The organism is Dactylosporangium cerinum, from assembly GCF_042653625.1.
Taxonomy (GTDB): domain Bacteria; phylum Actinomycetota; class Actinomycetes; order Mycobacteriales; family Micromonosporaceae; genus Dactylosporangium; species Dactylosporangium cerinum.
Genome location: NZ_JBHSIU010000011.1, coordinates 110,708 through 222,578, shown reverse-complemented (window position 1 = coordinate 222,578; position 111,871 = coordinate 110,708). Strand labels below are relative to the sequence as shown.

Here is a 111,871-nt window from a genome sequence, read left to right as displayed (position 1 = left end):
GCCCGCGCGACCGCCTTCGTCTGCGTCGCGGTCGACAGCCCGGCCGGGTTGCGCTGCACCACGGCGACCCGGCTCAGCACGGGGAACCCGAACTTGTCGAGGGACTGCAGCTCGCTGCGGACCGCTGGGTTGTCCACCGCGATCAGCTGCTCCAGGTCGTTGCCGCCGGTGCCGTACGCCGGGAACCAGGCGACCGTCGCAGCGACCGCGGCCACCCAGAACGCGACGATCAGCCAGCGCAGCGCGACGACGGCTCGGGCGTACCACTGCAGCAGCCGGCTCGGGTACCACCGGCTGCGGGGCGTGCTGGGCGTGCCTGGTTCGGTCACCGGTCGTGCTCCGATCGTCCGTCGCGTGTGCACGCGGTTACCCTGCGCGGGACAGACGGAAACGGATGTCCTGATGGACGCGGGCCCGGGCGGTACCGTCTCAGGGATGGGACTGCGTGAAGACCTCATCGAGCTGCGCCGCGACCTGCACCGCCACCCCGAGATCGGCTTGGACCTGCCGCACACCCAGCGGCGGGTCCTCGCGGCGCTGGAGGGCCTACCGCTGGAGGTGAGCACCGGGACCGCGCTGTCGTCGGTCACGGCGGTGCTGCGCGGCGGGCGGCCCGGGCCGGTGGTGCTCCTGCGCGGTGACATGGATGCCCTGCCGGTCGCCGAGCTGGCCGACGTGCCGTTCGCGTCCGCGGTCCCCGGCGTCATGCACGCCTGCGGTCATGACCTGCACACCGCCGGTCTGGTCGGGGCGGCGCACCTGCTCGCCGCGCGGCGCGAGGAGCTCGCCGGCGACGTCGTGTTCATGTTCCAGCCGGGCGAGGAGGGGCACAACGGCGCCGGGTTGATGATCGACGAGGGGGTGCTGGAGGCCGCCGGGCGGCCGGCCGACGCCGCCTACGGGCTGCATGTGGTGACCGACTTCCCGCGGGGCGTCTTCGCGGGCCGGCCCGGGCCGCTGATGTCCGCCGCTGCGGGGCTGTTCGTGCGGGTCGTCGGCGCGGGCGGGCACGGTTCGGCGCCGCACGACGCCCGCGACCCGATCCCGGCCGCCTGCGAGATGGTGCTGGCGCTGCAGACGATGGTCGGGCGCCGGTTCAGCCCGTTCGAGCCGGTGGTCGTGACGGTCGGCGCCTTCCACGCGGGCACCTTGCGCAACGTCATCCCCGACGAGGCGGTCTTCGAGGCCACCGTGCGCACCTTCAGCGCCGACGCCGCGAAGCAGATCGCCGAGGACTCGGTCCGGCTGTGCGAGGGCATCGCGGCCGCACACGGGCTGCACGCCGACGTACGTTTCGAGACCGAATACCCGGTGACCGTGAACGACGACGCCGAGTTCGCGTTCGTCGCCGACACCGTCACCGGCCTCTTCGGCACCGATCGGTTCCACCACATGGAGCACCCCGACCCTGGCTCGGAGGACTTCTCCCTCGTGTTGCAGCGGGTGCCGGGCGCCTATCTCTTCCTCGGCGCCGCGGGCGGCGACGACCAGCCGGTGGTGCACCACAACCACTCGCCGCGCGTGGTCTTCGACGACGACGTCCTGTACGACGGTGCCGTGCTGCTCGCCGCACTGGCCGAACGGCGCCTGGCGCGGAGGGTCACCGAAGCGTCGTGACGGAGACCCGCAGCACGTCCTCGAGCAGCGCCTTTCCCGACGTCGGTGCCGGATACCAGGCCAGTCGCAGCGCCTGGTCGGAGTGCCAGGCGACGGCGACGGGATTGGCGGCGGCACCGACGTCCGCCCGGTGGCGCAACCGCCCGGACGCGACGTCGATGACGTCGATGACGAGGTGGCCCGCCCGCGGGTAGGCGACGGCGAGGAGGCGGCCGTCCGGCGACAACCGCACGACGGTGTGGCTGTCGCACGGCGTCGGCGGCGCGACGGTCGTCGTCCGGCCGGTGGGCACGTCGTAGACGGCGACCCTCGGCGTGCCCTCGCAGGTCGCGGCGTCACTGAACAGCACGCGACCGTGGTCCAGCTGGGCGACCAGCCCGGCGCCGCTGGGCCTGGCGGTGAAGCCCAGGTCGATGGCGACGTCGGTCACCTTCGTCTCCGACCCGTCGGCGAGCGTGTGCGCCATGACGGCGTTGCCCCGGCGGAGGAAGGCGCGGAAGTAGTCGACGCCGATCAGCTCGACGGGGTGGCACTCGCCGCCGACCTCCCGGGACAGCCCCGGGGCGCCGTCGGCGGCGAAGGTCTCCAGCCGCAGCTCGGTCTCGCCCGCACAGGCCGCACCGCCCGGCCGCGGGCGGCGGACCAGGGCCGCGACACCGCCGTTCGGCGCCGGCACGACCCGCAGCACCCGGCCGTCGCCGGCGAACCCGAACGGCACCAGGGCGTCGTCGCCGCGCAGCTCCGCGTCTTCGGCGAACACGACGACCGCGCCGGGCCGCGTCGCCGAACGCGCGCAGGGGCCGGACACCGCGGGACCGAACGTGTGACACGTTCGCGTCCATATCCGGTTACACGTGGATGTCAGCCGATCGGTTCCATCGGATCCGGCGCGATTGCTCAGGCGTCCGTGGCCCGGTCGAAGATCAGGTCGAAGTCCTTGCGCCAGGTGACGCCGCCGTCCTCCGACGCGTCCCAGTCCGGTCCGCCGTCCACCCTACGAGTCACGGCGGCGGCGCGGGCCGAATGGCCCGCGCCGCCGCTGCATCGTGACGTCGGTGAATGGCCGTTACACCCTGCGACGGCCGTAGAAGCCCGCGACCCCCCAGACGCCGATCGCGGCAAGGACGACCTGGATGGCGATCTCGATCCAGTCCACGCCGTCGGTGTCGGCCCAGCCGGCCCCGCGGGCGATGGCGGTGCCGATCAGCGCGGCGACGATGCCGATGACGATGGTCAGCCAGATCGGAATGTTCTGCTTGCCGGGCACGACCAGGCGCCCCAGCGCGCCGATGATCAAGCCCACGACGATCGCGGAGATGATGCCGCCGACGGTCATCTGATGCCTCCAAGTACCGGGGGTTGCGGTTCGCGGAGATACGTCCCGACCCGCGCGAATCGCAAACCCCACCTACACGAATCGCCAGAGGTGGTCGTTGGTGCCGTTGTCGTCCCAGATGAGGACCTGGGCGCCCTGGGCGGTGGAGGCACCGTTGACGCCGAGGACCCGCCCGCCGTTCGCGGACTGGATGCGGAAGTAGCCGTTCGCCCCGGCCCGCAGCCGCCAGCGCCGATCGGCGGCGGAGGTGTCGGGCAGTTGCACGGCGCGGGCGCCGTTGGCGGTGCCGGCGTTCTCGACGCCGAGGACCAGGCCGCTGTTGGCGTTGCGCAGCCGGAGGTAGCCGCCGGTGTCCACGACGGCGGTCCACAGGTGGTCGGCGGTGCCGGTGTCGCCCCACTGCAGGACCAGGGCGCCGCTGGCGGTGGACATGTTCGTCACGCCGAGGACGAGGCCGCTGCCGAGGTTCTGGATGCGTCGCGTGCCGTTGGGCACGAAGCGCCACAGGTTGTCGGTGGTGCCGTCGTCGGGTGCCTGGACCGCCTGCGCGCCGTTGGCGGTGGAGCCGCCCTGGATGGCGAGGAGCTTGCCACTGTTGACGTTGCGGATCTTGTGGCCGCCGTCGCCGTTGTCGACGAGGGTCCAGCGGTGGTCGGCGGTGCCGTTGTCGGTCCACTGCAGGACCACGGCGTTGTCGGCGGTCGACATGTTCTGCACGCCGAGGACCTTGCCGGAGTTGAGGTTGCGCAGCCGGACCGCGGTGCCGTCGACGACGAGCTCCCAGTTGTGGTCGGCGGTGCCGCTGTCGGTCCACTGCAACGCCAGGCCGCCGTCGGCGGTCGACATGTCCTGCACGCCGAGGACGAGGCCGCTGGCCGCGTTGACGAGCCGGTAGTTGGCGACGCCGGTGCCGCCGCCCTGGCCGTTGGCGCTCCAGTAGACGGTGTAGTTGTAGCCGTGCGCGTCCTGGAACGGGTTGAGGGCGACCGTGGTGCCGCCGGCGGTGGCGGTGAAGGCCAGCGAGCCCGAGCCGGTCCTGGTGACCGATGACGTGGTCAGCGCCGGCAGCGCGGACAGGGTCGTGTTGCCGTAGTTGCCGGCCAGGACGACCGGGCCGTAGGTGACGGCGACGACGTTGGCGTTGTCGTTGGCGGGCCGCACGGCGACCTGCATGGGCAGCCGGACGGTGACGGTGTCGCCGGAGGTCCAGGAGCGGGTCAGGGTCGCGTACGTCCCGGGGGTGGTCGTGATGCTCTGCACGGTGCCGTTGACGCTGACGGTCGCGCCGGTGGTCCACCCGGGGATGCGGATGCGCATGGTCCAGGAGCCGCCGACGCTGCCGGTCACCTGCAGCGTGGTGGTGTCGCTGACCGGGAACGTGGTGCTCTGCGTGACCGTGATCCCGCGCTGCGACCAGGTCAGCACCGACGGCGCGAACAGGTTCACGGTCAGCGTGGTGCCGTTGTAGAAGTAGATGGAGTCCATCAGCTTCGTGTTGGTCTCCACGCCGGTGCCCTGGCAGCACCAGAAACTGTCGTAGTCGGTGCTCCAGGTGCCGCCGCCCCACGCCGGGCCGACGCCGCGCCGGCCGCCCGGCTTCAGCGGCGTGAAGTAGGTGACGTGGCCGTGGCTGTCGGCCGGGTTCTGCGCGCCGATGAGGTGGTTGAGCAGGGCCCACTCGTAGAAGTCGAAGTAGGCGGCGTTGTTCGGGTCCAGCAGCCACAGCTCGCGCGTCAGTTTCAGCATGTTGTACGTGTTGCACTGCTCGCACGTGTCGTTGGTCAGGTACGCGGCGATCGCGTTGGCCGCCCGGAAGTGCTCTGCCTGGCTGTTGCCGCCGATGACGTACGTGTGCGCGGCGGTGGTGATGCTCCAGGCGTTCGCGGCGATGTCGCGGTAGCGGGTGGTGCCGGTCGCCTTGTATTCGCGGGCCGCACCGATCCACTTCGGCACCTGGGTGTTGGCGTGCAACCCGTTGAGCTGGTCGGAGTTGGACGCGAGGGGGTTGAACACGGCCGCGTGGTCGAAGCGCTGCGCGGCGGTGAGCCAGCGGCTGTCGCCGGTCTGCTGGTACAGGTCGGTCAGCACGGCGTTCATGCCGCCGAACTCGACGTTGAGCGTGGTCTGCTGCTGGCTGGCGCTGAGCCGGCCGGTGCGCCAGTCGACCCAGCCGGCGAGGGCGAGCAGCACGTCGCGGGCCTGGGTGCTGCCGATGAGCCGCCACACGTCCAGCAGGCCGGCCAGGGTCTTGTGGATGCAGTACCAGGGGACGTTGCCGTTGCTGAGGGTGCCGCCCTCCAGGGCGGTGAAGTCGGACTCCGGGAAGCCGGACAGGTAGCCCGTGCTGAAGCCGGCGGCGGCGTTGTTGGCCTGGCAGGCGGCCAGCCCGGCGACCATGGCGGCGGCCTTGTCCCGGCAGGTGGTGTCGCCGAGCACGGCGTAGGCCTGGGCCCACGCGGTCAGCAGGTGGCCCTGCATGTGGGTGCGGAACGGGAAGTTGGGTGCGTCCCAGCCGCCGGTCGCGGCGGCGCCGTTCGTGGACAGCCGGTGGTTGGCCCGGAAGTTGTAGAGCAGCCGGTTGACGTCGACGAAGCGCAGGTAGGCCAGGGTCCGGTTCTGGTTGTCCAGCCAGCGGCCGGTGCTCAGCTGCACCTGCCCGAGGTCGAACGCGTATGCGGACACGCCAATGTCGGCGCGCGCCGGGGCCACGACGGCGGAGGCGGCGGTCGCGCCGCCGAGCAGGGGCGCGGTGGCGGAGGCGACGGCGACGGCGCCGGTGGTCTGCAGCAGCCGGCGGCGGCTGACGCTGGGTTGAGCCATGGGGTGTGGGTCCTCTCAGGCTTGTGTTAACGCTCACACGAAGCGGCGGCAGGTGTGACGTTGCGGAGCGGCGGACTCCTGGCTTGATGCGTTAGCGCTCACATCGATGCCGAGCGTGCCAGAAGCGCCCGGACAGTTCAAGGGTCACTACGATTGCAGTGAATGGCACTACTATCGTAGTATCGGGGTATGGCGAACCGACGCGAGACACTGCTGGACGCCGCGATCACCGTGCTCGGCGAGCGCGGCATCCACGCGCTCACGCACCGCGCCGTGGACACCGCCGCGGAACTGCCGGCCGGCTCCACGTCCAACCATTTCCGCACCCGCGACGCACTCCTCGACGCGGTGGTCGAACGCTTCGCCGCCCGCGAACGCGCCATCTGGGAGGACCTCGCGACGCGACTGGCACCAACCACCCCGCAGGAGTTCGCACAGGCCCTCACGGCGCTCGCGCACGAGGCGACCAGCACGCACCGCACCCTGACCCTGTCCCGCTACGCCATCCTCGTCCAGGCCGGCATCCAACCCGCGCTGCGCGCGCAGCTGCTGGCCACCGGCGGCCGGGTCAACGCGTACTTCCTGAATTGGATGCGCACCGCCGGCTCCACCGACCCCGGCCGCGACGCGCCGATCATCATGAACCACTGGACCGGCCTCGTCCTGCACCAGCTCGCCGTGCCCGACCCGGCGTTCGACCCGACCGCCCAGATCACCGCGCTCGTCACCACCGTCATCCGTCCCCGCACCGCGGAGGTTCCGGCACCATGAACGACGACCAGATCTGGTCCGCGATCCACACCCAGCGGGCCGCAGTGACCGACCTGCTGGAGACCCTGTCCGACGACGAGTGGCGACAGCCGTCGCTGTGCGAGGGCTGGACGGTGCGCGACGTCGCCGCGCACCTGACGATGCAGCAGCTCGGCTTCCGCGACGCGCTCGGCGTCATGCGGCACTGGCGCGGCAACATGGACCGCGCCACGCAGCACGCCGCCCGCGCCCGCGCTGCCACGCTCGGCACCGGCGGGATCGTGGCGGAGCTTCGCCGTACCAACGGAAACAGACGACACAACATCGGCGTCACGCAGCTGGAGGCGCTGATCGACATCCTGGTGCACAGCCAGGACATCGCCGTCCCGCTCGGCCGGCCCTTCGACCTCGCGCCGGACGCCGCGGCGGTCGCGACCACGCGGGTGCTGTCGATGCGGTGGCCGCCGCCGCTGCCGTCGGCCCGCAAGCTGGCCGGGTTCCGGCTGGTCGCCACGGACGTCACCTGGTCGGCCGGGACCGGGCCCGAGATCCAGGCCCCGATCGGCGCGCTGCTGCTCCTGGCGTGCGGGCGGCTGACCGCGCTGCCCCGCGTGTCGGGTGACGGCGCCGCGGACCTGACCGCCCGCCTCACCGGGTAGCCACGCGCAACTGCCGGGATCCGGCTTCCTCGCCGGCGGAGCTTCGCACGGTTGTGTGGCTGTTCCCGCAGTCCGGGAAGCGCGGACCACCGAGCGTCGGGTTCGAGGCACCCACGCCGTTGCCCGGTGTAGGCTCGCCGCGCAGGAGGACAACGTGCGGGGGAACACAAACCGGCCTGAGCTGCGCGGCCGGCGGCGCGAGCGGGCGACGCTCGATCGGCTGCTGCGCGACGTGCGGGCCGGGCACAGCCGGGTCCTGGTCCTGCGCGGCGACGCCGGGATCGGCAAGAGCGCCCTGCTGGAGCACCTGACCAGCGCCTCCTCCACCGTCCGCGTCGCCCGGGCCGCCGGGGTCGAGCCGGAGACCGAGATCGCGTATTCGGCGCTGCAGCAGCTGTGCGCGCCGCTGCTCGGTCACCTCGGCGCACTGCCGGAGCCGCAGCGCGCCGCGCTCGCCACCGGGCTCGGGCTCAGCGCCGGGGATCCGCCGGAGGCGCTGCTGGTCGGGCTCGCCGTCCTCGGCCTGCTGGCCGAGGCCGCGGCGGAACGGCCGCTGGTGTGCGTCGTGGACGACGTGCAGTGGCTCGACCGGATGTCCGAGGTGATCCTCACGTTCGTCGCCCGGCGCGTCGACGCGGAGTCCGTGGCCCTGGTGTTCGCCGCCCGCAGCCCGGGCGGCGACCGGTTCCTGGCCGGCCTGCCGGAGCTCCGGGTCGACGGGCTGCCCGCCGCGGACGCGCGGGCGTTGCTGGACTCGGTGCTGCCGGGGCCGGTCGACGACCGCATCCGGGACCGGATCGTCGCGGAGACCCACGGCAACCCGCTGGCCCTGCTGGAGCTGCCCCGCAGTTCGACGCCGGCGGAGCTGGCATTCGGCTTCGGCTCCCCCGGCCTGCCACCACCGGCCGGCGAGACGCTCGGCGCGCTGTTTGCCCCGGCACCGCCGGCTGCCACGGCGTCCGGTGCGGCGCCGGGTGCGGGTCAGGGACGCGGCACGGCTGACCAGGGCGGTCCGTTGTCCGGCGCGACACCGGCGGCCGGCACGGCACCGCCGGCTGGTCAGGATCTCGGCGCGTCCGCCGCGGCAGTCGGCACAACACCACCGACCGGTCAGGAACCTGGCGCGGGCGGTGCGGTGTCCGGCGCGACACCGCCAGGCACAGCGTCGTCCGTAGCGACACCGCCGGCCGGTCAGGGACCCGGGGCGGCGTTCGGGACGGGGCCGCTGGCCGGTCAGGTCGAGGATGGGTTCCGGCGGCGCATCGCCGCGCTGCCGGCGGACACCCGCCTGTTGCTGCTCGCCGCCGCCGTCGAACCGGTCGGTGACGTGGCCCTGCTGTGGCGGGCCGCCGGACGGCTCGGCGTCGGCATGGACGCGGCCGCCCCGGCGCAGGCGGCCGGTCTGGTCGACATCGGCGCGCTGGTGCGGTTCCGCCACCCCCTCGTCCGCTCCGCCGCCTGGCGGGCCGCGGACCCGGCGACGCTGCGTGACGTGCACCGCGCCCTGGCCGACGTCACCGACCCGGACCTCGACCCCGACCGGCGCGCGTGGCACCGTGCGCACGCCGCCGCCGACGCCGACGAGGACGTGGCCGGCGAGCTCGAACGTTCCGCCGACCGCGCGCTCGCCCGCGGTGGCCGGGCGGCGGCCGCGGCGTTCCTCGAACGCGCCGCCGAGCTGACCCGCGACCCGAAGCACCGTTCCGCGGTGCTGCTGGCCGCGGCGAAGGCCCGGCTCGACGCGGGCGCGGCCGCGCTCGTGCCCGACCTGGTGTCCGCCGCGGAGCTCGGGCCGCTGGACCCGTTGCAGCAGGCCGGGGCGGAGCGGCTGCGCGCACAGGCCGCGCTCGCGCTCAACCCCGGCCGCGCGGCCGGGCCGCCGCTGCTGGCCGTCGCCCGCCGGCTCGAGGACCTGGACTCGGGGGCGGCGCGGGAGACGTACCTGGCGGCGGTCGGCGCGGCCGTGCACGCCGGCCGGCTCGGCGGCGATGACCTGCGCCGGGCGGCGGAGGCGGCGCGGGGCGTGCCGGCCGGGGACGACGCCACGGGGCGGCTGCTCACCGGGCTGGTGGCCTGGGCGCTGGACGGACCCGGCCCGGCCGTTCCGGAACTCCGGCTGGCCCTGGACGCGATCGACCCGACCCGTGACCTGGACCTGCTGTGGCTGGCCGCGCCCGCGGCGCACGAGGTGTTCCAGGCCGGCACCGCCCACCGGCTCAGCGCTCAGGCGGTCGGCTTCGCCCGGGCGGCCGGTGCGCTGTCGCTGCTGCCCGCGGCGCTCACCTTCCACGCCGGCACGCTGGTGCTGATGGGCCGGTTCGCCGACGCGGCCGACGTGCTCGCCGAGGGTGAGGCCCTCGCGTCGGCCATCGGGAGACCGCTGCCGCCGGAGGCGTCGCTCACGCTCGCCGCGTACCGCGATCCCGAACCCGAGGCGTTGCGGCGCATCGAGGACGCGGTCGCCGACGCCGAGGCGCGCGGCGAGGGCATCCTGCTCGGGCAGGCCTGGCTGGCCAAGGCCGTGCTGCACAACGGCACCGGCAACGCCCCGGCCGCCCTGCACGCCGCCCGGCAGGCGGCCGACGGCGCGGAGCTGGCCCTGGCCGGGAGGGTGCTTCCCGAGCTGGTGGAGGCCGCGGTGCGAGCGGGCGAACCCACCGTCGCCACCGGCGCCCGGGACCGGCTCGCCGAACTGGCCACGGCCGCCGGGACCGACTGGAGCCTCGGCGTCCTCGCGCTCGCCGACGCGCTGACCGCCGCGCCGGGACGGGCCGAGGCGCACTATCTGGAGGCCGTCGCGCGGTGCGACGCGGCTGGCCTCGGCCTGCTCACGGCCCGGGCCCGGCTGCTGCACGGCGAATGGCTGCGCCGTGAGGGACGCCGCGCCGACGCCCGTGCCGAGCTGCGCGCCGCGCACGACGCCCTGGCCGGCATGGGCGCCGGCGCGTTCGCCGGGCGGAGCGCGCGGGAGCTGGCCGCGACCGGCGAGACGGTCCGCAAGCGGTCCGACGGCCCGTCGGACGAGCTCACGGCGCAGGAGACGCAGATCGCCCGGCTGGCGGTCGCGGGGCAGACCAACCCGGAGATCGGCGCCGCGCTGTTCCTGAGCCCGCGCACGGTCGAATGGCACCTGCGCAAGGTCTTCGCCAAGCTCGGCATCACCTCACGCCGCGAGCTCGCCGCCGCTCTGCGCGACGGATGAACCGGGCCGCCGGCCAGCGCACCGGATGAGCCGGCCCAACCGACGGGTGAACCGGGGCCTGCCAAGACCGGCCGGGCCGTCAGGCGCCGAGCCCGGCCGCCTTCGCCATGTACGCGGCGTACCAGGTCGGCCAGTCCGGATCCTCGCGGCCGATCTCCTGCTCGTGCCGGCCGTGTGCCGCCGCCGCCTCCCGCAGGGCGTGTTCGAGCTCGGCCGTCGAACGGTAGATCGCGTGCTCGACCCGCCCCGGCAGCCGCCGGGTCACCTCCTGCAGCACGAACGTGTTGCCGTCCGGGTCGGTGAACGTCGCGAACGACGCGTACGACTGCCGCTCCGGGTCGGGCCCGGGCAGCCGCCCTTCGGTGCCGGCGTGGTGGAACACCCCTCCGGCGTCGTGGAACACCTCGCTCACGTCCACACCCCGGGTCGCGAGGTCCTTCTGGGCCCTGACGACGTCGTCGACGACCAGGTACACGCCGCGCACGGAGCCCGGGGCCGCGTCGGTGACCCGGCTGCCGAAGATGATGGACGCGGTCGAGCCGGGCGGGGTGACCTGAACGACCCGGAACCCACCCTCGCCGGAGAAGTCGGCGTTCTCCCGGAAGCCGATCCGGTTGAAGAACTCCTTGGTACGGTCGACGTCCGAGACCGGCAGGACGACGATCTCGAGCTTCAGATCTTCCATGTCAGCTCCTCCATGGTGCCGAACGGGCAGCGCCTGCACTGCCCACTCCGGCCCGCATCTACCGCACCACCGGCCGCCGGCGATCCGGGCCTGGTGGCGGCGGGTGCCGGTGGGTGGCGGTGTGCCACCTGGTCCGGTGTCCGTCGTATGGTGGTCCTCTGACGGGGAGGATGGTCCAATGTCGATGCTCAAGGGTGCGAACCTGCCGGTGCTGGCGACCTCGGTCCGGGCGGTGCTGGGCTGGCGCGGTGGCGCCGGGGTGCCGGACGCGGACGGGTCGGCGTTGCTGCTGGTGAACAACAAGGTCCGCAACGACGACGACTTCGTGTTCTACAACCAGCCGCAGCATCCGGGTGGTGCGGTGCGGCACGAGGGCAAGACCGGCGGTGCCGGCGGCCCGGTGACCGACACCCTGTTGGTGGATCTCGCCCGGGTCGAGCCGGCGGTGGAGCGGATCATCCTGGCCGCGTCCGCGGACGGCGGGACGTTCGGGGCGGTGCCGGAGCTGCACATCCGCCTGCTCGACGCGGTGTCGGGCGCGGAGGTGGCGAGGTTCGACAGTCCTGGCGCGACAACGGAGACGGCGTTCATCTTCGGCGAGTTGTACCGGCGGGCCGGCGCGTGGAAGTTCCGGGCCGTCGGGCAGGGGTACGACTCGGGCCTGGCCGGACTGGCCCGCGACTTCGGCATCTCCGTCGACGACGCACCGGCCCCCGCGCCCGCAGCGCCCACACCCGCACCCGCACCCGCGCCCGCCACTGGGGGCTGGCCGTCGGTGACCGTGACCGGGCCGAACGGGCAGCCGCAGCAGGTCGCGCTGCCGGGGACGTACCCACCGCCGACCGCCCCGCCGCCGGTCGCTCCTCCGGTCGCGCCGCCCGTCGCTCCCCCGGTCGCGCCGCCCGTCGCACCGCCCGTCGCTCCCCCGGTCGCCGCCGCTCCGGTGCGGCTGACCAAGGTCACGCTCACCAAGCAGGCGCCGACGGTCTCGCTCGCCAAGCAGGGCGGCGGTTCCGGGGCGCTGCGGGTGAACCTCAACTGGACCATGCGCTCCATGGCGAAGCGCGGCCTGTTCGGCAAGTCGAAGGCCGCCCAGTTGCCGGACCTCGACCTCGACCTGTGCTGCCTGTGGGAGCTCACCGACGGGCGCAAGGGCATCGTGCACCCGATCGAGAACAACTTCGGCGCGCTGCACCAGCCACCGTACATCCTGCTCGACGGCGATGACCGCACCGGAGCGTCGGAGTCGGGCGAGAACCTGACGATCAACCTCGACCACACCGCCGACTTCCGCCGGATCCTCATCTACGCCAGCATCTACGACGGTGCCGAGTCGTTCGCCGGCCTCGACGCAGTCGCCACGCTGTATCCGCAGCACGGCGCCCCGATCGAGATGCGCCTCGACGAGTGCACGGTCCAGTCGCGGGCCGCGGCCCTGTTCCTCATCGAGAACGTCAACGGCGAGCTCGTCGTGCGGCGCGAGTCGCGATTCATCGTCCAGGCGCCCAACCAGTTCCGGAACGAGGCCGTCGACCTGGCGTACAACTGGGGCATGAAATGGGTGGTCGCCAAGCCGAAGGAGTAACCGGTCACGCGACGACGACGAGCTTGCCGGTGGTGTGCCGGCGGTCGAAGTCGAGGCATGCCTGCGCGGCCTGGTCGAGGGCGTACCGTCGGCCGATCGTGGCCCGCAGGCTGCCACCGGCGGCGAGCTCGGCGACCTCACGCATCCCGCCCAGGGCGCCCTCCATGTCCAGGACGAACCGCAGGTCGACGTCGTCGCGGCCGATCCAGTCCTGCTGCGGCACGGGATAGGTGATGGTCAGCAGCCGCCCGCCGGGGCGCACCGCCTTGGCCACGCCGGTCAGCTGGTCGCTGGGCAGGGTGACGTTGAACGCGGCGTCGACGTCGACCGGATAGTCGCCGTAGCCGATGATCTCGGTTGCGCCGAGCTCGCGGATCAGGTCGGCGTCCTCGGCCGTCGCGGTGGCGATGACCGTCGCACCCGCGGCGGCGAGCACGGGGACGAGCGTGGTGCCGACGCCGCCGGTCGCGCCGACGACCAGGACCGTCTCGCCGGGCCGCACGTCGGCGGTGGCCAGCAACGCCCGGACCGACAGGCCGGCGGTGGCGAGGGCGGCCGCCTGCTCGGCCGTGACGCCGGCCGGGCGGTGCGTCACGAACGGGGTGTCGGCCTCGACGACCACGTATTCGGCGAGGGAGCCGGTGCTCATCGACGGGCGCGGGCCGAGCATCGCCCGCAGTGCCCGCGGCGCCGCGTAGCCGAACACCTCGTCGCCGGCGGCGTAACCGGTCACCCCGGGTCCGACCTCGCTGACCGTGCCGGCGAAGTCGTTGCCCGGCACGTGCGGGAACGACAGCGGCGCGACGTCGCGGAACCTGCCGCTCGGGATCACGATGTCGCCCGGGTTGATCGACGCCGCAGCGACCCGGACCAGCAGCTGCCCCGGGCCCGGCCGCGGCGCCGGAAGCTCGCCCACCAGGTACTCCTCCGGCGGGCCGTAGTTGTTGACGACGACTGCCTGCATACCATCCTCCATAAACGGACCGTGCGGTCATGTTGTCTCGCCGACCATAGCCATAAACGGACCGCGCGGTCAACTTGTACGATGGCGGCATGACCGACACCCGTCCGCCGCGCGCCGACGCCGTGCGCAACCGGGCGGCGCTGCTGGCCGCGGCCGCGGACGAGTTCGCCGAGCGGGGCATGGACGCGTCCGTGGCCGACATCGCCCGCCGGGCCGGCGTCGGCAAGGGCACCGTGTTCCGCCACTTCCCGACGAAGGACGACCTGATCGCCGCGATCGTGCTCGACCGGGTCGGTGAGCTCACTGCCGCCGGCGACCGGCTGCGCGACGCGGCCGACCCGGGCGGCGCGCTGCTGGAGTTCCTCACCATCGCCGCGCAGCAGCGGCAGCAGCGGGACCTGTCGTTCCTGCACGTGGCCGGCGACACCAACGCCGCCGTGGCCGAGGCGCGGGAGCAGATGTACCGGACCGTGCACGACCTGGTCGACCGGGCCCGCACCCACGGCGCATTGCGCACGGACGTCACCGGCACCGACGTCATCCTGCTGATGTGCGCGCCGAACTACGTCGCGAGCTACGCGCCCGGCGCGTCACCGGACCTGTGGCGGCGATACCTCGGCATCCTGTTCGACGGGCTGCGCCCGCAGGGGGCGCACCCGCTTCCCGAGCCACCGCCTCCGGCCCTCTGACCACCGGCGGCGTCCACCGCGTCTTGCGCGTCCACCGCGTCGGGCGCGCTCACCACGGACCGCGCACCGGCGGCGCCCACGGACGGCGCATCCACCGCGTCCAGCGCGTCGGCCGCACCCAAGGGCTGTGCGTCCACGGGGTTCGGTGCGTCCATCATGGACGGTGCGGGCGCGAACTGCTCACCGAGCCGCGCTGGACGCCGGCGGCGTCCATCATGGACGGTGCAGACGCGCCCGCCCGCCGTGAACGCCGGCGGCATCCGTCACGAACGGTGCAGGTGCGGCCACGCCTGACGGAACCGCTGCTCGACGGTGTCGACCACCTCGTCGTGCAACGGCTCGGGCAGCCCGTCGCGCTCCAGCACCCGCAACGCCAGGTCGAGCACCGCCGGAGCGGTCCGGGCGACGACGGCGTCGGTGAGGCCGTAGCGGGCCGCCTCCAGCCACCGGCCGGCGGCCGGTGCGCACAGCTCCCGGGCCGTGTCGACCGTGGCCCGGTCGGCGAGCAGCGCCGCCAGCACCGCGACCGGCGCGAACCACTCGCCGCCCGGCTGGGTGTCCAGATAGCGGACCTGCAGGTGACCCCGTGGGCGCACGAGCGGGAACAGCGTGCCGAGGTGGTAGTCGAGGTCGTCGAACGTGGGGCGTCCGGGCAGCGCACCGGTGATCCAGTCGGCGAACGTGACACCCGGCCGCACGGCCCAGCTGCCGGTGGGGCGGCGGACGCAGAGCAGGGGCGCCCGCAGCGCATACCGCGCCCACGCCTCCGCGGGGTTGGGGCCGGTCGGCACGGTGCCGGCCCGGCCCGGGTCGATCCCATACCAGGTGCGCATCCGGGTGGAGGCCCAGCCGGTGTCGCGGCCGGCGTGCACCGGGGAGTTGGCGAACACGGCGAGCAGCGTCGGGCCGAGCTCGTGCACGGCGGCCCACCGGTCCGCGAGGCCGCCGGGCGGTCCCGCGTCAAGGCTGGGTCGCAGGCCGGCGGTGCTGCACATCATCGTGCGACCGTCGCTGCTGCGTCGCGCGAAGGACGCGGCCATCGCCTGGTAGCGGGGAGATGAGAGCACCCGCCTCGGCGGGTGGTGCGGGTCGATGCCGACACCGGCGAGGCCGAAGCCGCCGCGGGTGATCAGGTCGGTGAGCTGGCCGAGCTCGGCGTTGACCGTGGCATGGAGCCGGGCGAGGGAGCCCTGCGGTCGGGCGGCGAGGCCGATCTGGCCGCCGGGGGCGATGCTCAGCACGCCGTCGTGCCGCATCGGGTCGTGCGGGCCGTCCGGGTCGAGCGCCGCTGGGGCGTGGCCGCCGAGCGCGGCGGCGAGCGCGGCGGTGTCCAGTGGCCGGGTGGGGTGGTCGGGGGTGTGGACGATGTGCTCGAGTTCGACGCCGATCGACGTGGGTGGGCCGGTCTTGAAGCAGATCGAGGCGATGTAACCCTCGGCGTCCTCGATCTGCCGGATCTCGGCACCCGTGTCGACCGCGTGGGGCGCGGTTCTCATACCCGGATGCTACCCGCGCCACCACCCCAGAATCACTACCTGCACATCGGGCACAACTGTAGGTAAGATGCGCCAGTCACCGGGTCCGCCGAGCCAGCCGCCACGCCGACACCCGGGGGATCGGCCACACCCGCGCCGGCCATCCGCCCCGGTGCCGCCGGCGCCGTCCCATGGCTCGGACGTCACATCCCGTCGGTCGCTGGAGTCGCTGGAACCGCGCGGTGCGGTCGACGCCGTCGCGGGTGACGACCACCAGGCCGCGCCGGTCGAACCCGTTGAGCAGCACGATGCCGCTGGTCTCCGGCAGCAGCTGCGAGGCAACACCGGTCAGCGTCTGGATCGTCACCCGTACCCCCGTCGATCATCGTCAGTGGTTCGACGGTAGCGACGGCAGTGTCATGGGCGCGACCCAGTTTTCATCGACGCCTCGCACCGTGACGCTACGGTGACTGCCATGGACGGCGGACTGCGCGAGGCGTGCGTCCTGGCGATGCGCAGCTACCGGCTGATCGAGGTCATCGCCGACCGCAGCCTGGGATATCCGCCGGCGGTGGCGGTGGGGTGGGCCCTGCGCGGCGACTGGGGCCGGGCGGAGTTCCTGGCCGCGCACATCGGCCTGGCGATCCAGGCGTACGCCGGGCTGGCCGAGGTCGCCGCGGCCGGCGGGGACCGGGAGCGGCTCCGGCGCATGGTGGACGCGACCCGCAACGTGGTGGGGCACGGCGGGCTCGACTGGCTCACCGCCCGCGACCTCTCGGTCGCCGCACGCGCCGCGGCACGGCTGGGAGACGCCGGCCTCGCCCGCGAGCTGTTGCGCGACGCCGAGAAGGTCCTGCGGCGGCCGGCCTCCTCGACAGAGACCGACCTGCGGGCGAAGGGCCTGGCAACGGTCGCCCAGGCCTACGCGGCCATCGGCGACCGGCGGCACGCCAAGAAGCTCATCGCCGAGGCGGAGCACCGGATGGACGGGCAGCGCGGCGACATGCGGGCGTACCACCTGTCGCTGATCGCGTCCGCGTCGGCCGAGGTCCGGGGCGTGGATGCGGCGATGCGGTCGTTCCCGGATCCACGCGAGCCGGTGTACCAGGCCCGCGTCCAGGCCGAGTTCGCCCGCGCCGCCGCGGAGGCCGGTGACCACGCCACGGCCGGCCGGCTGCTCGACTCGGCCGCGGCGCGGCTGCTGCCGGCGGTCCAGGGACAGCGCAGCGTCGTGCACGGCAGGGCCGAGCTGTCGTTGCGGGAGGCTCCGGCTGGGGCAGCCCGCGGTACGCGGGACAGCCGGTGCAGAACCCGTTGGCGTCGACGGCCGTGCCGCCGTACGGCTCACATGGCTGCATGGCCGCCTCCCTGAGCCGGGTGCCGGCGACGGTCGGTGCCGGTCACACCGACGGGTCGCGCAACGGCCGGACGTGGACCCGAGCGGTGGCCGGTGCTGCCTCGCGACGATAGTCGACGATGTCGAGGCCAAAGGACCTCCGAAACAGCCGATGACCAGCGCGGATGCCCGGCACCGTCGCGTTGCCGACACCGTCTCAGTGGCCGGACCCTTGCCCGTCGGGGGTGCGCACGGCGGTGGCGAGGAACCGGTGTGCCGGGTCGTCGTAGCTGACGAGGCGCCAGCCGGTGCCGACCGCCGAGATCCGCAGCGGTCCTTCGGCGAGTGGTTCGTCGGGGCGCAGCGCCCGGCCGTGGCGGGCGGCGAGGGCGGCCCGGCCGGACGGGTGGAACAGCACCAGCCGCCCGCCGGGCCGGGTGACGCGGGCGAGTTCGCGCAGGCCGGCGACGGTGTCCGGCAGGTGCATGATGAGTCCCGCGGCGAAGATCGCGTCGACGGCGGCGTCGGCGAACGGGAGCCGGCGGGCGTCGGCGAGGACCAGCCCGGCGGCCGCGGCGGCGCCGGGCGACGCGGCGACGGCGAGCATCTGCGGGGTGACGTCCAGGCCGACGACGGTGCCGGTCGGGCCGACGGCGGCGCGCAGCGCGGGCAGCGCCCGGCCGGTGCCGCAGCCGACGTCCACCACCGTCGCGCCGACGGGCAGGCCGCTCTCGGCGACCGCGGCGGCGTAGGCGGGCTGGTCGTCGCCGAACCTGGTGTCCCAGGTGGCGGCGCGGGCGGCGAAGAACGCCCGGGACTCGGCCAGGTACCACCGGTCGCGGCCGGTCAACGCCGCGTCGACGTGGCGGATCACCGGCCAACCCGGGTCGTGCAGGTCGATGACGACGTGGGCGCCGGCGCTGCGGTCCGCGACGGCGGCGGGCGGCGGGGTGCGCAGCCAGATGACCACGGTCCACCCGCCGTCGGGTGCCTGGGCGCGCCACTGCGGCCCGTCCGCGACGACCAGGGTCTGTTTCAGAAGGGGGGTCGGAGCGAGGCGAGGTCCAGGCGTCGGCTGGGGCCGCGCCGGGCGCGTCCGGATACCGGGGTTGTATCCGGACGTGACCGGGGTGGTTCCAGGCGGCGTCTGGGCCCGCCGCAGCCCGGCCATCCCTTCTGAAACAGGCCCTGGGGCGCCGGCGGACGGGAGCCGGGCACAGCTGCGCCCACCGGCCCGCAGGGCCGCGGCGAGCCGGTCGGCCACGACGCGGCTGTGGCCGTCGAAGCTGTCGACGATCACCCCGGCCGGGCCGGGCGGCACCACCTCGACCAGCAGGTCGAGCACCTCAGCCCACCGTCGCGCTGCCCCGTCCATCACTCCATCATGCAGATGCTGGGCTGCCGGGGCCAGGTCCTCGAAGACGCGAGCCTCTCGGCGGATTTTCTGCTGCAGATGCGGCCGACTAGGGTGACCGGGTGACAGTCTTCCGGATCAGTGAGGCGGCCGAACTGCTGGGCGTGAGCGTCGACACCGTCCGGCGCTGGGTCGACGCAGGCCGCCTGCCCGCCACCCGGGACGAGCACGACCACCGCATCGTCGACGGCGTCGACCTCGCGCAGTTCGTCCGGGCCCAGGGCACCGAGCCCGACGGACGGGCCGACGGGTCCTCGGCCCGCAACCGGCTGCGCGGGATCGTCACCGCGGTCGTCAAGGACACGGTGATGGCGCAGGTCGACATCCAGGCCGGCCCGTTCCGGATCGTGTCGCTGATGAGCCGGGAGGCCGTCGACGAGCTCGACCTGCAGGTCGGGTCGGTGGCCATCGCAGTGATCAAGTCGACCACGGTCGTGGTGGAGCGCTCCACCCCGGCCGTCGCGAATAAGGGGAGGAACAGCTCGTGACATCCCGTTGGATCCGAATCACGCTCGCGGCGCTGACCGTCGCAGGGCTCAGTGCGTGCGGCGACGATACGAAGACCGCCAGTCCGCAGCCGTCGGTCGGCAGCGCCAGCAGCGCCGCGACCGTCACCGGTGACGTCACCGTGTTCGCCGCGGCGTCGCTGACCGAGTCGTTCAAGACGATCGGCAAGGACTTCGAGGCCGCCAACCCCGGCGCGAAGGTCACGTTCAACTTCGCCGGCAGCTCCGCCCTCGCCACCCAGATCAACCAGGGCGCGCCCGCGGACGTGTTCGCCTCCGCGGCGCCGGCGAACATGAAGACCGTCACCGACGCGGGCGGCGGCGAGGGCACCGCCACCACGTTCGTGAAGAACCAGCTCGTCATCGCGGTGCCGAAGGGCAACCCGAAAGGCATCAAGGCCCTCGCCGACCTGACGAAGCCGGGCGTGAAGGTCGCGTTGTGCGCCGAGCAGGTGCCGTGCGGCGCCGCCGCGAAGAAGGCCCTCGACGCCGCCGCGGTGAAGCTCACCCCGGTGACCCTGGAGCAGGACGTGAAGGCCGCCCTGTCGAAGGTGAAGCTGGGCGAGGTCGACGCGGCGCTGGTGTACCGCACCGACGCCAAGGCCGCCACCGCCGACGTCGACGGCATCGAGTTCCCCGAGTCCGCGGGCGCGATCAACGACTACCCGATCATCGTGCTGAAGAAGGCCAAGAACCCGGCCGGCGCGCAGGCGTTCGTCGCCTACGTCCTGTCGGACAAGGGCAAGGCCGTCCTCACCACCGCCGGCTTCCAGGCCCCGTAAGATCCCCGCAATGCCGATCGTGGACAAAGCCGGGGAGGAAGCTCCTCCCCGGCGCCAGCGGGTCCCGCTCGGCCTGCTCGTGCCGGCCGGGCTCGGCCTGCTGTTCCTCACGTTCCCGCTGATCGGTCTGCTGGTCCGCGCGCCCTGGACCACGCTGCCGCAGCGGCTCACCGAGCCCGGCGTGCTCACCGCGCTGAGGCTGTCGCTGCAGTGCGCCACCCTCGCCACCGTCGTCTGCGTGCTGTTCGGCGTGCCGCTCGCCTGGCTCCTCGCCCGGATCGAGTTCCCCGGCCGGCGCCTCGTCCGCGCCCTGGTCACCGTCCCGCTCGTGCTGCCGCCCGTCGTCGGTGGTGTGGCGCTGCTGCTGGTCTTCGGCCGCCGCGGGCTGCTCGGCGAGTGGCTCGACACCACGTTCGGCATCACGTTCCCGTTCACCACCACCGGCGTCGTCATCGCCGAGGCGTTCGTGGCGATGCCGTTCCTCATCATCGCCGTCGAAGGGGCGCTGCGCGGCGCCGACAGCCGCTTCGAGGAGGCCGCCGCCACCCTCGGCGCCGGCCGGTGGACCACGTTCACCCACGTCACGCTGCCGCTCGTCGCGCCCGGCATCGCCGCCGGGGCGGTGCTGTGCTGGGCCCGCGCGCTCGGCGAGTTCGGCGCCACCATCACGTTCGCCGGCAACTACCCGGGGACCACGCAGACCATGCCCCTGGCCGTCTACCTGGCCCTGGAGACCGACCTCGACGCGGCGATCGTGCTCAGCCTGATCCTGCTCACCGTCTCCGTCGCCATCCTCGCCGGGCTCCGCGACCGCTGGATCACCAGCCCATGACGGCCGAAGTGGACGCGCACATCGTCGTCGACCGCGGCACGTTCCGGCTCGACGTCCGCCTCCGGATCGAGCCCGGGCAGGTCGTCGCCCTGCTCGGCCCGAACGGCGCCGGCAAGACCACCGCCCTGCGGGCCCTCGCCGGCCTGCAGCCGCTCACCGCGGGGCACGTCACCGTCGACGGCGTCGACCTCGACCGCCCCGACCTGCGCCGCTACGTCCCGCCGGAGCGCCGGCCGATCGGCGTCGTGTTCCAGGACTACCTGCTCTTCCCGCACCTGTCGGCGCTGGACAACGTCGCGTTCGGGCCCCGCCGCCACGGCGTCGACCGGCGCGCCGCCCGCGACCAGGCCGCCGACTGGCTGGCCCGGGTGGGCCTGGCCGAACACGCCCGCCGCAAACCCCGGCAACTGTCCGGAGGACAGGCCCAGCGGGTCGCGCTCGCCCGCGCCCTGGCCGTGCACCCGGCGCTGCTGCTGCTCGACGAACCGCTCGCCGCCCTGGACGCCCGGACCAGGCTCGACACCCGGGCCGAACTGCAACGGCATCTCGCCGAACACCAGGGCGCTGCCCTGCTGGTCACCCACGACCCGCTCGACGCGCTCGTCCTCGCCGACCGGCTCGTCATCGTCGAGGACGGACGGGTCGTGCAGGAGGGCGACGCCACCGCGATCACCGCGCAGCCGCGCACCGACTACGTCGCGAGGCTCGTCGGCCTCAACCTCTACCGGGGACGCGCCGAAGGCCACACGGTGGTCGTGGGTGACGGGTTCGCGCTCGCTGCCGCCGACCGGCTCGACGGCGACGCGTTCGTCGTGTTCCGGCCCTCCGCGGTCGCGCTGCACCCGCACCGGCCCGACGGCAGCCCCCGCAACACGTGGGCCGCGACCGTCACCGGCGTCCAGCGCCACGGCGACAACCTGCGCATCCAGCTCAGCGGACCGATCACCGCCGCCGCCGACGTCACCCCGGCCGCCGCCGCGCACCTGCACCTCTCCCCCGGCCAGCAGGTGTGGGCCGCGGTCAAGGCGACGGAGACCCGCGCCTACCCGGCCTGACCGGTGGACGGGCCGAGTGGCATGTCCCCCGCCGGCCGCGGGGTCGGCACGGGCTCCTTCAACTCGATGAAGATCGCGTGGCTGTCCGTCGTGCCGATGTTCTCGCCGACGTGCTCCTGAGCGCCGACCCAGCGCGCCTGCCCCGCCGTGAGCTCCACCTCGACCTCGCGGCCGCCGGCGTGGACGCGGCGGCGGAAGTCGGCCAGCGTGACCATGACGCTGTCCGGGTGGCGGTGCGGGTGGGTCGTGTCGCTGGGGTGGTCGCGGTATTGCAGGACCCGGACCCGCTCGTTCTCGAACAGCACCGAGTACAGCTCCGGGTCGGTGACCACCGGATCTACTTCATGGGACTCCAGTACCATGGGATTACGGTACCATGGTGGCGATGTCAGTACCATATGAGGCGACCGGCCGCACGCAGCAGAAGTCCCGGACCCGGGAGGCCCTGGTCGACGCGACCCGCGCGCTGCTCGCCGAGGGCTCCACCCCGCAGGTGGAGGACGCCGCGGAACGCGCCGGGGTGTCCCGCACGACCGCGTACCGCTACTTTCCGAATCAGCGCAGCCTGCTCCTCGCGGCCCACCCGCAGCTCTCCCCGGACACGCTGCTCCCGCCCGACGCGCCGGATGAGCCCATCGCCCGCCTCGACGCGTTCATGGCCGCGTTCACCCGGTACAACTTCGACTGGGAGCCGCAGCTGCGCACCTCGTTGCGGCTGTCCCTGGCGCCGTCGCCGGAGCAGTCCGGAGCCCGGCCGGCCCTGCGGCAGGGCCGGGCCATCGGCTGGATCGAGCACGCCCTCGAGCCGGTGGCCCGGGCCCATCCGGCCGTCGACGTGCGCCGGCTCGCCGTCGCCATCCGCTCCGCGACCGGCATCGAGTCGCTGATCTGGCTCGTCGACATCGCCGGCCAGACCCGCGTCGAGGCCGCCGAAACGGTGCGCCGCACCGCCCGCGCACTGCTGGACGCGGCGCTGCGCGACGCCTGAGTTCCGTGGCAGGATCTTGTCGATGGACACCGATGCACTGCTCGGCGCCGCCGCGATCCTCGCCGAGGCCCGCCGGGTCGTCGTCTTCACCGGCGCCGGCATCTCCGCCGAGAGCGGGGTGCCGACGTTCCGCGACGACCTCACCGGCCTGTGGGCCCTCTACGAGGCCGAGGAACTCGCCACGCCGGAGGCGTTCCACCGCGACCCGGATCTCGTGTGGGGCTGGTACGAGTGGCGCCGCAACCGCGTGCGCCGGGCCGAACCCAACGCCGGGCACTTCGCGACGGCCGCGATCGAGGCCATGGTCCCCGGCAGCGTGGTCATCACCCAGAACGTCGACGACCTGCACGAGCGGGCCGGCTCACCGGCGCCGCTGCACCTGCACGGCAGCCTCTTCGCGCCCCGCTGCATCGGCCCCGACGCCCACCCCTTCACCGGCACGCTTCCCGACCCGCCCGCCGACGCCGGTGCCGACGGCGACCCCGACGCAGCGGCCGACGCAGAGCCCGACCCCGAGGCCGACCCCGACGCTGATGGGCGCCGCGTTCCGCCGCCGCGGTGCCTGGCCTGCGGGATGCTGGTGCGCCCCGGCGTCGTCTGGTTCGGCGAGGTGCTACCCGCCGCGGCCTGGACCGGCGCGAACGAGGCGGCCGCCAACTGCGACGTGCTGCTGACCGTCGGCACGTCCGGCGTCGTGTACCCGGCGGCGGAGCTCCCCCGGATCGCCAGGCGCACCGGCGCCACCGTGATCCAGGTCAACCCCGCGCCGACGGCACTGGACGTGGTCAGCACCATCAACCTGCGCGGCGCCGCCGCCGAGGTGCTGCCCGCACTGGTCGCGGCCGCCCGCTGAGGCGCACCGGCGGTAGGATTCGCGCGATGAGCACAATTCGGGGTGTGCTGTTCGATGCCGGTGGCGTGCTGACGCAGCCGATCGGCGGGCGGTGGAATCCGCGGTTCGACTTCGAGGGCATCGTGTCGTCCCACCATCCCGACGTCGACGTGGACCTCTTCCCGGCGGCGATCGCCGCTGGCCAGCGCTTCCTCGACGCCTCCCTCATCACGGCGAACCGGACCGCCTACCACCGCGAAATGCTCGCGATGCTCGACATCCCGCACCCGTCGGATCGGCTGCTGCACGAGCTGGAGGCGCCGGCCGCGGGTCCGGTGATCGAGACGTACCCCGACGTCCGCCCCGTCCTCGACCGGCTGCGGGCGGCGGGCATCCGCATGTCGGTGGTCTCCGACAACTGGGCAGGCCTGGAGGCGACCTTCGCCGGCCTGGACATCGCGCACTACTTCGACGGCTTCGCCATCTCCGAAATCCTGGGCTGCCGCAAACCGGACCCGCGCATGTACGCCGAGGGCAGCCGCCTCGTGGGCCTCCCACCGCACGAGTGCCTGTTCGTCGACGACGATCCCGAGCTCGTGGCCGCCGCCGTGGCCCTCGGCTACCACGGCCTCACCCTCGACCGCACCGCCGAACCCCCCACCCCGCCCGGCGTCATCACCACCCTCGACGCCCTCCCGCTCCCCCGCTGACCACCGCCGGCTCAGGGGTTCGGCCGGCTCGCGTTGGTGTAGGCCGACATCACGTTCTCGCGGTGCGCCACCTCGATCGGGATCAGACTCAGCGCGGCGGCGAGCACGAGCCCGACCTGAACTCCGACCAGGCCTGCCGCCGAGGCGGTGACCCCGGGGAGGTAGGGAAGCGCGACCGCCGTCAGGGCGAGCACGGCGCACGGCACGACCTTCTTCAGGGCACGCATGACGCGCCCCGGCCCGACCTCGGTCTGGTCCTCCTGGGTCACCCAGGACCAGTCGCCGCGCGCCAGTGCCATCGCCAGGGCGGCGGCCTCAGTGCTGACACGGTCGTACTCCTCGAGTTGATGATCGTGTGCGAGGCGGACGTGGAGCTGCCGCAGCCGGCCGGCGAGGTGCGTGGCGCGGGTACGGGCATCAGTGGTGATGGCTGCGCCGAGGCGCAGGCCGGCCGCGGCTCGGGGGAGGTCCCACTGCACGAAGTCGATCCACTCGCCCATCCATCTGAGGAAGTTGCGCCTGCGCCGAGGGTGCCGGCAGGTGGAGCGGGCCCGGTGCAGGCCATCCAGCAGCTGCAGAAGGTGGACCGCGGCCAGTTGCGGCGGCAGCAGCCACCCGGCCCGGCGCATCGCCAGCGGCACGACCACGGCGGTGCGGACGGCGATCAACCCGAACAGGCGGATCTCGGCAAGGACGAGCAGCGCGCCGGCCGCCGCGATCCCGGACGCGATCCCGCTCCACAGCCCGGTGAACACGGCGAGGACGGCGGTGACCACCGCGGCGACCACCGCGGCGATCACCGTGGCCGTGACGTACGGCTTGACGGCGCCGTTCTGCTGGATGCCGTGGCCGAGCAGCGCGATCGCGCCGAACAGCAGATAGGACGTCAGCGCCGCCCAGAGGGTCTCCGAGCCGCCGACCCAGATCACCAGCGCGACAACCGGAACGGCAACGGCGCACACGGCCGTGGCGAGACGCAACGCGTGATAGCCCCACAACCACCGGGATCGCGCCAGCGCCGCCCGCTGGACCGCGTAGGCGCGGAGGACCGGCCGCAGCTCGCGCCGGTCCTCGTCGCTCAGCAGTGGATGTCCGGTCGTGGCGATGAGCTGCCCATGCTCGTCCCGGGCAAGGCCGAGGACCTCCAGGCTTCGACGGCGCACGACTCATTCTCCAACTGAGGTGCAACGGCTCGACCCGCCGTCATCGGACCTTGATGATCACCTTGCCGAGCGGGTTGGCCGACTCGTAGTAGCGGAACGCGGCCGGTGCCTCCTCGAACGGGAACGTCCGGTCGATCACGGGACGCAGCTCGTGCGCGGCGATCACGTCGTTCATCTCGATGAACTGGGCCCGGCTGCCGACCGCGATGGCCCGCAGCGTCGCGGCGGCGCCGAACACCAGGCGGGGGTCCAGCGGCGGCCACTCGCCGTCGACCGATCCGACGAACGCCACCTGCCCGCTGACGGCCAGGGACCGCAGCGACTGATCCAGCGGGCCGGCGGTGTGGACGACCCGGTCGACGCCGAGACCGCCGGTGAGGGCGCGGACCTTGGCCGGCCAGTCGGGGTCGGAGCGGTAGTTGACGACCGCGTCGGCGCCCAGGCCGAGCAGCCGGCGCTCCTTGTCCGTCCGGCCGGTGGAGGCGATCACCGTCGCGCCGAGCGCCTTGGCCAGCTGCACCGCGAACAGCGACACGCCACCGGACCCGGTCGTCAGCACCGTGTGCTCTTTCAGAACACCGTCAAGGGCGTTCCACGCCGTGACCGCCGCGCACGGCAGGGTCGCGGCCTCCGCGTAGGACAGGTGCGCCGGGATCGGCACCAGCGCCCGCTCCGGCAGGACCGCGAGCTCGGTCAGCAGGCCGTCGAGGGACCCGCCCAGCTGCGGCAGCACCGCCGGCCGGAACGGCCCGTCCTGCCACTCCGGGAACAGCGTGGCGGTGACCCGGTCCCCGGGGCGTACCCGCTCGACACCCGCACCCACGGCGACGACCTCTCCGGCGCCGTCCGAGACCGGGATGACATCGGGTTTGACCGGCAGGACGTACCGGCCGCGCAGGACCAGCAGCTCACGGAAGCTCAGTGACACCGCGTGCACCGCGACCGCCACCTCCCCGGGGCCGAGCGGGCGGGGCTCCTCGGCGCGCAGCGACAGTCCGTCGATGCCGGCTCCGCTGGTGACGCGATAGCTGCGCATGCTCACCCCTCGATGAACTGGTAGTCGCCGACGATGCGCCCGTCCGGGCCGAGCACCAGGAACTCCAGGCCGGCGCCCGCCGGGTCGCCGCCGGCGCGCGGCACCATCTCCCAGCGGAACTTCACCACCTCGCGGAGCCGCTCGGCGGCGCCGGCGGCCTGGAACACGAACGTGCCGGGGGCGACGAACTCCTGGTAGGCGCGGGTCACCCGGGACTCGAGCTCGTCGTGCCCGCGGGCCTCCAGCACGAGCCGGTCGAAGCCCAGCCCGGCGGCGGCCTCGCGCAACTCGAGCGGCGCTTGCAGGACGTGGACCGCGTCGTCGGCCCACAGCTCGCGGATCGCGGCACGGCGCCGGTCCGCGTCCGGTTCGCTCCACACGGCGACGTACCGGTCGGTCAAATCCTTCAGGTTCATGCCCCGACTCTGCGGCGGGTGTCGCGCCGCGACAATTCCCTGCAAGGAATCGCCGGGCGGCGCTACGACGCGGTACACAGGAGCCATGACCCAAGGACTCGCCGGCGCGTTGCGGACCTGGCGCACCCGCCGGCGCGTCAGCCAGCTCGAGCTCGCGGTGCGGGCCGGCACCACCCAGCGGCACGTCAGCTTCATCGAGAGCGGCCGCTCCGTCCCGGGCCGGTCGATGATCATCCGGCTGGCCGAGTCCCTGGAGGTGCCGATCCGGGAGCGCAACGAGCTGCTGCTGGCCGCGGGGTTCGCGCCCGCGTATCCGCAGCGCGACCTCGACGACCCGAAGCTCGCGCCGGTGCGCGCCGCCCTCGACCGCATCCTGCACGGCCACCTGCCGTTCCCGGCGGTCATCGTCGACCGGCACGGCGACCTCGTCTCGGCCAACGCCGGCTTCCACGTGCTGACCCGCGGCGTCGCCCCGGAGCTGCTCGCCGCGCCGGTGAGCGTGCCCCGGGTCCTGCTGCACCCGCACGGGCTCGCCCCGCGCATCGCCAACCTCGACGAGTGGGCCTGGCACATCATCGACCGCGTCAAGGCCGAGAGCGTGCGCAACCCGAGCGACCGCCTGGCCCGCCTCGCCGAGGAGCTCACCGGCCTGGCGCCGCCGCGCCCGCGGCAGCTGTCGCCGCAGTACCTGGGCTACGCGGTGCCGCTGCACCTGCGCACCGGTGACCGGGACCTGCGGCTGATCACCACGCTCACGCACTTCGGCACCGCCACCGACGTCACCCTCGCGGAGCTGCGCCTGGAGGCGTTCCTGCCGGCCGACGACGCGACCAGCGCCGCCCTCACCGAGCTCGTCACCTACTGATCCCGGGTGCCTGCCCGGCAATGCGTTTGCCGGGCGTCCGAGTTGCGTGGCAGGCTCGCGCCATGGCTGACCTGGCCCAGCAGCTCGAGGACCTGCGCCCCTCGGAGCTGGCGCTGCGCGACTGGGTCCGGACCCGGCTGAACGCCTCGATCGTGCGCGAGATGGCCACCTACGACTACGGCATGCGCGTCGAGGAGCACCGCCGCGGCATCGAGGAGCTCATGGTCGCCCGCCGCCTGCCGGAGCAGGTGCCGTGGCCCCCCGCCGAGGTCCTGGAACTGACCACGTACACCAGGATCCCCGACGGCGAGGTCACGCCGGGCTCGGCGAGCTGGCGCGGCCACGTCGCCCGGCTGTTCGCCGCCGTGCTGCTGGTCCGGTCCATGAACAACGTCGAACCCGCCCCGACCCTCGCCGGCCTGGTCGCGTCGGCGCTGGCGCTGGGTCCCGAGGCCACGGCGGCTGCCGTGCGCTATCTCGCCTGGTGCCGGCTGCACGAACCGGGGGCCTGGCACGGCGACGAGGAGGCCCGCCCGTTCCTCACGCTCGGGCTGTGGCTGGTGTACGGCGCGAGCCCCGACAAGGACGCCGCCGTCGAGTCGACCCTCCGCCGGGCCTTCACCAGTGAGCTGCCGCCCCCGCCCGCCACCCCCAAGTCGATCGCCGGCGCCGAAGGCCGGCGGGCCTGGCGTTCCCTCGTCAACGACCACCTGCCCACCGACGAGGACCACAACGTCCGGGCCTGGTTCGCGTGACCGCCGTGCAGTGGCCGACCGTCCGCGACGCGCTCTGGATCGGCGGCGGCCAGTGGTCCGGCAAGACCACGGTCGCCGCCCTGCTCACCGCCCGGCACGCTCTCACCCACTACCACTGCGACTATCACGACGCCCGCGCCCACGAGGACCGTCGCATCGCGGCCCGCCGGCGGCGCGGCGAGCCCCCGCCCGACTGGTCGGCGTACTGGACCTCGTCGACGCCGCAGGAGATGGCCGACGTGGCGCTGGCCAACTTCGCCGAGCAGTTCCCGTGGGTCCTGGACGACCTGCGCGCCCTCGTCAGTCCCCGCCCGGTCCTGGTCGACGGCTGGAACCTGCGCCCGGACCTGGTCGCCGCCGTCACCGACGCGGCCCGGCGCATGGCGATCCTGGTCCCGACCCCCGAGTGGCAGTCGCACCAGGCCGCGACCCTGCCCCGCGCGGCCCGCTTCGGTGCCGACCAGCCCGACCCCGCGCGGGCCCGCCGCAACCGCCTCGAACGCGACCGCATCCTCGCCGACGACGCCGCCGATCGGGCGAGCGCCCTCGGCATCCACGTAATCCCGATCGACGGCACCCGCGACCCGGCGAGTGTCGCCGACGAGCTCGAGGACCACTTCGGCCTCGCCCCGGACGGTGTGGCCGCGGCGATCGCCGGTGAGCTGGAACTGATGACGCCAGCCGTGCGCGCGTCGCCGGAACTCGCCGCGCGGTACCTGGACCCGGACTTCGTGGAGATCGGGACCTCGGGCCGGCGCTGGGACCGCGCGACGACGCTCGCCACGCTCCCGGCGAAGGCCGGCGCGCGCTACGAACCCACCGACATGCGCGGCACGGTGCTCGCGCCGGGCTTGGTGCAGGTGACGTACGCGACGACGATCGCAGGTGAGCGGGCCCTGCGCAGCTCGCTGTGGCGCAACCTGGACGGCTGCGGCTGGCGCCTGTACTACCACCAGTCCACTCGCGTTCCGTGACCGTAAATGTGGCGGACGTCGACGTGTTGGACGCCGTCGGCGCGCGACGCCATCGAACGGTGAAGGCGTCACCGATGTCGAGTTCGTCCCTCGTTCGGGCGACTGCTGCCGATGCGTGAGTTCCGACGGGCACGCCTTGTGGCCGCGTCGGCACGGCCCGTCGACGCACGTGTCAATGGCTGACCGCGGTGCTGACTTCCGAGGGCTTCTCGGGTACTGTCCGCGAAGCATTCTGCGCCGGCGGTGTCGCGGGGAGCTCCGGTCGCGGCGGCTGCGAGACGACCTCCGGCCGGTCAGCGGAACCGCAGCCGAGGGAGGGCAGGGACCATGACGCAACACGGGATGCGACCTTACGACGAACGCCTCGCCAACGGGCAGGCGGCGCTCAACAACACCGCGGAGCAGCAAGCCCCCCGGCACGACATGAACGCGCAGCACGTCAACGCGCAGCACCAGGCGCTGCAGGTGCTGACCATGGCGCAGCGCACCGCCGAGGAGCACCTCGACGGCGCCCGGCGCGAGGCGGAGCAGATCCGCGCCGGTGCGCACGCCGAGGCCGCGCAGATCGTCTCGAAGGCCCAGGCCCGGGCCGACGCGCTGCACAACGAGGCCGAGAAGATCATCGCCGAGGCGCGCGCCCAGGCCGAGAGCATCGCCCAGGCCGCCGAGGCGTTCGCCGGGGAGACGGAGCAGAACGCCAACGACATCCTCGCCGAGGCGCAGAGCCGGTCGGAGAAGATCGTCCAGCAGGCCCGCTCCAACGCGCACGACATCAAGCAGCGCGCCGAGCAGATCTACGAGGACGTCGTCGGTGGCCTCACCGCCAAGCGGCAGGCACTGCAGCAGCAGATCGAGGCCCTGGAGCGCTTCGACCACGAGTACCGCTCCCGCCTCACCGCGTTCATGCAGCAGCAGATGCGCGCCCTCTGGGTGAGCCAGCCGCAGGTGGAGGCCGACATCGAGGAGGCCGAGGCGGTGCCGGGCGAGCTCATGCCCGCGCCCCGGGCCGGCGACCACGACGAGGTCCAGGCCTGACGGTTTCGCGTCACGAGCTGCTGGCCCCGGCCAGCAGCCGCACGATCTCGGCGGTGGAGCCCGCCTGACCGAGGAGCGGGAAGATCCGCCGCACGCTGTTGCGGTGGGCGTCCAGCTCCAGGTCGGCCATGGCGTCCGTCACGAGCGTGACGTGGTAGCCGTGGTCGTACGCGGCCCGTGCGGTTGACTCCACGCCGATGCTGGTGGTGAGCCCGGCCAGCACCACCTGCGTGACGCCGCGGCGGCGCAGTCGCAGGTCGAGATCGGTGCCGTGGAAGGCGTTCCAGGTGCGTTTCGTCACGGTGATGTCGTCGGGGTGACCGGCCAGGTCGTCCACGACGGCATCCCAGCCGTCGGGCAGCGGGCCGGACCGCGCCGGCAGCTCATTGCGGCCCGGGGCCGCGTCCGATCCAGCCGTGACCCGGACCAGGACGACCGGGGCGCCGCGCTCGCGGAAGGCGCGGGCCAGCTCGACCGCCCGGGCCACCACCTCCTGGCCGGTGTACGGGACCGTGGGAGCGCCGACGACGGCGTGCTGCAGGTCGATGATGACCAGTGCGCTGGTCGGGTCGAGTGCGGTGACGGTCATACGGTTGCGCCTTCCTGTTGCGCTTGGACAACTCCGGGGAACTGCCGCCGGGACAGCAGCAGCGGGCTGGTGAGGATGAGCAGGCCCGCGACCGTGATGGCGGTGCGGGGGCTGGTAGCCTCGGCGAGCAGTCCGCCGAGCGCGCTGAGGACGGCGATCGCCGCGCTGCTGCCGATCGACCAGGCCGACAGGGTGCGGGCGGTGCGGTCCTGTGGGGTGTGTTCCAGCCGGTACGTGGCGAGCACCGGGTTGTACAGGCTCATGCTGGCGATGATCGCGAGCTCGACCGCGATCACCGTCACGAGTCCGGCGATGCCGGGCTGGACGAAGGCGAGGCCGATCAGCCAGACCGCGCGCAGCGTGCCGACGGCACGGAGGATCCGCGGCTGACCGAACCGGGCCACGACGCGAGGGGCCAGCCGCGAGCCGATGAGCCCGCCGACGCAGGGGGCGGCGAAGGCGAGGCCGTACTGCCAGGGCGGGAAGCCGAGCTCGCCGAGCAGCAGCACGGCCAGCAGCGGCTCGGTGGCCATGATCAGTCCCGCGACGAGCAGCTGGTTGAGGTACAGCGCCCGCAGGTCGCGGTGGGTCAGCAGGTGCCGCCAACCGTCGAGCAGTTCGCCGGCCTTTGTCCGGCGCGCGGCGGCGCGGCGGGGGTGCGCCTCCCGCCCGCCGATCGCGGCGATGCCCAGCGCGGAGAGCAGGTAGCTGAGCGCGTCGGCCACGACGGTGGCGACCGGCCCGAACAGGCCGACCGCCGCGCCACCCAGCGGCGGACCGACCGCGATGGAGCTCCACGTCGTCGACTCGAACCTCGCGTTGGCCACGAGCAGGTGTTCCGGCCGGACGAGGGTCTTGAGGTAGGCGCCGCTCGCCGCACCGAAGGCTATCTTCGCGGCGGCGACCACGGCCGAGACGGCCATCAGCTGCCCGAACCCGAGCCGGCCGAGGGCGTACGCGACGGGGATCGTCAGCATGGCCGCGAACCGGGCCAGATCCATCGCGATCATCACCGGCCGCTTGCGGTGGAACTCCACCCACGGCCCGAGCGGCAGGGCGATCAGCGCGCCCACCGCCGGCCCCACCGCGGACAGCGCGGACACCTGGGCCGGGCTGGCGTGCAGCACCAGCACGGCGATCAGCGGCAGGGCACCGAACCCCAGCCCCGAACCGTAGGCGCTGACCGCGTACGCCGCCCACAACCACCCGAACCGCCGACCCAGCAACCCGCACCTCCCGTGTGAACAACCGACCGTTGACCGCTGCGATCAAAGCAAGGCCCGGGACAACGAATCAAACAACCGGTCCGGGGCCGAGCCACAACCGATCGTTGTGTGCGTAGGGTGTGGCGCGTGGATCTCGATGCCGTGCGGACCTTCGTCGCCGCCGCCGACGCCGGTCAGTTCCAGGACGCGGCCGCCGCGCTGTCGATCACCCAGCAGGCGGTGTCCAAGCGCATCGCCGCGCTGGAGAAGGACCTGCAGGTGCGGCTGTTCACCCGCACCCCGCGCGGCGCCCAGCTCACGGTCGACGGCCAGGCGTTCCTCCCCCACGCCCGGGAGCTGCTGCGGGTGGAGGCGCGCGCCGACGCCTCCGTGCGCCCCGGCCGGCGGGCCCTGCGCGTCGACGTCCACAGTCGACGGACCGCGCCGGCGGTGCTGCTGCAGGACTTCCACCGCGCGTACCCGCGGATCGACCTGGACGTGGTGACGCTCGACGCCGACGTCCACGCCGCGACCGCCGCCGTCGAGGCCGGGACGGTCGACGCCACCTTCCACGCCGTCACCGTCCCCGCGCGCCGGCTGCCCGGCGCGATCAGGACCGCCCGCGTGATCGACGAACGCCACGAGCTGCTCGTCGGGCCGCGCCACGCGCTCGCCGCCGCCCGCGCCGTCACGCCCGCGCAACTCGCCGAGCACCGCATCTGGATGCCGGGCATGGCCGTGGGCACCGAATGGTCCGACTACTACGACGAGCTCGCCGCCGCGTTCGGCCTCACCATCGACCGGATCGGCCCGGTCTTCGGCAATGAGGCGCTGCTGGCCGAGATCGCCGACTCCCCGACGCTGGCAACCCTCGCGGGCGAACGCACCCGGTACCTGTGGCCGGACAGCTACGACCTGCGCCGCATCCCGGTGCGCGACCCGGCACCGATCTACCCGATGTCACTGATCTGGCGCGCCGACAACCCGCATCCGGCGCTGCCGAAGCTCCGCGACCACCTCGCCGCCAGGCGGGGGGACGCCCCCGACGGGCAGGTGTGGCTGCCGAAATGGGGCCACTGACGGTTTCCGGTGTGTTGTGTCAGCTAGCCGACCGTGCGTATCAGCCCGTCGCCGCGCGGCGTCTCGCTGGGCACGTTCGACACCACCACACCTGGAGGCAGCACATGCGAAGGTTCGTGTACGCGGTCATGCACGACGTCAACGGCAACGTCCTGATTGCGCGGAAGAACGTCCGGGGGTACTTCTTCGGCCCGACGCACACCAAGCCCGCGGGGGTCATCAAGCACGGCCAGCCCCTCAACGGGGGCGGGATGATGGCGCTGCCCGGTGGCGGCCTCCAGCCGGGCGAGTCGATCCTGACCGGCGCCGCCCGGGAGTTCTGGGAGGAGACGGGCACGCTCATCCCGAATCATGCGGTGACACACGTCATGGACTTCGTTCCGGACAACAACGACCCCGATGACGAGTACGCCGCCGGGTTCTTCCAGGTGTCGCTCGCGGAACTGATGACCGCGGAGAGCAGGATCGAGCACTTCCGGTTGTGGCCCGGGTTCGCGGCGGCGCAGCAGGTCCAGGTCGGCGCCATCACCCAGTACCACCAGATCCACCAGCGATACGCAGACGCGCCGATCGACAACGAGCTCGACCACGTGATCGTGTGGAACCTGGCCGACCCCCACATCCGCGCCCACGTGGCGACCTGGCGCAACCAGCCGCCGCTCGACTGGTTCTTCGAGATCCTCGACTTCCTTTCCTTCAACCTCGGGTTGGGCCCTCTCGTGGTGGTCGGCGACGACCGCCGGGTCACCGCCGACGACGAGGACCTCGTCTCCGTCAACTGACCGGACGCACGGGTGGCGTCCCGCCGTCCGGGCCGCCACCCGTCGAGGGAGGAACCGTGATCCGATCCGCGGTCACGCCCGACCGGGTGCCATGCTCGACCCCCGACCGGCACAGCGTCGTCGCGCTCACCATCGCCGTCACCAACGACGGCGATCGAACGGTCGAACTGCCGCTGCTGCGGGTGTGGATCCCCAACGACCGCATCGCCAAGCCCGCCACCCTCACCACCGACCCTGGCACGATCGCCGCCGCGCCCGGCCCGGCGACACCGTGGGCGACGTGCACCAGCGGGGACGGCGTCGTGTTCGCCCAGCCGCTGCCACCCGCCGACGGCATCGGAGCGCACCAGACCGTCGAGCTCCGGCTCGACGGGATCGTCGTGAACACCGTACCGGGTGCGGTGGCGATCCAGCTCCGGTTGCCCGACGGCAGCACCACCGACCTGACCGTTCACAAGGAGATCGGCGCCGCGCGCGCCGAACACCGTTGAAGGAGAACACCATGACGAGCCGCTCGACGACCGTGAGCCCGCCGAAGGAGCTCACGGACAACATCACCGAACGCGTCGGCCAGGTCGTGCGCCAGCAGCGCGCCACCTCGACGCCCAAGGAGTGGACCAGCCCCGACCAGGTCGGCAACGGCACGCCGGCCACCTGGGGCAGGAAGGCGACGCCGGGCACGGCAGCGACCACCGGCACGGTGGCGACCAGACCCACCTGGGAGACGGTGGAGCCCGCAACGACCTGGGGCACCGCCGGCACAGCCGCCGACCTCGCCGCGTCGAGCATCTCCGGCGCGTTCGACCTCGAGATCGAGGTGAACGGCAAGACCTACATCGTTACCGTGTCCTCGCCGGCCACGCCCGGTGACCCGTACGTCCTCGAGTTCACCTACGAAGAGGTGAAGTGGGCGCTGACGGTCCGCTGGCCGGCGGAGGAAGGCGAGCCCTACGACATCAAGCTCAAGCGCACCGCCGAGGGCGAGACCACCACCATCGCCGGTGTCGAGTACACCGACAGCGAGACCTGGGCCGCCGAGCTCGAGCTGCCGAAGATGGAGTTCGGCACGATCACGATCAGCCGGCTCGCCTTCCGGATCGCCAGCATCCCGTCCGACAAGCCCGAAGGTCCGCTCCCGCCGCTGCCCGCGCTGCGCGGACGGCCGGAGGCCTACGTGATCGGGCGGGACCTGGCGGTCGGCGGCCATGAGACGTCGTCGGATGTCGTCCGGGGCTGACCGGGCCGGAGCCCCCGCGGTGGTCGCTTCCCCCGGGCGACCCCGCGGGTCCGTTCAGGTGCGGATCGTCGTCAACCTCGACGATCCGCACCTGGAGGTGTGGGCCGCCGTCCCGGTCAACCTGCGCGCGATCGTCGAGGCGCTCCCACCCGCCGCCGCCCCGATCGTCGGCTGGATCCCCGACATCGTGCTCGACAGCGCCGGCCTGACCGCCGGGCACGGCACCGTCGGCTTCTCCGCCGCGGCCGGCCGCCCCGGCGACGACACCGGCTCCGCCGACGTGCTGATCGCGGTGCTGCCCGCGGCGGACGGAGACACCACGTTCCTGGCCGGCGTCCAGCTGACGTCCACAGTGGACCTGGGTGGGGTGCCGGTGGTCGGCGGCATGCTTGCCGACCTCGCGATCCAGGACCTGCAGATCCTGTACGCCTCCGCCGACATCCCGGCCGGCGCGGTCCACCTGCCGCCGCCGGTGAGCGGACCGTCGCCCGCGTACGCCGCCGGCCTGCACCTGTCGTTCACCCTGCTGGCCGGCGACGCCGCGGAACGCATCACGCTGACACCGGCGAACGACCCCGTCGCCCAGGACGCCGACGACCCGGCGGCGGTGCGCTGGTTCCCCGTGCAGAAGAGTTTCGGGCCGCTGCTGCTCGGCCGGGTCGGCGTCCTCACCGTGCCCGACCGGTTCGGGCTGGCGCTGGATGCGACCGTCCGGACCGACGCGCTGTATCTCGACCTCGAAGGCTTCACCGTCTCGTTCGACCGCGAGAACATCTCCCCGTCCGGCGTCCGCGTCGACCTCGCCGGCCTCGGCGTCGCGTTCGCGTCGAAGGCCGTCCAGCTCAGCGGCAGCCTGGTGCGCCGCGACGGCCCCTCCTACGACGGGTCGCTCCTCATGCGGATCGGCAGGTTCGGGGTCACCGCCGCCGGGTCCTACGCGAGCCTGGACGGGCAGCCGTCGCTGTTCGCGTTCGCGCTCGTCATCGGTGCGTTCGGCGGCCCGCCCGCGTACTTCGTCACCGGCCTGGCCGCCGGCTTCGGCCACCATCGCGGCCTGCGGCTGCCCGGCCCCGGCCAGGCGCAGGACTTCCCGCTGGTGCGCGCCGCCCGGCTCGGCACCAGGTATCTGCCCGACGGCGACCCGTCCGCGGCGCTGGCGAAGCTCGTCTCCGGCGGCTGGGTGCCGCCCGAACTCGGCGCGCACTGGGTCGCCGCCGGCGTGCGCGCCACGTCGTTCCAGATGATCGAGACGTTCCTGCTGCTGGCCGTGCGGTGGGGCACCGAACTGGTCATCGCGCTGCTCGGCGTCGGCTCGCTGCAGCTGCCCCGGGCCGGTGCCGGCAACCCCTACACCTACGTCGAGCTGGTCGTCGACGCCACCGTGCGCCCCGACGACGGCACCGTCGAGGTCAACGCCCTGCTCACCCCGAACTCGTTCGTCATCGACCCCGCGTGCCGGCTGTCCGGCGGCTTCGCTTTCCGGCTGTGGACCGGCGCCCAGCACACCGGCGACTTCGTGCTCACCGCCGGCGGCTACCACGAGCACTACGACAAACCTGCGCACTACCCGGACGTGCCGAGGCTCGCCGTCGACTGGGTCATCTCCCCCGAGCTGCGCCTCGCCGGCACCGCCTACTTCGCGCTCACCCCGGCGTGCGTGATGGGCGGCGGCACCCTCGACCTCGCGTTCCGCTCCGGCGCCCTGGGCGCCTGGCTCCGGGCGTACGCCGACTTCCTGATGTACTGGCGGCCGTTCTCGTTCGACATCAGGATCGGCGTCGCCGTCGGGGTCTCCTACACCCTGGCCATCGGCTCGATCCGGCGCACGTTCACCGCAGAGCTGTCCGCCGACATCGAGCTGTGGGGACCGTCGCTCGCCGGTGTCGCGCACGTCCGCTGGTGGATCATCTCCTTCACGATCCCGATCAACGGCGGCGTCCGCCCGCCCCGCCGGCCGGGGGTGCTCGACAGCTGGCAGCTGTTCGCGGACTCGTTCCTGCCCGCCGCCGCGGACGTGTGCCGGCCGCGCGTCGACGCCGGGCTGCTGGGCGCGGTCCGTTCCGGCGAGCACGAGGTGTCGCTGGTCGCGGCCGTGCAGCTGCGGCTCGGCGCCGAGTCCGCCGTGCCGGCGACCGAGGTCGAGGTCGAGGGCCCGCCGGGCCGCGAGGTCCACTTGCACGGCAACGCTTTCGGGGTGTACCCGCTGGGCTCGCTCACGGTCTCCAGCCGCCTCACCCTCGCGCTGCACCGGGACGACGGCGACCTCGTCGACCTGCACGACTGGGCCTGGACGACACACGAGCAGGGCCTGCCGTACGCGCTGTGGGGGACCGTCAACACCGGCGTGCCCGGCCGGGACAGCCCGCTCGTGGACGGCCTGGTCGGGATCAGCGGGTCACCGCCGCCGCCGGCGGAGCCGGGCGCGCTGGACGTCGCGTGGACCGCGCTCACCGCCGCCGGCCTGCGCCCCGGCGTGCTGCCGCTGCCGCGCCGGACCCCGATCAACGGCACCACCCCGCCACCGGACCGCGATCCGCGCGACGTCGTCGCCGCGACCGTGGCCGATCCGCACGTCGTCGCCCGCCGCGCCGCCGTGGTCGACGCCCTGCTCGCTTCCGGGGTCGGCCGGGGCCTGCGCACCGGTCCCATGACCGGCCTGGCCGCGCAGGTGGACCGCACGTTCCCGGCGCCGCCGATGCTCGGGCCGCTCGGGACCACCGGCCCGCCGCCGGTGCCCGCGTCACCGCCCCGGCCGCAACCGCGGCCCGGGCCGGCCCGGCGCCGTCCCGCCGTGCCCCCGGTCCGGCTCGTCGCGCTGCTGCACCGGCGCCGGGCCGGCTCGTACGCCCACGTCCGGAGCACCCGCGGCGGCCGGGCGGTGCTCGACCTGCTCGGCGCCGCGCCCCGCCTCGGGGCCGGCACCTCGGCACTGTGGCGGGTCACCCCGGACGCCGGACACACCTTGCACGCCGACGGGCCGGTGCCGGTCGACGTGCTGGCGCTGGACGCGCACGGCAACCTCGTGCACCGGGCCCGGCTCACCGGCGAACACTGCCGGCTGCCGGCCGGGACAACCGTCGTGTACGCCGCCGCGGACCCGCCCGCCACCGCCCTGCGGCCCGGCACGACGCTGTTCGCCGCACTGCCGCAGGCCTGGCTCGCGCCGGGGCTGCTGCTGCGGCCGCAGGCGCCCTGCCCGGCACCGTCCGGCCGGCACACCCTGGCGCAGCTGCGGGAGCGGAACCTGGTCGAGACCGCGACCGGTCCCGCACCCGGCTGGCTCGGCGTCACCCTGCTCACCCCGGCCACCGCCGTCCAACTGCCCGCCGGCTCCGGACCCACCGACGTGTACCTCGTCGACGGGGACCACCGGCGGCTCCTGCACCCGGACCGGGACACCGGCGGGCGGGTGTACCGGCTGCCGGGCACGCCGGGCCCACTGGGCACCGTGCTGCAACTCGCGCCCGCGCCGGCCGGGCTCACCGTGGTGCACGACGCCGAACCGGGGCCGGTGGCCACCGGGACAACGAAGGTGGTGGTGTCATGAACGCCGACGTCCGGCTCGCCGACGAGGCCCGGCCCCCGCTGCCCGCCGGGGACTACCGGCTCGGCACGGCGCAGACCGTCCAACTGCCGCCGCAGTTCCAGCCGCCGCCGGTGTACCGCAGCGATCAGCGGATCCGCGTCGCCGGCCCGCACCTCGGGCTCGCGCCGGGTGACGTCGTCGCGGTGTTCCCGCCGGCGCACGCCGACGGCGACTTCTCCACCGCGCTCTGCCACGCGCTGCTGGACCGGTCGAGCCTGCCGTGGGAGATCGACCCGGAGGCCCGGCCGGGCGGGCTGCCGTGGCTCGCCGTCCTGCTGCTCGCCGCCGACGAGGTCGACGCCGGCAACGACGACGTCACCGGCGTGCGCGGCGTACCGCTCGCGGACTACCTGCGGCCGCCGGACGGGGTCCTCGGCCCGTCGCTGCCCGACCGGCAGCGGGACCGCTGGCTGGCGGAGCAGCCGGACCGGGACTGCACCGTGGTCGACGTGCTCGCGCCGGCGTTCGCCGCGGTCGCGCCGTGCGCGGGCGAGCTGCCGTGGCTCGCGCACGTCCGTGACGGCCACGCCGTCGTGCTCGGCAACCGGCTGGCCGCGCGCGGGCGGTACACGGCGCACCTGGTGTCGCTGGAAGGCTTCGTCGAGCGGCTGGCGGACCGGGCCGGGGTGCCGGAGGACTGCCGGGCGGTGCGGCTGCTGTCCCTGGCCCGGTGGGCATTCACCTCGACACCGACCGGCGCGTACTTCGCCGACCTGGTCGAGGGCCTCGACATCGGGCCGCTGCGGCTGCCGGCCCCCGACCCGGCCGCACCGGCGCCGGTCGGCAAGGCGGTGCACGGCGGCTACGTCCCGGTCGACTACCGCACCCGGCTCGGCGAACGCACCGTCGCCTGGTACCGCGGGCCGCTGCTGCCCGTGCCGATGGCGGCAGTCGCGCCGCGCGCCTACCCCACGGCCGAGGCCGCGATGATCTACGACGAGGAGACCGGCATGTTCGACCTGTCCTTCGCGGTCGCCTGGCAGGCCGGGCGGCTGCTCGCCCTGGCCGACCGGGGGTTCACCGCGGCCCTGCTCGCCTGGGTCCGCGCCGCCGAGGCCGGGCGGCGCCGGCGACCGCCCCTGGACGTCGGGCGCCTCGCCGGCGTGCTCGCCGACGCACTGACCACCGCGCTGCCCCCGCCGGGTGATCCGACCGGGCTGCGCCGGCACCGGCTGCCCGGGGTGCTCACCGAGGCCGCGGTCGCCGCCGGGCTGCGCGCCGGGGCCGATCCCGCCGCGATCCTGAGGACCGTCCGGTGACCGGCCCCGACACCCCGCCACCGGCGGTCACCGACTGGCTCGCCCGCCTGGAGCACCTGCACGGCGTGCCGTTCGCCAACCTGGTCGCCGACGCGCGGCTGCTGCCCGCCGAGTCCGTCCGGTTCTTCCACCTCGACGTCAACTGGCTGGAGGCGCTGCTCGACGGCGCCCTGTCGGTCGCGGCCAGCACCGACGCCCACGCCCGCACCGTCGCCGAACTGGTCACCACGGCTCCCGTGCCACCGTCCACACCGGACGGTCCCAGCGGGCTGCTGCTGCGTTCCGCGCTCGTGACCGGCTGGCCCGGGCTCACGGTCACCGGCTACGACGGCGCGGGCACGGCGCTGCCGCCGCTGCGGACCGCCCGCCCGGCGCCGAGCGTGCTGTTCGTCCTGTTCCCCCGTCTGGTGCACCGCGTCGAGCTGGAGCAGCCCGCCGAAGGGCTCTCGTTCGGCACCGGACCGACCCCGGTGCACGTGGTGCCGCGCTACCTGGGCGGCGCCGGTCATCCGGCCGGGCTGCCCGTTCGCGGTTCGCCGCGGGTACCGGTGCCGCTGCGGGATCCGGATCGGCGGGTGCTGGACGTCACCGCGCTCGCGGACCGGCTCGCCGACGCGCTCGCCGACGCCTACCGGCCGGACGCCGCGCCGCCGCTCACCCCGGCCGGCCTCGGCCTGCAACTGATCACCCCGGCGGCGCGGCGCGTGTTCACCGCACCCGACGCGGGTCGTGGGGGCCCGCGATGACCCCCGCCGCGCCGGCCCTGCTGGTCCCGATGATCGTCGAGGGGCTCGTCGTCACCGTCGGGTCCCGGGCCGGCAGCTGGTCCTACACCCCGCCGCGGTACGGCTTCCTGCCCTGGCACGAGTCCACCGACCCGGCCCCGTTCACCCCGCAGGTGCCGCTGCCCGGCCGGCCGGACTTCACCGGCGTGATCCTGCACTGGTCGCTGCCCGACGGCCTCACCCGGGGCGGCCCGGCCGGCCAGGACGGCACCGTCGCGTACCCGTCGATCCCGAACCGCTGGCTGGTCGTGCGCCGGCACCGGGACCCGGCCGATCCGCGCCGGTGGGCGTACCGGTGCGTCGTCATCGCCGCGGACCAGCCCGGCGACGAGACGGGCGCGCCGTGGCCCGGACCCGGCGGGGACCGCGAGATCCGGGTCGGGCGGTGGTGGCCGCTGGACGCGTTCCCGGGTGAGGAACGGCTGCCGCCGGCCGCCGTCGACGGGCCCTGGACGGCGGTCGGCCCCGGCGACGCGACGTTCGCGGCGTTCGCACCGAACGTGCCCAACGTGCTGTCGTTCGCCGACCCGCTCGCCGACGTCACCGCCGGCCCGCTCACCTACAGCGTCTACGGCTGGTACGCCGACCCGCGCGACGACCCGATGGACGACTGGCAAACCGTCGCGCAGTGGACCGAGCTCACCGCCCGGCTCGGCTGGTCGGTCCCCGAGCCCGACCGGGCCGTGGCCGCCGCCCGCCGCTGGGCCCAGGACCACGGCCGGACCGTCTCGCCGTCGGCGCCCCGGACGCTGTACCCCGCCCGCACCCTGTGCCACGGCACCCTGGCCGGCGTCGCCTGGCTGGGCCCGGACGGACCGCCGTTTACCGGCGTGCCCACCACCAACCCGCACCGGGCCGGCTACCGGCGCCCGCACATCGCCGTCGGCAACACCGCCGCCGACGCGACCATGGCGCTGCTCGGCGGCGACCCGGTGCTGGCCGAGGTGCTCCGGCCGGGCGAGGACGCCTGGTTCAACACCGGCCCCGGCGGCACCGGCTGGACCGTCGTCACCGCCGAGGCGCCCGACGAGCCGAGCGGCCGGCAGGCACCGGCGGCACTGTCGACCGCCCAGGCCGCGACCCTGACCGCGCTCAACACCGCGCAGCGCGGCCTCGACGAGAGCACCGCCCGGCTCGGCGGGCTGCGCAGCGAGCTCGACGCGTTGCGCTGGAAGCTGGAGTACCTCACCCGCCACCCGGCGCTGCGCGACCGGTGGGAGGACCAGGTCCTCGACGCCACCCGGCGGACCGAGGCGCGGACCGTCGAGGCGACCGGCGCGTGCCGCTGGTGGTCCGACCGGCGCGACACCGCGCTCGCCGCGCTCCGCGACGCCCTCGGCGACCTCGTCCTCAAGCCGGTCGACGGTGCGCCGCAGCTGCGCCCCAACGATCCGGTCGTGGTGATCGCCGGCGCCGGGCGCGCGTTCAAGCACGGCGACGACGGCCTCACCGCCGACGACGGCACGCTGGTCTGCCGCTTCACCGGCCAGACGTACGCGGCGATCGACGTGGGCACCGGCGCCGGCGACGTCCGCGTCGGCGGTGGCGACCTGCCCGTCCCGCCGGTGTCCGCCGGGTGGCTCCCGCCGGAACTGCCGGACCTGGCCGTCGAGGCGGTGCTGCTCGACCTGGCGAGCGCGCCGGTGATCGCCGCGCACGCCGATCCCGCCGACCCGTGGCCGCTGCTGGAACAGATCCGCCGGTCGCAGACCGTCATCTGGAACGCCGTGCTGCATCCCGCCCTGCCAGCGGCCGTCGTCGAGGACGCCGAGGGCCTGGTCACCGCGTACGGGCTCGGGGCCGTCCCGGCCGCCGCCGCCTACCAGCCGTGGGCGCCGCCGTGGTCCCCGCTCTACCTCGACTGGAAGGTGCGCTACCACCCGGGTGCGGCCCTGGCCGACGGGGCGCTGCGGGACTGGACCCCGCCCGGGGACGGTGACGGGGCACGGTACACGTGGCGCGGCGGCGACCCACGGACGCCCGGCATCACGCTGTCCGGCCGGACCCTGCTCACCCCGCAGCCCGGTGCCGTCCTCGCCGGCGCGCTGGACCGGCTCGCCGGCGGCGTCGACCCGCAGGCCGCCGCCGACCCGGCCGGCGACACCGACCCGGCGCTGACCGCGCTGCGCGACCTCGCCCACGACCTGCGCCGGGCCGACCTGCTGTGCCAGTCCCTGAGTGGGCTCGGGCAGGCGCTGCTGCAGCGCAGCCCCGGCACCGTGCGCGCCACCACGGTCGTCGCGGGGCAGGCGTGGGCGCCGGACTCCCGCCCGCTGGCCGACGCCCTCGCCCGCCAGTTCGCGCCGCTGCGGGCCGGTCACCTGACCGTCGTCGACCTGCGCGTGGTCGACGACTTCGGCCAGGTGTTCCGGATCATGGACGCCTCCCCGGCCCCGATCGTGTTCGACGCCGACCTCACCTCGCCGGTGCCGGGCCTGGCCGTCCTGCGCCCCCGCGTCACCCAGGACGCCCGCCTCGAACTGTCCCTGCTCGACGCCGGCGACGACAGCGAGGAGGTCGGCGTCGACACCGCCGCCGACCCGGTCTGCGGCTACCTGCTCTGCCAGCCGCTGGACCGCGCCGTCGCCGTGTACGACCCGGACGGTGCTCCCCTCGGCCAGCTCACCGCGGCCCGCGGCGGTGCCTGGTGGTGGCCGGCGCCCGGCGGCGGCACCGACGTCGACGGCATTCCCAACCGGCACCTGCGCGCCCTCGTCGAGGGGGTGCTGGCCCACCCCGACCTGGACGGCGCGCTGCGCGCCCTGCTGGAGCTGATGGCCGACGCGTCCTACCGCGAGGCCGGCGAGACGTGGAGCGACGAGGAGATGCCGCTGCCGATCGGACAGCCGATCGCCGTCGCCAGGGCCGCGCTGCGCTGGCGGCTCCCCGGCGGCCCGGCCACCGCCCAGCGCTGGGCGGACACCGGACGCGACACGACCGGGGGTTTCGAGCACGCACGGCTGCCCGTCTGGCTGGGCGGTGCCGGCCTGCCCGCCGACGGTGTGGTCGGCTGGTACTCCGGCGACGACTACGGGCGGATCAGCTCGCCGTTCGCGCCGGACCGTCCCGCGCCGGGCAGTTACGTCGGGCGGGCACCGGCCCGCCCGGCGCTCGACGACCCGGCCGGTGTGCCCGTCACCGTCCTCGTGGCGCCGCACGCGGCGATCCACGCCGTCAGCGGTGTCGTGCCGCCGGTCGCCGTCACCCTGCCCGCCCCGCTGGTCGCGCCCGCGCTGCGCCGGATGGCCGTGACGGTGCGGACCGGTCCCGTCCTCGACGACGGCGCCGGCCCGACCCTCCCGCTCGCCGCGATCGCCGGCGGTGCCTGGTCGTGGCTGCAGCACCCGCGACCGGGACACGGCACGATCGAGCACCAGATCGAGCCGGCCGACGACACCGCTCACCTGCCCGACGCGCCCCCGGTCGCCCGGGAGGGCTGGCTGCGACGGCGGCCCGGCGGCCCGGCGACGCGGTTCACCTACACCGTCACGCCGCGGGCCCTGGCCTGCACCGTCGAGGAGTCCCGGCCGTCCACGGCCATGCTCCGCCTGGTGGTCGCCAACGACACCGGAACGGATGTGCGGTGCACCGGGCTGACCTTCGCGCTGCCCGTCGGCCACGGCGAGGACGACCTGACCGGCGACCCGGAGCCGCTCGCCGCCACCGTCGACGAGGACTGGCACGTCGAGACCGACGGCACCGGCCGGTTCCACGCCACGCCGCGCACCGCGGCACCGGTCCCCGCCGGTCGCACGATCACGGTGGCCGTCCGCGGCGTCCTGGTCAACGCCGTGCCCGGCACCTGCGTCATCGAGGTCACCGAGGACACCGACGCCACCCGCACCACCGACCTGGTCGTGTCCACATTGGACACTTTGCCGGTCTGAGGATTTCCGTCTGAGGATTCGAGGATGCCATGTTGCGGTTCGAGATCAGCCCGGACCGGGTGTCGCGCAGCCACCCTGGCGGCGTCCCCGACGTCGTCTCGCTGCGGCTGACCGTGACGAACACCGGCGCGCTCCCGGTGCCGTTCGACCGGCTGGTGTTCGGCCTCGTCCCCGGCGACGGGCCGGCCGAGCTCACCGACGAGGAGCACGTCGGCGCCATCGTCGCCGCCGCGCAGCCCGGCTGGTACGTGCGCGGCGACGACGCCGGCGGGTTCAGCGCCGTCCCGCGGGTGCCCGGCTTCCACCTCGCCGCCGGCGCGAGCGTCGGCTTCGACCTGCACGACGTCGCCGTCAACGGGGCCACCGGAACGGCCACGATCGCGATCGGCGCGCCGGGTGCCCACGCCGCGACCGTCACCGTCGTCAAGGAGAACGGCCGGCCACACATCGAGTTCTTCGAGGGCCTGCCGACGGAGATCGAGCTCGGCGACGAGTGTGTCCTGCGGTGGCGCACCACCGGCGCGAGCCACTGCACGCTCGTCACGCCCGACGGCACGCTCCCGGTCGAACGCACCGGCTCCGCGCGGGTGCAGCCGACCACCACCTACACCTACCGCCTCATCGCCGAGGGCGACGGCCCGCCGGACACCCGGCCCTTCGAGGTCGTCGTGGCCGGCATGCGCATCGACGACTTCCGGGCCGGGCCCGACCGGGTCGCCCTCGGCGACCGGACCACCCTGCGATGGCTGATCAGCGGCGCCGCGTCGGCCACCGTCGAACCCGGCGGACCGGTCAACCGGCAGCACGGCACGCTGACCGTGCCGGTGCACGAGGACACCGACTTCACGCTCACCGCCACGCGCCCCGGGCTCATCCCGGTCGTGGCCTCCGCACCCGTGACCGTCGTCCCGGTCGACCTGCGCGACCTCACCGCCGACCCGCCGGTCATCCCGCCCGGGGAGAGCACCACGCTGCACTGGGACGCCGCCTGGAGCACCGGCTACCGGCTGGCGTGGCCGGGCGGCGCCGTCGACCTCGACCGGGAGGCCACCTCCTACCCGCTGCGCCCCGCCGCGACCACCACCTACACCCTGACGGCGGCCGGTCTGCGCCCGCGGAGCCGGGAGCTCACCGTCGCCGTCGGCGCCGCCCTCACCCGCCTCGGCCTCAGCACCGACCCGGCCCGCCCCGGCGCGGTGCTCCTGCACTGGCAGGTGCGTTGCGGCGAGGCCCGGCTCGGCACCGGCACGACCGCCGAACCGCCACTGGCGCCGGTCCCGGCCGAGGACAGCCGGTGGCTCACCCTCGGCCCGCGACCCACCTACGTGCGGATGCTCGCCGGCGACCGGGAGACCCGCCTGATCCTGGCCGGTGCCACCGCGCCGGGCGGCCCGCGGTTCGGGTCCTTCGACCTGACCGCGCCGGCCGGGCTGACGACGCCCCGCACCAGTGCCACGGTGCGCTGGAGCGCCGAGGGCGGCACGGTCTCCGGCACCGTTCGCGACGGCGACCGGTCCGAACCCCTGAGCGGCGGCACCGGCGACCGTCCCGCCTTCATCGGCGCCCGGGTCGCCCACCGAACGCTCTGGGCGGGCAACCTGATGGTCGAGGGCGGTGGTGCGTACGCCGCCCTCGACTGGGAGGTGCTGTGAACCCTTACCGCACGCGGATGTAGGCGTTCAGGTACACGTTGGCCGGGCGGGTGTCGGCGTTGCCGCCCTCGAACACGCTCACCGACCGCGCGCCGCCGAAACCCGCGATGCCGCCGCGGGTCTCACCGTGCACCTGGCGACTGTCCGTCGGCAGGTACGGCACCGCCACCGTGAACGGCGTCCGCGGCGCGCCCGTGGCGAAGCCCTGCACACTGCCGACCTCGCTCGGCTTGCCGGTGCCGCACCGGGTGCGGTCATTCGCGTCCGGGTCGGTGCCGGTGCCGTGGTCGGCGCCGCGCAGGAACCGCCCGCGCAGGTCCGGCAGCTGCACCCCGGTGCCGGCGGAACCGCCCCACCGGTAGTCGAGCGCCGCAGCCAGCTCGGCGTGCTCCGCGACGGGCAGGAGCCGCCCGTCGCACGGCAGCCAGCCACCACCGGCCGGGACCGGACCGCCGGCCGTCACGATCGTGCCGACCGGCACCGCCTCGCCGTAGGGCCGTCCCACGACGTAGAAGTCGACCGCGGCGTTGCCGGGACGGCTCTCCGCATCGCCGCCGGAGGGATGGAGCGTGACGGTGGCGCTGCCGCTGTTGCGCAGCGCGACGTGCCGGATCGCACCGGCGATGCTCTTGCCCTTGTCGGTGTCAGGCAGGTTCTGGAACGCGACCGTCGCGGGGCGCTCCCGGTTCGTCGGCACGGCCGTCGCCCACGACTGCGCCGAGCCGACCTCGTCGCCCTGCCGGCCACCTTCGGCGGCGGCGGTGCGCCGCGTGCGGTCGGGGTCGCGTCCAGCCGGGCCGCTCACGCCGCGCAGGAACCAGCCGCGGTGGTCCGGCAGCAGGAACGTGTCGTCCTCGCCGCGGCCGTGCACGTAGCCGATCGCGTCCCACAGCGCCTTGTACGGCCCGAACCGGCTCAACTCGGCACCGTCGCAGAGCAGCCAGGTGCCCGGCCGCGGACCGGCCGGGCCGGCGTACGGCACGACCGCACCGAGCGGCGCGCCGGCGCCCGCACGGGACTTGATGACGAAGTGGACGTACTTGTTCACCGGGCGGCTCTCCAGGTCACCGCCGAGCACCGGCACCCTGGTCGTGCGGTCGTTGTGCTCGGCGACCAGCGGCCCGCAGCCCGCGTCGTCGCGGGTCGACGGCACGTCGGCCCGGTTCACCGCCGCCGTGAGGCCGTTCCGCGCCGGTGCGGTGCCGTAGTCCTGGTACGACCCGACGTCGGCGCGGTCGTGGCCGCCTGCCGCCAGCGGCGAACGCCACCGCCACTCCGGGTCGCGGTCGTCGCGGGTGGCGGCGTCGGCGGTACACCGGATGAAGAGACCGCGCAGGTCCGGCACGTTGAACATCGGTGGGTTGCTCGCGACCCGGCCGAACGCGAACCCGATGGCCTCGTAGAGCTCCCGGTGGACCGTGCCGTCGTAGCGTTCACCGTCGCAGCGCAGCCAGCCGTCGGCCGCCAGGTCGCCAGGTGTGATCCCGGCGTAGCCGAGCACCGTGCCGACGGGCAGCTCACCGGCGTTCACCGGGCGGTCCTGTCGCACGCGACGGCGCCGAGCCGCGCCCGGGCCCGCGCGACGACCCAGCGCAGCCCGGCCGCGTCGCCGTGCCCGTCGAGGTACAGGTAGAACGTCTCGCGGAACGCGGCCTCGGCGTTGTCCAGCATCGCGGCGCAGACGATGTCGGCCGCCGCGGACGCCGGCGGCTCGCCCAGGTCCGCCACGTCGGTGCGGGCCTGCCCGGCGGCCTCGGCGGCGATCAGGCGGGCGCCGAGGCTGATCCGGTCGTCGAGCCAGTCCTGCATCGCGACCAGCCCGCGCACGGTGCGGAAGTCGAGGTAGACGCCCCGGCGGCGGGCGTGGTCCACGAACTGCCCGGCGTAGTCCACGGCGATCTGGTACAGCACGTGCGCGGGCAGGACCCGCTCCCGCATCACCGCCCAGACGACCCGGCTCGGATGGGTCGGCACGGCCAGCAGGTCGCCGACGGTGCGCCTGGACCCGCCACCGAACCAGCGGCGGAGGTCCCGTTCGGGGTAGAGCTGCAACGCTCCGGCGTCGATCAGCTCTCGGTAGCTGACCTCGCGGTCGAGCAGGGTGGCCGTCATCGTCGTCCCTTCCGTTCACGGCGGTTGTCGTCCACTCCGGGACGCCCGCGGGAACGGGGGTGATACGTCGAGAGTCCGACAGGACGGCGGCGTGCGGTCAGGCGTCGAACCACTCCGTGACGAGGCGGACGCCGTCGTCGAACGTCACGGCGACCCGGTGCCGCCCGGCCGGGAGCCGGTCGACCTGGAACCGGCCGCGGTCGTCGGCGCGGGTGGTCCGGGTGCCGGCCGGTGCCTCCACGGTGACATCGGCCGGCACCGGCGGGTCGAGCTGGCCGAGCAGGCGCAGGACGCCGTCGTCGGTCGACAGCTCCAGCACCACCGTGACGTCGTCACGTTCGAACGTCAGCAGCCGCGCCGCGCCGCCGCGCACGTGGGCGAGCTCCCGGCCCGTCGCGGCCGTGTCGTCGACGAGCCGGGCCAGCGCCCCGGCGAAGTTCCGCCACGCCAGGGCCTCGAACCCGGCCCGCACGAACAGGTCCGGCACCGGATCGCCGGTGCGCCACAGTGACTGCAGGGCCTCGCCCAGTGCCTCGTCGTTCATCGGGTACCTCACGTGTCTCGTCGGCCTTGCTGTCGGCCTGCTGTGGTGGCCGTTGGTCGTGGCCGTTGGTTGCCGGTGGTCCGGTCAGTCGGTCAGGATGGACCGGAGACCGGCGAGGCAGCGCGCCCTGGTGGGGCCGATACTGCCGATCGGGATGTCCAGCGCGGCACCGACCGTCTCGTAGGTCGGTGCCGGATCCGCGAACAGGACCCTGAGCAGCCGCTGGCAACCGTGCGACAGCCGGGACACCGCCTGCCACAGGACACGCTGGGACTCGTCGCGCAGCAGCCGCTCGTCGACCGCCGCGTGCGCGGCACCCGCGGCGCCGAGCCCGTCGACGTCGTCGACGGGCACGTCCCGCCCGGCCCGGCGGATCAGGTTGAGCGACTCCCGGCGGGCCGTCGTGGCGAGCCAGCCGGGCAGCCGGTCGGCGTCGCGGATGTCGTGCAGGTGCTCCACCAGCCGCAACCAGGTGCCCTGCACCACGTCGCCGGCGTCGGCGGTGGACAGACGGAACCCGCGCGCGACGGACCACACCAGGCCGGAGTAGGTCGTGACGATGGCGTTCCAGGCCTTTTGGTCGCCCTCGGCCGCGGCGGCCAGGGCCGCCGCGTGATCGAAATCAGTCACGCCCGGAACCCTAACAGCCGTTGCCACAGCGCGGTTGCCGCTCATTCCGCCGCCTCCGCTGCGCTCCGGCGTCGGCCTGAGCCAGACCTGCCACACGATGAGCGGCCCGAGCCGCTCCGCTGACCGCTCATACCGCCGCCTCCGCTGCGCTCCGGCGTCGGCCTGAGCCAGACCTGCCACACGATGAGCGGCCCGAGCCGCTCCGCTGGCCGCTCATACCGCCGCCTCCGCTGCGCTCCAGCGCCGACCTGAGCCAGACCTGCCACACAATGAGCGGCCCGAGCCGCTCCGCTGACCGCTCATGCCAGGCCGGGCAGTCCACCGTAGGAGCGTGCCGTCGCCTCCTTGCGCACGAGGTCGGCGGCGCCCAGCACGGAACCCGCCGCGCGGTGGTGGCTGGCGATCGCCGCCGCGGCGTACGGGGCGGCGAACGACGTCCCGCTCCACCGCGCGAAACCGGTCGGGAAATCCTCGTGGGTGACGTACGTGCTCGTGACGTCCGCGCCGGGAGCGGTCACGTCCACCCACGAGCCGCTGTTGCTCCACGGGCACAGCTCGGCACCGTCGTGCGCGGCGACCGCGATGACCTGCGACGCGAACGGCAGCGCGGTGCCGGCGAAGGCGGCCGGCCAGTACGGGCGGTCGCTGATGCCCTCGTTGCCGGCGGCCGCCACGACGACCCGGTCCCGGCCGCGCAGCAGCTTCGACAGCGCTGCCGCCAGCAGCAGCGGCGGGCGGTCGTTGCGGGTGAACCCGCCGAGCGACAGGTTCACCACGTCGACGTCGGTCAGGGCGAACAGCGCCCGGGCCAGGTCGACCTCGGTGCACAGGCCGTCGGCGTCGAGGACCTTGATCGCGCGCACCCGGGCGTTGTCGGTGCGGGACATGACGACGCCGATGATGAAGTTCGCGTGACCGAGATCGGTGCCGGAGACCAGTTCGTCGTCGAGGTCCTCGGTCTCGTACCAGTGCGACGGCAGCGGGCTGTCGGCCCACACCGCGGTGTCCAGCACGGTCAGCCGCACCGCGGCGTCCGCCGCCGGGCCGCCGTCCAGCGGGTACATCTCGGCGGTGACCGGCGGGCCGTAGGGGCCGCCCATCTCGAACGGGTTGGACAGGAACACGTGGTTCGGTGCGGCCGCACCGGTCGGCAGCGCCGCCGTCACCATCTCCGGTTCCGCGCCGGGCGCGGCCAGCCGCACGAAACCGGCAACGGCCGGCAGCGCGGTGATCGCCCCGGGCGCCACCCCGGCCGACACCAGCGCAGCGCGGGCCGCGCGCTCGTGCTCGACCGCCACCAGCACCTCGTTCTTCGTGCGGCGCACGGGCCGGCCGGCCGTGGTCTCGGTGTGCAGCCACGGCAGTGCCGCCAGCCGGGCAGCGCGGCGCTCGTGCCAACGTCCGAACGGAGCATTCGCCATCGCAGATCTTCCTCACTCGTTGCCGTGGATAGGATGCGCAAGATGACGCGCGAGGACGGGCCCCTGATACATCCGGGCGGCATGAATTCCGGCCGGATCGGGTGACCGGCCCGCAGCGTGGTGGAGGGGCCGGTCGCCGGCGCCGGGACGCAGCGGAGGCGGCGGCATGACCATCCCCTCCGACCAGCTCCTGCAGGCGATCCAGGCCGACCCGCACCGGGCCGCCGCCGACGCCCGCGACGCGCTCGCCAAGGCCCGTGCGGGCAGCGACTTCGCCGCCGCGGCCGCGGCGCAGCGCGTGCTGGGGCTCGCCGCGCACGGGCTGCACGACGCGACCGCCGCCGCCGGGCACCTGCGCGCCGCGATCCGCTCCGCGCACCGGGCCGGCGACGCCACCGTGGAGGCCGAGTGCCGCATGAGCCACGCGCTCGTGCTCGACGACCGCGGCGCGTCCGCGGCGGCGCTGCGCGAGATCGAGCGGGCCTGCCTGCAGCTCACCGGCCTGCGCCTGGCCCGCGCGACCATGCAGCGGGCGCTGATCCTGCGCCGGGTCGGCCGCGACGACGACGCCCTCGCCGGCTATCAGCGCGCGCTGACGGCCTTCCGGCAGCACGGCGACGCGCTCTGGGAGGGCCGCGCCCTGGTGAACCGCGGGGTGCTGCGCGGCTACCGCGGCGAGCTCGGCCCGGCCCGGGCGGACCTCGGCCGCGCGGTGCAGATCTTCACCGGCCTGGGGCTGCCCGACGCGGTCGCGCGGACCCAGCACAACCTCGGGTTCCTCGCCGCACAGGCGGGCGACGTGCCGGCCGCGCTGTCGTACTACGACCAGGCGCACGACCGCCTCGCCTACGTCGGCGCCGCCGCGGTCACCCAGCTCGACCGGGCCGAACTGCTGCTCACCGCCCGGCTGTGGCCCGAGGCGCGGGCCGCGGTCGGCGAGGCGGTCGAGGCCGCCCGGGCCGGCGCGTTCTCGTCGCTGCTCGGCCAGGCGCAGCTGCTGTCCGCGCGGATCGAACTGGTCGGCGGCGACGCCGGTCTCGCCCGGGCCCTCGCCCGGCAGGCCCGGGCCACGTTCACCCGGCAGGCCCGCCCGATCTGGGCGGCGCTCGCCCACCGCGTCGAGCTCAGCGCGAGGGTCGCGGCCGCCGGCAGCAACCGGCGCGTCCTGCGGGACCTGGAGACGGTCGGTGACCGGCTGGCCGCCGCTGTCTGGCTGCCCAGCGCCTGGGACACCTGGGTCGACGCCGCGCACGTCGCCGTCGACCTCGGCGACGTGGCCACCGCGACCCGCTGCCTCGAGAAGGCCGACGCCGGCCGGCGCGCCGGGTCGGCGCCGCTGCGGGCGCGGGCGTGGCACGCCGCGGCACGCATCGCGCTGCGGGAGGACCGGCTGCCGGTCGCCAAGCGCCGGCTCGCCGCCGGCTATCGCGACATCGAGCAGCACCAGGCCACGCTCGGCGCCACCGAGCTCGGGATGCGCGGCGGTGCCGTCGGCGTCGACATCGCCGCGACCAGGCTGCGCCTCAGCCTCGGCGAGGGCGACGCCCGTGGCGCGCTGACCTGGCTGCAGCGGGTCCGCAGCGCGGCGCTGCGGCTGCCACCGGCCCGCCCGTCCGACGACCCGGTGGTCGAGGCGCTGCTCGCGGAGCTGCGCACGGTCGCGACGGAGAGCGCCACGACCGCGCTCGACTCGCCGCGCACCGCCCGGCTGCTGCGCCGCCAGCGCACGATCGAGGCCGAGGTGCGGCAGCGGTCCTGGCGCAGCGCCGGCACCCCGGTCGCGGCGCGCCGCCCGCCCTCACTGGCCGCGCTGTCCGCGGCGCTCGGCGACCGGGTGCTCGTCGAGCTGGCGGCGCTCGACGGCCGATTGCACGCGCTGGTGCTCGCCGACGGCCGCGTCCGGCACCGCCAGCTGTGCCCGGTCGAGCCGGTCACGACGGAGCTGACCGCGCTGCGGTTCGCGATCCGCCGGCGGGTCGTCTACCCGGGGACCCGCATCGCCGCCCGCGCCGACGACGCGGCGGCGTACTCCGCCGGCGTCCTCGACCGGCTGCTGCTGCGCCCCCTCGCGGATCTGCTGGACGAGCGGCCGGTGGTGCTCGTGCCCAGCGGCGCCCTGCACGCCCTGCCGTGGGCGATGCTGCCGACCTGCCACGGCCGGGCGGTGACGGTCAGCCCGTCGTCGTGGCAGTGGTGGTGGGCCGCGACCGCGGACGCCCACTGCGGCCACGGCCGGGTGCTGGTCGCCGGTCCCGCGCCGCACCACGCGAGCGTCGAGGTCACCACGCTCGCCGGATGGCTGCCGGCGGTCACCGCCCTCACCGGCACGGCGGCGACGGTGACCGGCGCGCTGCGCACCCTCGACGGCGCGGCGCTGGGGCACGTGGCGAGCCACGGCGTGTTCCGCGCCGACAACCCGATGTTCTCCCACCTGATCCTCGCCGACGGGCCGCTCACCGTGTGCGACCTGTCGGCCCTGCGCCGCCCCCCGGAGCTGCTGGTGCTCTCCTCGTGCGACGCGGGGTTGTCCGCGGTGCACCCCGGCGACGAGCTGCAGGGGCTGGCGGCCGCCCTGCTCGGTCTTGGTACCCGTACCGTCGTGGCGAGCCTCGGTCCGGTCGACGACGAGGACACGCTGCGGCTCATGACCGACCTGCACCGCCGCCTCGCCGACGGCGTCGCCCCGGCCGTCGCGCTGGCCCGGGCGCAGTCAGCCGGCGTGGACCGGATCAGCGCGGCGACGTTCATCTGCATGGGCGCGGGCTGAGCGGTCAGCCCCGCCAGGCCTGCGCCTCGGCGTCTGTCAGCAGGTACTGCGTGCCGGGCCGGGGTGGCCGCGGGCCACGGAGCCGGGCGGCCAGAGTGACCGCCGCGGACACCACCGCTCCCCCGACCGCCACCAGAACCGCGATCCAGGCCGCTGTGTCGTAGCCGTCCGGGTTCCCGGCCGACCAGCCGTAGAACGGCCAGCCGATGCCGACCGCGGTCAGCACCGCCACGCCCAGCACACCCACCGGATGCCACCAGCGCAGCCCCCGGTCATCGGCAACCGTCGCCAGGAACCAGGCCAGACCCGACATCGCGACCACGATCCCGAAGATGCCGGCGAACCACGTGCCGGCGGCGACCCCGAACAGCAGCGCGAGCGAGCCGAGCACGGTCAGCCCGGCCGCTCCCGCCGCGAGCCGGCGGCGGCGGGTCAGCACCGGCAGCAGCGCGAGGCAGACCAGGACGGGCACCGCCGATCCGGCCAACGCGAACTCCAGCCAGACGTGCTGTCCGGCTCCCACAAGCGGATCGACGGACGGCGAGCCGGTCTCGGCCGGCACCCCGACCCGCTGCCACGTCCCGTCGGCGAACCTGACGGCGAGGCCGTCGCGCCGGTTGGCGACGAGCACGAGGTGGCCGCCGGTGACCGGCAGCACGGCCACCTCGGCCGAGACCAGGTCGACGCGGGTCGACTTGAGGTCGTCGACCTGCCTGGCCAGGAACTCCCGCCGCCCGTCCGAGACCTCCCAGGACAGCCGCCAGGTCCGGCCGTCGTCGACGGTCTCCTCGACGGCCATCCGCCCGGGCACGACGCGGTAGCAGTGCGCCGGCGTGTCAGGCACGCACGCCTGGGTGCGCAGCGGCTCGGGGGCCGGCGGCGAGGTCTCCGACGACTTGGGATCGTCCACCCAGGTCCGGCCATCGGTCGTCGACACCCAGGAGTACGGCCGCGGCTCCGCGGCCGGGTCGGCGTTGAGGGCGTGGTAGCCGTTGTACAGCCCGACCAGTGCCCGGCCGTCGACCACCTGGACCCGGGCGACGGCCGGGTAGTACGGGGCGCTGGTGGCGGCGACCGCGAGCACCGCCACCGGGAGCACCAGCGCGGCGCGCACGGTGCGGGTCCACCGCTCCGGCAGTTCGGCCGTGCGTACACGGGTCCAGGTCCACCAGGCGAGCGCGAGCGCGGGCAGCGCGACGAGGTCGGTCATGTCGGCGAGCACCGTGGACGGCCGCACCAGGCTCCACGCCGCCGACGCGAACCCGGCCCCGGCCGCCGTGGCCTTCACCCAGGCGAATCCGAGCCCGACGCCGGCCAGCCCGGCGACGGCGGCCACCCGGGCCGGCACGCGCGGGACGAGCAGGCACAGCACCGCGGCGACCAGCGCCGGGGCGAAGACGAGCCCGGCGACGTCGCTCAGCTTGCCGGTGACCGTTCCCGGGTACGCCGCCTTCAGCAAATGATCGTTGACCAGCAGCACGACGACCGCGCCGACGGTGACCGGATGGGTCATCCAGGCGAGGGCGACCGCGACGTGCCGCATACCGGAGGTGCGCTCCATTGGCACATCATCCGGCTCCTCGGCGACGCCATCAGCCCCGTTGCGCGACCGTTATCGGCGCTCGCCGGTCACCGCGGCCAGGTGGTCGGCGACCGGCTGGTGCAGTGCCCGTGACACCCGGCCCATTTCGGCGCGCAGCTCCGGCATCGCCCAGTCGGCGGGCCGCAGCTGGGCCGGCAGCACCGGGGCGCGCAGCATGTCCACGTACACCGGACCCAGCAGGTCGTTGAGTTCGCGCAGGGCCGCCGCGCCGGTCGGCAGCGGGACCGCCGGCGCGCTGGTCAGGCGGGCGACGTGGCCCCGGAGGATCTCGTTGAGGGCCGGCAGGTCCCAGGCCGCCGCCGCGGCCGACGCGGCGTCGGGCTCGGCGAGCTGGAGGCGGGCCGGGTGGATGCGGGCCGAGGCCGGTGCCTCCTGCAGCACGTCGGCGAGGTCGTGGAACCGGTCGTGCAGACTGATGAGCACGCCCGGGATCAGGATGCCGAAGCCCTTGAGGATCGCGGCGCGGCGCAGCCGGTCACGGAACGCGCGCTCGTCCTCCGGCACCTGGTACACCAGCGCGTGGAAGTGCCCCGGCCAGGTGACCTCCGCCGTTGGCCCGGACCGGAGCCGGTGGAAGCCGCGGGCGAGGTCGCCGTCGAGCCGGTAGCTGACGTGCCGGCCACGGCGGGTGGTGCTCAGGTGGCCCTCGCCGCGCAGCCGGGCGATCAGGGCCCGGCCCGCTCCGGGAGACAGGCCGAGGTCGCCGAGCAGGCGCAGCAGCGCCGGGCCGGGCAGCTCGTCCTGGCCCGCGACGCCGAAGAGAAACGGGACCAGGCGGACGGATCGGCCCCGCGAGGTACCAAGAACGGAGTCCATTGATGATACGCTCCCGTTCACGATCGTGAGCCTAAGTGTTACATCCCGAGGAGGATGTCATGACCGTCGAGTCTGCCCCGTCCGTGCCGCGCGCCGGGCTGCGGGGCGCGCTGCTCAGCTGGGTGCCGACCATCGTGTTGAACATCGTGCTGCCGATCGTCACCTACAGCGTGCTCACCGACCGCGGCGTCGGCGAGGTGCCCGCGCTGCTGATCAGCGGCGTGTGGCCGGTGCTGGAGACGGTGCTGTCACTGGCGATCCGCCGGAAGATCGACGAGTTCAGCATCTTCGTGCTCATCTTCCTCGGGCTCGGCGTCGTGGCCGCGCTCGGGTTCAACAGCCCGCGGCTGCTGCTGATCAAGGAGTCCGTCGTCACCGGGCTGTTCGGGGTCGTCCTGCTCGGATCGCTGCTCGCACCCCGTCCGCTGATGTTCTACTTCGGCCGGCGGTTCGCCACCAACGGCACCCCCGAGTCGATCGACTGGTGGAACGGGCTGTGGCAGTACCCCAACTTCCGCCGCACCCAACGCGTCATCACCATCGTCTGGGGCGTGGCGATGTGCGCCGAGGCCCTGCTGCGCATCGTGCTGGCATATCAGCTGTCCACCGACGCGATGGTCGTGGTCTCCAACGTGCTGCCCTACGTCGTGCTGGTCGGCCTGATCACCTGGACCATCACGTACGGCAAGCGCCAGGCCCGCGCCGCCCAGGCCGCCCGGGCCGCCGTCGCCTAGGGTTGGACCCGTGGAGCACTTCACGCGGCCGGACGGGCTGCCACCGGTCAACGGCTACAGCCACGCGATCCGCTTCTCCGGGACGATGGTCGCCGTGTCCGGCCAGGTGCCGATGGACGGCGCGGGCCAGGTCGTCGGCACGGACGACCCGGAGGCGCAGGTCCGCCAGGTGTTCACCAACCTGGCCGCGGCCCTCGCCGCCGCCGGCTCCGGGCTGGACCGGGTCGTCAAACTCACCGTGTACCTGACCGACCTCGCCGACCTCGCCGTCTTCCGCAGCGTCCGCGACGAGTTCATCGACCCCGCCGCGCCGCCGGCGAGCTCGCTGGTCCAGGTGAGCGGCCTGGTGCATCCCGCGTTCCGGGTGGAGATCGACGCGCTCGCGGTGGCCTGACGGCCTGCCGGCTGCCGTCACCCTCCAGCCGACGCAGCGGCTTCCACAGCACGCCGCCGCGAACATACCGCTGCGATCGCTCTCGCCGTGCCAACGGGGCAGCCGCCCGGGCCCGCGGTTGATAGGGTCCGGGCGTTTCGATGACCGTCGAGCTCACGGGGGCTACCTTGCACGACAACCCGGCCGTTGCCAGGCCTGCCGGCGACGCCGTGCAGCGCACCGTCAAACTCGGGATCGCCGCGGCGGCGCTGCTCGCGGCGCTCAACCTGGGACTTGCCGCCACGTTGTTCGTCGTTGCCGGGGTGGCAGGGCCGAAGAACACCGCGCCGTCGATCATCATGGGCGTCCCGGTGCTGATCATGGGTGTCGTCGGGCTCGTCGGGGTCCGGCTGATGCAGCAGGGCAAGCGCCGCGGCGCCAACGTCGCGGCCAAGGGCACCTGGCTGCTGTTCCTCACGCCCCTGGCGTTCGGCCGGGGCGCATTCGAGGACGGGTTCCACCCGCTCTGGCTGATTCTTGCCGCGGTCGTCCTCGCCGTGCTGGTCGGCGCCACGATCCTCGTCGACCGGGCCAGCCACCAGCTCCCCGCCCCGTAAAGGCGGTGACCGCCCCGGATGCCGGGACGGTCACCGCTCTCCACCGTCAGGCAGCCTGCCCGCAGAACACGGTGATCAGTCCGGCGAGCTGCTCGGGCGCGGTGAACGGGTACAGATTACAGATGGTTGCCGCCGTCGATCGTGGCGACCGTGGCGCCGGAGATCAGCCCGGCGAGGTGGGCCACGAGCCGGTGGAACGGCGGCGGGCTGGCACTACCCTGGATCAGCAGGACCGGCTGCTGGAGCCGGGCGGCGGCCTGCCGGTCGAGGCTCCACCCGTTGATGGCGGGGATCTCGCCGGTGAAGAGACACCGGCTGCTGTCCTCGGCGGCCGCGACCAGGTCGGCGCCGAGCGCGCTCGTCATGACCTCCCGGAACGACGGACCGCACACGGCCGCCATGAAGACGTCGAACGCGGCCGGAAGGTCACCTCGCGCCGTCGCAGCCATCGCCGCCCCGATCGCCGGACCCAGCATGGCGTGGATCACGTCGAGGTCCTCGGGCGCGGCCAGGCTGTCGACCAGCGGGGGTTCGCTGAGCATGAGCGTGCGGACCAGGTCGGGATGGTCGAAGGCGAGCTGCATGGCGATCGTCGTGCCCGACGAGTGGGCGAGCACGTGGGCGGGTGCCGCACCGAGGTGCCGCAGCAGGGCCGCGGCATGCCCGGCGTGGTCGGCGATGCTCAGCCCGCCCGGCGCGGCTGCACCGGTGTACCCGGCGCGAACCATGCGGATCACCCGGTACCGGTCCAGCACGGGCAGCGCGGCCAGGGGCGTGAACCAGTCGGCGGACCCGGCCGCGTGGATCAGCAACAGGGGCGCGCCGTCGCCGCCGGAGTCGGTGTAGGCAACCTCGGCGCCGTCGATGCGCCACCGGGTCAGTTCCGGAATCGTCAGGGTCATGCTGGTTTCTCCTCTTGGGTTAGTCGGCGTAGAGGCGGATCTCGATGCCGTCGGGATCGTGCAGCCCGATCAGCACCGAACCGCCGTTGTGCCCGGTCACGACGCCGCCGTGGGCCTGGCCCAGCTCGTCGAGCCGGTGTCGCCACGCCTGGACGGCGGCTCGGCTCGGCACCGCGAGGGCGATGGGGTCGAAGCCGGCCAGGGCGGCGGACCGCTCCGGGTCGAGGCGCAGCGCCAGCCGGAGCGAACCGGTCGGATCGGCGAGGGCAAGACCTCTGAGCACCCCGTCCTCGGTGAACTCGATCTCCACCTGCAGGCCGAGGACCTCGCCGTACCAGGCTCGGCTGCGGTCCAGATCCGCGACGGGCAGCTTGACGTGGTGGAAGCCGGAGAGTTCAGACATCTCACCCACTCCTTTCGCTAGAGGCGCCTCTAGTAAGTGACTAGAGTAGACTCTAGCGAATGGTGGATGCTGTCAACCGGTCGAAGAAACCCGACAGCGCAACGGGTGCGGTCCCCCGGCGCGCGACGAGGGCCGAGCAGGCGCGGGCCACGCGCCGGCGCATCATCGCCGCGGCCACCGAGCAGTTCGTCGCGCACGGCTACGGGGCGACCCTGCTCGACCAGGTGGCCGAGCAGTCCGGCGTCGCGGTCCAGACCGTGTACTTCCACTTCAAGAACAAGCGCACCCTGCTCAAGGAGGCGCTGGACGTCGCCGCCGTCGGCGATGACGAGCCCGTCCCCCTGCTGGAGCGCCCCTGGCTGGCCGAGATCCGGCAGGAGCCCGACCCGCGGCGGGTCATCCAGCTGTGGCTGGCCAACGGCCGCACGATCATCCAGCGCGTCGCCCCGCTCATGCGGGTCGTCCGCGGCGCCACCGGCACCGACCCCGAACTGGCCGCCCAGTGGGACACCAGCCAGCAGCAGACCCGCACCGCCTACGCCATGCTCGTCCAGCTCATCGCCGACCGGGGCGCCCTCGACCCCGCCCTGACCGTGGACCAGGCCCGTGACGTGGCCTTCGTCCTCGCCAACGTGGAGACCTACCTGCAGTTCGCCGACGCCTGCGGCTGGACCCTCGACCAGTGGCAGGACCGCGTCACCAGGCTCATGACCGCCGCCCTGCTCCCGAAAGACCTCCTACCGAACGACTGACCGGCCCGACCCACCGGCCCGGAGCCCCGTGCGGGCGATTGACAAAAAGATTTTGTACGTACAGGATACTTTTTGTGATCCAGGACCTCCTGTACTTGGAGCGCGTCGAGCAGGCCGAGACGCTGCTCAAACCGCACCGCATCGAGGTGCTGCGCCAGTTGGCCGAGCCGCGGTCGTGCACCGAGGTCGCGGCCCGGCTGGACCAGACCCAGCAGCGCGTCTACTACCACGTCAAGCGGCTCGTCGAGCACGGCATCGTCACCCAGGTGGCCGAGCGCCGGGTGCGCGGCATCAACGAGGGCGTCTACCAGGCCACCGCACGCGCCTACTGGCTCTCCCCCCGCCTCGTCGGCCGGATCGGCCAGCGCCAGCACCGCGACGAGGCCAGCCTCGGCTACCTCCTCGACCTCATGGAGGAGGTCCAGTCCGACGTCGCCGCCCTCCACAGCCGGGCAGCCCAACCCGTCGGCGCGCCGGAGCTGCCGTCACTCGGCGTCTCCGGCGAGATCAGGGTGCGGCCGGACCAGCGCGCCGAGTTCATGGCCGACCTGAAAACCGCCCTGCAGGACCTCTTCACCAAGTACGGCGGCGCCGACGGAGACGGGTTCAAGCTCGCCGTCGCCTGCTATCCCGACCGTTCCCACGACGCCGGCTGATTCCGGCAAGGAGACGACCAATGGCCACGTTGCAGAAGCGCATCCGGATCGACGCCCCGCGCAGTGCGGTGCACCACGCGCTCACCGACCCGACGGCGTTGCGGGTCTGGCTCGCCGAACACGCCGAGGTGGACCTGCCCGACCGGTTCCAGTTCTGGGGCCGCCGCACGCCGGACGGTGACGTCCCGCACCAGCGCCTGCTGCACGTCGACGACAGCACGCTGCGGTTCGACTGGGACCTCGACGGCGTCACCACCAACGTCGATCTCGCGCTGGCCACCGAGACGGGCGAGCGCGAGTCGACCCTGGTGACGCTCACCCAGACCGAGGTGCCCGGCTGGCCCGAGATGCTGACGACCCCGGGCAGCCGCAGCCTGATGCACACCTACTGGGCGCTGGCCCTGGCCAACCTCGCCGACCACGTCGAAGGGCGGCAGCCCGTCGCGCACTGCGACTTCACCAGCAAGGAGCTGCGCACCGAGGTGCTGATCGACGCCGACCGGCAGGCGGTGTACGAGTCACTGACCGAGCCGGAGCACTTCGCCCGGTGGTCCGGCGTGAAGGTCGACGTCGAGCTGTACCCGGGCGGCCGCTGGGCGATGGGCGGTTTCGAGGCGGGCGGCTATCCCGCGCACATCACCGCCATCGAGCCCGGGCACTCGATGTCGATCGACTGGGGCGAGATGGTCCAGACCTGGGAGCTGGCCGACTCGGGCGGCCGCACCCGGCTGACGTTTGTCCACAGTGGATTCGACGAGACCCAGCCGGCGCCGTACGACGGCTGGCTCGGCCTGCTCGGCGGCCTGGCGGAGCTGCGCCGCTACCACGAGAGCAAGAACTGGAGCCCCAGGTGGGTCGAGGTGAAGGTCGACGGCCTGCCTGACGAACTCATGACCATCAACTGACCGTCCACAACGACAGGAGAGAACACACTCATGCGCAACCTTGTGGTGGGGGTTGGCGACTACTCCCTCGACGGCATCATCGGCGAGTTGGGCAGCCCGTTCTTCGAGTTCTGCCGCTCCGTCCCCGACGACCCGGAGCACGCGGCCTGGACCGCGGAGGTGCAGCAGCGCGCCGAGGTCCACATCTTCGGTCGGGTCACCTACGAGGGCTTCGCCGGCTGGTTCCCGAACCTCACCGGCGATCCCACGGCCGACATCCTGAACAAAGGGCGCAAGGTCGTGTTCTCCAAGACCCTCGAACGGGCCGACTGGGACAACACGACGATCGCCGGCGGCGACCTCGTCGAGGAGATCGCCAAGCTGAAGGCCGACGGGGACGGCGACATCGCCGCGTACGGCGGGATCAGCTTCCTGCGGTCCCTCGTGCGGCACGACCTCGTCGACGAGTACCGGCTGACTGTGTACCCGTTCCTCGTGGGCGGCGGCACCACCCTGTTCGACGTCCCCGAGTCGCGCGCCCTCGAGCTGGCGGGCAGCGTCGCCTTCGGCAACGGCGTGCTCGGGCTCACCTACCGGCGGGCAGCAGCAGCGTCCTGACCGGCAGAACGCAGCACAGAGCGCGGCGGCGGGAGTTCCCGCCGCCGCGCTCGCGCTGTCACAGCAGGGCAGCAAGCTCCGCGGGCCGGCTCAGCGGTGCGTCGTGACCGCTGTCGATGAGCTGGAACGGCTCGCCGAGCGCGCGCAACCGTTCCAGCGTGACGGACGCCGGATACCCGGGCGGTGTGGCGGTGCAGAAGATGTACCGCCGCGGCACCGCCGCCGAAGCCGGCGTCTCGTCCGGCATCGGGTCGAGCGACGGCGCCAGCGGGGTCGGGCACAGCCGGGCGTTCATCCACGCGACGGTGTCCGCGTCCAGCCACGGGTCGGCGGCGATCGGCTTCGGCGGCAGCCACAGGTCCCGCGGCAGGTCCGGGACCGGGCCGAGCAGGGCGGCCGCGCGTTCGCCCGGCAGCGGCGCGGGCGCGTCGACGAAGACCAGGCGGGCCAGCCGGTCGGCGCACCTGCGGGCGGCGGCGGCGATCGCGACACCGCCCTGACTGTGCCCGACGAGCACCACGTCGCGCAGGTCCTCCTCTTCCAGCAGGTTGGCGACGTCGAGGGCCCAGGTGTCCAACGTGGGCGGCTCGGCGGTGAGGTGCCGGCGGTCGCCCATCCCGGTCAGCGACGGCGTGTGCACCTCGTGCCCGGCGGCGGTCAGCAACCGGCGGACGCGCGACCACGACCAGGCGCCGCGGAAGGCACCGTGCACGAGGACGAAGACGGTCACGGCCGGTCCTCCAGGACGACCTCGCCGATGGTGCGGGGGTAGGTGTCATACGGGCGCAGGTGCTCGTACATGGCCTCGGTGTGCTCGACGTAGCCGGGAGTGCGCGTCGCCTCGGCGTAGGACTCGGCCGTGTCGAACAGCCGGATGTGGGTGAAGTGCGTCGGGTCCTCGACGTCGCGCACCAGCCACCGGCCCCGGAAGCCCGGATGGGCGGCGAAGTAGTCGGCGAACCGCGCGGACAGGGCGATGTACGCGTCGGCGTGCCCCTCCGCGTCCCTGGTCCAGGCCTGGCTGACGACGACGTGCATGCGACCCCCTCGTTCCACTGTGCGAACCGATGTTTCCATCTGTCCGCCGCCAGCGGAAGTACCCCCGGTCAACTGCCGGGCGCGGGGCGTTCTTCGTCGGCGGAACGGATCGTTAACCTGGTCCGATGCGCGCACGCCTGGATCAGATCGTGGTCGACTGCCAGGAGCCGGCGAAGCTGGTCCGGTTCTGGGCCGGGCTGCTCGGCGGCGAACCCGTCGACCGGGCAATGGGATGGTCACACGTGCAGCCGCCGGGCTTCGCGCGGCTGGCGTTCCAGCCGGTGGCCGAGGCGAAACTGGTCAAGAACCGGCTGCACCTGGACATCGAGGTCGACGACATCCCGGCCGCCGCGGGCCGGGCGGTGGAGCTGGGCGCGGCCGTGGTGAGCGAGCTGATCGTGGACGAGCAGGGCGGCTTCCAGGTCCTGCAGGACCCCGCGGGCAACGAGTTCTGCCTCGTCCAACCGGCCCCGGACCGCGCGTAGCGGCTCAGGTCAGCTGCGCGTACCACCGCGCGCCGGTGACCAGGATCCGGGTGGACTGCTTCCGGTTCCACTCGACCTGCATGCCATGCCGGCGCAGCACCGGGAACACGGTCTCGTCCATCAGCCGCTCCAGGTCGGCCTGGTAGCCGGCCCGCTGCTCGGCCTCCGACAGGGCCTCGTAGGCCGCCTCGTCGAAGTCCTCGGGCGGGTAGACGCCGTAGCCGAGGTAGACCGAGCCGGTCGGGCTGGACATCAGCGACTCGGTGTCCTGCTGGTGATACCAGAGGTACCCGTGCCAGTGCCGCGACTCGTCGCGCTCGTCGTGGATCTCGCCGGCGGCGCAGGTGCCGCAGCAGCTGAAGTTCTCTCTCGCCAGCACGCCGAGCTGGTTGAGCTCGGTGAAGGCGACGGTCAGGTTGCTCTGCACGGGACCCCATCCGCGCTGCTGGGCCCGCCGCACGTCGAGCGCCTTCTCGTAGGCCGCCGCGAGCTCCTCGTCGGTGGCGCCGTGGCGCTCATCGTCATCTTCGAGGTAGTCCACGAACTCGGCAGCGTCGTCCTCGCCGCGCACGATCCAGGCCCAGATCTCGTCCTCGATCTCGGCCCGCCCCGGCTCCGCGATCCGCTCGGCAAGGAACCTGACCCCGTCGGGACGGTCGTTGTACGCCCACTCGCTCACACCAAAGATCATGGCAGACGCCCTTCGAGGCGGCCGGCGGGCGGCCGCCTCGCGGGGCGGGACCAGTGGCTACCCGGCGGGTTCGAGGACGACGACCGGGATCTGGCGGCTGGTCTTGCTCTCGTAGTCGGCGAAGCCCGGGTACGCCGCCTTCTGCGCGGTCCAGATCCGCTCCCGCTCCTCGCCCTCGGCAACCCGGGCGGCCAGCTTGACCGTGCCGGTCCCGATCTCGGCCTGCACCTGCGGCTGGGCCAGGATGTTGTGATACCAGTCCGGGTTGGTCGGCGCGCCGCCCTTGGAGGCGAACACGGCATATCCGGCGTCGACCTTCTGGTACATCACCGGGTGGACCCGCTCCTGGCCGGTGCGCGCGCCCACCGTGTGCAGCAACAACAACGGTGCGCCCTCGAAGTTGCCGCCGACCCGGCCCTCGTTCGCGCGGAACTCTTCGATGATCTTGTCATTCCAGTCGCTCATGAACGCAAGTCTTACACCCCTCCTTCGACCCAGGCCTAAACCGGCCGTGACTCGAACTCGACCCGCACGTAGGGCAGGGCGTCCCGCGGCACCACCGCCGTCAGCACCGTGCGGGCGCCGAGCGCCGCGGCCACCCCGTACACGTGCGGGTCCGTGTCGAGCCGGAAGCCGTCGCGGGCCGTGCCGTCCACGACGACCGGGATGCGCGGCTCGACACACCGCTCGTCCACCGGCGGCGCATCCTGGAACTGGTTGACCAGCACGTGGTTCACGTGCGCGACCAGCAGGGCCTCGACGGTGCCGGCCCCACCCGGCTCCTGGCTCCACTGGGTCCGCACGCATTCCCAGAGCATGGGGTACCGCATCCGCTGCACCTGCCCGACCAGCCACTGGGGTCGCGGCCAGGGCGGCTCCTCCTCCAGCGCCCGGCGCTGCGGCTCGGCCAGCTCGGCCAGGTTCACCGGGTCGTCGGGGTCGTCCGGGTTGCGCCACAGTGTGTAGCCGAGGCTGACCTCACACGACTCAAGCACGTCGGCGCGCGTCCCGGACGCCACGCCGATCGCACCCCAGTCCTCCAGATGCCGCTGGGGCACCAGGCCGAGCACCGGCACCGGCATGCGCCGCGCCTGCTCGAGCCGCTGCAGCAGCGGGTCCGGCTCGTGCTCGCCGATGATCCCCTCGAACCTCACCCCACCAGTCTGCGCCCGCTCGCCGGTCGGGTGAAGGCCGGGTCAGACCGGCCAGGCCGGGTCGGTGGCGATGGCCTGCAGCTGTTGCACGGTCAGCGGCGGCTCGGCACGCGTCGCGGTGTTCGTCTTCTCGCGCACCGCGTTCCAGGTGCCGATCACGACACGGACCCCGTCCGGCCGGTAGACGTCGGCCATGCGCCGCTGGATCCGGTCGTGGCCGGCGTCCTCCGACGGGCCTTCGGTCAGCACGACGATCGTGCCGTCCGGCAGCGTCGACCCGGTGCATTGGGTGCCGGCCGGATCGCGCCGCTTGGCGCAGGTGAACACGTCCATCGGGTCGTCGCCGACGACGCGGCCGGACGGGACGACACGGTTGAAGCCCGGCTGCACATTGATCTGGACCTTGCCGCGGCCGGCCGGGTCGTTGAGGACCACCTCGGCGAAACCCTTCTGGCTGTACGGTTCCGACACGGTCAGGCCGGCCGGTAGCAGGCTGAGCAGGGTGTTGAGCATGACGTCGGCCGGCACGTCGGACGGCCGGGTGCGCGGGCTGGGCGCCGCCGAGGTCAGGGTCGGGGCGGTCGGCGGGCCCGCCGACACCACCGCCGCCGGCCCGGCCGTGGGCGCTCCACCCGACCGGTCGGCGGCCACAGCGGCGACGCCGGCCACGACGCCGAGCACCACGATCCCGCTGACCGCCGTCGCGATCCGTTGCCGGTTCCGGGTCCGGTCGGCCCGGGCGAACACCGCGGCGGGACCGCCGCCGACCGGTGGCTCGTCCAGCTCCGCGGCCTGGTTCAGGGTCGTACGCAATTCGTCGAGCGGCATCAGACCACACCTCCATCGCTGAACATGAACTCCGCCAGGCTTCCGGGGAGCAGCTGGCGCAACGCGGCCAGTCCCTTGGCCGCCTGGCTCTTCACCGTGCCCTCGCTGACCCCGAGCACCGCAGCCGTGTCCTCGACGCTGCGGTCCTCCCAGTAGCGCAGCACGATGGTCGCGCGCTGCCGCGCCGGCAGGGTGCGCAGCGCGGCCAGCACCGTGAGCGCCGTGGCCCGGTCCCCGGCCACCGCCGGCGGCTCGGCGGCGCCGGCGGGGTCGGCCCAGGTCCGCTCGCGCCGCCGCGACCCGCGCTGGTTGTCGTCGAGGTACACCCGCAGCAGCACCTGGCGCGAGTACGCGTCGAGGCTCTCGACCCGCCCGCGCCGCGCCGCCACCACGACCCTCGCGAGGGCCGTCTGCACGAGGTCTTCGGCCCGGTGCCACTCGCCGCACAGCAGGAACGCGGTGCGGCGCAGGTGCGCGTACCGGCTCTCGACGTACTCGTGCAGCTCGGACTCGATCTCCTGGTTCACGGGCTGCCCCCTTTCACCAGTCCTTGACCGGTGCGGCGCCCGCCGGGGTTGCCTCGGCGGACGGTGGAAATTGCGCAGCGGCTCGCGGGTGTGGACGTTAGATTGCCGGGCGTGAGCAGGATCCTCTCGGTCAACGTGGCGGCGGCGCCGGAGCCCAACCCGGTCAAGCGCGTCGGTGTCACGGGCATCAACAAGCGGCCGGTCGACCATCTGGTCGCCGTGCGCGCGCCGGGGCCCAAGGCGACCGGGTTGGGCAGCGGGCTGGTCGGTGACCAGGTCTGCGACACCGAGCATCACGGCGGCGACGACCAGGCCGTCTACGCCTACGCGCGGGAGGACTACGACTGGTGGCAGGCGCGGCTGACCCGGCGGCTGGCCAACGGGCTGTTCGGGGAGAACCTGACGACCGAGGACCTCGACGTCAACGGCGCGGTCATCGGTGAGCGGTGGCGCATCGGGCCGCAGCTGGTCCTCCAGCCGACCTTCGGGCGCATCCCGTGCGTCACGTTCCAGCACAAGATGGGCGAGCCGCGCTGGCTGAAGACCTTCGCGCGGGCGGTCCGTCCCGGGGCGTACCTGCGGGTGCTGGAGCCGGGCACGGTGTGGGCCGGTGACCCGGTGATCGTGGAGGACCGTCCGGCGCACGGGGTGACGATCGCGCGGGCGTTCCGGGCGTACATGACCGAACCCGAGCTGCTGCCCGAGCTGCTGGAGATCGACGGGTTGCCCGATGACCTGCGCGAGACGCTGTCGGAGCGGCTCCACCCGCCGCGGCGGCGGTAGCCGGCCTGCGGGGCGTGGCGCTCAACGGCATGATGGGATCATGACCGTTCGCGCCCGGCTGTTGCGTGTCGCCGGCCTCGTCGCGTTGCTGGCGCTGGTCGTTGCCGCAGCGCTCGTCGTCGGCGTGCCGGATGCGCAACGGTTGCGCAGCGGTGTCCTGGGGCTCGGCTGGTGGGCGCCGGTCGCCTTCAGCGCGCTGTATGCCGTGGTGTCGCTGTCGCCGCTGCCGAAGACCGTCTTCACGCTGGCCGCCGGGGCGTTGTTCGGGTTGGTGGCGGGCGTCGTCATCGTGGTCACCGGGGCGATGCTCGGCGCCGTGGCGGCGTTGCATCTCGGCCGGCTGCTCGGCCGTGACACCGTGCGGTGGCTCACCGGCGGCCGCCTCGACCGCCTGGACTCCCTGCTGGCGGGGCACGGGCTGCGCACGATCATCGTCGCCCGGCTGATTCCGGTCGTGCCGTTCACCGCGGTCAACTATCTCGCCGGGCTCACCGCGGTCCGGCTGCGCGACTTCATCGCCGGGACGGCGGTGGGCATCCTGCCGGCCACGACCGCCTACGTCACGGTCGGCGCCTACGGCTGGCAGCCGGGCGCGTGGCCGATGTGGGCGGCCCTCGCCACGCTGCTGGTGCTCACCGTCGGCGGGCTGCTGGCCGAGCGGCGCCGGCGCCGGAGATCGAAAGCCACCGAGCCGAAGGCCACCGACCCTGCGGCCGTCGACGCGTCCTGAGCGGCGGGTCAGGCCAGGGCTTTGCGGAGCAGGGTCGCCAGCTGGTCCTGCTCCTCGGCGGTGAGGTTGGCGATCGCGGCGCGCGCGAACGCGAACGAGGCCTCGAAGTCGGCGTAGAGCGCGTCGCCGGCGCCGGTGCGGACGATCTGCCGGGACCGCCGGTCGCTGGGGTTGGTGTGCCGCCGCACGAGGTCGCGGCCCTCCAGCCGGGCGATGATCTGGGTGACGTTCGAGGCGTCGCAGCCGAGTTCGTCGGCCAGCTCCCGCATGCCGCGCGGGTCGGTGAGCCGGCCGAGGACGCAGGCCTGCGCGACGCTCAGCCCGTGCTGCGTGGCGGCGGTCTCGTAGGCACGGTCGTAGGCGTCGACGAAGTCGAACATGGCCCGCTCGGCGTCGGTCGACGCGCGCACCGGGCCCGACGGAACGGCCATGCGATCAGTGTACCAAAGAGCTTGATTGCCTCAAGTATCTGTGTCTAGCATGATGCATGAGTCAATCAAGTATCTCGCCGCGACGGACGGTGCTGGTGACCGGCGCCCGGGGGAAGACCGGCCGGGAAGTGGTCGCCCAGCTGCGGCGACACCCCGGGGTCGCGGTCCGGGAAGGCTCGTCCCAGCCGGGCGCGGAGACCGCGTTCTCCTGGGACGACCCGGACACCTGGCCCGGCGCCGTGAAGGACGTGGACGCGGTCTACCTCATGCGGCCGGACGTGCCGGAGGCGCCCGAGCACGTCGCCCGCCTCATCGACCTCAACCCGGACGCCTCCGTCGTGCTGCTGTCCGAGCAGGGCGCGGACGGGCTGCCCGCCGGGCAGTGGGCCCGCCGGGTCGAGGACGCGGTCACCGGCCGCGCCGCCGGCTGGACCCTGCTCCGGCCGTCCTGGTTCCACCAGGTCCTGACCGACCCCCGGTTCTACCGCGACGACATCCGCGTCAACCGGGTGCTGCGGCTGCCCTCCGGCGGCGCGCCCATCGCCTGGGTCGACGCACGGGACATCGCCGCGGTCGCGGTGGCCGCGCTCGTCTCGCCGGCCGGGCACGACCGGCAGTCGTACACCATCACCGGGCCGGAGGCACTGCCCGTCCAGGCCGTCACCGATGCGCTCTCGGCCCACCTCGGGGTCGCCGTCCGCGCCGACGACCCGCCGCCCGGGCAGGCCGTCGAAGGCCTCGACGCATGGACCACGGACATCCTCATCGACCTGTACGACCGGGTCCGGGCCGGCGGCTTCGCCGAGCAGACCCCGGTCGTGGAACGCATCACCGGCCGGCGCCCGACGTCGGTGAGCGAGTTCGTCGCCGCGAACCTCGACGAGTGGCGCTGACGGGTCAGGTCCGCGTCCGGAACGGGGCCAGGGTGGCCCGGATCTGGTCGGCCGCGCCCCAGTCGTCGTCGAACTGGGCCAGCACCGCGAGGTGCTGCCGCAGCTGGATGATCGGCATGCGGGCCGGCCAGTCGCCGTCGAGGGCGGTCAGCTCGGCGTACACCTCGAAGAACCGTCGCGCCTCGGGCGGCGGCGACGTGGACCACACGTGGGCGAGGTCGACCTCGGCCCACGTGTAGGACACGGCCGGGTCGATCAGCGCGGGCCGGCCGTCCTCGGTGGACATGACGTTCTGCGCCCACAGGTCGCCGTGCGTCAGGCAGGCGGGCCGCTCCGGCAGCAGGTCGGGCAGCCGTTGACACAGCCGCTCCAGCGCCGCCCGGTCCCCGGCGTCCAGCGCCGCGTCGACCCGGGGTTGCCCGAGCCACCGCAGCAGCCGGTGCTGTGCGAAGAAGGCGAAGCCGTCGTCGTCCCAGGTGTTGATCTGCCGGCGGCGGCCCAGCCAGTTGTCGCGGTGCCAGCCGAACCGAGGATGGGTCGTGCCCAGGTGCAGGCGGGCGAGCACGTGCGCGAACTGCTCCCAGAACGCCTCGCTGCCCGGCCGCGGTTGCAGCACCGGCAACACCAGCAGCTCCCGGTCCACCAGGATCACCTCGGGTGTCGCCACGCCGCCGAGCTCGCGCAGGGCGGTCAGCCCTTCGGCCTCCGCGGCGAACACGTCGTCCGCCGGCGGCTCGTCGAACGCCTTGACGAACACCGGCGGCGCGTCCCGGCGGGTGGCGATGCCCGCGAGCGCGGCGAGCCCACCCGCCGCCGGCCGCACCGACACGACGTCCTGCATCCCGGCCCGGAGCAGGCAATCCAGCAGGAAGCGGGTCACGTGGGTCCTCCATCCGCGGCCGCCAGACCGGTGCGGAGCAGCCCGACCAGGCGGCGCGCGTTGTCCACGTCGGTGGTGAGTGCCGCGCCGCTGGCGAGCGCCAGCAGGTCCTTGACCGTGACGTCCGGCTGCAGCGCCGGTTGGGCGCGCCGCACCAGCGTGCCTGCGGTGGCCGTGATCGCGGCGTGCCACTCCTCGAACATCGGCGTGCGCCGGCCGTCCGGGACGTCGGTCGCCGCCAGCGCGAGCGGTCGCTTGGTCGCCACATGGGCGACGAACGCGTCCAGCCAGGCGAAGAGCGCCTCGATCGGGGCCGGCGCGGCGAGCAGCCGCCCGCCGTAGTCGCACAGCGCCGTCACCTCGTCGGTGTACAGCGCGGCAAGCAGCTCGGCGCGGGTCGGGAAGTGCCGGTACAGCGTGGCGTTGCCGACACCCGCGCGCCGGGCGACGTCGTCCAGGGCGACCTCGCTGCCGACCTCCGCCACGAGCGCACGCGCGGCGACGAGCAGGCGCTCCCTGTTGCGTTGTGCGTCGGACCGAGGTCGGCGCTTGCCATCCGGGGACATCCCCGAATATGGTACGGCAACGAAACGGGGACTACCCCACTTCTGTGGAGGGGAAGCGATGCTGACCACCGAGGACCGGTTCGCCATCGAAGACGTCATCAACCTGCACGGCCATCTGACCGACCGCGGCGACTTCGCCGGCATGCCCAGGCTGTTCACCGAGGACGTCACCTATGACGTCACCGCCCTCGGCGGCGGCATGCTCGCCGGGCTGGCCGATCTCCGGGAAGCCGGACTCGCCCTCGGCGCGGCAAACCCGCTCGCCCACCACGTCACGAACATCGTCCTGAGCGAGGCACCGGACGGCACGGTGCTGGCGCTGTCCAAGTATCTCGGCGTCATGTCCGACGGGTCCGTCGCCAGCGGGACCTACGAGGACACGGTCAAGCTCGGCGACCACGGCTGGCGGATCACGCACCGCGTCATCCGGCCCCGCCGCGTGCCGCTGCAGCCATGAGGGATCCTGCGGTTCAGCCGCGGGCCTCGTATGACGCGTTCACCCCGAGCGCCAGCAACAGCCGGCAGAGCACCGCGTAGCCGGATCCGTCCCGGTAGTTGTTGTACTTGCGGGTCTTGCCGCTCGTCAGGCGCACCCTGACGCGCCCGGGCCACAGCTCGATCCGCTCGACTGCGGCCCACGGTGCGGCCGCGGCGTCCTTGGGGCCGATGATCCCGTCGCGGGTCACCCGGACGTCGCCGCGCCCGACGACGCGGCCGGCGCGCACCGCCTCGACCTGCCGGGCCACCACCCGGGCCACGGCCTGCTCGGTGATCAGGTCGGCGATCGGGCGGACCAGGGGGAAGGCCGCGGCGACCTCGGCCGGCAGCAGTGCGGCGAAAAACCCGCCGCCCGGGCCGTACGGATCCAGCGCGTTCTGATAGTTCGCCGGGATCGTCACGGTACGGCCATCGCCGACGGTCAGCAGGAACCCCTCATAGGACCACATCGACTGCGACTCGGATCCGTCCGACGTCCAGTGGTCGACCACGTCGGTGACCTCGTCCCAGCGCACCGGCCGAGGCGGCGCGCCGGGGTCGACCTCCGCCAGGCCGCCGGGGTAGCCGTACAGCCACCGGGTGAACCGGCCGCGCCGCGACACCACGACGCACACCACGACGTAGGCACCGGCGAGGACGGGCGAGACGCCGAGGATCGGCACCGCCGCGTCCGGCGCCCACAGCAGGAGCAACACGGCGGCGCCCGCGAACACGGGAATGGGAGCCAGCAGGAGCAGCACCCGCCGGGCTCCCAACGGCGGGGTGACCTCGGTGTGGTACAGGCCCAGCGGCTCCCCCAGCCCGAGCGCCTGCCCGACCTGGACGGCGTGCCGCCAGTTGGCGGCGCTGCGCTGCTGCGCCTGCCCCACCATGCGCCGGTACTGTTCCTCCAGCTGCTGCCGCGCCACGGGCCGCATTCCCATGCCTACCTGGGTAGCACCACGAGGCAATCGGACCGGTCCTAGGCTGTCGCAATGCCAAGGCCGATGTCGCAGGACCAGTACCCGCATCGCGTCGCGCACGTCCGGAGCCTGGTCGCCGGGGAGCAGGACGGCGCGCTCGTCGAGGAGCTCGTCGACCTCGCGGTGCACAACGGGGACGTGTGACGCTACGACGGAGCGGCCGTGCGGATGGCGGTGGAGGTGCTGCCGCCGCCGCGCCGGCACGCCCTGATCCTGGCGGTCGCCGGCCGGGCCGCCGCCGCGGCGCCTCCGGTCCCGGTCGACGCGCTCCTGCACTGGCTGGCACGCGGCCTCGAACCGGCGGCGCTGTCCTGGCGCGCCGGCCGGTGCCTCATCGACGCCGCCGTCCGGCACGTGACCGGCCTGCCCGACGAGCTGCGCGTGCTGGCCGAGGTCGCCGTGCGGGAGACCGGCGCGGTCCCGCCGGAGTTGCTGGCGGTGATACGGCGGTCGGCGATGCGGTTCTCCAGCTGGGCCAAGGCGTTGCAACCGTGGCTCGGCACCGCGACCGACCCGCTCAACGTCGGCGAGTCGTGGGCCGAGACCGCCAACGCCGAGGCCGCCGATCGACCCCTGCTCGTCCACGCGCTCGCCGCCAAGGGTGCCCACCCGGCCGCCGGCTGGGCCCGCCGGGCCGCGGCCGTCGCCGGCGAGCTCGGCGTCTCCAGGTGCCGGACGCTCATGCATCGCTGGTTCGACCTGGTGCCGCGGCCACGCACGCTCCGCCTGCGCGACGACGACCGGCACGACGCCAACGAGGTGCTCGACCCGCACAACGCGCTGGCGTTGCGCGGCCTGTTGTTCCTGCTGACCACCGTCCCGCCGGACCCGGGCGACGCGGCGGTCGTCGGCCGCCTCGCCCAGCACGCCGCGCAGAAGGTCGCCGGCCACGGGCCACGCAGCCAGGTCATCGCGTACGCCGCGGTCCACACGCTGGAACGCCTCGGCACCGTGCCGGCGCTGCACGAGCTCCAGCGGCTGCGCAGCGGCACCAACCAACCGGGCTTCGGCGGCCGTCTCGACGTCGCGATCGCGCGCCGCCGGGCCGCGCTCAGGACCTCCGCGCTGATCCACTGATCGGAGCGGGGCCGGTAACGGGCAGGCGTCGAAGTTGGTGCGCGGGGCGACGTCGTGTTGATCAAGTCCCTATCCTGTCGGCGTGACCGACGCGCCCACACCGAGCGACGCCGAGACGGCCCCCGAGTCGTTGCCGGCGTCCGCCTCCGTTCCGCCCAGGGAGGACGAGCCGGCCGCGGAGGACGAACCGGCGGCGGAGGACGAGCCGGCGGCCGGCGTCGCTGAGCAGGAAAACGGTCCGGACGGCGGTCGGCCCCGGCGGCGGCGCGTGCTGCTCGTGGCCGCCGCGCTCGTGCTCGTGCTGCTCACGGCAGGTGGTGTGGTCGCGTGGCGGGTGTTCGCGGCCGATCCGCGCGACGCCGCCAGGGAGTACTTCGCCCGCCTGGCCGCCGGGGACGCGACCGGCGCGCTGCAGGCCGTCGACGCGAGTTCGGTCGTGGCGCAGCTGCCGACCTCCAACCCGCTGCTCTCCGCCGCCGCGCTGAGCGACCCGGCGGCCAGGCCGCGGGCGATGGCGGTCACCAAGGTCACCCAGGCCGGCGACACGGCCACGCTGGCGGTGCGGTACCAGGCGAACGGCGCAACGGTCGCCCAGACGCTGACGGCGCGGCGGCAGGGCCGCGGGTTCGTGCTGGTGTCCCCGTTCGTCCGCCTCTCGTTCGCGAGCGGTGCGGCCGCGGACCAGGCACGGATCACGGTCAACGGGGTCGCGGTCGACCCGGCCGGAGCCGGCTCGGCCTTTCCGGGCGCGTACACCGTCACCGTGGACGGCAACGCCCTGCTCGCCGGCCGCACCGCCGCGGCCGTGCCGTCGCCGGACGCCACCGCCACGGTCACGCTGCCGCCGCCGAGCCTGTCCGCGGACGGCCAGGCCAAGGCCGACGCGGCCGTCGCCGCAGCGCTGCAGCAATGCGCCGCCAAGTACTTCCAGCCGGGGTCGGGCTGCCCTGCCGTCAAAATCTTCGAGCTGTCGCCGGTCTCCTCCGGCCCGCCGCCCGGCAAACTGGTCAGCGACATCGTCACCGTGATGACCGCCAGGGCCGACGTCACCGTGACGATCACCAAGGTCCCGGTCTGGACGTTCACGCCCGACGCCGGGGCCGTGACGTTCTCGGCCGCCGACGGCGTCGTCCACTGGGACGTCAAGATTGCCGTGGACGGCAAGGTGCTGACCGGCCGGTCCGGCGACACGCAGCTCGCGGCCAAGGGCCGGGTCGCCCTCGACGCCGACGGCAAGCTCCAGGTCACGTTCGCCTGAACCGCCCGGGGTTGCGCGGCCTCGGCCGGATGCGCGATCGTGCGGTGGTGGACGCCCGGCTGTCGTGGAGGCTCCTCCTGGTGCCGAGGCTGTTCCTCGCCGCCGGCGTCATCATCTGGGCGCTGCTGAACGTGCTCATGGCGCGGCGGCCGCCCCAGCCGCCCCGCCGGCCGCCGTCAGCCGGGGACCCGGTCGGGGACGCCCTCGCCGGAGCCCGGCCCGTGCCCCGGCACGCCGGCGATCCGCTCGACGTGACCGACCTGCGCTGGATCGTCACCGTCGACGGCCTCGAGGTCGAGGACGAGGACGGGTTCAACACGGTCGTCGGTCTCGACGACGCGGTGTGGGCGTACGCCGACGTGGCCGCCGACGGGCTCGAGGACGCCCTGACCGACCAGCCCGGCATCGACGCGGTGGAGCACACCGACCGTGAGGTCGTGCTGGTCCGCAGCTCGCTGGCACTGCCGGACGTCCACGCGGCCGCCGTCCGGGCCCTGCTCGACATCAACCGGGATCCGCGGCCGCTGCCCCGGCGCCGGCCGTTGCAGCCGGCCGTGGTGCTTGCGGTGGCCGACGACGTGGCGACCGTCATGAGCGGGCACGGCTTCACCGGCCGGCTCCCCGGCCCCGCCTTCTACCGGTTGCTGCCCGATGAGCACCTGGTCCAGATCGTGGCGCTCCGCGAAGGCTTCGGCCACCACAACGACGACGGCACGATCACCGACGCCCTGGTCAGGCTCGCCGTCGACGTCCTCGAGCTCGATGCTGCCGACGTCACCGCCGGCCGGCGGGTCCTGTCCACGTCGTGCGACTGGGCGCCGGTGACCGTCAGCGGCATCGAACACGCCCTCGTGACCAGGGCCGTGCCGTGGTGCGCGGCCACCGCGTCTCGGGCCGCGATCGTCGACCGGTGGGTGCGCGGCCTGCCGTGGCACGTGCCGGACCAGACCCGCCCTGAGGCCGCCGACATCGCGGCGCGGTGGGGCTTCCACAAGCACGCCCGGGACCTCGGGCCCGTTGCATGAGGGGCTACGGACTCAGCCGGCGCCGGGCCGGTCGAAGACGCTGTCGAGGAAGTCCGCGCCGGCCTCGGTGAGGGTGCCGACCTCGACGGACGCGCCGGTGAAGACGTGCCCCGCGCCCTCCACGGCGAGCACGTCGCAGCGCACCCCCTGGGCCCGCAGCGCCTCGGCGAAGCCGACCGCCTCCGCGAACGGGACGGTGTCGTCGTCGGTGCCGTGGATCAGGAAGAACGGCGGTGCGTCCGGGTGCACGTTGTGCAGCGGGCTGGCCAGCCGCGCGAACGCCCTGCGCTCCCCGATCGGGCCGCCGAGCAGGAGCGCCGGGAAGGCGAGCGGATCCTCCTGGTCGCGCAGGTTGGAGAGGTCGACCGGGCCGTACCAGGTGATGGCGGCCTGGATCGCGGCGTCGCCGGTGCCGGTGAGCGCCGCGATGGCCGAGATCTGACCGCCGGCCGACTCGCCCAGCACGGCGAAGCGGTCCGGGTCGAGCCGCAGCGCCGCGGCGTGGTGCCGCAGCCAGCGGACGGCCGCGTCGACGTCAGCCTGCTGCGCGGGCCAGACGGCCTCCAGCGCCAGCCGGTAGTCGACGTCGGCGACGGCATACCCCCGGGCCACCATGCGCTCGTGGAACTGCTGGTCGACCGTCCACACGCGACTCCCCATCAGCCACCCGCCGCCGTGGATCCAGAGCACCACCGGGAACGGGCCGTCCCCCGGCGGCACGTGCAGGTCGAGCTGGAGCGGGCGGTACCCGAGCGGGGCCGAGACGATACAGCCGGCGTGGGTGAGCGTCTTGCGCGGCTCGGGCACAGGATGAAACTCGGTCATGGAATCAGCTTCCTGGTCGGATCGGCGTCAGAGGTGAGCGCTGATGCGCCGCGCGAGCTCGGCCTGCGCCGCGTCGTCGACGGCCAGGACGCCGTGCTCGGCCATCACGGCGTGGAACTGCTGCTGTCCATACGGTACCCCGGGCGGCAGCGGCACCACATGCCAGTGCAGGTGGGTGTTGCCCTGCTGACTGCCCAGGCTCATCGAGTACATCCGCTCGGTCGGCAGCGTCGCGGCCACCGCCCGGGCCACCTTGTGCACGACACCCTGGAAGCGCCGGAACTCGTCCTCCTCCAGCTGCTCGACCCAGCTCTCGACGTGGGCCCTGGGCACGACCAGCGTGTACCCCAGCTGCGTGGGATACCGGGCCAGGAACGCGACGGTGTCCTCGTCCTCGTACACCCTGTGGTGCCGGTAGTCCGGATGCCCGCTCAGGAACGCGCAGACGAAGCACGGCCCGTCCTGCACCAGGCGATGGTACTGATCGACGTCGAAAACGGTCTTCGCCGGCTGCTCCCCGTCCATCCAGCGCACGATAGCAGCGGCCACCGGGGGCGCCGCGGCTCAGATCAGGAACGAGCGGCGGGTCTCCGCGCCCACGTTGATGGTGCCGAGCAGGGTGCCGGCCTGGTCGTAGACGTTGGTGGTCCGGTTGCTGCGCATCACCTCGCGGATGCCCGGTGGCAACGCCGGCGGGTCGTCCTCGGTCAGGCGCATCCGGGTCGCGGTGGCGATCAGGCGGGAGACGAGCCGGGCCGCGTCGGCGGTGACCGGGACCCGGCCGAACTCCCAGCCGGCCACGGTCAGATCCAGCAGCTCCAGGGTGTGCAGCAACAGCAGGTTCGGGTCGGTCAGCACCATGGCCCGCTTGACGTCGGCCTCGACGGCGGTCAGGGCCGCCTCCAGGTGGACGTGGGGGTGGAACCCCGAGGGCAGCTCCGCGAGCCGGTACCGCAGGCCGGGCCCGAGCTGCCGGTACAGCGCGCGGTAGTTGTGCCGGTCCACACCGCGGCCGAGGGCGGACGCCTGGGCCTGGATGTCGGCGTGCGCGCGGTCGGCGGTCTCGTGCACGATCCGGTTCGCGACGGCCAGGCCGTCGTCGTCGGTGAGCACCTGGACCAGCGCACCGACCTGCTCCTGGAACGGGACCGGGACCTGCCCGCCGTAGCGGTGCCGGATGTCGGCGATCAGTGCCTCCTGCCGCGCCGGGTCGAGCAGCAGCGCACGGTCGGCCCGCCTGCGCCGGAACCATCGCATGCCCGCTCCTCACCTCGCCGCCGACCGACCATGCTACTGCGGCCGCCTGTGGTGTCAGCCGGCGACGAGGATCCGGTACCCGGCGTCGTAGTCCGGTCGTTCGAGCAGGTCCCGGTGGCGGTCGTGCCAGCGGCGCGACCTGAGGTCCGCGGCGAGCTGCGCCAGTCCCGGCCGCAGCACCTCCTCGCCCAGCTGGGCCAGCATCGAGATGCTCGACCGGACCACCGGGTCGAGGTACGCCTCGGGCCGGCGCCAGTACGCCGCGCCGAACCCGTCGGTGCAGTCGTGGGGCACCGGCACCGGCCGGACCCGGGCCCCGCCGAGCAGCTCGGTGAGCCGGTCCACCGGCACGGCCCGGGCCTCGTCGAACGCGGTGACCTCCGGCAGGTACTCATTGACCAGCCAGAACGTGCGGATGACGCGCGGATCCCAGGTGAGGACGACGACCCGCCGGCGGGCGACCCGGCGCAGCTCGGCGATCCCGGCCTCGACGTCGGTCCAGTGGTGCACGGTGAGCACGGCCATGACCGCGTCGGCCGCGCCGTCGGCGAGCGGGAGCGCCTCCGCGCACGCCTGCACGACCAGTGCCGCGCCGGCCGGACGTTGTCCGATCATGACCGAGCTGGGTTCGACGGCCACGACGGTCTGCGGAGGTTCGTAGGCGCCGGCCCCGGCACCGACGTTGATCACCGACCGGGCGTCGCCGAGCGCGGCGGTGAGGTGTGCCGCGATCCGCCGGTCCGGTCGACGGGTGGACGTGTACGTCGTGCCAATGGCGTCGTAGATGACCACGGTCTCAGTGTCCCAGGCGGGGCGTCGCCGGCGGTCGCGACGACCTAGGATTCTCGCGATGGGGGCTGACACGTCATTGCTCGACCGATGGCTGCCGGTGCGGCGCTTCGCGGTGCCGCGGTGGATGATCGAGCAGGCCACGGCGCTGCGGGCGGCCGGGGACTGGCGGGGCGCGTGCGCGGTCGCGAACATCGAGGTGGACGTCGATCTGGCCGCCATCGGCCGGGACCACGGCACCGGCATCGCCGAGGCGGTCGAGGACGACCTGCGGCACCTCGCGCCGGACCTGCTGCGCTGGCACCTGGACCGGGACCCGTCGCTGTGGCTCAGCCTGCGCCGGGAGCCGACCCTGCTCAGCGTCCACCCCGGCGGGCACCTGCTGGTCGTGCCGCGCTACCGGGGCACCCCCGGGCTACGGCTGGTGCTGCGGTTCGCCGGGCCGGCCGACCCGCGCCGGGGACTGCACACCAACCGGGAACAGTGGGACGTCCGGTGCACCGGCGATCTCCTGGCCCGGCAGCAGCCGTCCCCGGACACGGCCGAGATCCTCGCGCTGCAGGACGCCGGGCAATGGCGCGAGGCGTGGCGCCTCGCCGGGTTCGACATCGACGCGCTCACCGACCCGCCGCCGATGCTGGAGGAACGGCTCCGCACCACCCGCTTCGATCTCACCACGCTCGCCGCGGCGGCCCGCGAGTTCGGGCGGCCGGAAGCGATGATCGACCTCGAGGGCGAGCACCTGTGGATCGACGGCTTCCGGCACCGGATCCACCTCGGCTACGACGATCGGCGCGACATCCCGCCGGTGCTGCCGATGGCCCGGGTGGAACGGTCGATCGACGCCGACCTCGTCCGGCTCGGCCTGCTGTCCCTCGACGAGCTGCACCCGCTGGTGGCCGCGGCGATGGTCCCGGGGCACAAGGGCGCCGCGGGTCCTGCGCCCAGGGTCGACATGTCGCCGTTCACCGTGCCCTGCGGCAGCGAACGGCACCGCATCGGACCCGACGGCATCCCGCACCCGCCGGAGGAGATCCGGCGGGAGCAGAGCCTGCTCGCGCTCGGCGGGCCCACTCCCACCGGCTGTTTCGCCGCGCATCTCGGCTGGCGCAACCCGGTGTTGCCCCTGCCGAAGGTGCTCCGCCGACGCCGTTCGGTGCTGGTGGAGCAGGCCCGCAGCGGCGACGGCCCGGCGCTGACCGCCTGGCTCGACGCCGGCCTCGACCCGCACCTGCGCACCATCGAGGGATGGACCCTGCTGCACCTGATCGCCTGGCTGCCCGACCCGGCGGCGCTGGTGACGCGCCTGGTCGCCGCCGGGCTCGACCTGGAGGCCCAGTTCCGGGGCGGACCCACGCCCCTTCGCCACGCGATCGTCCAGGGCGGCTCGGTCGCCGCGATCCGGGCCCTGGCCGCCGCCGGCGCGGTCACGACCGGCTGGGCGGAAGCCGCCGAGCGCGCCAACCGGCTCGCGGAGCTGCAGTTCCTCGCCACGCCGTGCTAGCGGCCCTGCGGATACGCGACTTCAGGCTGCTGTGGGCGGGCCGGTTCGTCAGCCTGCTCGGCACCTGGCTGCTCACCGTCGCGGTCCCGGCACACGTCCTGCAGCTCACCGGCTCGCTCATGGCGACCGGCCTCACCCTCGCCGCCGAATACCTGCCGGCGCTGCTGCTCGGCCCGCTCGCCGGGGTGCTCACCGACCGCTGGGACCGCCGCCGGGTCATGCTCACCACCGACGTGTTCCGGGCCGTCGTGGTCGCCGCGATGCTGCTCGTCGACTCCCCCGGCACCGTGTGGATCCTCTACGCCGCACTCGCGGCCGAGAGCGCGGGATCGATCCTGTTCCGTCCGGCCGCGCAGGCGTACACCCCGGTGGTCGTCGGCACGGGCACCCTGCTCAGCAGCGCCAACGCGCTCACCGCCGGCACCGACGGCACGGTGCGGCTCATCGGCGCCCCGCTCGGCGCGGTGCTGCTGCTCGCGTTCGGGTTCCCGGTGCTGATCTGGGTCGACGTCGCCAGCTACCTCGTGTCGGCGCTCGCCATCTTCCTCACCACCCGCCGGCCCATGCCGACCCGGACCGCCGCCGCGGACCTGCGCGCCGACCTGCGGCATGGCCTGCGAACCATCGCCGGCCACCGGATGACGGTGTGGCTGCTGGTCATCGGCGTCGTGTTCACCCTGGCCAACGGCGCGCTCAGCGCCCTGCTCATCCCGCTGGGCGTCACCGAGCTCGGCGGGCCGCGCCAGACGGGGCTGGTCGTGTCCGCGCTCGGGGTCGGGTTCCTGCTCGGCGCGCCGCCCATCCGGGTGCTGGTCGACAAGGTCCAACCGCGGCGGCTGTACGCGGCCACCCTGCTCGGCACGGCGGTCGGCTTCCTGCTGCTGTTCACCGCGCACACCCTGACCGTGGCCCTGCCGGCGGCCGTGGCCATCGGCATGTTCGGCTCGATGACCTGGGCGGTGCCGCAGACGACCCTGCAACGCACGCTGCCCAACGACGTCCTCGGCCGGGTCAGCGCCGTCTTCCTCAGCGGCGAGGCGCTCGGCACCCTGCTCGGCGCCGTCACCGGGCCGACCGTTGCCCAGGCCGCCGGGCTGGTCACCCTGGCGGTCGCCGCCTGCGCGCTGACGGCCGCGTGCGCGCTGCTGGCCGCGGCGCTGCTGCCGACCGTCGAGCTGCCGGCAGCAATTACCCATTGAACAGCTTCCATCGATCTTTGGTGTCTGCCTACAGTCGTGCCCTGTACCTCGACGACGGAGGGGAGAACACATCGTGGTGTCTCGCTCGGTTCGAAGACTCCTGGGCGCGGCGACGGTCGCGATCCTGGTGGGATCGATCGGGTTGGTGGATCCGGCCTACGCCGGCTCCACCGGTTCGGGCATCAGCACACCGAAGCAACTGACCAAGGCCGTGACGCTGCCCGGTGTCCTGCGGCACCTGCTGGCGCTGCAGCTGATCGGGGACCTCAACGGCGGCAACCGGGCGTCCGGCACCGCCGGGCACCGGCGCAGCGCCGACTACGTCGCAACCCTGCTCCAGCACGCCGGGTACCAGGTCACCCGGCAACCGTTCCAGTTCAACTTCTGCGACGAGACGAGCTCGTCGTTCGCGCAGACCGCGCCGGCGCCGGCGACCTACGTCGAAGGCACCGACTACGACCTGATGACCTGTTCGGGCTCCGGGGACGTCACCGCGGCGGTCGTGCCGGTCGACCTCAACCTGGTCGCGCCGCGGGTCGCGGTCACGTCCGGGTGCGAGGCGGCCGACTTCACCGCCGCCGTGGTCGGCCAGATCGCGCTCATGCAGCGGGGCGGCTGCCCGTTCGGGACCAAGGTGGCCAACGCCGAAGCGGCGGGCGCCGCGGGTGCGATCGTCATGAACCAGGGCAACGGCGACCCGGTCACCGCGCCCGACCGGTACTCGCTGCTGCTCGGCACCCTCGGCGCACCGGTCGGCATCCCGGCCGTCGGGGTGTCCTACGGCAGCGGTGAGGCGTTCGCCGCCACGCCCGGCCTGACCGTTCACCTGGCGGCGTCGACGACCGCCGAGGTCCGCGACACCGAGAACGTCATCGCGGAGACGAAGACCGGGCGGGCCGACAACGTCGTGATGGCGGGGTCGCACCTGGACTCCGTGCCCGAAGGCAACGGCATCAACGACAACGGCAGCGGCAGCGCCGCCCTGCTCGAGATCGCGCTGCAGATGGCCCGCACCAAGCCGGCCAACAAGGTCCGCTTCGCCTGGTGGGGCGCCGAGGAGGCCAGCCTCGTCGGCTCCACGTTCTACGTCAACAACCTCACCCCGGCACAGCGGGCCGAGATCAGGCTGTACCTCAACTTCGACATGGTCGCGTCGCCGAACTACATGTTCGGTGTCTACGACGGCGACGACTCCGCGGCGGAGGGCTCCGGCCCCGGCCCGGCCGGCTCCGCGCAGATCGAGGGCCTGTTCGAGGCGTTCTTCGCCTCCCGCGGGCAGTCCACGAACGCCGCCGACTTCAGCGGCCGGTCCGACTACGGCCCGTTCATCGCGGCCGGCGTCGGCATCCCGGCCGGTGGCCTGTTCACCGGCGCCGAGGGGATCAAGACCGCGGCCGACGTCGCCAAGTACGGCGGCGTCGCGGGCGCGGCGTACGACCCGTGCTACCACGACCCGTGCGACGACCTGTTCCGCGTCGTCCAGAAGGGCGGCGACGCGGCGCTCTACGCCCAGCTGCGCAGCCAGTACACCCTGTTCGGCAACATCAACACGTTCGCCCTGGACACGAACGCCGACGCGATCGCGACCGCCGTGATCACGTACGCGTTCGACACGTCCACGATTCCGCCGCGCACCACCACCGCCACCGCCGCCGGGTCGGCCGTGACGGCCGGCCGCCCGCTGCAATGACACCGCGCCGGGCACCGGCCTTCACCGGTGCCCGGCGCCAGCGCGGCGGGATGGTGTGGCAGGAACGCCTCTGTGGCGGCGGTCAGCTGAGTGGCGGGAGGCGGTGGCGCAGCGGGGTGCCCGGGCCGGCGCCGACGAGTCGGCCGGCGTGTGCGGCGAGGGTGCGGCTGCCGGCTGCGTCGCACACGTCGGTGAACGGGTGCGGCGCGGCGACGGGTGGGCGGCTGACGATCCGGTCGGCGGCGGTGATGCCGTAGAGGCGGCCGCCGAGCGTGGTCAGGGCGAGGGCGCCGCCCGCGGTGCCGATCGGCCGCCACGCGCCGGTCCGCAGTTCCAGCGCCGGGAGGTACCAGAGCGTGTCGTCGGAAGTGGCGGCGAACAGGCCGGCGTCGCACAGGGCGAGGCTGTGCGCGCCCGGCGGGGCGGCGGTCACGTCGGTCCACGGCACCGCATCGAAGGCGGGGTCGCGGTAGCACAGCCGGCCTGTGGTGGTGAGCGCCCACAGGCCCTGCAGCATCGCGCCGGCGGCCTCCCGCGGCGAAGCGATGCACAGCAGGGCCGGGGCTTCGCCGACGCGGCGCCACGGCAGGTTCTGCGGGCACGCCTCGCGGGCGCGCAGGCCACCGTCGGCGGCAACCGCGTAGAACGCGCCGTCGCAGCTGGTGAGGGCGTGCAGCTCGGCCGGCGGGCCGATCACCGTCCAGCCGTCGCGGGCGCCGCCCGAGGTGAAGCGGTCCAGGACGTTGCGGGTGATGCGGTCCACGACGGGGTCGCTGAGGCCCTTGCCCCAGTTGACGGTCGCCGCGGTGAACACCGTGCCGGCGCCCAGGTCGAAGACGCCCATCGTGGCGGCGCCGCCCTGGCCGTAGCGGCGCCAGTGGCGCAGGTCGGCGGTGGCGAGCACGACGAACGAGGGCGGGGTGCCGTCGCGGCCGGTGGCGCGTGGCACGCCGTCGACATCGACGATGTCGGCGGCGTCGGTCTCGTAGCCGAGGGTGCCCTGGCCGAACTTGTCGCCGTCGCTGACGCCGGTGCCGTCGAAGACCCAGTGCGAGGCGAACCGGGCGGTGAACGTCTCCTGCCCGATGACGGCCATCCCGTCGCCCCAGGCGCCGGCGCCGCGGCGGAAGCTGACCCCGGTCATCGCGTTCTCGGGCCGGTTGACCGGGGCGCTGGACCACTCGACGGTCACCCGGCCGGGGTCCACTGTGGACATCGGGTCGGTGGTGGCGTCGCGGTGGCAGACCATCGTGCGGCCACCGTCCTCGAGGCGCATCTGCCACCAGGCGGTGTTGGCGCCGAGGACGGCGAGGTTGCCGCCACGGCGGACGAAGGCCTCGACGGCGTCGCGCTGCTCCCAGGTCCAGTACTCGTCGTGGGCGCACACGATGAGCGCACGGCGCCCGTCCAGGACCGCCGGGTCGAGGTGCAGGTCCAGGTTGGAGCAGAACTCGACCGGGTAGCCGGCGGCGCGCAACCACCGCAGCAGCGGCTCCTCCCAGCGTTCCGGCGGTGGGCCGCCGCCCGGCCGGTCGAAGGTGACGGCGGTCGCCCGGGTCGGCTCCTCCGCGTAGTAGAGGCCCTCCGATGGTTCGCCGGCCCGGTTGTACGCCTGCCACGTCGCGAACGGCACCGACACCAGGATCGGCGCGACCGGCATCGCGGACCGCACCACGAACCACGCCTCGTCGTCGCCCGCGCTGTCGATGCGCGGCACCGCACCGGCTGCGGCGAAGGTCGCCCGGTACAGCGACGACGGCCACGAAACGGGCACGTCCAGGGTCCAGGCCGGGGACGACACCGGGGACCGGTGCATGACGAGGCCGGAGATCGCGTCGGTGACGACGACCGTGGCCGCGCCGGTGGCGACGAACGACAGCGGTGTGCCGGCCACGCAGGAGGTGGCCGTCGCATAGGCCCGGGGCGTCACAGCAGCCCGGTCAGTTCGGTCATCGACACGTCGGAGGCTGCGGCGCGGATCAGCAGTTCCTCGATCGCCCGCAGCTGGCCCTCGATCGCGGCCGGCGGCAGGTACGCGGTGTCGGCGGTCAGCGTCACCACGAGCGCGTCGGCGTCAGAGGTGATGTGCAGGCAGTAGCGGCAGGCGACCCGTTCCTGCGTGGCAGGGAAGTCGAACCGGGATTCGCGGTGCGGGGTCGCGGCCTGGACGGGCCGGCCTTCGACGAGTCGCATGTCATTGAAGCAGGTATACGGATGCACCTCCGTCCCGCGGGCGGCGGCGGCATCGGCGAGCATCGCGTCCCAGCCCGCCGGGTCGTAGGCGGCGGCGCGGTAGCCGCGCAGTGCGGCCTGCCAGCCCGGGCGCAGCAGCGCGCCGAAGGTGGGCCGGTCGACGTCGAGGACGAACAGGCCGTCCTGCGACAGGGTGCTGACGAGGTCGCGGTGCCCGGTGGTGAACCGGTTGCCGACGATCGGCATGACGGCCGTGGTCGGGTGCCCGCCGGCGGCTGCGGCGAGGGCCCCGGCGGCGGTGAGCAGCACGGTGGAACCGCTGACGCCGTGCTGGGCGGCGAGCGCGTCGACGGCGCCGGTGAGCTTGGTGGAGACGAGCCGTCCGGTCCAATAGCGAGGCTCGCGCGGCACGGCGACCGGCGTGGCCCACATGGTCGCCGGGATCCGGGCGAACTGTTCGGCCCAGTACGACAGGGCGGCGGCGCCGCGCCGGTGTCCTTCCGGGGAGTCCTGCTCCGCGGCCACGTCGAGCGGGGTGGTCTCCGGGTCGCGCAGGCCGCGGGTGCCGCGCCGCACGAGCAGCCGCAGGTCCCGGGCGAGCACCTCGGCACCGTGCCCGTCGGTGGCGAGGTGGCACAGCACCAGCACCAGGTGGCTGACCTCGCCGTCGCGGGTGACGAGCGCGGCTCGCACCGGCCACTCGGCGCGGTAGTCGAACGCGGTCCCGGCGAGGAGGTCCCGGACGCGCCCCGCCTCGGCGGCCGGGTCGGCGCCGCCGTCGACGATGTGCACGTCGAGGGAACCGTCGAGCGCGAGCACCTGCAGAGGATCAGCACCGAGCCGGGTGCGCAGCGCCTCATGACGGGCCACCAGCGCCGCGAGCGCGCCGAGCGCGGTCGGGACCGGCACGGTCCGCTCGCCGAGGTCGACGATCCGGTCCAGGTTGAAGTAGTGGTCATTGGGGACCGTACGGCCGATCGCGTGCCAGATGGCCCGCTGCCCCCACGTCAGCGGGCCGGTGCCGGACCGCGAACCGGTGAACGGCACCCGGACCGGGGTCAGCAGCTCAGTCATCGCGGACCGCCCGTTCCTGCACGGTGCGCACCAGGTCGTCGAAGTCGTCGAAGCCGGGCGCGTCCAGGTCGAGCTGGACGCCGAGCTCGTCGTCGAGGGCGTCGATGAGCCGCAGCACCGCCAGGGAGCCGACGCCGAGGGCGGCGAGGGAGCCGCCGCCGGCCAGGATCTCTTCGGTGGTGACCTCGCCGTCGGTGGCGGTGCTGACCATCGTCGCGACCCGGTCCCGGAGGCCGTTCATCGGGCGGCCAGCCGCTGCCGCAGGCTCAGCGGGCGGATGTCGGTCCACACCTCGTCGATGTGCGCGACGCACTCGTCCCGCGTGCCGGTGAACCCGGTGCGCCGCCAGCCGGCGGGTGGCTCCTCGGCGGCGTTCCACAGCGAGTGCTGCTCCTCGTCGTTGACGACGACGGCGAACGTGTCATTCATCGGGCCTCCCGCAGGTCGGCGATCGCGGCGACGACGCCGTCGATCGTTGGGGTGTCGAAGAAGACGTCGAGCGGCACGTCGACGCCGAGGCGTTTGCGGATGCGGACCGCGATCTGGGTGATGGTCAGCGAGTGGCCGCCGAGGTCGAACAGGTCCTCGTCGGTGCCGATGTCATCGATGCGCAGCACCTCCTGCCAGATGGCGGTGACCGTGTTCGTCGTCTGGTCGCCGGTACCGGCAACCGACGCGTCGGCGTCCGCGGTCGGGGCAGCGGGGCGGGCGGGCGTGTCCGTGGCCCGTTTCGTGGGGCCGGATGCCTGGACGTCCGTGGGGGCCGGTAGGGCGGCCCGGTCGAGCTTGCCGTTCGGGGTGAGCGGGAACCGCTCGAGGACGACGACCTCGGCCGGCACCATGTAGCCGGGCAGGACCTGGGCCACGTGCGCCCGCAGCTCACCGGCGTCGACCGGCGCGGCGGGCACCACGTAGGCGACGAGGCGGGCCCGCGGGCCGTGCGGGTCGGCGAGGGTCACCGCGGCCTGCGCCACCGTCGGGTGGGTGGCGAGCCGGGCCTCGATCTCCCCAGGTTCGATCCGGTGGCCGCGCAGCTTCACCTGGTTGTCGACCCGGCCGAGGAACTCCAGGCCGTCCGGCCCGCGCCGCACCCGGTCGCCGGTGCCGTAGATGCGGGCACCCGGGGCGCCGAACGGGTCCGGCCGGAACCGGTCCGCGGTCAGCCCGGACCGCCCCCGGTAGCCGTGGGCGACACCGAGCCCGCCGATCCACAGCTCCCCCGCGATGCCGTCGGGCACCGGCCGCAACGCGTCGTCGAGGACGTGCAGGGTGGTGTTCGCGACCGGCCCGCCGATGGTGACCTGGGCACCGGCCTCGATGTCGGCGAGCGCCGACCAGACCGTGGTCTCCGTCGGCCCGTACGCGTTGACGAGCCGCCGCACCAGGGGCCGCAGCGCGGCGGCGAGGTCGGCCGGCAACGCCTCACCACCGGTGACGGCCACCAGCGAAGCACCCGTGAGGCCGGCCTCCATTAGCAGCCGCCAACCGGACGGGGTCGCCTGCACGTGGGTGACGCCGTGCCGGTCGATGAGCCGCAGCTGACCGGCGGCGTCGCGGTGGCCGTCCGGCGGCACGAGGACGACCGCGGCGCCGACGGTGAGCGGCAGCAGCAGCTCGACGGTGGAGATGTCGAACGACAGCGAGGTCAGCCCGAGCCACGTGTCGCCGGCCCCGGCGCCGAGGTGATCGCGCATCGAGTCGAGTAGGTTGGTCAGTGCGCCGTGCGGGACGGCGACGCCCTTCGGCCGACCGGTCGATCCGGACGTGTAGATGACGTATGCCACGTCATCGGGGGACGGCGCCTCGTCCGGTGTGGCGTCGCCGCCTGCGTCGAGGGACACGTCCTGCGGGCCGAGGACGAGCGCGGCGCCGGCGTCGTCGCGGATGAACGCGATCCGCTCGGCCGGATACGACGGGTCCAGCGGCAGGTAGGCGGCGCCGGTCTCCAGCACACCGAGCGCCGCCACGAGCAGCTCGGCGGTCCGTGGCAGGGCGATCCCGACCAGCGAACCCGGCCCGATCCCCTGGGTCCGGAGCCGGGCGGCGAGGCCGGCCGCCGCGGCGCCGAGCTGTCCGTAGCTGACCTCCCGCTCCCCACAACGAACCGCGACCGCGTCGGGCCGCGCGGCGACCTGCGCCAGGAACCGGTCCACGACGGTGTCCCGGGGTCCCGGGCCCACGACAGCGCCGGTGCCGAACCCGTCCACGACGGTGCCCCGGGGCCCCGGGCCCACGCCGGTGTCCCTAGGTCCCGCGCCAGCGCCGGTGTCCCTGGGTCCCGCGCCCACGCCAGCGCCAGTGCCCGGCAGCACCAGATCCCCGATCGCCGTGTCCGGCGCCGCAACCGCCGCGGCGAGGAGCGCCTGGAACTGCGCGCAGACCTGTTCGGCCGCGAACGAGCCCGCGACGAGCTGGAGGCTGCCCTCCACGACCGACGGGCCCTCGACCAGCTGCAGGTTGGCGGTGCCGCGCACGGCCCCGCTGAACACCAGCCAGTCCACGGCGCTGTCCACCCCGGCGAACCCGGGTGCGTCGGCGCGCCGCCGGTAGCTGACGGTCAACGGCGCGAGCGACGCCCGTGGGGTGAGCCGGACGGCGTGACTGAGCGGGACGGCGCGGTGGGCGTACATCTCGCGCAGCTGGACCCGCAGCGCCTGGGCAAACGCGGCGAACGGCTGCGACGGCGCCGGGGCGGCGCTGACGGGCAGCTCGTTGACGTGCAGCCCGATCCGGGGCGCGGCCCGGTCCCCGGTGGACAGTTCGAGGGCGGTGGTGACGGTGTCGTTGCCGTACCGGCGCAGCAGCGCGTGCCAGGCGGCGAAGAGGAACTCGAAGTGGGTGACGCCGACCGCGGCGGCCGCCTCGGCGAGGGCGGCCGTGACGATGGTGAACGGCACCGCGACCGCGGCGGTCCCGGGCGGCAGGTGCCGCAGGCCGGGCAGCTGCGGCGCGGCCGGCTCCCGCCACCGCTCGGTCCAGTAGGCTGCTGCCGCCGGCACATCCCAGTAGGCTGCTGCCGCCGGCACATCGGCTACCGCCGGCTCATCGACCGGCAGCGGAACCGGGGTCGTGTCCACTGGGAACAGAACCGACGTCGTGTCTCCGCCCTGCTTCCCTGACACTAGCACATCCGAAAAAGTAATCTTTCGGTGCGTGTGGTCTGCCGGCTGGGTGGGGGCCGCATCGGCTGTGGACAGGATGGTGCCGTTGTACGCGGCGGCGAGGTCGGCCACGAGGACCTGCTTGGAGGTGCCGTCGAAGACCAGGTGGTGCGCGACGACGCACAGCAGGTGCTCGGCGGGCCCGGTGTGCAGCAGCGTGAACCTGGCGAGCGGGCCGCGGCCCAGGTCGAACGGTGCCGCGACCAGCGCGGCGACCTCGTCCGGGTGGCCCGGCCGGACGGCGAGGGTGACCGGATCGGACGCGGGCACCAGGGCCGGCAGGTCGTCGTCGACCGCGGCGGCGAGGACGGGGTGCCGGGCCACGACGGCGGTGACCGCGTCCCGGAGCCGGTCGACGTCGAGGGCGCCGGTGAACCGGACCGTCACCGCCAGGTGGTAGCCGGACCCGGCCGGCCGGGTCCGCTCGGTGATCCACACCCCGTGCTGGGCGGGGGTGAGGTGGTCCGCGACCCCGTGCTGGGCCGGGGTGAGGTCGCCCGCGACCCCGTGCTGGGCGGGGGTGAGGTGGTCCGCGGTGGTCTGGGTCGTCACGGGGTCGCCCTGTCGTGGTCGAGGAGCTGGCGCAGCTCACGCTTGAGGATCTTGCCGTTGTCGTTGCGGGGCAGCCGGTCCAGGAACAGCATCCGGCCGGGGAGTTCGTGCCCGGCGAGCCGTTCGAGCAGGAACGTGCGCAGCTGCGGCGCGGTGAGGGGACCGTCGGTGACGACGGCGGCGGCGATGGCGGCGCCGAGGACCGGGTGCGGCACCCCGAACGCGGCGGCCTCGCGGACCAGCGGGTGCTCGTGCAGGGCGTGCTCGACCTGCAGGGTCGACACCTTGTGCGCGCCGGACTTGACCACGTCGCTGTCGCGGTCGACGAGGTAGAGGTAGCCGTCGGCGTCGAGGCGGCCGACGTCGCCCATCCGGACCCACCGGCCGTGGAACACCTCGGCGGACGCGGCGCCGTCGCGGTAGTACGACCGGGCCGCCGTCGGGGACCGCAGCCACACGTCGCCGACCTCACCGACCGGGAGCGGCTGCCGGTCCGGGCCCGCGATCATGAGGTCGGCGGCGACGGTCGGGCGGCCCAGCGCGGCCGGTCGTTCGGGGTCGAACACCATGGCCGTCTGCGCCGGGGCGGCCTCCGTCGACGTGTAGTAGTTGACGATCGTCGCGGCCGGGAACGCGGCGGCGAGCTGCACCGCGACCGCCGGCGGCAGCGCGGCGGCGGTGGAGCCGACGAGCTGCACGCCGGACAGGTCGTGGGTGGTGTGGACGCCCGCGTGCAGCAGTTCGATCGCCATGGCCGGGACAAGGAAGACGGTGCCGACGGCGTGCCGGGCGATGAGTTTCGCGAACCGGCCGGGGGTGAACGTGCCGGCGGTGAGCGCGGCGGCGCGGGCGTTGAGCGCGTTGACGAGCATCGTCTGCCCGGCGTTGCTGCCGACCGGAAACGCGTGCAGGAAGTGCGCGGAGTGCGCCAGCGGCCGGCGGCGCGGGTCGAGGGTGCAGCCGTGGGCAAGGTTGGCGTGGGTGGCGCCGACGCCTTTGGGGACGCCGGTCGTGCCGGACGTGTAGAGGATCTGCGCGAGGTCCCGGGGTGACGGCGGCTCCGGCAGGTCACCACCGGAGGCCTCGATCTCGGCCAGGGTCGCGGACCGGAAACCGTCGAGGCCCGCACGGCCCAGCACCACCGTCGCGCCGCTGTGGGTGAGCACGTGCCGGACCTCGGCAGGGGCGAGCCGGTCCGACACCGGCACCGCGACCAGCCCGGCCCGCAGCACCCCGGCGAACGCGACGGCGTAGTCGTTCCAGCCCGCGGCGCCGTAGTGCAGCGCGACCCGGTCACCGGCGGCCAGGCCCAGGCCGCGCAGCCCCGCCGCGACCGCCACCGCCCGGGCCTGCCAGGCGCCGAAGGTGACCTGCTCGTCGCCGGCGACGAGCGCGACCCGGTCCGGCTCCGTCAAGGCCCGGTGCGCCAGAAGCTCCGGCAGCGTCGCCGGCACGGCCGGCGCCCGGACCGAACGGGCGATGGTGGTCATCGGACCAGCTCCGATGACCGGTCGCCGTCCGACGCGACGGGCGACCGGTTGCCGTCCGACGGGACGGGCGACCGGTTGCCGTCCGACGGGACGGGCGACCGGTTGTCGTCCGACGGAACGCGGCGGCGCAGCTCCTGGATGCCGACGAGGTCGTCGGGCAGCGCGTCGGGCACGTCCCGGTCGAAGCGGCGCAGCACCGGGATCCGCAGCCCGACCGCGACCAGCGCCATCATGGCGAGGCCGAACAGGACGTACATGAACGCGATCCCGCGTCCCGGCCCGGTGCCGATGACCGCGCCGACGGTCCCGGCGAGCGGGCCGCCGCGGGCGAGGAGCGGTTCGAAGAGCTTCGTGCCGAGCGGCGCGACGATGCCGTGCCCGATCGGCAGCGTCGACCAGGCGACCATGGTGTTCAGGGCGAAGACCCGGCCGTGGTACCGCTGCGGCACCTTCACCTGCACGATCGTGGTGTAGACGCCGTTGACCAGCGACAGGGCCGCGGACAGGCCGAACGCGCACGCCCCGACGACCCAGACGCCGGGGTGGGTGCCGCCGAGGACCGCGGCGACGCCGAGCAGCACGGCGAGGCCCAGCATGCCGCGCAGCCGCTGTCGGCGCGGGCCGCCCCAGAAGCCCATCGCGATGCCGCCGACGATGACCCCGGCCCCGCCGCACATGGCGACCCGCGCGGCCGCGTCGAGGTCGGCGAACGACAGCACGAGCGGGGTCATGAGCAGGAACAGCGGCGCGAGGAACACGTTGAGGCCGGCGAACCACAGCAGCATGGCCCGGAACCCGCGGTGGTGCCACGAGTAGGCGAAGCCGTGCCGGATCTCGGCGAGCAGGGTCTCGCGGCGCCGCCACGGCAGGGTCCGCGGGAACTTGACGACGGCGAGCACGGTGATCGCGACGGTGTAGCTGAGCACGTCGAGGATCAGGATCCCACGCAGGCCGATGCCGGCCATGAGCCCGACCGCGATGAGCGGCACCACGAACGCGCTGACCCCGCCGGCGAGCTGGACGATGCCGTTGGCGTGGCCGAGGTACTGCTTGGGCACCAGCTGTGGCACCGCGGAGGCGTACGCGAGGCGCTGGAAGGTCAACGCGATCGACAGCGCGGCGAGCAGCGGGTAGATGTGCCACGGCACGAGCGAGCCGCTGACGAGCAGAGCGAGCAGCGTGGCCTGGGTGGCGCCGGCGGCGACGTCACCGGCGAGCATCACCTTGCGCCGGTCGAACCGGTCGACGATCGCGCCGGCGACGGGCCCGGCGAGGATGCCGGGGAGCATGCCGATGACGGCGTAGAGGGCGTACCTGGCAACGGATCCGGTCTCCAGGTAGATCCAGATCGGCAGGGCGAACTCGGTGAGCGCGGAGCCGGTGATGGACACGAGCTGGCTGAGCGCCACGATGAGGAAGCGCGCCATGCCGGGCTGCGCGACCGGTTTCGCCTCGGCCGCGTCCGCCGGGGCGGGTGCGGCGGCGCCGGTGCCGTGCAGCCACCACGACGTCTCCCCCGCCTTCGACGGCAGCACGTCCTCGGGTGCGGGGCCGCCGGCGGCGAGGGTCGGGTGGGCCCGGCTGACGATCTGCGCGAGTTCCTTCGCCCGGTACTTGAGGAAGAAGTGCCCGGCCTCGTCCAGCAGCACCAGCGCGACCCGGTCGGAGACCAGCAGCCACTCCCGGTAGCGCTCCTGGTAGAAGTCGGCGGCGGGATCGCGGGTACCCATGACCGAGACGATCGGGGCGCGCAGCCGCGAGTCGCCGCCGTCGAGGGTGGCGGTGAAGTACTCCTCGGCGGCCACGGAGTCGCAGCGCATGTTGCCGATGATGAACTGTTTCTGGGTCTCGTCGAGGTCGGCGACGTCGGCGCCCATCGACGTGAGCCAGTTCTCGTAGACGCGGTTGCCGAGCAGCGGTTCGAGGGCCGCGAACCGGCTCAGGGCGGACAGGACCCGGCTGCGGGGGCGGGCGAACGGGAACTGGGCGCCGATGTAGACCGCTTCGAGGTCCCGGCCGGCGTGCTCGAGGCGGCGGGCGACGGCGACGATGAGGGCGCTGCCGACGCCGCAGTGCCCGTACAGGGCGACGGGCCCGGTGACACGTTCCTGGATCTCGGCGGCGACCCGGTCGGCGAGCTCCTCGAAGGGCAGCCGCTGCTCGGTGAGCCCGACGTCGTGGCCCGGGATCGCGACCGACCACAGGGCGTGCCCGGCCGGGAGCGCGTCGGCCAGGGGCTGGTAGACCACGGCGCTGCCACCGCCGTACGGGACGCAGACCAGCGACAACTCCGGCGCCTTCGAAGGCGCGGCGGTGAGCCGGTGCAGGAGCCGGCGCGGCCCGCGGTCCTCCTCGGAGGCGGACGCGAACGCGGCCAGCTCGCGGATCGTCTTGAGGGTGAACACGTCCATGACGCTGACCGGCTGCCCGACGCCGTCGAGCTGCTTGCGGGCGCGGGCCACGACCTGGGTCGCCAGCAGCGAGTGCCCGCCGAGGTCGAAGAAGTCGTCGTCGATGCCGACGGACGGCAGGCCGAGCACGTCGGCCCAGATCGCGGCGAAGATCAGCTCGGCCGGGGTGGTCGGCGGGGCCGCGTCGGCGCCGGCGGCCGCGGCGACCGGGGCCGGCAGGGCCCGCCGGTCGAGCTTGCCGCTGGGGCCGAGCGGGAGCCGTGCCAGGCCGACGAACGCGGTCGGCACCATGTAGTCCGGAAGGACCTTCTTCAGCGCCGACTTCAGTGCCGCCGGGTCGGGTTCCAAAAGGCCGACCAGGTAGGCGACGAGACGCTTGTCGCCGGGCCGGTCCTCGCGGACGGTGACCGCGGCCTCGGTGACGCCGGGCTGGGCGCGCAGCGCCGCCTCGATCTCGCCGAGCTCGATCCGCAGGCCGCGCAGCTTCACCTGGTGGTCGATGCGGCCGAGGAACTCGATCGTGCCGTCGGTGCGCCAGCGGGTGAGGTCGCCGGTGCGGTACAGCCGCCCGCCGGGCGGGCCGAACGGGTCGGGGACGAACCGGGTCGCGGTGAGCCCGGGCCGGTCGTGGTAGCCCAGGGCCAGCCCGACGCCACCGATGTGCAGCTCGCCGGGCACGCCCGGGGGCACCGGCTGGCCGGCGGGGTCCAGCACGTAGAGGCGGATGTTCTGGATGGGCGCCCCGATGGGAACCATGTCCACCGCGGCCCCGCACTCCCAGGCGGACACGTCGACGGCGGCCTCGGTCGGGCCGTACAGGTTCCACAGCGGCGTCGCGGGCAGCGCGGCGGCGAACGCGCGGACGGCGTCCGGCGGCAGCTCCTCACCGCTGCAGACGACCCGGCGCAGGCTGGTGCACGCGGCGACACCGTCCTCGGCGAGGAACATGGCGAGCATCGACGGCACGAAGTGCGTGGTGGTGACGCCCTCACGCACGATCAGGTCCCGCAGGTACGCGGCGTCCTTGTGCCCGCCGGGCTTGGCCAGGACCAGCCGTGCGCCGGTGATGAGCGGCCAGAAGAACTCCCACACCGACACGTCGAAGCTCGCCGGGGTCTTCTGCAGGACCACGTCGGTGCCGTCGAGGCGATACGTGCGCTGCATCCAGTCCAACCGGTTGACGATGCCCCGGTGTGTGTTGGGCACGCCCTTCGGCTTTCCCGTCGAACCGGACGTGTAGATCATGTAGGCGACGTCGCCGGCCTGCGGCGCGTCGGGGACGGGCGGCAGCTTGCGGGCGAAGGCCGACGGGTCGTCGAGGAAGATGACCGTGGCGGTGGTGTCCGGCACCGGCAGCCGCGACTGGGTCAGCAGGACCGGCGCGGCGGCGTCGGCGAGCATGAACGCGAGCCGGTCCGCGGGGTAGTCCGGGTCGAGGGGCACGTAGGCGGCACCGGACTTGAGCACGCCGAGGAGCCCGACGACGAGGTCGGTGGAGCGTTCGGCGCTGACGGCGACGAGCCCACCGGGGCCGGCGCCCTCGGCACGCAGCCGGCGCGCGACCCGGTCGGCGGCGGCGTCGAGCTCGCGGTAGGTGAGCCGCCGGTCCTGGAACTGCACGGCGACGGCGTCCGGGGTCCGGGCGGCCTGCTCGGCGATGAGCCCGGGCAGGGTCGCGGAGTCCGGGAAGTCGGCGGCGGTGTCGTTCCAGCCGTGCAGCACCTGCTCGCGCTCGGCCGGCTCGAGGAGGTCCACTGTGGACACGGGCGCGTCGGGGTGCGCGACGACGAAGCGCAGGAGCTGGTCCAGGTGCCGGCCGAGGCGGGCGATGGTGGCCTCGTCGAACAGGTCGACGTTGTAGTTGAACGCGCCGCGCAGCCCGCTCGGGTACTCCATGACGAACAGTTCGAGGTCGAAGCGGGTGCCGGTGGCCCGCAGGCCGAACGGCGTGACGTCGAGCGGGCCGGTGGGTGGCCCGGCGGCGGCGTAGTTCTGCACCGCGAGGACGGCCTGGAACACCGGCGAGCGGCTCACGTCGCGGGGCACGTTGAGCTCGGACACCAGCTGCGCGAACGGCAGTTCCTGGTGCGCGTACGCGGCCAGACAGGTCTCGCGGGTGCGCTCGACGAGCTCGGCGAACGTCGGGTCGCCGTCGAGCCGGGCCCGCATGGCGAGGACGTTGACGAACATCCCGATGAGCCGCTCCAGCTCCGGCTCGGGCCGCCCGGCGATGGGTGAGCCGACGGCGAAGTCCCGCTGGCCGCTGTGCCGGGACAGCACGACCTGGAACGCGGCGAGGAGCACCATGTAGACGGTGGCGCCGTGCGCCCTGCCCAGGGCGGTGAGCCCGTCCAGGAGGTCCCGGTCGATGTCGAAGCCGTAGCCGGCGCCGTCGAACGTCTGCTGCCGGGGGCGGGGCCGGTCGGTGGGCAGGGCGAGGGGCTCGACGCCGGCGAGTTCGGTGCGCCAGTGGTCGACCTCGCGGGCCATCGCCGCCCCGGTGAGCCGTTCGCGCTGCCAGGCGGCGAAGTCGCCGTACTGCACCGGCAGCGGCGGGATCGGCGACGGGACCCCGGCGGCGTGGGCGTCGTAGCCGGCCAGGACCTCGCCGACGAGGACCTCGCTGGACCAGCCGTCGCTGATGCTGTGGTGGGTGACGAGCAGCAGCACGTGGTCGTCCGCGGCCAGGCGGACCAGCAGCGCGTGCAGCAGCGGGCCGTGCACCAGGTCGAAGAGCCGCCCGACGGCCTCGTCCACGATCCTCGCGGCGGCCTCGTCGTCCAGGGCGTCGACGACGGTGAGGGTGACGGGGCCCGGTTCGGCGAGGTCGAGGACGGGCTTGCCGTCGTCGGTGACCGGGTAGCGGGTGCGCAGCGACTCGTGCCGGGCCACGACGTCGTCCAGGGACCGGCTCAGCGCGGCCTGGTCGAGGGCGCCGCGCAGCCGGCGGGCGACCGGGATGTGGTAGGCGGCGGTCCCGGGCGCGAACTGCTCCATGAACCAGAGTCGTTCCTGCGCGAACGACAGCGGCGGGGTGGTGCCGGGCGGCCGGACCGGGATGGTGGCCTTGGCCGCCGCCGGCCGGTTGCGGAGCCGGGCGGTGAGCAGCGCCCGCTTCGTGGCGGACAGGTCGTCGACGGTCATGAGTTCCCCGTGAGCATGTGCTGCGCTGTCTCCTCGTCCATCGCCTCGATCTCGGCGATGAGCAGTGCCTCGACGGCCGCGGCGAACCCGGCGACCGTGCGGTGGGTGAACAGGGTGCGGATCGGCACCGTCAGGTCGACGGCGGCGCGGATGCGGGCCACCATGCGGGTGGCGAGCAGCGAGTGGCCGCCGAGGTCGAAGAAGTCGTCGAGCGCGCCGACCTTCTCCACCCCGAGGACCTCGGCCCAGACCCCGGCGACCAGGTCCTCGGCGTCGGTGCGGGGCGCGACGAACCCCGTCGCCGAGCGGACCTCGGGGTCGGGCAGGGCGGCCTTGTCGAGCTTGCCGTTGACGGTGAGCGGCAGCGCGTCGAGGGCCACGATCGCGTTCGGGACGAGATGCGCCGGGAGGGTCTCGGCCAGCGTCTGCCGCACCGCCAGTGGCTCGACGGATGCCGGCGTCACATAGCCGATGAGGGCGTCGCTGCGGGCGACGACGGCGGCCTGGCCGACGCCGGGCAGGGCCAGGAGGGCGGCGGTGATCTCGCCGGGTTCGATGCGGTACCCGCGGACCTTGACCTGCTCGTCGAGCCGGCCGAGGAACTCGAGCTGGCCGTCGGGGCGCCACTTCACCCGGTCGCCGGTCCGGTACCGCCGGGCGCCGGGCGGGCCGTCGGGGTCGGGTTCGAACGCCTCCGCGGTGCGGCCGGGCCGGCCGAGGTAGCCGTGGGCCACGCCGGCACCGCCGATGCGCAGCTCACCCGGGACCCCGGGCGGCACCGGGCGGCCGTGCCGGTCGGTGACGGCGACCGTGGTGTTCCACAACGGGCGCCCGATCGGCGGGCGCTCGGCGCCGGTGAGGTCGGTGCCGGTGAGGTCGGCAACCGTGCCGGTGAGGTCGGCGACGGTGGCGATGATGGTCGTCTCGGTCGGGCCGTAGGAGTTGACCAGGCGGACCCGGTCGCCGAAGACCGCGGTCCACTGCGCGACGGCGGCCGCCTCGACCTGGTCGGCGCCGAGGATGACCAGGCGCAGCCCGGCCGGCCAGCGCACGCCGCCGAGGTCGTCGACCAGCCGGTGCCAGTAGGGCGTCGGCAGGTCCAGGACGGTGACGGCGGCGCCGGCCGGGGTCGCCAGGAAGTCGGGCAGGTCGGCGTCGGCAAAGACGACCGTGCCACCCGCGGTCAGCGCCGGCCACAGCTCCTCGGCGTGGGTGTCGAAGCTCAGCGCCGCGAACTGCGCGACGGTGTCGGCGGCGGTGATGCCGTAGCCGTCGCGCATCCAGTCGGCCCGGGCGGCGAGGGCCCGGTGCGGCACCAGGACGCCCTTCGGGGTGCCGGTGGATCCGGAGGTGTAGATGACGTACGCGGTGTCCTCGGGGTCCGGCCGCACCGGGGTGCCGGCGCCGCTCGCCGTGACCGGGACCGTCCGGACGCCGGCGAAGGCCTGGTCGGCGCCGACGACGACGGTCGCGCCGCTGTCAGCGACCATGAACGCCAGCCGGGCGGGCGGGTACGCGGGATCGAGGGGTAGGTAGGCGGCACCGGCGCGCCAGGCGGCGAGCATGGCGACGACCGCCTGCGGGCCGCGGGGCAGGCACACGCCGACGATCCGCGGGACGTCCTCCAGCAGCGCCCCGGCCAGCCGGCCCGACGCCTCCCACAGCTCCGCGTAGGTCATGTCGTCGAGGGCCGGCCGGTCCGGGTGCGCGGCCACCCGCGCCGCCAGGCCGTCCAGCACGGAGCCGGTCGGCTGGGCTGCGGTCGTACCCACGACATCCAGGAACGCCAGGTCAGCGTCGGTGAGCACGGGCAGGTCGCGGACCCGGGTGTCGGGGGCGGCGAGCGCGGCGCGCAGGAGCACCTCGAACCGTTCGGCGAGGGCGGCGATCGTCCCGGGGCGGAACAGGTCGCGCCGGTAGCCGAACACGGCGACCAGGTCGTCGCCGGAGCGCCAGACGTCGAGCATCACGTCGACCTTCGTCTGGGCGTGACCGCCGTCGATCTCGACCGCGGTCAGCGGCCCGAACGGCCGGGGCACGCCGTGCCGGTCGCCGTCCTGGCTGTGCACGGTGAGCAGAGTCTGGAACAGCGGGTTGCGGGTCAGGTCCCGCTCGACCCGCAGCTCGTCGATGAGCCGCTCGAACGGCAGGTCCTGATGCGTGAACGCGGCGAGGGCGGTGCGGCGGGTGGCCCGCAGCAGCTCCCGGAACGTGCCGGCGCCGCCGAGGTCGGCGCGCATGACGAGGGTGTTGGAGAAGTAGCCGACGAGCGGCTCGAGGTCGGGGTCGTTGCGCCCGGCGACCGGCACGCCGACGCTGATGTCGTCCTGGCCGCTATGCCGTTGCAGCAGCACCTGGTAGCCGGCGAGCAGCACCATGAACGGGCTGACCCGCTGCTCGCGGGCGACGGCGTCCAGCGCTCCGGCGAGCGGGATCCGGCGGGTGTGGAACGCGCCGTCCGAGGTCTTCTCCGCCGGCCGCCGCAGGTCCGGCTGCAACTCGAGCGGGGCGGCGCCGGTGAGCTGCCCGCGCCAGAAGGTGGTGTCCTGCTCGGCGCCGGCGTCGCGCTGGGCCTGCGCGAACGCGGCGTAGGTGGTCGGCAGCGGCGGCTCGTCGAACGTGCCGGCGTAGCGGCCCGCCAGCTCGTCGCGCAGCACATTGAGCGACCAGCCGTCGGCGACGATGTGGTGCACGACGAGGCTCAGGACGTGCTCGCCCGGCTGGTCCGTGACCCGGATGAGGGTGGCGCGCAGCAGCGGGCCCTCGGCCAGGTCGAACGGGGCGTTGCTGCGCCCGGCGAGCAGCGCGTCGAGGCCTGCGGCGGCGCAGCTGATCTCGTCCAGCGCCGGGGCCGGGCCGGCGGTCGCGTGCGGGCGGCCGTCGACGGCGGGGAACCTGGTGCGCAGGGTCTCGTGCCGGTCGACCAGGCCCTGCAACGCCGCCCGCAGCCGCGCCGGGTCCAGTTCGCCGGTCAGGCGCAGGACCAGCGGGATGTTGTAGGAGGCATCTCCGGGGTCGAGCTGGTCCAGGAACCAGAGCCGTTCCTGGCCGAAAGACAGAGCTCCCGACACGAGTCCCCCTCTCGTCGGCGTGACCATGGGTAAGGTACGAGTCGATGCCTCAACTGTCAACAATCCTTACGATTAATCCCAGCCGTCGACACCGGTGGATCTCCCACACTCCGGACATGGATGTACCGCCGACCAGGATCTGGTCGGCGGCGCCCGGTCGGTGCGATCAGGGGGCGGCCCGGTGCAGACCCTCCCGGTGGACGAGCAGCTCGACGACGCCGTGCTCACCGTCGGTGATCGCACCGACCTGGGTGCCGGCGGCATAGACGTCGTTCGACAGGACACCGGTGCCGTCGATACGGAGGTAACCGGTGACCATCAGGTGCTCGGCGATGCCTGCGACGACGTCCGGGCGCACGTCGGTCCCCGCCGGCTGCACGGCGCTCACCGTGCCGACCGGCGCTCCGGTGGAGTCGACGACCCGCATCCCGGCGACAGCGATCCCGACCGGCGTCTGCATGGCCGGATCGTGCCCGATAACAGCGGGCCGAAACGTCGGCAGTTTCCCAGCAGCAGTCTTTCGAAAGGCGTGGAGCGCTTCGCGGCGGTGGCCCTACCGTCGCCGCAACACCCCCCCCCCGCCCTGGAGGTCACCCTTGTTCCGACGCTCGGCCCGCTGGGCCACGATCCTGGCCGTCACCGCGACCGTGCTCGCCCTCACCCCTTCGGCGCAGGCCGCCTCCGGCGACGCCGGCCGGCACCGCCCCCTGGCGGCACGCAACCTGCCGTCCGGCGACCGGGTCCTGTTCTACCTGGGCCAGGACAGCACGACCCTGGCCGACTACAAGACCTCGGTGCTGGACCGGGACCGCAACTTCCCGGTGCCGGCCGGCGTCACCCTCTACACCAACACTGGGACCAGTGGTACCCGGGCGACGAGTACGTCGACTGGGCCGGCCTGTCGCACTTCTACGGCACGGCGTTCGACCGGTACCAGTGGGGCTGCGAGGACCCGGGCAAGATCGCCGCGACCCCGGCCGCCGTGCAGGACTCGTTCCTCGCGTTCGCCCGGCGGCACCGCAAGCCCGTGTTCGTCTCCGAGTCCGCGCCGCAGGGCTTCGACCTCGGCAAGCTGACGGCCGGCTGCATCTTCGTCGACCCGGCGACCGGCGGCCCCCGCGCGACCGTGCCCGTCACCGCCGAGCAGATCTGGGACACCTGGTACGCGCCGTACTTCCGGTTCATCGAGCGCAACCGGGACATCGTGCGGGGCGTCGCGTACATCAACACCAACTGGAGCTCCCAGTCCATGTGGAACTGCCAGCCCGGCGCGTGCGCCAACGGCTACTGGGGCGACAGCCGAATCCAGGCGAACCCGGTCATCCTGGCCCGCTTCCGCGCGGAGCTGAGCAAGCGGCTCTACGTGCAGGGCCCGCGCCGCGCCGCCGCGTTCGAACCCCCGGACTTCTCCGGCGCCGGACGCTCCGAGGCGGAGTACGCCGACCTGCCGCAGGGCGGGACCACCGGCATCGCGATCGCCGACACCACCGCCTCGAACGACCGCACCGCCCTCGTCGACGCCAACGGCGCCTCGATGCAGTTCGACCACGTCACCTGCGGCGGGAGCATCGACCTGCGCTACGCCACCGTGACCGACAACGTCAACCTCGCGGTGCTCGTCAACGGTGTCGAACGGCACCGCCTCGCACTGCCCAACCGGGGCTCGGCCACCGCCTGGGCGACGGCGACGATCCCGGTCGCGGTCCCCCGCGACGCGACCGTGACGCTGCGCCTGGACAGCGGCGACGTCGTCTGGATCGACTACATCACGCCGGGTCAGCGGTAGGAGCCAGTACTGTGCCGGTCATGGACCCGTGTCTGCGACTGGCACTGTTGGAAACCGCCGACGTGCCCGCGCAACGGTACGACGAACTGCTGGTGACACCGATCCCGCCGGACACGGACGAGGGACGCTGGACCGACCGGTCCGAGCTCTTCGAGGCCGTGCCCGACGGGGTCGACACCACCATCCGGAGCCTGGACGGCATCGCGCAATACCCGGATGTCGGTGTCCTGCATCTGGTCGAGTCCGCCGTCGAGGACGTCGCTCCGTTCGCCGCCCTGCCGTCGCTGCGGTTGCTGAGCCTCGGCGTCACCCCGGCGGCGGACCTGCGGCCGCTGCTGGACTGTGCGCGCCTCACCCGGGTCGACATCGACTGGCACACACCGGAGCAGCGCGAGATCCTGATGACGCTGGCGGATCGCGGCGTCCACGTCGACTCCCTGCTGCCGGACCCGTCCACGCTCACCGCGCCGTTCGCCGACCAGAACCTCAAGCTCGCCGTCATCGACCTGCTCGGGCTGCCGCTGCCGACCGCGGAGTTCTTCGACGAATACGCGCTCGACGAGGCGAACCTGGCCCGCGTCCTGGCCATCGAACTGACCCAGGAGCAGCTGGACGGCATCGAGCGGCTGCACTGGACCGGCGGCGGCTACCACATCCAGCACGCGGTGTGGAGCCAGTGGGACGGCGAGTCCGACGAGTTCGACATCCGCTCCCTGGAAGGCATCGAGACGCTGCGCAACCTGAAGCGCCTCGAGGTGACCCCGCTGAAGCTGATCCCGGAGGAGCAGATCGCGGCGCTGCGAGCCGCGTCGGTCACCGTCACCTCCTGGTGAACGGCCGGTGGTCAGCCGGCGCTCCACCGCGCCTCGCAGGGCAGCCCGCTGCCGGCGGCCGCCTCGTTGCCGTCGACCGCGATCCAGCAGCGGATCCGCAGGTCGGCCGGCAGGTCGGTGGCCGCGGTGACGGACAGCCGCAGTTCCGCCGGGCCGGGCAGGGTGGTGATGCCGACATGCCAGTCGGCGGCGAACGACATTACGGGGACCTCGTTGGCCCGGCCGAACTCGTCGGTGTAGGTCACCTTCAGCTCGCCGGTCGTGTCGTTCGGCGGCGCGGCGAACCAGTACTCCACCCGGTGCGACCGCTCGGCATCCACGCCGAACAGGCGCAGCGCCGTGTTCGCGACCGGCCGGCGCAGGTCCGGCGTGCAAGCGCAGAAGATCAGCAATGGCAGCACGACCAGGACGGCGATCCACCCGAGGCGGGATCGCAACCGGCGCGGCACCGGGCGATCGTACCCGTTGGGCGGACATGAGAGTCCGGCGAGCGGGTCCTTCTGGTGAAGCTGCCCGCGACCGTCGTCAGCCTCCGGTGCAGGTGGTCAGGGCATTGCGGAGGTCGGCGACGGGGTCGCTGGACGCGGTGCGGCTGCGCCAGGCGACGTGACCGTCGGGGCGGACGAGCACCGCACCGTCGGGTGCGACGCCGTACAGGTCGGGCCATCCGGGATCGGTCATGACGTGGCTTGCCACCGGCACCGCGGGACGGCGCAGGGCGTCGCGCCACGCACTGCCGGGTTCGGCGGTCAGCAGCGTGAACCGGTCATCGAACAGGTCGACGGTCGAGGTGCCGCCGGGCAGCCACAGGTGCGGGGCACGGCAGCCGGGCGCGGCGCTCTGCTCATAGTCCGCGCCGGGCGGATCCGCGTCCGGACCACCGTCGTCGACGACGATCGGCGACCGGTACTGGTACCCCATGTCGATCTGGCTCAGGCTTCGCCCACTGAACGGCGCGGCGCCCCCGTCGAAGAGCCGCGACCACGCGGCGCCGGTCTCCTCGGCGTTGCGCCGGCCGACCGGCTCCCGTTCGGCGGCGTAACTGGCCAGCAGCCGATCGTCGCCGTGCCCGTGGGCGACGGCAGCGATCTTCCAGGCGAGATTGTGGACGTCGTGCATCGCGGTGCTCACGCCGGTCGCGCCGGCGGGCGGGAACCGGTGCGCGGCGTCGCCGGCCAGGAACACGGGGCCATGGGCATACCGGGCGGCCGACTGCGCGGCGGCCGTCCACGGGCCGCCGGCCAGCACGTCGAGCTTCAGGTCGGGAAGGCCGAGCACGTCACGGACGACCGTCGCCGGGTCCTCGCCGTCCGGGGTGCCGGGCCGGCTGATGATCCAGCGGTCGTCGGCGTGGGTCCAGATCAGCGCGGCGCCGGTGGCGGTGAGGAAGTAGATCCCGCGCGGGTGGGCACCGGTCCAGCCGGTCAGGTCGGCTCGGAACGCGATCATCTCCTGCCGGCCGAGGTCGTCGGGGCCGTCCATGGCGATGCCGAGCCGCTGGCGGATCCCGCTGCGGGCGCCGTCGGCCGCGATCATCCACCGGGCCCGGACCCGCCTCGCGCGTCCCGTGGCCGGCTCGACCACGCTCGCCAGCACGCCGCCGTCGGCGAGCTCGAAGGACTCCAGCAGCGTGCCCCGCTCGACGCGCGCGGCCGGGTGACCGCGGGCGTGGTCGCGCAGCACCGACTCGAACACGTCCTGCGAGACCGAGAGGCCTTCGCACGGGCTCACCGTCGTGCGGCCGGCCGACGGCACGTCCTCCCGCAACGGCTCGCCGGTCAGGTCAGTGCGCCACTCCGCCCCCGGCGTGATCGGCAGCTCCACGGCCCGCAGGTCGAGGCCGTCGCCGCCCACCTGGCGCCCGGGATCGACGTCGACGCCGGCGTCGCCATCTACCTCACGCTCGTGCTCCCCGAGGTCTACCGGACCCTCGTCATCGAGCGCGGCTGGACCGCCGACCGCTACGAGCAGTGGCTCGCCGGCGCCCTGATCACCCAGCTGCTGCGGCCGCCGGCCTGACGGCGATCCGCCGGCGCGCCGTCACGAGAGCCCGGCGAGCAGGTCCTTCGTGAGCTCGTCCAGGCGGGCGGCGTCCCGGCGGTCGAAGGCAGTGGTGTCGGTCGGGACGCGCCGGCCCTCCAGCACCGCGGTGAGCCCAGTGGCCGGCCCGTCCAGGAACGGCAGGATCTGGGCGACGGCCTGGGAGACCGGTTTGCCCGTCGTGCGCAGCCGGTCGACCGCGGCGGCCGTGGCGGGGTCGTACTCGCCCGCGAAGCTGGTCGCGACCGCTCCCGGATGGTTCAGCACGTAGTGCAGCTCGCCGTACACCTCCGTGAAATGGACGCCGAGAAGGTCACAGAGGGCACCGCCGTGGCCGAGGGCGCCGGTGCCGGGGTAGTCGCGGCGCAACTGCAGGTCGTCCCAGCGCACGGGGCCGGTCTGGCCCGCGCCGCCGAAGTTGAGCACGGTCGGGTGCCCGGCGCGGCGCAGCACGTCGGCCAGGCCGTGGCTGAGCAGGTAGCGGCTGAGGTAGAAGAGCGCGAAGTTGCTCTCGAACCCGTCCGCGGTCTCGCTGCGGGTCGAGCGGTGGTAGCGCGCGCCCAGCACGAGCACGTCGATCGCCGGGTACCGCTCGACGACCCGGTCGATGACACGGCGGTTCTCCGCGACCAGGCTCAGGTCGGCCGGCAGGAAGCGGGCCCGGTCCCCGGCTCCGGCGCGGGCGGCGTCGCGCAGGAACGCCTCGCCCTTCACCGTGCTCGTCCCGACGATGAGCACCTCGTGGCCGCGGTCGAGATAGACGTCGGCGAGGGCCCGGCCGATGCCGTCGGTCCCGCCGGTGATGACCGCCGTCATGCGGGGATCGCCTGCAACGCCTTGTGGAAGCAGAACGAGTAGGTCAGCGTCTCGTACGGCGGATAGAGCGGGATGCGGGTGTAGCCGGACTTCTCATACAGGCGGACGGCGTCCGGCTGCCGGTCACCGGTCTGCAGCAGGAGCCGGGACGCCCCGAGCCGGGCCGCCGCCGCCTCGGCCGCCGCGAGCAGCGCGACCGAGACCCCGGACCCGCGGTGCTGCGGGCTGACGAACATGCGCTTGAGCTCCAGGTCGGCGCCGAGCCGCCGCAGCGCCACGTGCCCGACCGGCTCGCGGTCGCCGGTGTACGCCACGCCCGTGTAGACGACCGTGTCCGGCTCGACGCCGTTGCGGTCGTTGAACCGGTCGGCGTACCGGATCCGCATCTCGGCGGACATCGCGTCCCGCAACGCCACCGCCGCCGCGTCGTGCCAGTCGACGCTCTCCACGTGTACGGTCACACGCCCCTCCAGTCCTCGTAATTGCTATTAATCCTATAGGCTTTGACGACAAGCATGCCACGTGCCTAGGCTGTGCCGGTGTCAGCGCAGACGAGCCCGGCCACCGAACCTGACACGACCCGGATGAGCCCGGCTGAACTCGGCCTCCTCGCCTGCTGCGCGGGCGCCGGGTTCGCGACGCTGCTGGACTCCGTGGTCGTCACCTACGCGGTGCCGCTGCTCGGCACCGGCCTGGACGCGCCGACCAGCGGCATCCAGTGGTTCCTGTCCATCTACTCGCTCACGTTCGGGCTCGGGCTCGTCCCCGGCGGCCGGCTCGGCGACGCCCTCGGCCGGCGCGTCCTGTTCATCGTCGGCCTCGTCGTGTTCGCAATCGGCGCGCTCACGTCGGCGGCCGCGCCCGGCATCTGGTGGGCCGTCGCCGCCCGCGCCCTGCAGGGCCTGGGCGCCGGCCTGATCAGCGCCCAGGTGCTCGGCATCATCCAGGACCAGTTCCACGGCCTGCGGCGGGTCCGGGCACTCGCCGCCTACACCGGCGCCGGCGCGGCCGCGGCCGTCGTCGGGCCGCTCGGCGCCGCGCTGGTCCTCGCGGTCGCCCCGGGCCACCTCGCCTGGCGGGCCGTGCTGGCGCTGAACGTGCCGTTCATCGCGGCCACCGTCGCGCTCACCGTCCGGTTCATCCCGCACCGCCCGCCCGCACCGAAACGGGTGGACCTCGACCTGCCCGCGATCGTCCTGGTCGGCGCGTTCGTCGCGCTGGTCACGGTGCCCGTCATCGACCCCGGCATCGACGGCGGCCAGCTCTGGAGCATCGTCGGCGGGTGCCTCGCCCTGGCCGTGGCGACCGGCGTCTGGGAACACCGCTACGCCACCCGCGGCCACACGCCCCTGTTCGTCCCGCAGCTGCTGACCTCCCGCGGGTTCGTGGTCGGCAACCTGACCGCACTGCTGTGGTTCGGCGGGCTCCTCGCGCACTCCACCGTGCTGACGATCTACCTGCTGCAGGGCCTCGGCTGGAGCCCGCTGCTGGTCGCCGCCGCCCTGATCCCGGGCGCGCTCGCCCGCGTCGCCGCGTCCTCGGCCAGCTCCCGCGTCTACGCCCGGCTCGGCGCGCGGACCCTGCCGGCCGCGCTCATGGTCCAGGCCGCCGGCACCGCCGCCCTGGCGGTCCTCAGCACCACCCTGACCGGCGCGGGCCTCGTCACCGCGCTCATCACCATCGAGATCATCCTCAGCGTCGCCTCGGCCGTCTTCGAGCCGTCGCTGCGGGCGATCACCCTGAGCTTCGCCCCGGCGACGCACCACGGCGTCGCGGCCGCCTTCCTCCAGCTCACCCAGCGACTGTCGGCGACCTTCTGCGTCGCGCTGGTGACCGGGTCGTCCTCGCCGCCGACCTGCGCACCGTCACCGCCTCCGACCTGCGGCACGGCCTGCTGATCTGCTTCGGATTCGTCCTCACCGCCGGCCTGCTGTCCTTCAGCCCGGCCCTGCGCGCCCCCACCCCACCCCGGCCTGCCGCACCCGACCCGCTGGTGCACGAGTGACCCGGACCGCGTGACGGCCGCGAAGCCGGACCACGTGACGGCCCGCCGGTCCGGCCGCTGCCGTCACGCTGGCACAGCATGTCGAGCTCCCCGAACCGTCCGGCGTCCCGGGCGGCCGCGAACAGGCGGTCCGGAAACTCGAGCACCGAGCCGGCGGGCCCGCGGGCGAGCGCCTCCATCCCCACCACCGCCCGGGTGGACAGGTCCACGATCGGCTGGAACACCGGCCGCACCAGGCGCCCGTCCAGCACCGCGCCGATCATCGCGCCGGTGCCGTGTGCCTCGCGGGCGCGTACGTCAACAGTCCGTGTCATCAAGCAACCAATCGCAGGAACGTGCTCCCTTCATCGGCGGCCGGGCGGTGAACTGCAGCGGTCGTGAACCGGACAACGGGGAACGGCTCCCCCCGGACCGGACGTCGGAGGGTGCATGATTCGCAGTCTCGTCATCGCAGTGGCCGTGGCCGCCCTTGTCAGCGGCTGCCGCCCCGCCGACGTCCGCCCGGCCCCGTCGCCGTCGCCCGAACCCGTCACCTCACCGACGATCGCCCCGGCCGGCGGCCCGGTCCCGTTGCGCATCCAGCTCGGCGCCGGCGAACGGCTCATCCCGCGCTCGTCCGCATCGAGCGGCTGCCCGGGCCTCGACACGGTGGTGTACCTCGGCTCCGGCCGCGCGTTCCGGCTCATGGCGTTCGCCACCACCTGCCCGGCCGGCGACACCACCCGCCACATCAACGGCGATCACGGCGTCTACCGCACGACCGCCGACATCCCGGCGGACCGCCGCGCCACCGCCGTCACCGTGCCGACCGCACTCGGCGAGGCGGTCATGTTCACCCAGGCCTACTCGGAGTACACGAACTCCGCCAACCACTACACGGAGCCGGTCGCCGTCATCACGCTCACGCATCCGGCCGGTCCCGCGTACCAGGCCCTCACCGTGATCTCGGAGAAGGGCACGCTGACCGTCGACGAGCTCGCCACCGCCCTCCGGGAGCAACTCCTGGCCCCCTGAGCCACCGACGAGATGATCTCCGGATCGCACACCGTCCATGCGGGGTGACATCGATCGACATGTAATATCCTATTATTCAGATAGGATAGATAGCTTCACTGTAGGAGCAGACGCATGACCGCAGTCATCAACCAGGACCTGACCGTCCTGTCGCAGGGCCTCACGGTGCCGACGGGCTTCGGCGACGTCAGCCTGATCGCCGCCACCCCCGGCGCGATCCGGCTGCTGGGCGGCATTCCCGCGCCCGAGGCCCTGCCGGTCGGGGACATCGGCCGGGCGTCGGCCGAGCTGTGGCAGGATCACGCCGCCGCGGTGGCGAGCCTGCAGTACTCGCAGTCGCACGGGTTCGTCGCGCTGCGCAACTGGATCGCCGCCCGGGAGGGCGTCGATCCGCGCCGGATCGTCATCACCAACGGCGGCATGCACGGGCTGTCCCTGGCCGTGCTGACGGTCGTCGAGCGCGGCGCCACCGTCGCCGTGGACGACCCGGTGTTCCCGCTGTTCCTGCGCGCGCTGGAGCTGTCCACGACCGCCACCCTGCCGGTCCCGGTGATCGCCGACGGTTTCGACGTCGAGCACCTGGCCGGGCGCCTGGCCGCCGGGGAACGCATCGCCGCCGCCTACACCGTGCCCGACTTCCACAACCCGACCCAGGTGACGCTCTCCGCGCCGAAGCGGCGGGCGCTGATCGAGCTGGCCGAGCGGCACGGCTTCTACGTGATCGTCGACAACCCGTACCGCGAGCTGCGCTTCGCCGGCGAGGATCAGGGCCACGCCGTGTTCAACGACTCGGACCGCTCAATCCACGTCAACACGTTCACCAAGACCCTCGGGCCCGGCTGGCGGCTCGGCTGGCTGGTGCTGCCGGAGCACCTCGTGGACGCGGTGATCCGGCTGCGCAACCGCGTCGACGGGCACAGCCCCACGGTGACGCAGACCATCGTCGAGCGGCTCGTCACCGGCGACGAGCAGTGGTTCGACCGGGTCCTGACCGCGGCGAGGGACCTGTACCGGGAGCGGGCCGGGATCCTGATCGACGCACTGCACGAGCAGCTGCCGGGCGCGTTCGAGACGCAGGCACCGGAGGGCGGGCTGTTCCTGTGGCCGCGGCTCGCCGACGACGCGGTCGACCCGGCGGCGCTCTACCAGCGGGCGGCCGCCAACGGCGTGGTCTACCAGCAGGGCGAGTTCTTCGCGGCGAGCCCGCAGCGCGACTCGGCCCGGCACCTGCGGTTCGCGTACGGCGACCGTACCCCGGAGGACCTGCGCGAGGCGGTGCGCCGCCTGGCCCTGGCGTTCTGACCGTCCACTTGCGACATTCAGCCGTCCTCCCGCCGCGCCTGGTAAGGTTGACGATTCCAGAATCGGCGGGAGGTGCGGTGTGAAGTACTCCTCCACGCTGCGCGCTGCCGCCATCGGTCTGGCGCTCAGCGCCTGCGCGCTGCTGCTGGGCCTGTCCCGGGCCCAGCACGCCCTGCCCGGCGACATGTTCCAGGTCGCCCGCACCACGGCCGCCGTTGCCACCGTGGCCGGCGCCGAGACCCCGCAGGGCAGGAAGCTGCCCGAGCCGCGGGACTCCCGGGCCGACGCGCCGCACTGGCTCGCCGTCCTGCCGCGCGGCACCGACGCCGAGCCTGCGCTCGGGCCGGGGTGCGCCGCGCCCGTCACCACGACCCTCCACGATGGACGGTCGGCCGGGACCCCGGGCTGCCGGGGTCCGCCCACCTCCTGACGCACGAGACGACACAGCTGTCACAGCCGTGACCCATCCGGGTCGACGGCATCGTCGCGTTGCCCTTCTGGAGGTTTCGTCATGGACCGCATACCGCCGCGCCCCCGTCAGATCGTCACGCCGCACGGCCCGCCGGGTCGCCGATGAGCGCCCTGGCCGCGATCGCCATCTTCACGATCGCGTTCGTCCTCATCGCCACCGAGAAGGTCCACCGGGTCGCCGTCGCCCTGTTCGCCGCCGGTATGATGGCGTTGCTGGGGCTCGTGCCGGGCAAGGACGTGTTCTTCTCCGAGCACGCCGGCATCGACTGGAACGTCATCTTCCTGCTGCTCGGCATGATGATCATCGTCGGGGTGATCAAGCAGACCGGCGTCTTCGAGTTCCTCGCGATCTGGGCGGCGAAACGGTCCAGCGGGCGGCCCTACAAGCTGCTCGTGCTGCTCATGGTCATCACCGCGGTCGCGTCGCCGTTCCTGGACAACGTCACCACCATCATGCTGGTGGCGCCGGTGACCGTGCTGGTGTGCCGCAAACTCGGGATCCCGGCCGCGCCGTACCTCATCGCCGAGGCCCTCGCGTCCAACATCGGCGGCGCGGCGACCCTCATCGGCGACCCGCCGAACATCATCATCGGCAGCCGGGCCGGGCTGACGTTCAACGACTTCATCGTGCACATGGCCCCGATCGTCGTGGTCCTGTTCGTCCTGTTCGTGCTGCTGGCCTGGGTCATGTTCCGCAAGCGCTTCGAGTACCACCCCGAGCGCGTCGCCGAGGTCATGGCCCTGGACGAGCGCGCGTCGATCACCGACCGGCGGCTGCTGGCCCGCTGCCTCGCGGTCCTGACGCTGGTCGTCACCGGGTTCGCGCTGCACGCCGTCATCCACGTCGAGCCGGCCATCATCGCCCTGCTCGGCGCCGGGCTGATGGTGCTCGTCGCCCGCGTCGACACGTCGGTGTACCTGCAGGAGGTCGAGTGGTCGACGCTCGTCTTCTTCATGGGCCTGTTCGTCATGGTCGGTGGCCTCGTCGAGACCGGCGTCATCCACCACATCGGCACCTGGGCGACCGGCCAGGTCGGCGACGA

106 protein-coding genes (2 of these 106 cut by a window edge) are annotated in these 111,871 nt (G+C 73.8%); 54 read left to right on the top strand and 52 right to left on the bottom strand.

Translation table 11 applies throughout. The features are described 5' to 3' along the window. On the bottom strand, nt 1-329 hold the beginning of the coding sequence (locus ACFPIJ_RS09910) for an MMPL family transporter (RefSeq protein WP_380114400.1). The gene continues 1,960 nt to the left of window position 1, outside the view; only the first 329 of its 2,289 coding nucleotides appear in the window; its start codon is at nt 327-329; its stop codon lies off the left edge, out of view. Nucleotides 330-435: 106 nt separating this feature from the next. Here ACFPIJ_RS09910 and ACFPIJ_RS09905 point away from each other — a divergent pair, with 106 nt between their 5' ends. Continuing rightward, nucleotides 436-1,617, top strand: coding sequence for a M20 metallopeptidase family protein (locus ACFPIJ_RS09905; RefSeq protein WP_380114399.1), 1,182 nt, complete (start codon nt 436-438; stop codon nt 1,615-1,617). Here ACFPIJ_RS09905 and ACFPIJ_RS09900 read toward each other — a convergent pair. The 3 genes from ACFPIJ_RS09900 to ACFPIJ_RS09890 form a co-directional block, all read right to left on the bottom strand. Then, nucleotides 1,601-2,425 carry a TolB-like translocation protein gene (locus ACFPIJ_RS09900; protein ID WP_380114398.1) on the bottom strand — a complete coding sequence of 275 codons (825 nt, stop codon included), beginning with the start codon at nt 2,423-2,425 and terminating at the stop codon, nt 1,601-1,603. The two genes, ACFPIJ_RS09905 and ACFPIJ_RS09900, sit on opposite strands and share 17 nt — an antisense overlap. A 258-nt stretch (nt 2,426-2,683) precedes the next feature. Further along, nucleotides 2,684-2,953 carry a GlsB/YeaQ/YmgE family stress response membrane protein gene (locus tag ACFPIJ_RS09895; protein ID WP_380114397.1) on the bottom strand — a complete coding sequence of 90 codons (270 nt, stop codon included), beginning with the start codon at nt 2,951-2,953 and terminating at the stop codon, nt 2,684-2,686. Between the two features lie 72 nt (nt 2,954-3,025). Continuing rightward, a complete protein-coding gene (locus ACFPIJ_RS09890; RefSeq protein ID WP_380114396.1) occupies nt 3,026-5,773 on the bottom strand; it encodes a beta-L-arabinofuranosidase domain-containing protein in 2,748 nt (915 codons plus the stop codon). Between the two features lie 189 nt (nt 5,774-5,962). Between ACFPIJ_RS09890 and ACFPIJ_RS09885 the strand changes: the two genes are divergently transcribed. From ACFPIJ_RS09885 to ACFPIJ_RS09875, 3 genes are all read left to right on the top strand, one after another. Beyond that, entirely contained in the window at nt 5,963-6,544 is a 582-nt protein-coding gene (locus ACFPIJ_RS09885; RefSeq protein WP_380114395.1) for a TetR/AcrR family transcriptional regulator, read from the top strand. Next, entirely contained in the window at nt 6,541-7,182 is a 642-nt protein-coding gene (locus ACFPIJ_RS09880; protein ID WP_380114394.1) for a maleylpyruvate isomerase family mycothiol-dependent enzyme, read from the top strand. Before ACFPIJ_RS09885 ends, ACFPIJ_RS09880 begins: the two co-directional genes overlap by 4 nt. Nucleotides 7,183-7,336: 154 nt before the next feature. Beyond that, complete coding sequence (locus ACFPIJ_RS09875; protein ID WP_380114393.1) at nt 7,337-10,384, top strand: helix-turn-helix transcriptional regulator; 3,048 nt, start codon at nt 7,337-7,339, stop codon at nt 10,382-10,384. Nucleotides 10,385-10,463: 79 nt separating this feature from the next. Here the strand turns inward: ACFPIJ_RS09875 and ACFPIJ_RS09870 are convergent, their stop codons facing one another. Further along, nucleotides 10,464-11,069: a VOC family protein gene (locus ACFPIJ_RS09870; protein WP_380114392.1), complete on the bottom strand. Its 606-nt coding sequence runs from the start codon at nt 11,067-11,069 to the stop codon at nt 10,464-10,466. Nucleotides 11,070-11,247: 178 nt separating this feature from the next. Between ACFPIJ_RS09870 and ACFPIJ_RS09865 the strand changes: the two genes are divergently transcribed. Beyond that, on the top strand, nt 11,248-12,654 hold the full coding sequence (locus tag ACFPIJ_RS09865; RefSeq protein ID WP_380114391.1) for a TerD family protein: 1,407 nt from the start codon (nt 11,248-11,250) through the stop codon (nt 12,652-12,654). 4 nt (nt 12,655-12,658) lie between these two features. Here ACFPIJ_RS09865 and ACFPIJ_RS09860 read toward each other — a convergent pair whose 3' ends face one another. Beyond that, nucleotides 12,659-13,618 (bottom strand): NADP-dependent oxidoreductase, encoded by a 960-nt coding sequence (locus ACFPIJ_RS09860; RefSeq protein ID WP_380114390.1) that lies wholly within the window; start codon nt 13,616-13,618, stop codon nt 12,659-12,661. 89 nt (nt 13,619-13,707) lie between these two features. On the opposite strand from ACFPIJ_RS09860, the gene ACFPIJ_RS09855 reads away from it, so the two are divergent. Further along, nucleotides 13,708-14,307 (top strand): TetR/AcrR family transcriptional regulator, encoded by a 600-nt coding sequence (locus ACFPIJ_RS09855; protein ID WP_380114389.1) that lies wholly within the window; start codon nt 13,708-13,710, stop codon nt 14,305-14,307. A 263-nt stretch (nt 14,308-14,570) separates the two neighbouring features. Here the strand turns inward: ACFPIJ_RS09855 and ACFPIJ_RS09850 are convergent, their stop codons facing one another. Together ACFPIJ_RS09850 and ACFPIJ_RS09845 are read right to left on the bottom strand one after the other, a co-directional pair. Further along, nucleotides 14,571-15,803 carry a glutamate-cysteine ligase family protein gene (locus ACFPIJ_RS09850; RefSeq protein WP_380114388.1) on the bottom strand — a complete coding sequence of 411 codons (1,233 nt, stop codon included), beginning with the start codon at nt 15,801-15,803 and terminating at the stop codon, nt 14,571-14,573. 76 nt (nt 15,804-15,879) lie between these two features. After that, nucleotides 15,880-16,149 (bottom strand): hypothetical protein, encoded by a 270-nt coding sequence (locus ACFPIJ_RS09845; protein ID WP_380114387.1) that lies wholly within the window; start codon nt 16,147-16,149, stop codon nt 15,880-15,882. A 108-nt stretch (nt 16,150-16,257) separates the two neighbouring features. Between ACFPIJ_RS09845 and ACFPIJ_RS09840 the strand changes: the two genes are divergently transcribed. Beyond that, entirely contained in the window at nt 16,258-17,154 is an 897-nt protein-coding gene (locus ACFPIJ_RS09840; RefSeq protein WP_380114386.1) for a hypothetical protein, read from the top strand. 181 nt (nt 17,155-17,335) lie between these two features. On the opposite strand, the gene ACFPIJ_RS09835 is transcribed toward ACFPIJ_RS09840, so the two are convergent. Further along, nucleotides 17,336-18,493 carry a class I SAM-dependent methyltransferase gene (locus ACFPIJ_RS09835; protein WP_380114385.1) on the bottom strand — a complete coding sequence of 386 codons (1,158 nt, stop codon included), beginning with the start codon at nt 18,491-18,493 and terminating at the stop codon, nt 17,336-17,338. A gap of 101 nt (nt 18,494-18,594) precedes the next feature. On the opposite strand from ACFPIJ_RS09835, the gene ACFPIJ_RS09830 reads away from it, so the two are divergent. From ACFPIJ_RS09830 to ACFPIJ_RS09815, 4 genes are read left to right on the top strand one after another with little or no spacing between them, the layout of a single operon-like run. Beyond that, nucleotides 18,595-19,020 carry a TOBE domain-containing protein gene (locus ACFPIJ_RS09830; protein ID WP_380114384.1) on the top strand — a complete coding sequence of 142 codons (426 nt, stop codon included), beginning with the start codon at nt 18,595-18,597 and terminating at the stop codon, nt 19,018-19,020. Next, nucleotides 19,017-19,820, top strand: a complete 804-nt coding sequence (gene modA, locus ACFPIJ_RS09825; RefSeq protein WP_380114383.1) for a molybdate ABC transporter substrate-binding protein — start codon at nt 19,017-19,019, stop codon at nt 19,818-19,820. The genes ACFPIJ_RS09830 and modA overlap by 4 nt, the downstream gene beginning before the upstream one ends. A gap of 10 nt (nt 19,821-19,830) precedes the next feature. Then, entirely contained in the window at nt 19,831-20,652 is an 822-nt protein-coding gene (locus ACFPIJ_RS09820; protein WP_380114382.1) for an ABC transporter permease, read from the top strand. Continuing rightward, the gene (locus tag ACFPIJ_RS09815) at nt 20,649-21,707 is read left to right on the top strand and encodes an ABC transporter ATP-binding protein (RefSeq protein ID WP_380114381.1); all 1,059 of its coding nucleotides are present in this window, start codon (nt 20,649-20,651) and stop codon (nt 21,705-21,707) included. Before ACFPIJ_RS09820 ends, ACFPIJ_RS09815 begins: the two co-directional genes overlap by 4 nt. On the opposite strand, the gene ACFPIJ_RS09810 is transcribed toward ACFPIJ_RS09815, so the two are convergent. Continuing rightward, nucleotides 21,695-22,069 (bottom strand): cupin domain-containing protein, encoded by a 375-nt coding sequence (locus ACFPIJ_RS09810; protein WP_380114380.1) that lies wholly within the window; start codon nt 22,067-22,069, stop codon nt 21,695-21,697. The two genes, ACFPIJ_RS09815 and ACFPIJ_RS09810, sit on opposite strands and share 13 nt — an antisense overlap. A gap of 23 nt (nt 22,070-22,092) precedes the next feature. On the opposite strand from ACFPIJ_RS09810, the gene ACFPIJ_RS09805 reads away from it, so the two are divergent. The 3 genes from ACFPIJ_RS09805 to ACFPIJ_RS09795 are packed head-to-tail and all read left to right on the top strand — an operon-like array spanning nt 22,093 to nt 24,237. Then, nucleotides 22,093-22,695, top strand: coding sequence for a TetR/AcrR family transcriptional regulator (locus ACFPIJ_RS09805; RefSeq protein WP_380114379.1), 603 nt, complete (start codon nt 22,093-22,095; stop codon nt 22,693-22,695). Nucleotides 22,696-22,717: 22 nt separating this feature from the next. Beyond that, nucleotides 22,718-23,548 carry an SIR2 family NAD-dependent protein deacylase gene (locus ACFPIJ_RS09800; protein ID WP_380114378.1) on the top strand — a complete coding sequence of 277 codons (831 nt, stop codon included), beginning with the start codon at nt 22,718-22,720 and terminating at the stop codon, nt 23,546-23,548. Nucleotides 23,549-23,574: 26 nt separating this feature from the next. Continuing rightward, nucleotides 23,575-24,237: an HAD family hydrolase gene (locus ACFPIJ_RS09795; protein WP_380114377.1), complete on the top strand. Its 663-nt coding sequence runs from the start codon at nt 23,575-23,577 to the stop codon at nt 24,235-24,237. A gap of 11 nt (nt 24,238-24,248) precedes the next feature. On the opposite strand, the gene ACFPIJ_RS09790 is transcribed toward ACFPIJ_RS09795, so the two are convergent. The 3 genes from ACFPIJ_RS09790 to ACFPIJ_RS09780 are packed head-to-tail and all read right to left on the bottom strand — an operon-like array spanning nt 24,249 to nt 26,852. After that, entirely contained in the window at nt 24,249-25,400 is a 1,152-nt protein-coding gene (locus ACFPIJ_RS09790) for a hypothetical protein (RefSeq protein WP_380114376.1), read from the bottom strand. 40 nt (nt 25,401-25,440) lie between these two features. Next, nucleotides 25,441-26,436, bottom strand: a complete 996-nt coding sequence (locus ACFPIJ_RS09785) for a zinc-dependent alcohol dehydrogenase family protein (RefSeq protein WP_380114375.1) — start codon at nt 26,434-26,436, stop codon at nt 25,441-25,443. A gap of 2 nt (nt 26,437-26,438) precedes the next feature. After that, nucleotides 26,439-26,852 (bottom strand): hypothetical protein, encoded by a 414-nt coding sequence (locus tag ACFPIJ_RS09780; RefSeq protein ID WP_380114374.1) that lies wholly within the window; start codon nt 26,850-26,852, stop codon nt 26,439-26,441. An 85-nt stretch (nt 26,853-26,937) separates the two neighbouring features. On the opposite strand from ACFPIJ_RS09780, the gene ACFPIJ_RS09775 reads away from it, so the two are divergent. From ACFPIJ_RS09775 to ACFPIJ_RS09760, 4 genes are all read left to right on the top strand, one after another. After that, the gene (locus ACFPIJ_RS09775) at nt 26,938-27,717 is read left to right on the top strand and encodes a helix-turn-helix domain-containing protein (RefSeq protein ID WP_380114373.1); all 780 of its coding nucleotides are present in this window, start codon (nt 26,938-26,940) and stop codon (nt 27,715-27,717) included. 62 nt (nt 27,718-27,779) lie between these two features. After that, nucleotides 27,780-28,472 carry a hypothetical protein gene (locus ACFPIJ_RS09770; RefSeq protein ID WP_380114372.1) on the top strand — a complete coding sequence of 231 codons (693 nt, stop codon included), beginning with the start codon at nt 27,780-27,782 and terminating at the stop codon, nt 28,470-28,472. Further along, nucleotides 28,469-29,446, top strand: a complete 978-nt coding sequence (locus ACFPIJ_RS09765) for a nuclear transport factor 2 family protein (protein ID WP_380114371.1) — start codon at nt 28,469-28,471, stop codon at nt 29,444-29,446. The genes ACFPIJ_RS09770 and ACFPIJ_RS09765 overlap by 4 nt, the downstream gene beginning before the upstream one ends. Before the next feature lie 342 nt (nt 29,447-29,788). Next, entirely contained in the window at nt 29,789-30,481 is a 693-nt protein-coding gene (locus tag ACFPIJ_RS09760) for a hypothetical protein (RefSeq protein ID WP_380114370.1), read from the top strand. Between the two features lie 10 nt (nt 30,482-30,491). Here the strand turns inward: ACFPIJ_RS09760 and ACFPIJ_RS09755 are convergent, their stop codons facing one another. After that, entirely contained in the window at nt 30,492-31,070 is a 579-nt protein-coding gene (locus ACFPIJ_RS09755) for an isochorismatase family protein (RefSeq protein ID WP_380114369.1), read from the bottom strand. Then, nucleotides 31,067-32,296: an MFS transporter gene (locus ACFPIJ_RS09750; RefSeq protein ID WP_380114368.1), complete on the bottom strand. Its 1,230-nt coding sequence runs from the start codon at nt 32,294-32,296 to the stop codon at nt 31,067-31,069. Before ACFPIJ_RS09750 ends, ACFPIJ_RS09755 begins: the two co-directional genes overlap by 4 nt. 126 nt (nt 32,297-32,422) lie before the next feature. On the opposite strand from ACFPIJ_RS09750, the gene ACFPIJ_RS09745 reads away from it, so the two are divergent. The 9 genes from ACFPIJ_RS09745 to ACFPIJ_RS09705 all read left to right on the top strand — a co-directional run bounded on the left by ACFPIJ_RS09745 (nt 32,423) and on the right by ACFPIJ_RS09705 (nt 46,543). Then, on the top strand, nt 32,423-33,355 hold the full coding sequence (locus ACFPIJ_RS09745; protein WP_380114367.1) for a LysR family transcriptional regulator: 933 nt from the start codon (nt 32,423-32,425) through the stop codon (nt 33,353-33,355). Between the two features lie 104 nt (nt 33,356-33,459). Continuing rightward, a complete protein-coding gene (locus tag ACFPIJ_RS09740; protein WP_380114366.1) occupies nt 33,460-34,137 on the top strand; it encodes an NUDIX hydrolase in 678 nt (225 codons plus the stop codon). A gap of 56 nt (nt 34,138-34,193) precedes the next feature. Continuing rightward, the gene (locus ACFPIJ_RS09735; protein WP_380114365.1) at nt 34,194-34,628 is read left to right on the top strand and encodes a hypothetical protein; all 435 of its coding nucleotides are present in this window, start codon (nt 34,194-34,196) and stop codon (nt 34,626-34,628) included. An 11-nt stretch (nt 34,629-34,639) separates the two neighbouring features. Then, a complete protein-coding gene (locus ACFPIJ_RS09730; protein ID WP_380114364.1) occupies nt 34,640-35,374 on the top strand; it encodes a hypothetical protein in 735 nt (244 codons plus the stop codon). 58 nt (nt 35,375-35,432) lie between these two features. Beyond that, on the top strand, nt 35,433-38,921 hold the full coding sequence (locus tag ACFPIJ_RS09725; protein WP_380114363.1) for a DUF6603 domain-containing protein: 3,489 nt from the start codon (nt 35,433-35,435) through the stop codon (nt 38,919-38,921). Next, nucleotides 38,918-40,219 (top strand): hypothetical protein, encoded by a 1,302-nt coding sequence (locus ACFPIJ_RS09720; protein ID WP_380114362.1) that lies wholly within the window; start codon nt 38,918-38,920, stop codon nt 40,217-40,219. The genes ACFPIJ_RS09725 and ACFPIJ_RS09720 overlap by 4 nt, the downstream gene beginning before the upstream one ends. After that, nucleotides 40,216-40,965 (top strand): hypothetical protein, encoded by a 750-nt coding sequence (locus ACFPIJ_RS09715; RefSeq protein WP_380114361.1) that lies wholly within the window; start codon nt 40,216-40,218, stop codon nt 40,963-40,965. The genes ACFPIJ_RS09720 and ACFPIJ_RS09715 overlap by 4 nt, the downstream gene beginning before the upstream one ends. Beyond that, a complete protein-coding gene (locus tag ACFPIJ_RS09710) occupies nt 40,962-44,891 on the top strand; it encodes a hypothetical protein (protein ID WP_380114360.1) in 3,930 nt (1,309 codons plus the stop codon). Before ACFPIJ_RS09715 ends, ACFPIJ_RS09710 begins: the two co-directional genes overlap by 4 nt. Nucleotides 44,892-44,920: 29 nt before the next feature. Then, nucleotides 44,921-46,543: a hypothetical protein gene (locus tag ACFPIJ_RS09705; RefSeq protein ID WP_380114359.1), complete on the top strand. Its 1,623-nt coding sequence runs from the start codon at nt 44,921-44,923 to the stop codon at nt 46,541-46,543. A gap of 4 nt (nt 46,544-46,547) precedes the next feature. Here the strand turns inward: ACFPIJ_RS09705 and ACFPIJ_RS09700 are convergent, their stop codons facing one another. From ACFPIJ_RS09700 to ACFPIJ_RS09680, 5 genes are all read right to left on the bottom strand, one after another. Beyond that, nucleotides 46,548-48,074, bottom strand: coding sequence for a phage tail protein (locus ACFPIJ_RS09700; RefSeq protein ID WP_380114358.1), 1,527 nt, complete (start codon nt 48,072-48,074; stop codon nt 46,548-46,550). Next, on the bottom strand, nt 48,071-48,655 hold the full coding sequence (locus tag ACFPIJ_RS09695) for a hypothetical protein (protein WP_380114357.1): 585 nt from the start codon (nt 48,653-48,655) through the stop codon (nt 48,071-48,073). Before ACFPIJ_RS09695 ends, ACFPIJ_RS09700 begins: the two co-directional genes overlap by 4 nt. Before the next feature lie 97 nt (nt 48,656-48,752). Next, a complete protein-coding gene (locus tag ACFPIJ_RS09690; RefSeq protein ID WP_380114356.1) occupies nt 48,753-49,199 on the bottom strand; it encodes a carboxypeptidase-like regulatory domain-containing protein in 447 nt (148 codons plus the stop codon). An 84-nt stretch (nt 49,200-49,283) separates the two neighbouring features. After that, the gene (locus ACFPIJ_RS09685) at nt 49,284-49,829 is read right to left on the bottom strand and encodes an RNA polymerase sigma factor (protein ID WP_380114355.1); all 546 of its coding nucleotides are present in this window, start codon (nt 49,827-49,829) and stop codon (nt 49,284-49,286) included. Nucleotides 49,830-50,128: 299 nt separating this feature from the next. Next, on the bottom strand, nt 50,129-51,250 hold the full coding sequence (locus ACFPIJ_RS09680) for a S8 family peptidase (RefSeq protein ID WP_380114354.1): 1,122 nt from the start codon (nt 51,248-51,250) through the stop codon (nt 50,129-50,131). A gap of 166 nt (nt 51,251-51,416) precedes the next feature. Between ACFPIJ_RS09680 and ACFPIJ_RS09675 the strand changes: the two genes are divergently transcribed. Beyond that, a complete protein-coding gene (locus ACFPIJ_RS09675) occupies nt 51,417-54,017 on the top strand; it encodes a CHAT domain-containing protein (protein ID WP_380114353.1) in 2,601 nt (866 codons plus the stop codon). A gap of 4 nt (nt 54,018-54,021) precedes the next feature. Here the strand turns inward: ACFPIJ_RS09675 and ACFPIJ_RS09670 are convergent, their stop codons facing one another. Next, nucleotides 54,022-55,578: a hypothetical protein gene (locus ACFPIJ_RS09670; protein ID WP_380114352.1), complete on the bottom strand. Its 1,557-nt coding sequence runs from the start codon at nt 55,576-55,578 to the stop codon at nt 54,022-54,024. Between the two features lie 51 nt (nt 55,579-55,629). Further along, complete coding sequence (locus ACFPIJ_RS09665; RefSeq protein ID WP_380114351.1) at nt 55,630-56,436, bottom strand: hypothetical protein; 807 nt, start codon at nt 56,434-56,436, stop codon at nt 55,630-55,632. 59 nt (nt 56,437-56,495) lie between these two features. On the opposite strand from ACFPIJ_RS09665, the gene ACFPIJ_RS09660 reads away from it, so the two are divergent. The 3 genes from ACFPIJ_RS09660 (at nt 56,496) to ACFPIJ_RS09650 (ending at nt 58,160) form a co-directional block, all read left to right on the top strand. Beyond that, the gene (locus ACFPIJ_RS09660; RefSeq protein ID WP_380114350.1) at nt 56,496-57,170 is read left to right on the top strand and encodes a VC0807 family protein; all 675 of its coding nucleotides are present in this window, start codon (nt 56,496-56,498) and stop codon (nt 57,168-57,170) included. A gap of 10 nt (nt 57,171-57,180) precedes the next feature. Then, on the top strand, nt 57,181-57,564 hold the full coding sequence (locus ACFPIJ_RS09655) for a RidA family protein (RefSeq protein ID WP_380114349.1): 384 nt from the start codon (nt 57,181-57,183) through the stop codon (nt 57,562-57,564). 140 nt (nt 57,565-57,704) lie between these two features. Beyond that, the gene (locus tag ACFPIJ_RS09650) at nt 57,705-58,160 is read left to right on the top strand and encodes a hypothetical protein (protein ID WP_380114348.1); all 456 of its coding nucleotides are present in this window, start codon (nt 57,705-57,707) and stop codon (nt 58,158-58,160) included. 116 nt (nt 58,161-58,276) lie between these two features. Here ACFPIJ_RS09650 and ACFPIJ_RS09645 read toward each other — a convergent pair whose 3' ends face one another. Both ACFPIJ_RS09645 and ACFPIJ_RS09640 read right to left on the bottom strand, forming a co-directional pair. Further along, nucleotides 58,277-59,062: an alpha/beta fold hydrolase gene (locus ACFPIJ_RS09645; protein WP_380114347.1), complete on the bottom strand. Its 786-nt coding sequence runs from the start codon at nt 59,060-59,062 to the stop codon at nt 58,277-58,279. Nucleotides 59,063-59,081: 19 nt separating this feature from the next. Continuing rightward, nucleotides 59,082-59,465, bottom strand: a complete 384-nt coding sequence (locus ACFPIJ_RS09640; protein ID WP_380114346.1) for a VOC family protein — start codon at nt 59,463-59,465, stop codon at nt 59,082-59,084. A 59-nt stretch (nt 59,466-59,524) separates the two neighbouring features. On the opposite strand from ACFPIJ_RS09640, the gene ACFPIJ_RS09635 reads away from it, so the two are divergent. The 4 genes from ACFPIJ_RS09635 (at nt 59,525) to ACFPIJ_RS09620 (ending at nt 62,375) form a co-directional block, all read left to right on the top strand. Then, nucleotides 59,525-60,217 carry a TetR/AcrR family transcriptional regulator gene (locus ACFPIJ_RS09635; protein ID WP_380114345.1) on the top strand — a complete coding sequence of 231 codons (693 nt, stop codon included), beginning with the start codon at nt 59,525-59,527 and terminating at the stop codon, nt 60,215-60,217. A gap of 77 nt (nt 60,218-60,294) precedes the next feature. Continuing rightward, nucleotides 60,295-60,873, top strand: a complete 579-nt coding sequence (locus ACFPIJ_RS09630) for a helix-turn-helix domain-containing protein (RefSeq protein WP_380114758.1) — start codon at nt 60,295-60,297, stop codon at nt 60,871-60,873. Nucleotides 60,874-60,893: 20 nt separating this feature from the next. Beyond that, entirely contained in the window at nt 60,894-61,778 is an 885-nt protein-coding gene (locus tag ACFPIJ_RS09625) for an SRPBCC domain-containing protein (RefSeq protein WP_380114344.1), read from the top strand. 30 nt (nt 61,779-61,808) lie between these two features. Beyond that, nucleotides 61,809-62,375 (top strand): dihydrofolate reductase family protein, encoded by a 567-nt coding sequence (locus ACFPIJ_RS09620; protein ID WP_380114343.1) that lies wholly within the window; start codon nt 61,809-61,811, stop codon nt 62,373-62,375. Between the two features lie 58 nt (nt 62,376-62,433). On the opposite strand, the gene ACFPIJ_RS09615 is transcribed toward ACFPIJ_RS09620, so the two are convergent. Further along, nucleotides 62,434-63,105: an alpha/beta fold hydrolase gene (locus tag ACFPIJ_RS09615; protein WP_380114342.1), complete on the bottom strand. Its 672-nt coding sequence runs from the start codon at nt 63,103-63,105 to the stop codon at nt 62,434-62,436. Next, nucleotides 63,102-63,413, bottom strand: coding sequence for an antibiotic biosynthesis monooxygenase family protein (locus ACFPIJ_RS09610; protein ID WP_380114341.1), 312 nt, complete (start codon nt 63,411-63,413; stop codon nt 63,102-63,104). Before ACFPIJ_RS09610 ends, ACFPIJ_RS09615 begins: the two co-directional genes overlap by 4 nt. Before the next feature lie 125 nt (nt 63,414-63,538). On the opposite strand from ACFPIJ_RS09610, the gene ACFPIJ_RS09605 reads away from it, so the two are divergent. After that, nucleotides 63,539-63,898 carry a VOC family protein gene (locus ACFPIJ_RS09605; RefSeq protein WP_380114340.1) on the top strand — a complete coding sequence of 120 codons (360 nt, stop codon included), beginning with the start codon at nt 63,539-63,541 and terminating at the stop codon, nt 63,896-63,898. A gap of 4 nt (nt 63,899-63,902) precedes the next feature. On the opposite strand, the gene ACFPIJ_RS09600 is transcribed toward ACFPIJ_RS09605, so the two are convergent. The 5 genes from ACFPIJ_RS09600 to ACFPIJ_RS09580 form a co-directional block, all read right to left on the bottom strand. Continuing rightward, nucleotides 63,903-64,577, bottom strand: coding sequence for a DUF6891 domain-containing protein (locus ACFPIJ_RS09600; protein WP_380114339.1), 675 nt, complete (start codon nt 64,575-64,577; stop codon nt 63,903-63,905). Between the two features lie 69 nt (nt 64,578-64,646). Further along, complete coding sequence (locus tag ACFPIJ_RS09595; RefSeq protein WP_380114338.1) at nt 64,647-65,054, bottom strand: nitroreductase family deazaflavin-dependent oxidoreductase; 408 nt, start codon at nt 65,052-65,054, stop codon at nt 64,647-64,649. A gap of 35 nt (nt 65,055-65,089) precedes the next feature. Next, entirely contained in the window at nt 65,090-65,743 is a 654-nt protein-coding gene (locus ACFPIJ_RS09590) for a hypothetical protein (RefSeq protein WP_380114337.1), read from the bottom strand. Between the two features lie 42 nt (nt 65,744-65,785). Beyond that, entirely contained in the window at nt 65,786-66,571 is a 786-nt protein-coding gene (locus tag ACFPIJ_RS09585) for a hypothetical protein (RefSeq protein ID WP_380114336.1), read from the bottom strand. Then, the gene (locus ACFPIJ_RS09580) at nt 66,571-67,098 is read right to left on the bottom strand and encodes a SigE family RNA polymerase sigma factor (protein ID WP_380114335.1); all 528 of its coding nucleotides are present in this window, start codon (nt 67,096-67,098) and stop codon (nt 66,571-66,573) included. Before ACFPIJ_RS09580 ends, ACFPIJ_RS09585 begins: the two co-directional genes overlap by 1 nt. 111 nt (nt 67,099-67,209) lie before the next feature. Here ACFPIJ_RS09580 and ACFPIJ_RS09575 point away from each other — a divergent pair, with 111 nt between their 5' ends. Further along, complete coding sequence (locus tag ACFPIJ_RS09575) at nt 67,210-67,881, top strand: MOSC domain-containing protein (protein ID WP_380114334.1); 672 nt, start codon at nt 67,210-67,212, stop codon at nt 67,879-67,881. 40 nt (nt 67,882-67,921) lie between these two features. Next, entirely contained in the window at nt 67,922-68,611 is a 690-nt protein-coding gene (locus ACFPIJ_RS09570; RefSeq protein WP_380114333.1) for a TVP38/TMEM64 family protein, read from the top strand. An 8-nt stretch (nt 68,612-68,619) separates the two neighbouring features. Here the strand turns inward: ACFPIJ_RS09570 and ACFPIJ_RS09565 are convergent, their stop codons facing one another. Continuing rightward, the gene (locus ACFPIJ_RS09565) at nt 68,620-69,042 is read right to left on the bottom strand and encodes a MarR family winged helix-turn-helix transcriptional regulator (RefSeq protein WP_380114332.1); all 423 of its coding nucleotides are present in this window, start codon (nt 69,040-69,042) and stop codon (nt 68,620-68,622) included. A gap of 56 nt (nt 69,043-69,098) precedes the next feature. Between ACFPIJ_RS09565 and ACFPIJ_RS09560 the strand changes: the two genes are divergently transcribed. Continuing rightward, nucleotides 69,099-69,935, top strand: a complete 837-nt coding sequence (locus tag ACFPIJ_RS09560) for a Rossmann-fold NAD(P)-binding domain-containing protein (protein ID WP_380114331.1) — start codon at nt 69,099-69,101, stop codon at nt 69,933-69,935. 4 nt (nt 69,936-69,939) lie between these two features. Here ACFPIJ_RS09560 and ACFPIJ_RS09555 read toward each other — a convergent pair whose 3' ends face one another. Beyond that, nucleotides 69,940-70,815, bottom strand: a complete 876-nt coding sequence (locus tag ACFPIJ_RS09555) for a fructosamine kinase family protein (RefSeq protein WP_380114330.1) — start codon at nt 70,813-70,815, stop codon at nt 69,940-69,942. Beyond that, the gene (locus ACFPIJ_RS09550; protein ID WP_380114329.1) at nt 70,812-71,381 is read right to left on the bottom strand and encodes a TetR/AcrR family transcriptional regulator; all 570 of its coding nucleotides are present in this window, start codon (nt 71,379-71,381) and stop codon (nt 70,812-70,814) included. The genes ACFPIJ_RS09555 and ACFPIJ_RS09550 overlap by 4 nt, the downstream gene beginning before the upstream one ends. A gap of 58 nt (nt 71,382-71,439) precedes the next feature. Between ACFPIJ_RS09550 and ACFPIJ_RS09545 the strand changes: the two genes are divergently transcribed. Next, on the top strand, nt 71,440-71,838 hold the full coding sequence (locus ACFPIJ_RS09545; protein WP_380114328.1) for a nuclear transport factor 2 family protein: 399 nt from the start codon (nt 71,440-71,442) through the stop codon (nt 71,836-71,838). Nucleotides 71,839-71,851: 13 nt separating this feature from the next. Here the strand turns inward: ACFPIJ_RS09545 and ACFPIJ_RS09540 are convergent, their stop codons facing one another. After that, nucleotides 71,852-72,802 carry a hypothetical protein gene (locus ACFPIJ_RS09540; RefSeq protein ID WP_380114327.1) on the bottom strand — a complete coding sequence of 317 codons (951 nt, stop codon included), beginning with the start codon at nt 72,800-72,802 and terminating at the stop codon, nt 71,852-71,854. Between the two features lie 51 nt (nt 72,803-72,853). Between ACFPIJ_RS09540 and ACFPIJ_RS09535 the strand changes: the two genes are divergently transcribed. The 4 genes from ACFPIJ_RS09535 to ACFPIJ_RS09520 all read left to right on the top strand — a co-directional run bounded on the left by ACFPIJ_RS09535 (nt 72,854) and on the right by ACFPIJ_RS09520 (nt 76,201). Beyond that, the gene (locus ACFPIJ_RS09535) at nt 72,854-72,985 is read left to right on the top strand and encodes a hypothetical protein (RefSeq protein WP_380114326.1); all 132 of its coding nucleotides are present in this window, start codon (nt 72,854-72,856) and stop codon (nt 72,983-72,985) included. An 18-nt stretch (nt 72,986-73,003) separates the two neighbouring features. Continuing rightward, the gene (locus ACFPIJ_RS09530) at nt 73,004-73,918 is read left to right on the top strand and encodes a hypothetical protein (protein WP_380114325.1); all 915 of its coding nucleotides are present in this window, start codon (nt 73,004-73,006) and stop codon (nt 73,916-73,918) included. 82 nt (nt 73,919-74,000) lie between these two features. After that, a complete protein-coding gene (locus ACFPIJ_RS09525; RefSeq protein WP_380114324.1) occupies nt 74,001-75,176 on the top strand; it encodes a hypothetical protein in 1,176 nt (391 codons plus the stop codon). Between the two features lie 29 nt (nt 75,177-75,205). Then, on the top strand, nt 75,206-76,201 hold the full coding sequence (locus tag ACFPIJ_RS09520; protein ID WP_380114323.1) for a hypothetical protein: 996 nt from the start codon (nt 75,206-75,208) through the stop codon (nt 76,199-76,201). A 12-nt stretch (nt 76,202-76,213) separates the two neighbouring features. Here the strand turns inward: ACFPIJ_RS09520 and ACFPIJ_RS09515 are convergent, their stop codons facing one another. Genes ACFPIJ_RS09515 through ACFPIJ_RS09500 form a run of 4 tightly spaced genes read right to left on the bottom strand, consistent with a single transcriptional unit; the run spans nt 76,214 to nt 79,075 of the window. Beyond that, complete coding sequence (locus ACFPIJ_RS09515) at nt 76,214-77,026, bottom strand: alpha/beta hydrolase fold domain-containing protein (protein WP_380114322.1); 813 nt, start codon at nt 77,024-77,026, stop codon at nt 76,214-76,216. 27 nt (nt 77,027-77,053) lie between these two features. Continuing rightward, complete coding sequence (locus ACFPIJ_RS09510; RefSeq protein ID WP_380114321.1) at nt 77,054-77,551, bottom strand: HIT family protein; 498 nt, start codon at nt 77,549-77,551, stop codon at nt 77,054-77,056. A 39-nt stretch (nt 77,552-77,590) separates the two neighbouring features. Further along, nucleotides 77,591-78,283, bottom strand: coding sequence for a hypothetical protein (locus tag ACFPIJ_RS09505; protein ID WP_380114320.1), 693 nt, complete (start codon nt 78,281-78,283; stop codon nt 77,591-77,593). Between the two features lie 54 nt (nt 78,284-78,337). Then, a complete protein-coding gene (locus ACFPIJ_RS09500) occupies nt 78,338-79,075 on the bottom strand; it encodes a class I SAM-dependent methyltransferase (RefSeq protein WP_380114319.1) in 738 nt (245 codons plus the stop codon). A 58-nt stretch (nt 79,076-79,133) separates the two neighbouring features. Here ACFPIJ_RS09500 and ACFPIJ_RS09495 point away from each other — a divergent pair, with 58 nt between their 5' ends. The 3 genes from ACFPIJ_RS09495 (at nt 79,134) to ACFPIJ_RS09485 (ending at nt 83,465) form a co-directional block, all read left to right on the top strand. Then, nucleotides 79,134-80,576 carry a hypothetical protein gene (locus ACFPIJ_RS09495; RefSeq protein WP_380114318.1) on the top strand — a complete coding sequence of 481 codons (1,443 nt, stop codon included), beginning with the start codon at nt 79,134-79,136 and terminating at the stop codon, nt 80,574-80,576. Further along, nucleotides 80,570-81,775, top strand: a complete 1,206-nt coding sequence (locus ACFPIJ_RS09490) for an MFS transporter (RefSeq protein WP_380114317.1) — start codon at nt 80,570-80,572, stop codon at nt 81,773-81,775. The genes ACFPIJ_RS09495 and ACFPIJ_RS09490 overlap by 7 nt, the downstream gene beginning before the upstream one ends. Before the next feature lie 73 nt (nt 81,776-81,848). Then, nucleotides 81,849-83,465 carry a M28 family metallopeptidase gene (locus tag ACFPIJ_RS09485; protein WP_380114316.1) on the top strand — a complete coding sequence of 539 codons (1,617 nt, stop codon included), beginning with the start codon at nt 81,849-81,851 and terminating at the stop codon, nt 83,463-83,465. Between the two features lie 82 nt (nt 83,466-83,547). On the opposite strand, the gene ACFPIJ_RS09480 is transcribed toward ACFPIJ_RS09485, so the two are convergent. From ACFPIJ_RS09480 to ACFPIJ_RS09440, 9 genes are all read right to left on the bottom strand, one after another. Next, a complete protein-coding gene (locus ACFPIJ_RS09480; protein ID WP_380114315.1) occupies nt 83,548-85,395 on the bottom strand; it encodes a N,N-dimethylformamidase beta subunit family domain-containing protein in 1,848 nt (615 codons plus the stop codon). Then, nucleotides 85,392-86,732 carry a condensation domain-containing protein gene (locus ACFPIJ_RS09475; RefSeq protein ID WP_380114314.1) on the bottom strand — a complete coding sequence of 447 codons (1,341 nt, stop codon included), beginning with the start codon at nt 86,730-86,732 and terminating at the stop codon, nt 85,392-85,394. Before ACFPIJ_RS09475 ends, ACFPIJ_RS09480 begins: the two co-directional genes overlap by 4 nt. Continuing rightward, complete coding sequence (locus tag ACFPIJ_RS09470) at nt 86,725-86,973, bottom strand: phosphopantetheine-binding protein (RefSeq protein ID WP_380114313.1); 249 nt, start codon at nt 86,971-86,973, stop codon at nt 86,725-86,727. The genes ACFPIJ_RS09475 and ACFPIJ_RS09470 overlap by 8 nt, the downstream gene beginning before the upstream one ends. After that, complete coding sequence (locus tag ACFPIJ_RS09465; RefSeq protein WP_380114312.1) at nt 86,970-87,161, bottom strand: MbtH family protein; 192 nt, start codon at nt 87,159-87,161, stop codon at nt 86,970-86,972. The genes ACFPIJ_RS09470 and ACFPIJ_RS09465 overlap by 4 nt, the downstream gene beginning before the upstream one ends. Further along, a complete protein-coding gene (locus ACFPIJ_RS09460) occupies nt 87,158-90,445 on the bottom strand; it encodes a non-ribosomal peptide synthetase (RefSeq protein WP_380114311.1) in 3,288 nt (1,095 codons plus the stop codon). Before ACFPIJ_RS09460 ends, ACFPIJ_RS09465 begins: the two co-directional genes overlap by 4 nt. Beyond that, nucleotides 90,442-91,935: a class I adenylate-forming enzyme family protein gene (locus ACFPIJ_RS09455; protein ID WP_380114310.1), complete on the bottom strand. Its 1,494-nt coding sequence runs from the start codon at nt 91,933-91,935 to the stop codon at nt 90,442-90,444. The genes ACFPIJ_RS09460 and ACFPIJ_RS09455 overlap by 4 nt, the downstream gene beginning before the upstream one ends. Next, a complete protein-coding gene (locus tag ACFPIJ_RS09450) occupies nt 91,932-97,490 on the bottom strand; it encodes a non-ribosomal peptide synthetase/MFS transporter (protein ID WP_380114309.1) in 5,559 nt (1,852 codons plus the stop codon). The genes ACFPIJ_RS09455 and ACFPIJ_RS09450 overlap by 4 nt, the downstream gene beginning before the upstream one ends. Then, nucleotides 97,487-100,561: an amino acid adenylation domain-containing protein gene (locus ACFPIJ_RS09445; protein ID WP_380114308.1), complete on the bottom strand. Its 3,075-nt coding sequence runs from the start codon at nt 100,559-100,561 to the stop codon at nt 97,487-97,489. The genes ACFPIJ_RS09450 and ACFPIJ_RS09445 overlap by 4 nt, the downstream gene beginning before the upstream one ends. 166 nt (nt 100,562-100,727) lie before the next feature. Further along, a complete protein-coding gene (locus tag ACFPIJ_RS09440; RefSeq protein WP_380114307.1) occupies nt 100,728-101,021 on the bottom strand; it encodes a hypothetical protein in 294 nt (97 codons plus the stop codon). Nucleotides 101,022-101,543: 522 nt separating this feature from the next. Here ACFPIJ_RS09440 and ACFPIJ_RS09435 point away from each other — a divergent pair. Both ACFPIJ_RS09435 and ACFPIJ_RS09430 read left to right on the top strand, forming a co-directional pair. Then, complete coding sequence (locus ACFPIJ_RS09435; RefSeq protein ID WP_380114306.1) at nt 101,544-102,347, top strand: carbohydrate-binding domain-containing protein; 804 nt, start codon at nt 101,544-101,546, stop codon at nt 102,345-102,347. A 20-nt stretch (nt 102,348-102,367) separates the two neighbouring features. Continuing rightward, entirely contained in the window at nt 102,368-103,180 is an 813-nt protein-coding gene (locus ACFPIJ_RS09430) for a DUF6892 domain-containing protein (RefSeq protein WP_380114305.1), read from the top strand. Nucleotides 103,181-103,191: 11 nt separating this feature from the next. Here the strand turns inward: ACFPIJ_RS09430 and ACFPIJ_RS09425 are convergent, their stop codons facing one another. From ACFPIJ_RS09425 to ACFPIJ_RS09410, 4 genes are all read right to left on the bottom strand, one after another. After that, complete coding sequence (locus ACFPIJ_RS09425) at nt 103,192-103,629, bottom strand: hypothetical protein (RefSeq protein WP_380114304.1); 438 nt, start codon at nt 103,627-103,629, stop codon at nt 103,192-103,194. Nucleotides 103,630-103,705: 76 nt separating this feature from the next. Beyond that, a complete protein-coding gene (locus ACFPIJ_RS09420; protein WP_380114303.1) occupies nt 103,706-105,034 on the bottom strand; it encodes an FAD-dependent monooxygenase in 1,329 nt (442 codons plus the stop codon). Between the two features lie 186 nt (nt 105,035-105,220). After that, on the bottom strand, nt 105,221-106,036 hold the full coding sequence (locus tag ACFPIJ_RS09415) for an SDR family NAD(P)-dependent oxidoreductase (RefSeq protein ID WP_380114302.1): 816 nt from the start codon (nt 106,034-106,036) through the stop codon (nt 105,221-105,223). Next, complete coding sequence (locus tag ACFPIJ_RS09410) at nt 106,033-106,497, bottom strand: GNAT family N-acetyltransferase (RefSeq protein ID WP_380114301.1); 465 nt, start codon at nt 106,495-106,497, stop codon at nt 106,033-106,035. The genes ACFPIJ_RS09415 and ACFPIJ_RS09410 overlap by 4 nt, the downstream gene beginning before the upstream one ends. A 78-nt stretch (nt 106,498-106,575) precedes the next feature. Between ACFPIJ_RS09410 and ACFPIJ_RS09405 the strand changes: the two genes are divergently transcribed. From ACFPIJ_RS09405 to ACFPIJ_RS09385, 5 genes are all read left to right on the top strand, one after another. Beyond that, on the top strand, nt 106,576-107,934 hold the full coding sequence (locus ACFPIJ_RS09405; protein ID WP_380114300.1) for an MFS transporter: 1,359 nt from the start codon (nt 106,576-106,578) through the stop codon (nt 107,932-107,934). A gap of 536 nt (nt 107,935-108,470) precedes the next feature. Beyond that, nucleotides 108,471-109,055: a hypothetical protein gene (locus ACFPIJ_RS09400; protein ID WP_380114299.1), complete on the top strand. Its 585-nt coding sequence runs from the start codon at nt 108,471-108,473 to the stop codon at nt 109,053-109,055. A gap of 114 nt (nt 109,056-109,169) precedes the next feature. Next, on the top strand, nt 109,170-110,357 hold the full coding sequence (locus ACFPIJ_RS09395; protein WP_380114298.1) for an aminotransferase-like domain-containing protein: 1,188 nt from the start codon (nt 109,170-109,172) through the stop codon (nt 110,355-110,357). A gap of 79 nt (nt 110,358-110,436) precedes the next feature. Continuing rightward, nucleotides 110,437-110,787, top strand: coding sequence for a hypothetical protein (locus ACFPIJ_RS09390; RefSeq protein ID WP_380114297.1), 351 nt, complete (start codon nt 110,437-110,439; stop codon nt 110,785-110,787). 143 nt (nt 110,788-110,930) lie between these two features. Further along, nucleotides 110,931-111,871 carry the 5' portion of an ArsB/NhaD family transporter gene (locus ACFPIJ_RS09385; protein WP_380114296.1) on the top strand. Its footprint extends 346 nt past the window's final position, so 941 of the gene's 1,287 nt are visible here — the first part of the coding sequence; its start codon is at nt 110,931-110,933; its stop codon lies beyond the right edge, outside the window.

What these genes read in the sequence shown, in the direction of transcription:
- ACFPIJ_RS09905 (WP_380114399.1), top strand. Translation starts at nt 436, where the DNA reads ATGGGACTGCGTGAAGACCTCATCGAGCTGCGCCGCGACCTGCACCGC.
- ACFPIJ_RS09895 (WP_380114397.1), bottom strand. Translation starts at nt 2,953, where the DNA reads ATGACCGTCGGCGGCATCATCTCCGCGATCGTCGTGGGCTTGATCATC.
- ACFPIJ_RS09890 (WP_380114396.1), bottom strand. Translation starts at nt 5,773, where the DNA reads ATGGCTCAACCCAGCGTCAGCCGCCGCCGGCTGCTGCAGACCACCGGC.
- ACFPIJ_RS09885 (WP_380114395.1), top strand. Translation starts at nt 5,963, where the DNA reads ATGGCGAACCGACGCGAGACACTGCTGGACGCCGCGATCACCGTGCTC.
- ACFPIJ_RS09880 (WP_380114394.1), top strand. Translation starts at nt 6,541, where the DNA reads ATGAACGACGACCAGATCTGGTCCGCGATCCACACCCAGCGGGCCGCA.
- ACFPIJ_RS09870 (WP_380114392.1), bottom strand. Translation starts at nt 11,069, where the DNA reads ATGGAAGATCTGAAGCTCGAGATCGTCGTCCTGCCGGTCTCGGACGTC.
- ACFPIJ_RS09865 (WP_380114391.1), top strand. Translation starts at nt 11,248, where the DNA reads ATGTCGATGCTCAAGGGTGCGAACCTGCCGGTGCTGGCGACCTCGGTC.
- ACFPIJ_RS09860 (WP_380114390.1), bottom strand. Translation starts at nt 13,618, where the DNA reads ATGCAGGCAGTCGTCGTCAACAACTACGGCCCGCCGGAGGAGTACCTG.
- ACFPIJ_RS09855 (WP_380114389.1), top strand. Translation starts at nt 13,708, where the DNA reads ATGACCGACACCCGTCCGCCGCGCGCCGACGCCGTGCGCAACCGGGCG.
- ACFPIJ_RS09850 (WP_380114388.1), bottom strand. Translation starts at nt 15,803, where the DNA reads ATGAGAACCGCGCCCCACGCGGTCGACACGGGTGCCGAGATCCGGCAG.
- ACFPIJ_RS09840 (WP_380114386.1), top strand. Translation starts at nt 16,258, where the DNA reads ATGGACGGCGGACTGCGCGAGGCGTGCGTCCTGGCGATGCGCAGCTAC.
- ACFPIJ_RS09835 (WP_380114385.1), bottom strand. Translation starts at nt 18,493, where the DNA reads ATGGACGGGGCAGCGCGACGGTGGGCTGAGGTGCTCGACCTGCTGGTC.
- ACFPIJ_RS09820 (WP_380114382.1), top strand. Translation starts at nt 19,831, where the DNA reads ATGCCGATCGTGGACAAAGCCGGGGAGGAAGCTCCTCCCCGGCGCCAG.
- ACFPIJ_RS09815 (WP_380114381.1), top strand. Translation starts at nt 20,649, where the DNA reads ATGACGGCCGAAGTGGACGCGCACATCGTCGTCGACCGCGGCACGTTC.
- ACFPIJ_RS09810 (WP_380114380.1), bottom strand. Translation starts at nt 22,069, where the DNA reads ATGGTACTGGAGTCCCATGAAGTAGATCCGGTGGTCACCGACCCGGAG.
- ACFPIJ_RS09805 (WP_380114379.1), top strand. Translation starts at nt 22,093, where the DNA reads ATGTCAGTACCATATGAGGCGACCGGCCGCACGCAGCAGAAGTCCCGG.
- ACFPIJ_RS09800 (WP_380114378.1), top strand. Translation starts at nt 22,718, where the DNA reads ATGGACACCGATGCACTGCTCGGCGCCGCCGCGATCCTCGCCGAGGCC.
- ACFPIJ_RS09795 (WP_380114377.1), top strand. Translation starts at nt 23,575, where the DNA reads ATGAGCACAATTCGGGGTGTGCTGTTCGATGCCGGTGGCGTGCTGACG.
- ACFPIJ_RS09785 (WP_380114375.1), bottom strand. Translation starts at nt 26,436, where the DNA reads ATGCGCAGCTATCGCGTCACCAGCGGAGCCGGCATCGACGGACTGTCG.
- ACFPIJ_RS09780 (WP_380114374.1), bottom strand. Translation starts at nt 26,852, where the DNA reads ATGAACCTGAAGGATTTGACCGACCGGTACGTCGCCGTGTGGAGCGAA.
- ACFPIJ_RS09775 (WP_380114373.1), top strand. Translation starts at nt 26,938, where the DNA reads ATGACCCAAGGACTCGCCGGCGCGTTGCGGACCTGGCGCACCCGCCGG.
- ACFPIJ_RS09770 (WP_380114372.1), top strand. Translation starts at nt 27,780, where the DNA reads ATGGCTGACCTGGCCCAGCAGCTCGAGGACCTGCGCCCCTCGGAGCTG.
- ACFPIJ_RS09760 (WP_380114370.1), top strand. Translation starts at nt 29,789, where the DNA reads ATGCGACCTTACGACGAACGCCTCGCCAACGGGCAGGCGGCGCTCAAC.
- ACFPIJ_RS09755 (WP_380114369.1), bottom strand. Translation starts at nt 31,070, where the DNA reads ATGACCGTCACCGCACTCGACCCGACCAGCGCACTGGTCATCATCGAC.
- ACFPIJ_RS09740 (WP_380114366.1), top strand. Translation starts at nt 33,460, where the DNA reads ATGCGAAGGTTCGTGTACGCGGTCATGCACGACGTCAACGGCAACGTC.
- ACFPIJ_RS09730 (WP_380114364.1), top strand. Translation starts at nt 34,640, where the DNA reads ATGACGAGCCGCTCGACGACCGTGAGCCCGCCGAAGGAGCTCACGGAC.
- ACFPIJ_RS09720 (WP_380114362.1), top strand. Translation starts at nt 38,918, where the DNA reads ATGAACGCCGACGTCCGGCTCGCCGACGAGGCCCGGCCCCCGCTGCCC.
- ACFPIJ_RS09710 (WP_380114360.1), top strand. Translation starts at nt 40,962, where the DNA reads ATGACCCCCGCCGCGCCGGCCCTGCTGGTCCCGATGATCGTCGAGGGG.
- ACFPIJ_RS09705 (WP_380114359.1), top strand. Translation starts at nt 44,921, where the DNA reads ATGTTGCGGTTCGAGATCAGCCCGGACCGGGTGTCGCGCAGCCACCCT.
- ACFPIJ_RS09695 (WP_380114357.1), bottom strand. Translation starts at nt 48,655, where the DNA reads ATGACGGCCACCCTGCTCGACCGCGAGGTCAGCTACCGAGAGCTGATC.
- ACFPIJ_RS09690 (WP_380114356.1), bottom strand. Translation starts at nt 49,199, where the DNA reads ATGAACGACGAGGCACTGGGCGAGGCCCTGCAGTCACTGTGGCGCACC.
- ACFPIJ_RS09680 (WP_380114354.1), bottom strand. Translation starts at nt 51,250, where the DNA reads ATGGCGAATGCTCCGTTCGGACGTTGGCACGAGCGCCGCGCTGCCCGG.
- ACFPIJ_RS09675 (WP_380114353.1), top strand. Translation starts at nt 51,417, where the DNA reads ATGACCATCCCCTCCGACCAGCTCCTGCAGGCGATCCAGGCCGACCCG.
- ACFPIJ_RS09670 (WP_380114352.1), bottom strand. Translation starts at nt 55,578, where the DNA reads ATGGAGCGCACCTCCGGTATGCGGCACGTCGCGGTCGCCCTCGCCTGG.
- ACFPIJ_RS09665 (WP_380114351.1), bottom strand. Translation starts at nt 56,436, where the DNA reads ATGGACTCCGTTCTTGGTACCTCGCGGGGCCGATCCGTCCGCCTGGTC.
- ACFPIJ_RS09660 (WP_380114350.1), top strand. Translation starts at nt 56,496, where the DNA reads ATGACCGTCGAGTCTGCCCCGTCCGTGCCGCGCGCCGGGCTGCGGGGC.
- ACFPIJ_RS09650 (WP_380114348.1), top strand. Translation starts at nt 57,705, where the DNA reads ATGACCGTCGAGCTCACGGGGGCTACCTTGCACGACAACCCGGCCGTT.
- ACFPIJ_RS09645 (WP_380114347.1), bottom strand. Translation starts at nt 59,062, where the DNA reads ATGACCCTGACGATTCCGGAACTGACCCGGTGGCGCATCGACGGCGCC.
- ACFPIJ_RS09640 (WP_380114346.1), bottom strand. Translation starts at nt 59,465, where the DNA reads ATGTCTGAACTCTCCGGCTTCCACCACGTCAAGCTGCCCGTCGCGGAT.
- ACFPIJ_RS09635 (WP_380114345.1), top strand. Translation starts at nt 59,525, where the DNA reads ATGGTGGATGCTGTCAACCGGTCGAAGAAACCCGACAGCGCAACGGGT.
- ACFPIJ_RS09625 (WP_380114344.1), top strand. Translation starts at nt 60,894, where the DNA reads ATGGCCACGTTGCAGAAGCGCATCCGGATCGACGCCCCGCGCAGTGCG.
- ACFPIJ_RS09620 (WP_380114343.1), top strand. Translation starts at nt 61,809, where the DNA reads ATGCGCAACCTTGTGGTGGGGGTTGGCGACTACTCCCTCGACGGCATC.
- ACFPIJ_RS09610 (WP_380114341.1), bottom strand. Translation starts at nt 63,413, where the DNA reads ATGCACGTCGTCGTCAGCCAGGCCTGGACCAGGGACGCGGAGGGGCAC.
- ACFPIJ_RS09605 (WP_380114340.1), top strand. Translation starts at nt 63,539, where the DNA reads ATGCGCGCACGCCTGGATCAGATCGTGGTCGACTGCCAGGAGCCGGCG.
- ACFPIJ_RS09595 (WP_380114338.1), bottom strand. Translation starts at nt 65,054, where the DNA reads ATGAGCGACTGGAATGACAAGATCATCGAAGAGTTCCGCGCGAACGAG.
- ACFPIJ_RS09585 (WP_380114336.1), bottom strand. Translation starts at nt 66,571, where the DNA reads ATGCCGCTCGACGAATTGCGTACGACCCTGAACCAGGCCGCGGAGCTG.
- ACFPIJ_RS09570 (WP_380114333.1), top strand. Translation starts at nt 67,922, where the DNA reads ATGACCGTTCGCGCCCGGCTGTTGCGTGTCGCCGGCCTCGTCGCGTTG.
- ACFPIJ_RS09565 (WP_380114332.1), bottom strand. Translation starts at nt 69,042, where the DNA reads ATGGCCGTTCCGTCGGGCCCGGTGCGCGCGTCGACCGACGCCGAGCGG.
- ACFPIJ_RS09560 (WP_380114331.1), top strand. Translation starts at nt 69,099, where the DNA reads ATGAGTCAATCAAGTATCTCGCCGCGACGGACGGTGCTGGTGACCGGC.
- ACFPIJ_RS09550 (WP_380114329.1), bottom strand. Translation starts at nt 71,381, where the DNA reads ATGTCCCCGGATGGCAAGCGCCGACCTCGGTCCGACGCACAACGCAAC.
- ACFPIJ_RS09545 (WP_380114328.1), top strand. Translation starts at nt 71,440, where the DNA reads ATGCTGACCACCGAGGACCGGTTCGCCATCGAAGACGTCATCAACCTG.
- ACFPIJ_RS09540 (WP_380114327.1), bottom strand. Translation starts at nt 72,802, where the DNA reads ATGGGAATGCGGCCCGTGGCGCGGCAGCAGCTGGAGGAACAGTACCGG.
- ACFPIJ_RS09535 (WP_380114326.1), top strand. Translation starts at nt 72,854, where the DNA reads ATGCCAAGGCCGATGTCGCAGGACCAGTACCCGCATCGCGTCGCGCAC.
- ACFPIJ_RS09520 (WP_380114323.1), top strand. Translation starts at nt 75,206, where the DNA reads ATGCGCGATCGTGCGGTGGTGGACGCCCGGCTGTCGTGGAGGCTCCTC.
- ACFPIJ_RS09515 (WP_380114322.1), bottom strand. Translation starts at nt 77,026, where the DNA reads ATGACCGAGTTTCATCCTGTGCCCGAGCCGCGCAAGACGCTCACCCAC.
- ACFPIJ_RS09510 (WP_380114321.1), bottom strand. Translation starts at nt 77,551, where the DNA reads ATGGACGGGGAGCAGCCGGCGAAGACCGTTTTCGACGTCGATCAGTAC.
- ACFPIJ_RS09505 (WP_380114320.1), bottom strand. Translation starts at nt 78,283, where the DNA reads ATGCGATGGTTCCGGCGCAGGCGGGCCGACCGTGCGCTGCTGCTCGAC.
- ACFPIJ_RS09495 (WP_380114318.1), top strand. Translation starts at nt 79,134, where the DNA reads ATGGGGGCTGACACGTCATTGCTCGACCGATGGCTGCCGGTGCGGCGC.
- ACFPIJ_RS09475 (WP_380114314.1), bottom strand. Translation starts at nt 86,732, where the DNA reads ATGACTGAGCTGCTGACCCCGGTCCGGGTGCCGTTCACCGGTTCGCGG.
- ACFPIJ_RS09470 (WP_380114313.1), bottom strand. Translation starts at nt 86,973, where the DNA reads ATGAACGGCCTCCGGGACCGGGTCGCGACGATGGTCAGCACCGCCACC.
- ACFPIJ_RS09465 (WP_380114312.1), bottom strand. Translation starts at nt 87,161, where the DNA reads ATGAATGACACGTTCGCCGTCGTCGTCAACGACGAGGAGCAGCACTCG.
- ACFPIJ_RS09455 (WP_380114310.1), bottom strand. Translation starts at nt 91,935, where the DNA reads ATGACCACCATCGCCCGTTCGGTCCGGGCGCCGGCCGTGCCGGCGACG.
- ACFPIJ_RS09450 (WP_380114309.1), bottom strand. Translation starts at nt 97,490, where the DNA reads ATGACCGTCGACGACCTGTCCGCCACGAAGCGGGCGCTGCTCACCGCC.
- ACFPIJ_RS09440 (WP_380114307.1), bottom strand. Translation starts at nt 101,021, where the DNA reads ATGCAGACGCCGGTCGGGATCGCTGTCGCCGGGATGCGGGTCGTCGAC.
- ACFPIJ_RS09430 (WP_380114305.1), top strand. Translation starts at nt 102,368, where the DNA reads ATGGACCCGTGTCTGCGACTGGCACTGTTGGAAACCGCCGACGTGCCC.
- ACFPIJ_RS09415 (WP_380114302.1), bottom strand. Translation starts at nt 106,036, where the DNA reads ATGACGGCGGTCATCACCGGCGGGACCGACGGCATCGGCCGGGCCCTC.
- ACFPIJ_RS09400 (WP_380114299.1), top strand. Translation starts at nt 108,471, where the DNA reads ATGATTCGCAGTCTCGTCATCGCAGTGGCCGTGGCCGCCCTTGTCAGC.
- ACFPIJ_RS09395 (WP_380114298.1), top strand. Translation starts at nt 109,170, where the DNA reads ATGACCGCAGTCATCAACCAGGACCTGACCGTCCTGTCGCAGGGCCTC.